The sequence below is a fragment of the Rhodoferax sp. genome (assembly GCF_013297935.1).
In the GTDB taxonomy this organism is placed as follows: Bacteria; Pseudomonadota; Gammaproteobacteria; order Burkholderiales; family Burkholderiaceae_C; genus Allorhodoferax.
On record NZ_JAAFIX010000002.1, the window covers coordinates 115344 to 230686 of the forward strand.

The 115343-nt window shown below is 59.7% G+C and carries 106 protein-coding genes, 2 tRNA genes and 1 other RNA gene (2 of these 109 cut by a window edge); 39 read left to right on the plus strand and 70 right to left on the minus strand.

Features of this window, described 5'->3' with window-relative positions; translation table 11 throughout:
- A protein-coding gene (locus QZW03_RS03790; RefSeq protein WP_296508489.1) for an EAL domain-containing protein crosses the window boundary here: on the plus strand, positions 1-1134 show its 3' portion. It extends 1425 nt beyond the left edge of the window; only the last 1134 of its 2559 coding nucleotides appear in the window; its start codon lies beyond the left edge, outside the window; the stop codon is at positions 1132-1134.
- On the opposite strand, the gene QZW03_RS03795 is transcribed toward QZW03_RS03790, so the two are convergent.
- From QZW03_RS03795 to hemN, 6 genes are all read right to left on the minus strand, one after another.
- Positions 1131-1958 carry a thioesterase family protein gene (locus QZW03_RS03795; protein WP_296508491.1) on the minus strand — a complete coding sequence of 276 codons (828 nt, stop codon included), beginning with the start codon at positions 1956-1958 and terminating at the stop codon, positions 1131-1133. The two genes, QZW03_RS03790 and QZW03_RS03795, sit on opposite strands and share 4 nt — an antisense overlap.
- 64 nt (positions 1959-2022) lie before the next feature.
- Entirely contained in the window at positions 2023-2937 is a 915-nt protein-coding gene (locus QZW03_RS03800) for a DMT family transporter (protein ID WP_296508493.1), read from the minus strand.
- Complete coding sequence (gene dusA, locus QZW03_RS03805) at positions 2906-3931, minus strand: tRNA dihydrouridine(20/20a) synthase DusA (protein WP_296508495.1); 1026 nt, start codon at positions 3929-3931, stop codon at positions 2906-2908. The genes QZW03_RS03800 and dusA overlap by 32 nt, the downstream gene beginning before the upstream one ends.
- Before the next feature lie 54 nt (positions 3932-3985).
- Complete coding sequence (locus QZW03_RS03810; protein WP_296508497.1) at positions 3986-5065, minus strand: sensor domain-containing diguanylate cyclase; 1080 nt, start codon at positions 5063-5065, stop codon at positions 3986-3988.
- A 56-nt stretch (positions 5066-5121) separates the two neighbouring features.
- Complete coding sequence (locus QZW03_RS03815) at positions 5122-5805, minus strand: sulfite exporter TauE/SafE family protein (RefSeq protein ID WP_296508499.1); 684 nt, start codon at positions 5803-5805, stop codon at positions 5122-5124.
- 9 nt (positions 5806-5814) lie between these two features.
- Entirely contained in the window at positions 5815-7215 is a 1401-nt protein-coding gene (hemN, locus tag QZW03_RS03820) for an oxygen-independent coproporphyrinogen III oxidase (RefSeq protein WP_296508501.1), read from the minus strand.
- 187 nt (positions 7216-7402) lie between these two features.
- Here hemN and fnr point away from each other — a divergent pair, with 187 nt between their 5' ends.
- Entirely contained in the window at positions 7403-8122 is a 720-nt protein-coding gene (gene fnr / locus QZW03_RS03825; protein WP_296508964.1) for a fumarate/nitrate reduction transcriptional regulator Fnr, read from the plus strand.
- Positions 8123-8165: 43 nt separating this feature from the next.
- Here the strand turns inward: fnr and QZW03_RS03830 are convergent, their stop codons facing one another.
- The 7 genes from QZW03_RS03830 to QZW03_RS03860 all read right to left on the minus strand — a co-directional run bounded on the left by QZW03_RS03830 (position 8166) and on the right by QZW03_RS03860 (position 14324).
- Entirely contained in the window at positions 8166-8438 is a 273-nt protein-coding gene (locus tag QZW03_RS03830) for a FixH family protein (protein ID WP_296508503.1), read from the minus strand.
- A 127-nt stretch (positions 8439-8565) separates the two neighbouring features.
- Entirely contained in the window at positions 8566-9477 is a 912-nt protein-coding gene (gene ccoP / locus QZW03_RS03835; protein ID WP_296508504.1) for a cytochrome-c oxidase, cbb3-type subunit III, read from the minus strand.
- Positions 9478-9495: 18 nt separating this feature from the next.
- Positions 9496-9639 carry a CcoQ/FixQ family Cbb3-type cytochrome c oxidase assembly chaperone gene (locus QZW03_RS03840; protein WP_366481319.1) on the minus strand — a complete coding sequence of 48 codons (144 nt, stop codon included), beginning with the start codon at positions 9637-9639 and terminating at the stop codon, positions 9496-9498.
- A 10-nt stretch (positions 9640-9649) separates the two neighbouring features.
- The gene (ccoO, locus tag QZW03_RS03845; RefSeq protein ID WP_296508505.1) at positions 9650-10276 is read right to left on the minus strand and encodes a cytochrome-c oxidase, cbb3-type subunit II; all 627 of its coding nucleotides are present in this window, start codon (positions 10274-10276) and stop codon (positions 9650-9652) included.
- Positions 10277-10288: 12 nt separating this feature from the next.
- Positions 10289-11725 (minus strand): cytochrome-c oxidase, cbb3-type subunit I, encoded by a 1437-nt coding sequence (ccoN, locus tag QZW03_RS03850; protein ID WP_296508506.1) that lies wholly within the window; start codon positions 11723-11725, stop codon positions 10289-10291.
- Between the two features lie 98 nt (positions 11726-11823).
- Complete coding sequence (gene ccoS, locus QZW03_RS03855; protein ID WP_087493533.1) at positions 11824-11961, minus strand: cbb3-type cytochrome oxidase assembly protein CcoS; 138 nt, start codon at positions 11959-11961, stop codon at positions 11824-11826.
- The gene (locus QZW03_RS03860; RefSeq protein WP_296508509.1) at positions 11961-14324 is read right to left on the minus strand and encodes a cation-translocating P-type ATPase; all 2364 of its coding nucleotides are present in this window, start codon (positions 14322-14324) and stop codon (positions 11961-11963) included. The genes ccoS and QZW03_RS03860 overlap by 1 nt, the downstream gene beginning before the upstream one ends.
- Before the next feature lie 106 nt (positions 14325-14430).
- Between QZW03_RS03860 and QZW03_RS03865 the strand changes: the two genes are divergently transcribed.
- Positions 14431-14874 (plus strand): universal stress protein, encoded by a 444-nt coding sequence (locus QZW03_RS03865; protein WP_296508511.1) that lies wholly within the window; start codon positions 14431-14433, stop codon positions 14872-14874.
- A gap of 86 nt (positions 14875-14960) precedes the next feature.
- On the opposite strand, the gene QZW03_RS03870 is transcribed toward QZW03_RS03865, so the two are convergent.
- The 12 genes from QZW03_RS03870 to QZW03_RS03925 all read right to left on the minus strand — a co-directional run bounded on the left by QZW03_RS03870 (position 14961) and on the right by QZW03_RS03925 (position 29641).
- Positions 14961-16001, minus strand: coding sequence for an HD domain-containing phosphohydrolase (locus QZW03_RS03870; protein ID WP_296508513.1), 1041 nt, complete (start codon positions 15999-16001; stop codon positions 14961-14963).
- A 15-nt stretch (positions 16002-16016) separates the two neighbouring features.
- A complete protein-coding gene (locus tag QZW03_RS03875) occupies positions 16017-16304 on the minus strand; it encodes an Hpt domain-containing protein (protein WP_296508515.1) in 288 nt (95 codons plus the stop codon).
- Positions 16305-16373: 69 nt separating this feature from the next.
- Positions 16374-19598, minus strand: a complete 3225-nt coding sequence (locus QZW03_RS03880) for a response regulator (RefSeq protein ID WP_296508517.1) — start codon at positions 19596-19598, stop codon at positions 16374-16376.
- A gap of 17 nt (positions 19599-19615) precedes the next feature.
- Positions 19616-20746, minus strand: coding sequence for an FIST N-terminal domain-containing protein (locus QZW03_RS03885; protein WP_296508519.1), 1131 nt, complete (start codon positions 20744-20746; stop codon positions 19616-19618).
- Between the two features lie 106 nt (positions 20747-20852).
- On the minus strand, positions 20853-22397 hold the full coding sequence (locus tag QZW03_RS03890) for a malonyl-CoA synthase (protein ID WP_296508522.1): 1545 nt from the start codon (positions 22395-22397) through the stop codon (positions 20853-20855).
- A 32-nt stretch (positions 22398-22429) separates the two neighbouring features.
- Positions 22430-23242 (minus strand): enoyl-CoA hydratase/isomerase family protein, encoded by an 813-nt coding sequence (locus QZW03_RS03895; protein ID WP_296508524.1) that lies wholly within the window; start codon positions 23240-23242, stop codon positions 22430-22432.
- 8 nt (positions 23243-23250) lie between these two features.
- Entirely contained in the window at positions 23251-24276 is a 1026-nt protein-coding gene (locus QZW03_RS03900; protein ID WP_296508526.1) for a tripartite tricarboxylate transporter substrate binding protein, read from the minus strand.
- A 40-nt stretch (positions 24277-24316) separates the two neighbouring features.
- Positions 24317-25816, minus strand: a complete 1500-nt coding sequence (locus tag QZW03_RS03905; protein WP_296508528.1) for a malonyl-CoA decarboxylase family protein — start codon at positions 25814-25816, stop codon at positions 24317-24319.
- Complete coding sequence (locus QZW03_RS03910; RefSeq protein ID WP_296508530.1) at positions 25813-26481, minus strand: GntR family transcriptional regulator; 669 nt, start codon at positions 26479-26481, stop codon at positions 25813-25815. Before QZW03_RS03910 ends, QZW03_RS03905 begins: the two co-directional genes overlap by 4 nt.
- Positions 26482-26620: 139 nt before the next feature.
- The gene (lgt, locus tag QZW03_RS03915; RefSeq protein ID WP_296508532.1) at positions 26621-27421 is read right to left on the minus strand and encodes a prolipoprotein diacylglyceryl transferase; all 801 of its coding nucleotides are present in this window, start codon (positions 27419-27421) and stop codon (positions 26621-26623) included.
- 55 nt (positions 27422-27476) lie between these two features.
- A complete protein-coding gene (ilvD, locus tag QZW03_RS03920) occupies positions 27477-29333 on the minus strand; it encodes a dihydroxy-acid dehydratase (protein ID WP_296508534.1) in 1857 nt (618 codons plus the stop codon).
- Between the two features lie 62 nt (positions 29334-29395).
- Entirely contained in the window at positions 29396-29641 is a 246-nt protein-coding gene (locus QZW03_RS03925) for a TIGR04438 family Trp-rich protein (protein WP_296508537.1), read from the minus strand.
- A 101-nt stretch (positions 29642-29742) separates the two neighbouring features.
- On the opposite strand from QZW03_RS03925, the gene QZW03_RS03930 reads away from it, so the two are divergent.
- Positions 29743-30054, plus strand: a complete 312-nt coding sequence (locus QZW03_RS03930) for a c-type cytochrome (protein ID WP_296508539.1) — start codon at positions 29743-29745, stop codon at positions 30052-30054.
- A 93-nt stretch (positions 30055-30147) separates the two neighbouring features.
- Here the strand turns inward: QZW03_RS03930 and acs are convergent, their stop codons facing one another.
- Positions 30148-32145: an acetate--CoA ligase gene (gene acs / locus QZW03_RS03935; RefSeq protein ID WP_296508540.1), complete on the minus strand. Its 1998-nt coding sequence runs from the start codon at positions 32143-32145 to the stop codon at positions 30148-30150.
- 167 nt (positions 32146-32312) lie between these two features.
- Here acs and QZW03_RS03940 point away from each other — a divergent pair, with 167 nt between their 5' ends.
- Positions 32313-33866, plus strand: coding sequence for a fumarate hydratase (locus tag QZW03_RS03940; RefSeq protein WP_296508542.1), 1554 nt, complete (start codon positions 32313-32315; stop codon positions 33864-33866).
- 13 nt (positions 33867-33879) lie between these two features.
- Complete coding sequence (gene murI / locus QZW03_RS03945; protein WP_296508543.1) at positions 33880-34692, plus strand: glutamate racemase; 813 nt, start codon at positions 33880-33882, stop codon at positions 34690-34692.
- A gap of 10 nt (positions 34693-34702) precedes the next feature.
- Here the strand turns inward: murI and QZW03_RS03950 are convergent.
- A tRNA-Arg gene (locus QZW03_RS03950) sits at positions 34703-34779 on the minus strand.
- 53 nt (positions 34780-34832) lie between these two features.
- Positions 34833-34909, minus strand: a tRNA-Pro gene (locus QZW03_RS03955).
- A 69-nt stretch (positions 34910-34978) separates the two neighbouring features.
- Between QZW03_RS03955 and aat the strand changes: the two genes are divergently transcribed.
- The 3 genes from aat to QZW03_RS03970 are packed head-to-tail and all read left to right on the plus strand — an operon-like array spanning position 34979 to position 37323.
- Positions 34979-35722 (plus strand): leucyl/phenylalanyl-tRNA--protein transferase, encoded by a 744-nt coding sequence (gene aat, locus QZW03_RS03960; protein ID WP_296508544.1) that lies wholly within the window; start codon positions 34979-34981, stop codon positions 35720-35722.
- A gap of 21 nt (positions 35723-35743) precedes the next feature.
- The gene (locus QZW03_RS03965; RefSeq protein ID WP_296508545.1) at positions 35744-36502 is read left to right on the plus strand and encodes an arginyltransferase; all 759 of its coding nucleotides are present in this window, start codon (positions 35744-35746) and stop codon (positions 36500-36502) included.
- Positions 36503-36537: 35 nt separating this feature from the next.
- Complete coding sequence (locus tag QZW03_RS03970; protein ID WP_296508547.1) at positions 36538-37323, plus strand: IclR family transcriptional regulator; 786 nt, start codon at positions 36538-36540, stop codon at positions 37321-37323.
- Between the two features lie 31 nt (positions 37324-37354).
- Here QZW03_RS03970 and QZW03_RS03975 read toward each other — a convergent pair whose 3' ends face one another.
- From QZW03_RS03975 to QZW03_RS04000, 6 genes are all read right to left on the minus strand, one after another.
- Positions 37355-38401, minus strand: coding sequence for a serine hydrolase (locus QZW03_RS03975; RefSeq protein WP_296508966.1), 1047 nt, complete (start codon positions 38399-38401; stop codon positions 37355-37357).
- 188 nt (positions 38402-38589) lie between these two features.
- Positions 38590-40128, minus strand: coding sequence for a 2-isopropylmalate synthase (locus QZW03_RS03980; protein WP_296508549.1), 1539 nt, complete (start codon positions 40126-40128; stop codon positions 38590-38592).
- A 16-nt stretch (positions 40129-40144) separates the two neighbouring features.
- On the minus strand, positions 40145-40960 hold the full coding sequence (gene pssA, locus QZW03_RS03985) for a CDP-diacylglycerol--serine O-phosphatidyltransferase (RefSeq protein WP_296508551.1): 816 nt from the start codon (positions 40958-40960) through the stop codon (positions 40145-40147).
- Between the two features lie 156 nt (positions 40961-41116).
- Positions 41117-42133, minus strand: coding sequence for a ketol-acid reductoisomerase (gene ilvC, locus QZW03_RS03990; protein WP_296508553.1), 1017 nt, complete (start codon positions 42131-42133; stop codon positions 41117-41119).
- A gap of 136 nt (positions 42134-42269) precedes the next feature.
- Positions 42270-42761, minus strand: a complete 492-nt coding sequence (gene ilvN / locus QZW03_RS03995; RefSeq protein WP_296508555.1) for an acetolactate synthase small subunit — start codon at positions 42759-42761, stop codon at positions 42270-42272.
- Positions 42762-42920: 159 nt separating this feature from the next.
- Positions 42921-44699, minus strand: a complete 1779-nt coding sequence (locus tag QZW03_RS04000) for an acetolactate synthase 3 catalytic subunit (RefSeq protein ID WP_296508556.1) — start codon at positions 44697-44699, stop codon at positions 42921-42923.
- Between the two features lie 289 nt (positions 44700-44988).
- On the opposite strand from QZW03_RS04000, the gene QZW03_RS04005 reads away from it, so the two are divergent.
- The 5 genes from QZW03_RS04005 to QZW03_RS04025 all read left to right on the plus strand — a co-directional run bounded on the left by QZW03_RS04005 (position 44989) and on the right by QZW03_RS04025 (position 47663).
- A complete protein-coding gene (locus QZW03_RS04005; protein WP_296508967.1) occupies positions 44989-45555 on the plus strand; it encodes an RNA polymerase sigma factor in 567 nt (188 codons plus the stop codon).
- Positions 45552-45992 (plus strand): DUF3619 family protein, encoded by a 441-nt coding sequence (locus tag QZW03_RS04010; protein ID WP_296508558.1) that lies wholly within the window; start codon positions 45552-45554, stop codon positions 45990-45992. The genes QZW03_RS04005 and QZW03_RS04010 overlap by 4 nt, the downstream gene beginning before the upstream one ends.
- Before the next feature lie 24 nt (positions 45993-46016).
- On the plus strand, positions 46017-46649 hold the full coding sequence (locus tag QZW03_RS04015; protein ID WP_296508559.1) for a DUF3106 domain-containing protein: 633 nt from the start codon (positions 46017-46019) through the stop codon (positions 46647-46649).
- A gap of 81 nt (positions 46650-46730) precedes the next feature.
- The gene (locus tag QZW03_RS04020) at positions 46731-47225 is read left to right on the plus strand and encodes an RDD family protein (RefSeq protein WP_296508560.1); all 495 of its coding nucleotides are present in this window, start codon (positions 46731-46733) and stop codon (positions 47223-47225) included.
- Positions 47226-47243: 18 nt separating this feature from the next.
- A complete protein-coding gene (locus QZW03_RS04025) occupies positions 47244-47663 on the plus strand; it encodes a diacylglycerol kinase (protein ID WP_296508562.1) in 420 nt (139 codons plus the stop codon).
- A gap of 6 nt (positions 47664-47669) precedes the next feature.
- Here the strand turns inward: QZW03_RS04025 and QZW03_RS04030 are convergent, their stop codons facing one another.
- On the minus strand, positions 47670-48008 hold the full coding sequence (locus QZW03_RS04030) for a P-II family nitrogen regulator (RefSeq protein WP_296508564.1): 339 nt from the start codon (positions 48006-48008) through the stop codon (positions 47670-47672).
- A 20-nt stretch (positions 48009-48028) separates the two neighbouring features.
- Positions 48029-49705, minus strand: a complete 1677-nt coding sequence (locus QZW03_RS04035) for an NAD+ synthase (protein WP_296508566.1) — start codon at positions 49703-49705, stop codon at positions 48029-48031.
- A gap of 71 nt (positions 49706-49776) precedes the next feature.
- On the opposite strand from QZW03_RS04035, the gene QZW03_RS04040 reads away from it, so the two are divergent.
- Positions 49777-50970 carry a GNAT family N-acetyltransferase gene (locus QZW03_RS04040; RefSeq protein WP_296508568.1) on the plus strand — a complete coding sequence of 398 codons (1194 nt, stop codon included), beginning with the start codon at positions 49777-49779 and terminating at the stop codon, positions 50968-50970.
- On the opposite strand, the gene QZW03_RS04045 is transcribed toward QZW03_RS04040, so the two are convergent.
- Together QZW03_RS04045 and QZW03_RS04050 are read right to left on the minus strand one after the other, a co-directional pair.
- Positions 50967-53063, minus strand: coding sequence for a methyl-accepting chemotaxis protein (locus QZW03_RS04045; protein WP_296508570.1), 2097 nt, complete (start codon positions 53061-53063; stop codon positions 50967-50969). The two genes, QZW03_RS04040 and QZW03_RS04045, sit on opposite strands and share 4 nt — an antisense overlap.
- A 58-nt stretch (positions 53064-53121) precedes the next feature.
- Positions 53122-53625, minus strand: a complete 504-nt coding sequence (locus QZW03_RS04050; protein ID WP_296508571.1) for a chemotaxis protein CheW — start codon at positions 53623-53625, stop codon at positions 53122-53124.
- Between the two features lie 236 nt (positions 53626-53861).
- Here QZW03_RS04050 and QZW03_RS04055 point away from each other — a divergent pair, with 236 nt between their 5' ends.
- A complete protein-coding gene (locus QZW03_RS04055; protein WP_296508573.1) occupies positions 53862-54647 on the plus strand; it encodes an alpha/beta fold hydrolase in 786 nt (261 codons plus the stop codon).
- 98 nt (positions 54648-54745) lie between these two features.
- On the opposite strand, the gene ppa is transcribed toward QZW03_RS04055, so the two are convergent.
- Entirely contained in the window at positions 54746-55276 is a 531-nt protein-coding gene (ppa, locus tag QZW03_RS04060) for an inorganic diphosphatase (protein ID WP_296508575.1), read from the minus strand.
- 228 nt (positions 55277-55504) lie between these two features.
- On the opposite strand from ppa, the gene QZW03_RS04065 reads away from it, so the two are divergent.
- Both QZW03_RS04065 and QZW03_RS04070 read left to right on the plus strand, forming a co-directional pair.
- Positions 55505-57559 (plus strand): sodium-translocating pyrophosphatase, encoded by a 2055-nt coding sequence (locus tag QZW03_RS04065; RefSeq protein ID WP_296508576.1) that lies wholly within the window; start codon positions 55505-55507, stop codon positions 57557-57559.
- 135 nt (positions 57560-57694) lie between these two features.
- Positions 57695-58333: a response regulator transcription factor gene (locus tag QZW03_RS04070; RefSeq protein WP_296508578.1), complete on the plus strand. Its 639-nt coding sequence runs from the start codon at positions 57695-57697 to the stop codon at positions 58331-58333.
- 6 nt (positions 58334-58339) lie between these two features.
- On the opposite strand, the gene QZW03_RS04075 is transcribed toward QZW03_RS04070, so the two are convergent.
- From QZW03_RS04075 to QZW03_RS04085, 3 genes are all read right to left on the minus strand, one after another.
- Entirely contained in the window at positions 58340-60271 is a 1932-nt protein-coding gene (locus QZW03_RS04075; protein WP_296508579.1) for an ATP-binding protein, read from the minus strand.
- Positions 60268-61155 (minus strand): ABC transporter substrate binding protein, encoded by an 888-nt coding sequence (locus QZW03_RS04080; protein WP_296508581.1) that lies wholly within the window; start codon positions 61153-61155, stop codon positions 60268-60270. The genes QZW03_RS04075 and QZW03_RS04080 overlap by 4 nt, the downstream gene beginning before the upstream one ends.
- Positions 61156-61216: 61 nt before the next feature.
- Entirely contained in the window at positions 61217-63160 is a 1944-nt protein-coding gene (locus QZW03_RS04085) for a TonB-dependent receptor (protein ID WP_296508583.1), read from the minus strand.
- A gap of 149 nt (positions 63161-63309) precedes the next feature.
- On the opposite strand from QZW03_RS04085, the gene moaA reads away from it, so the two are divergent.
- Positions 63310-64404, plus strand: a complete 1095-nt coding sequence (gene moaA / locus QZW03_RS04090; protein WP_296508968.1) for a GTP 3',8-cyclase MoaA — start codon at positions 63310-63312, stop codon at positions 64402-64404.
- On the opposite strand, the gene rnhA is transcribed toward moaA, so the two are convergent.
- Positions 64401-64856, minus strand: a complete 456-nt coding sequence (rnhA, locus tag QZW03_RS04095; protein WP_296508969.1) for a ribonuclease HI — start codon at positions 64854-64856, stop codon at positions 64401-64403. The genes moaA and rnhA overlap by 4 nt on opposite strands.
- A 13-nt stretch (positions 64857-64869) precedes the next feature.
- The gene (locus QZW03_RS04100; RefSeq protein WP_296508585.1) at positions 64870-65652 is read right to left on the minus strand and encodes a class I SAM-dependent methyltransferase; all 783 of its coding nucleotides are present in this window, start codon (positions 65650-65652) and stop codon (positions 64870-64872) included.
- Here QZW03_RS04100 and gloB point away from each other — a divergent pair.
- Together gloB and QZW03_RS04110 are read left to right on the plus strand one after the other, a co-directional pair.
- Positions 65651-66421: a hydroxyacylglutathione hydrolase gene (gene gloB / locus QZW03_RS04105; protein ID WP_296508586.1), complete on the plus strand. Its 771-nt coding sequence runs from the start codon at positions 65651-65653 to the stop codon at positions 66419-66421. The two genes, QZW03_RS04100 and gloB, sit on opposite strands and share 2 nt — an antisense overlap.
- Entirely contained in the window at positions 66418-68073 is a 1656-nt protein-coding gene (locus tag QZW03_RS04110; protein ID WP_296508588.1) for a transglycosylase SLT domain-containing protein, read from the plus strand. Before gloB ends, QZW03_RS04110 begins: the two co-directional genes overlap by 4 nt.
- Before the next feature lie 4 nt (positions 68074-68077).
- Here the strand turns inward: QZW03_RS04110 and QZW03_RS04115 are convergent, their stop codons facing one another.
- From QZW03_RS04115 to dnaX, 4 genes are read right to left on the minus strand one after another with little or no spacing between them, the layout of a single operon-like run.
- Complete coding sequence (locus tag QZW03_RS04115) at positions 68078-68491, minus strand: MAPEG family protein (RefSeq protein ID WP_296508590.1); 414 nt, start codon at positions 68489-68491, stop codon at positions 68078-68080.
- Between the two features lie 35 nt (positions 68492-68526).
- Complete coding sequence (gene recR, locus QZW03_RS04120) at positions 68527-69117, minus strand: recombination mediator RecR (RefSeq protein ID WP_296508591.1); 591 nt, start codon at positions 69115-69117, stop codon at positions 68527-68529.
- A 19-nt stretch (positions 69118-69136) separates the two neighbouring features.
- Complete coding sequence (locus tag QZW03_RS04125) at positions 69137-69469, minus strand: YbaB/EbfC family nucleoid-associated protein (protein ID WP_296508592.1); 333 nt, start codon at positions 69467-69469, stop codon at positions 69137-69139.
- A 42-nt stretch (positions 69470-69511) separates the two neighbouring features.
- Positions 69512-71506, minus strand: a complete 1995-nt coding sequence (gene dnaX / locus QZW03_RS04130) for a DNA polymerase III subunit gamma/tau (protein WP_296508593.1) — start codon at positions 71504-71506, stop codon at positions 69512-69514.
- 40 nt (positions 71507-71546) lie between these two features.
- Here dnaX and ffs point away from each other — a divergent pair.
- Together ffs and QZW03_RS04140 are read left to right on the plus strand one after the other, a co-directional pair.
- Positions 71547-71642: signal recognition particle sRNA small type (gene ffs, locus QZW03_RS04135), an RNA gene on the plus strand.
- 32 nt (positions 71643-71674) lie between these two features.
- Positions 71675-73597, plus strand: coding sequence for a diguanylate cyclase (locus QZW03_RS04140; protein ID WP_296508594.1), 1923 nt, complete (start codon positions 71675-71677; stop codon positions 73595-73597).
- A 70-nt stretch (positions 73598-73667) separates the two neighbouring features.
- Here the strand turns inward: QZW03_RS04140 and QZW03_RS04145 are convergent, their stop codons facing one another.
- The 3 genes from QZW03_RS04145 to QZW03_RS04155 are packed head-to-tail and all read right to left on the minus strand — an operon-like array spanning position 73668 to position 80889.
- Positions 73668-74966, minus strand: coding sequence for a TIGR03862 family flavoprotein (locus QZW03_RS04145; RefSeq protein ID WP_296508596.1), 1299 nt, complete (start codon positions 74964-74966; stop codon positions 73668-73670).
- Positions 74967-74980: 14 nt separating this feature from the next.
- Positions 74981-78328 carry a UvrD-helicase domain-containing protein gene (locus QZW03_RS04150; RefSeq protein WP_296508597.1) on the minus strand — a complete coding sequence of 1116 codons (3348 nt, stop codon included), beginning with the start codon at positions 78326-78328 and terminating at the stop codon, positions 74981-74983.
- Positions 78325-80889 (minus strand): PD-(D/E)XK nuclease family protein, encoded by a 2565-nt coding sequence (locus QZW03_RS04155; protein ID WP_296508598.1) that lies wholly within the window; start codon positions 80887-80889, stop codon positions 78325-78327. The genes QZW03_RS04150 and QZW03_RS04155 overlap by 4 nt, the downstream gene beginning before the upstream one ends.
- A 157-nt stretch (positions 80890-81046) precedes the next feature.
- Here QZW03_RS04155 and trxA point away from each other — a divergent pair, with 157 nt between their 5' ends.
- From trxA to QZW03_RS04175, 4 genes are all read left to right on the plus strand, one after another.
- The gene (gene trxA, locus QZW03_RS04160) at positions 81047-81379 is read left to right on the plus strand and encodes a thioredoxin TrxA (protein ID WP_296508599.1); all 333 of its coding nucleotides are present in this window, start codon (positions 81047-81049) and stop codon (positions 81377-81379) included.
- A gap of 216 nt (positions 81380-81595) precedes the next feature.
- Positions 81596-82861: a transcription termination factor Rho gene (gene rho / locus QZW03_RS04165; RefSeq protein WP_087497082.1), complete on the plus strand. Its 1266-nt coding sequence runs from the start codon at positions 81596-81598 to the stop codon at positions 82859-82861.
- 108 nt (positions 82862-82969) lie between these two features.
- A complete protein-coding gene (locus QZW03_RS04170) occupies positions 82970-83227 on the plus strand; it encodes a type B 50S ribosomal protein L31 (protein WP_296508600.1) in 258 nt (85 codons plus the stop codon).
- 96 nt (positions 83228-83323) lie between these two features.
- Entirely contained in the window at positions 83324-85033 is a 1710-nt protein-coding gene (locus QZW03_RS04175) for a hypothetical protein (protein WP_296508602.1), read from the plus strand.
- 42 nt (positions 85034-85075) lie between these two features.
- Here the strand turns inward: QZW03_RS04175 and phoR are convergent, their stop codons facing one another.
- From phoR to pstS, 7 genes are all read right to left on the minus strand, one after another.
- Positions 85076-86398, minus strand: coding sequence for a phosphate regulon sensor histidine kinase PhoR (gene phoR, locus QZW03_RS04180; protein WP_296508603.1), 1323 nt, complete (start codon positions 86396-86398; stop codon positions 85076-85078).
- Between the two features lie 17 nt (positions 86399-86415).
- Complete coding sequence (gene phoB / locus QZW03_RS04185) at positions 86416-87153, minus strand: phosphate regulon transcriptional regulator PhoB (protein WP_296508604.1); 738 nt, start codon at positions 87151-87153, stop codon at positions 86416-86418.
- Complete coding sequence (gene phoU / locus QZW03_RS04190) at positions 87150-87851, minus strand: phosphate signaling complex protein PhoU (RefSeq protein WP_296508605.1); 702 nt, start codon at positions 87849-87851, stop codon at positions 87150-87152. Before phoU ends, phoB begins: the two co-directional genes overlap by 4 nt.
- Positions 87852-87867: 16 nt before the next feature.
- A complete protein-coding gene (gene pstB, locus QZW03_RS04195; RefSeq protein WP_296508607.1) occupies positions 87868-88647 on the minus strand; it encodes a phosphate ABC transporter ATP-binding protein PstB in 780 nt (259 codons plus the stop codon).
- 36 nt (positions 88648-88683) lie between these two features.
- The gene (gene pstA, locus QZW03_RS04200) at positions 88684-89544 is read right to left on the minus strand and encodes a phosphate ABC transporter permease PstA (RefSeq protein WP_296508608.1); all 861 of its coding nucleotides are present in this window, start codon (positions 89542-89544) and stop codon (positions 88684-88686) included.
- On the minus strand, positions 89541-90506 hold the full coding sequence (gene pstC / locus QZW03_RS04205; RefSeq protein WP_296508970.1) for a phosphate ABC transporter permease subunit PstC: 966 nt from the start codon (positions 90504-90506) through the stop codon (positions 89541-89543). The genes pstA and pstC overlap by 4 nt, the downstream gene beginning before the upstream one ends.
- 102 nt (positions 90507-90608) lie before the next feature.
- Positions 90609-91652, minus strand: a complete 1044-nt coding sequence (pstS, locus tag QZW03_RS04210) for a phosphate ABC transporter substrate-binding protein PstS (RefSeq protein ID WP_296508609.1) — start codon at positions 91650-91652, stop codon at positions 90609-90611.
- 187 nt (positions 91653-91839) lie between these two features.
- Here pstS and QZW03_RS04215 point away from each other — a divergent pair, with 187 nt between their 5' ends.
- The 3 genes from QZW03_RS04215 (at position 91840) to QZW03_RS04225 (ending at position 95145) form a co-directional block, all read left to right on the plus strand.
- Complete coding sequence (locus QZW03_RS04215) at positions 91840-92340, plus strand: fasciclin domain-containing protein (RefSeq protein ID WP_296508611.1); 501 nt, start codon at positions 91840-91842, stop codon at positions 92338-92340.
- An 87-nt stretch (positions 92341-92427) separates the two neighbouring features.
- A complete protein-coding gene (locus QZW03_RS04220) occupies positions 92428-93576 on the plus strand; it encodes an ABC transporter substrate-binding protein (protein ID WP_296508612.1) in 1149 nt (382 codons plus the stop codon).
- A 69-nt stretch (positions 93577-93645) separates the two neighbouring features.
- A complete protein-coding gene (locus QZW03_RS04225; RefSeq protein WP_296508613.1) occupies positions 93646-95145 on the plus strand; it encodes a Ppx/GppA phosphatase family protein in 1500 nt (499 codons plus the stop codon).
- Here QZW03_RS04225 and QZW03_RS04230 read toward each other — a convergent pair.
- Positions 95142-96944 carry a phosphodiesterase gene (locus QZW03_RS04230; RefSeq protein ID WP_296508614.1) on the minus strand — a complete coding sequence of 601 codons (1803 nt, stop codon included), beginning with the start codon at positions 96942-96944 and terminating at the stop codon, positions 95142-95144. The genes QZW03_RS04225 and QZW03_RS04230 overlap by 4 nt on opposite strands.
- A gap of 125 nt (positions 96945-97069) precedes the next feature.
- On the opposite strand from QZW03_RS04230, the gene QZW03_RS04235 reads away from it, so the two are divergent.
- The gene (locus QZW03_RS04235; RefSeq protein WP_296508615.1) at positions 97070-97771 is read left to right on the plus strand and encodes a hypothetical protein; all 702 of its coding nucleotides are present in this window, start codon (positions 97070-97072) and stop codon (positions 97769-97771) included.
- Between the two features lie 15 nt (positions 97772-97786).
- On the opposite strand, the gene QZW03_RS04240 is transcribed toward QZW03_RS04235, so the two are convergent.
- From QZW03_RS04240 to QZW03_RS04260, 5 genes are read right to left on the minus strand one after another with little or no spacing between them, the layout of a single operon-like run.
- The gene (locus QZW03_RS04240) at positions 97787-98248 is read right to left on the minus strand and encodes a histidine phosphatase family protein (RefSeq protein ID WP_296508616.1); all 462 of its coding nucleotides are present in this window, start codon (positions 98246-98248) and stop codon (positions 97787-97789) included.
- Positions 98249-98260: 12 nt separating this feature from the next.
- Positions 98261-100345, minus strand: coding sequence for a polyphosphate kinase 1 (ppk1, locus tag QZW03_RS04245; protein WP_296508617.1), 2085 nt, complete (start codon positions 100343-100345; stop codon positions 98261-98263).
- Positions 100346-100379: 34 nt separating this feature from the next.
- Positions 100380-101462 (minus strand): glycosyltransferase family 1 protein, encoded by a 1083-nt coding sequence (locus QZW03_RS04250; protein ID WP_296508618.1) that lies wholly within the window; start codon positions 101460-101462, stop codon positions 100380-100382.
- Positions 101459-102334 carry a UDP-2,3-diacylglucosamine diphosphatase gene (locus QZW03_RS04255; protein ID WP_296508619.1) on the minus strand — a complete coding sequence of 292 codons (876 nt, stop codon included), beginning with the start codon at positions 102332-102334 and terminating at the stop codon, positions 101459-101461. Before QZW03_RS04255 ends, QZW03_RS04250 begins: the two co-directional genes overlap by 4 nt.
- Positions 102334-103098 carry a GNAT family N-acyltransferase gene (locus QZW03_RS04260; RefSeq protein WP_296508971.1) on the minus strand — a complete coding sequence of 255 codons (765 nt, stop codon included), beginning with the start codon at positions 103096-103098 and terminating at the stop codon, positions 102334-102336. The genes QZW03_RS04255 and QZW03_RS04260 overlap by 1 nt, the downstream gene beginning before the upstream one ends.
- 238 nt (positions 103099-103336) lie before the next feature.
- Between QZW03_RS04260 and QZW03_RS04265 the strand changes: the two genes are divergently transcribed.
- The 8 genes from QZW03_RS04265 (at position 103337) to arsA (ending at position 110510) form a co-directional block, all read left to right on the plus strand.
- Positions 103337-103690 (plus strand): metalloregulator ArsR/SmtB family transcription factor, encoded by a 354-nt coding sequence (locus QZW03_RS04265; protein ID WP_296508620.1) that lies wholly within the window; start codon positions 103337-103339, stop codon positions 103688-103690.
- A gap of 108 nt (positions 103691-103798) precedes the next feature.
- Complete coding sequence (locus QZW03_RS04270) at positions 103799-104299, plus strand: arsenate reductase ArsC (protein WP_296508621.1); 501 nt, start codon at positions 103799-103801, stop codon at positions 104297-104299.
- Positions 104296-105003, plus strand: coding sequence for an MIP/aquaporin family protein (locus QZW03_RS04275; RefSeq protein WP_296508622.1), 708 nt, complete (start codon positions 104296-104298; stop codon positions 105001-105003). Before QZW03_RS04270 ends, QZW03_RS04275 begins: the two co-directional genes overlap by 4 nt.
- A complete protein-coding gene (gene arsC / locus QZW03_RS04280; RefSeq protein WP_296508623.1) occupies positions 105000-105419 on the plus strand; it encodes an arsenate reductase (glutaredoxin) in 420 nt (139 codons plus the stop codon). The genes QZW03_RS04275 and arsC overlap by 4 nt, the downstream gene beginning before the upstream one ends.
- A gap of 4 nt (positions 105420-105423) precedes the next feature.
- Complete coding sequence (gene arsH / locus QZW03_RS04285) at positions 105424-106143, plus strand: arsenical resistance protein ArsH (RefSeq protein ID WP_296508624.1); 720 nt, start codon at positions 105424-105426, stop codon at positions 106141-106143.
- A 4-nt stretch (positions 106144-106147) separates the two neighbouring features.
- A complete protein-coding gene (locus tag QZW03_RS04290) occupies positions 106148-107371 on the plus strand; it encodes an MFS transporter (protein ID WP_296508625.1) in 1224 nt (407 codons plus the stop codon).
- Positions 107368-108732 carry a hypothetical protein gene (locus QZW03_RS04295; protein WP_296508626.1) on the plus strand — a complete coding sequence of 455 codons (1365 nt, stop codon included), beginning with the start codon at positions 107368-107370 and terminating at the stop codon, positions 108730-108732. Before QZW03_RS04290 ends, QZW03_RS04295 begins: the two co-directional genes overlap by 4 nt.
- Positions 108711-110510 (plus strand): arsenical pump-driving ATPase, encoded by a 1800-nt coding sequence (gene arsA / locus QZW03_RS04300; protein WP_296508627.1) that lies wholly within the window; start codon positions 108711-108713, stop codon positions 110508-110510. Before QZW03_RS04295 ends, arsA begins: the two co-directional genes overlap by 22 nt.
- A gap of 39 nt (positions 110511-110549) precedes the next feature.
- Here the strand turns inward: arsA and QZW03_RS04305 are convergent, their stop codons facing one another.
- The 6 genes from QZW03_RS04305 to ftsH all read right to left on the minus strand — a co-directional run.
- A complete protein-coding gene (locus QZW03_RS04305) occupies positions 110550-110933 on the minus strand; it encodes a hypothetical protein (protein ID WP_296508628.1) in 384 nt (127 codons plus the stop codon).
- Positions 110934-110962: 29 nt separating this feature from the next.
- Positions 110963-111238: a hypothetical protein gene (locus tag QZW03_RS04310; RefSeq protein WP_296508629.1), complete on the minus strand. Its 276-nt coding sequence runs from the start codon at positions 111236-111238 to the stop codon at positions 110963-110965.
- A 28-nt stretch (positions 111239-111266) separates the two neighbouring features.
- Entirely contained in the window at positions 111267-111767 is a 501-nt protein-coding gene (locus QZW03_RS04315) for a GNAT family N-acetyltransferase (protein ID WP_296508631.1), read from the minus strand.
- Between the two features lie 4 nt (positions 111768-111771).
- Entirely contained in the window at positions 111772-113103 is a 1332-nt protein-coding gene (glmM, locus tag QZW03_RS04320) for a phosphoglucosamine mutase (protein ID WP_296508632.1), read from the minus strand.
- An 86-nt stretch (positions 113104-113189) separates the two neighbouring features.
- Positions 113190-114080 carry a dihydropteroate synthase gene (folP, locus tag QZW03_RS04325; protein ID WP_296508633.1) on the minus strand — a complete coding sequence of 297 codons (891 nt, stop codon included), beginning with the start codon at positions 114078-114080 and terminating at the stop codon, positions 113190-113192.
- Between the two features lie 66 nt (positions 114081-114146).
- On the minus strand, positions 114147-115343 hold the 3' portion of the coding sequence (gene ftsH, locus QZW03_RS04330; protein WP_296508634.1) for an ATP-dependent zinc metalloprotease FtsH. Its footprint extends 714 nt past the window's final position; only the last 1197 of its 1911 coding nucleotides appear in the window; its start codon lies off the right edge, out of view; its stop codon occupies positions 114147-114149.

Consider the following 115343-nt stretch of genomic DNA (forward strand, 5'->3'; position numbering starts at 1 on the left):
TGCGTCCGCGAGACTGACACGGTGAGTCGTCAGGGTGGCGACGAGTTTGTCGTACTCCTTGGATCCCTCAAAGAAGCCGACGCTGCCTTGCCCGCCATCAGCAAAATTCTGCATCGCCTGGAAGAACCTTTTTTTGCCCAAGGCCATGAGCTGTCGACGTCCGGCTCATTCGGCGTCACCATCTATCCGGACGATGGTCGCGATTTCGAAACCTTGAGCAAGAATGCGGACTTGGCAATGTACCGGGCCAAAGAAGCCGGTCGCAACACCTATCGGTTCTTTGATGAAGCGATGAATGTCGAGGCCAATGATCATTTGCATTTAAGCAATGGATTGCGTCGCGCTCTGGAGCGGCAGGAATTCGTGCTGCACTACCAGCCTCAAATCGATTTGATAACCCATCAAGTGGTGGGCGCCGAAGCGTTGATCCGCTGGAACCACCCCGAGCTTGGGCTGGTGCCACCGTCACGCTTTATTCCTGTGGCGGAGGACAGCGGGCTGATTGTCAAAATTGGCGAGTGGGTCATTGCACAAGCCTGCCGTCAGGCCATGGCGTGGCAACACCAAGGGCTGCCTGCGTTGTTAATGGCCGTGAACCTGTCCGCTGTGCAGTTCGCGCGTGGAAACTTGGAAGAGACTGTCAGCCACGCTCTGGAATCCAGTGGCCTCCAAGCCGAACTTCTGGAACTGGAGCTCACAGAATCCTCGCTGATTCACAACGTGGAGCATGCTCTGGCAGCACTGCGACGGCTTAAAGCAATCGGCGTCCATCTCTCCATCGACGACTTCGGAACCGGCTATTCCAGCCTCTCGTATCTCAAGCGTTTTGATATCGACAAGTTGAAGATTGACCAATCATTCGTTCGTGATCTCGCGAGCGATCCGGACGATGCGGCAATTGTTAACGCCATTATTCAAATGGCCAAGAACCTGGGCTTGCGCACGGTGGCTGAAGGTGTTGAAACCAGCGAGATGCTTCAGCGCCTGCAGAACTTCGGGTGCGACGAAGCCCAAGGCTACTTTTTTGCCCGGCCTATGCCAGCCGACGAATTTTCTGCGTTTGTAGTCCAGGGAGGTGCAGCCCGCATCCTCGAGGAGACCCAGTACTCTCGCGCCCCGGCAGCAGGAGGCTAGTCCCGCGTCCGCACAAACAAGCTTTGTGTGGCCCGGCCGATCAGGCCCGCCTCGTCGTACAGCTCCGACTCCGCAAGACCGCCACCGTGCCCTGAGAGATGGGTGCGCGCGTTCAGGCACACCCACTCACCCACCGGACGGCGCAGCAGGTTGATAGTGAGGTCGGAGTTCACAAACACGTGGGTCGACAAATCCAAAATCGCGCTGATGCCGTTGCCCGAATCAGCTGCCACCGCCACGCGCTGGTAAGGGCTGGTGCTTACGCCTGCCACCAGTGGGTGGCTGAGCCGGAACCACACCGCACTGGGCCCCTTGAACATCGTGCCCGCAGCAATGCGCGTTTCCACCAGGTCGGGGTAGCCCACCTCCCCCAGGGCAAACGGGAAGCGCTGCAATGGTGAGTCAGCCGGCGCCTTGGGGGCCATGGGCAGCGGGTGGCCGGGCAGGCCCGGGGGAATGGCGACTTCGCCCTCCCGCTGGAACAAGGCAGTCGCGCGGATCAGCTCTTTGCCATCGGCCAGTGCCACGGCCGAAAAATGGCCCGCGTTGCGGCCCACATAGTCTTCCTGCACCCGCACCTCGATATCGGCAATGGGTACCGGGCGCAACAGGTTGGCCGTGAGCCGGGCCAGATGCAGCAAGCCGTGCGGCTGGGCCGCCGCCTCCAGCGCATGGCTCACCAGCGCAATGGGCGGGCCCGCGTGCTGTTGCTGCGGGTGCCACGGGCCGCGTGTGAGCTGGCTGGCGCGAAACACCTGAGCCCCCAAGGGGGTGAAGGCAGCAGCAGGCGCCTGCGTTGCAGTGGGTTCAACCGTGTGCGGCATGTTGTTTACTCCTATTTTGATAGCTACTTGCGCATATTCCACGAGGGCCAGGGTCCGATTTGACTCATTTTTCTGTGCGCGACACCCAGTACACACCGGGCAATATCAGCGCTGCCCCCACCAGGTGGTGAATTCCCAGCGGCTCGCCCAGCACACCCCAGGCCACCACGGCTGCGTACAGCGGCCCCAAGTAAAGCGTCACAGCGACACGGCTGGCGCCCAACACCTTTTGGGCCGCTCCATAAATCCAGTAAGCGGCCAGCCCCGGTGCCAGCGCCGCCGCCAGCACCAAGCCCGTGGCCGCCCAGGACCAGGCGGGCGTGTCAGGCAAGCCGGCCTCCCACAGGGCACAGGGCAACAGCGTCAGCACGCCGCCCGCGCAAATAGCGGCCAGCCGGGCGGTGGAGCCGAGCGGGCTGGGCCACATTTTTTGCAGCAGTGCGTAAGCGGCCCAGGCCACCATGGCGGCCACGATCCACGCGTCCCCCACCACCCACTGCACCCGGCCCAGCGCCAGCCATTGGCCTTGCACCACCACATGCACCACGCCGGCCAGCGCTACCACCACGCCCAGCACCTGGGTCCAGCGAAAGCGCTCCCCCAGCCACAGCACCGCGCCCACCGCAATCAGCACGGGCGAGGCTGCGTAAATCAGCGAGATATTCATAGCGCCCGTGGTGCGGGCCCCCAGGTAGACCCAGGCCCCGCACACCAACATGCCGCAAAAACCCAGCACCACATACTGGTGCCACACCGCCGCAATGGCGCGGCGCTGGGCCCACAACTCGTGGCGGGCCACCGCAGCCAGCAGCACACCTGCAACAGCCCAGCGGCCCAGCGCCAGCGCATAGGGGGCCACAATGCCGGGTGCCCAGCGCGCCACAACGAAGTTCACCGCCCAGAGTGCGGGAATTAACCACAGCCCCAGCAGGGCCCAGCGCTCCTGCTCAGGCTGCGACAAGCGCAGTGCCCCGGGCAATGGCCATCACCTCACGGGCAGGCAGGGCCTTGTAGCGGTGGTCGCTCCAGACCTGGCGCCACTTGCGCGCGCCGGGCATGCCATGGCGCAAACCCAGCATGTGGCGGGCAATGCTGTACCAGGCGGTGCCGTGCTCGGCCGCCTCGCGCTCCATGTATTCCACCATAGCTAACTCCACGCTATCCCTCGTCAGCTCTGCGGCAGGCGCTCCGAAAAACGTAGCATCCCACTCCGCCAGCCACCAGGGGTTGTGGTAGGCCTCGCGGCCCAGCATCACGCCGTCTACATGCTCCAGCTGCTCTGCCACCTGGGCACTGGTGGTCAAGCCGCCGTTGATGGCAATGGTGAGCTGAGGAAAGTCTTGTTTCAGCTGGTGCACCAGCTCGTAGCGCAGGGGCGGAATCTCGCGGTTTTCTTTAGGACTCAAGCCCTTGAGCCAGGCATTGCGTGCATGGGCAATGAACACGGTGCAACCGGCGTCGGCCACCGTGCCCACAAAGTCGCGGACAAAGCCATAGCTCTCTTCCTTGTCGATACCAATGCGGTGTTTGACGGTCACCGGAATGTCCACCACATCCACCATAGCCTTCACACAGTCGGCCACCAGTGGCGCCTCGTTCATCAGGCAAGCGCCAAAGGCACCGCGCTGCACCCGCTCGCTCGGGCAACCGCAGTTGATGTTGATTTCGTCATAGCCCCAGTCCTGGCCCAGCTTGGCACATTGCGCCAAGTCCGCCGGCTCACTGCCCCCGAGCTGCAGGGCGACGGGGTGTTCTTCGGCGTTAAAGCGCAGGTGGCGCGGCACGTCGCCATGAATAAGTGCGCCCGTAGTCACCATCTCGGTGTACAGCAGCGCATGGCGGCTCAACAGACGATGGAAGTAACGGCAATGGCGGTCAGTCCAGTCCATCATGGGGGCGACTGACAGCCGCCACGGGCTATGCGACGAGGGGGCAGAAGAGGCAGCCAGAGCTTGCAGCGTAGGAGAAGACATGCCCCCGATTATCCCTGCCCTGCACTCGCCCACTGCCTCTACCCTTGCGAGGGATCAGGGTGGCGGCTGGAACACTTCCACACGGTCCCGCCCACCCTGCTTGGCAAGGTACATGGCCCGGTCAGCCAGCTCGACCAATCTTTTGGCGGTGGTCACACCTTCGGAGTAGGCGACGCCGATACTGGCCGTCATAGCGCGGCGCAACCCGACGATACCTTTGATAGCCTCACGGATGCGCTCAGCCACGATCAAGCTGTCTTGCAAGCGGGTGTCCGGCAGGATGACGCAGAACTCTTCACCGCCGTACCGCGCCACATGATCGTAAGCCCGCGCCTGGCTCTTGATGGCCAGTGCAATCAACATCAGCGCCTGGTCTCCTGCTACGTGGCCGAACGCGTCGTTGTAGGGTTTGAATTGGTCGGCATCGACCATCAAAAGACACAGGGGTGACTTGGAGCGCTGGGAACGCGCGTATTCGGTGGTCAACAGGGCATCGAAGGCACGGCGGTTTTTGAGCGCGGTCAGGGCATCGGTGAGCGTTTGCTCCTGAAGCTCCTGGTTCAGTTCTTCAATGCGCCGCTGATGGTTCTCCATCTGCTGCTGGCGGGCACTGTTTGCCCTGGTGAGGAGCTCCAACTCGGCGTTGGCCCGGCGCAAGGCCAGCAGTTGCACTACCTGCCGGGAGAGCGCTTTGAGCGCTTCAGATTGACGCTCGGTCAATTCCCGCGGCACGCTGTCAATCACACACACAGTGCCCAGTGCCGCGCCGGAGGCTGTCACCAGCGGTGCGCCTGCGTAAAAGCGGATGTTCGGGTCTCCGGTAACCAACGGATTGGTCGCAAACCGGGGGTCTTTCTGCGCATCGGGGACTTGCATCACTACATCGGGGTGGGTGATGGCGTGAGCACAAAAGGCCTGTCCGCGGGGGGTTTCCATGGCGCCCAAGCCCACCCGTGCTTTGAACCACTGGCGGTCTTCATCGACCAAGGAAATGAGCGCGATAGGCGTGTCGCAAATAAAAGAAGCGAGCCGTACCACGTCGTCATAAGCCTCCTCGGCGGGGGTGTCGAGGATGTTGAAACTGCGCAAGTCTTGCAGACGCGCATTCTCTTCGGGCTTTTGGAGATCGAGCATGCGTTCCGGCTTTCTTGGTTGACGCTAGGACTTACACCACCGCGGAACCTGAAGGATCAGGCGGTGATGCACCATGGCGCTTGATTGTGCACCAATCCCATCCATAGCGCCCACCCGGATGCGGCACTGAGGGCCGCTCCGGCAAGGCGGATTCCCCATTGCCCATCGCCCAGACGGGCCAGGCTCAAACGTAACCACAACCACGGCCCGGCCATCATGGCGACCGAGGTTCCCAGTGCAAAGAGCGCCATGACCATCGCGCCGGACATCACATCGCCAGCCAGAGAAGCCAGCAGCAACGCGGAATACAGCAATCCGCAGGGCAACAGCGCCCACATCACACCAAGGGATGCGGGAGCCGCCAGACCGCGGCGCCCGCTCACGCGTCGCACCGCCTGCCAGACCGACCGTGCGCCCGCCTGAAGCCACAAAGGCTGACGCCCCGACCAGAGCAATACCAAGCCCAAGACGATGGCCACAACATGCAAAAGCGACCACAGCGGGCGCAAAGCGGCTGATTGCACCGTGAGCCACCCCAAACCCTGAACAGACGCCGCCGCAAGCCCACCCAGCGCGCTGTAGCCGACAACCCGGCCAGCTTGAAAACTCCATAGCGCCCCATGGCGCTGATTTCCTGCCGCCCGGCCAATGCCCGCGCACGCCGCTCCGCACATGGCTACGCAGTGCGGCCCGCCGACCAGGCCCATCAAGAGTGCGGTAACTGCCAGAGAAGACTGCATGCCGCGGTGTCAGATGATTTTGGAAAAGCGCGCCCGAGTGCGGTCGGTTTGCAGGTAGCGGTCAAACACCATCGCCACGGCACGGACAAAAAACCACCCCTGAGTCGTGACTTGGATACCGGCATCGTCCAGGCTGACCAGGCCCTGGTCTTGCAATCCTCGCAAGATCTCCAACTCGGCTGCAAAGTAGGTTTTGAAATCCAACAGGTAGGCCAGGTTGATGGACTCAAACTGCAACTGCCCCTGGCACATGAGTGCCATGATGACGGCCCGGCGTACGAGGTCATCGCGGGTCACCGCCATGCCCCGCACAATGGGGAAGCGACCTTGATCCAAAAAGTCGTAGTACTCGTCGAGGGTTTTGGCGTTCTGGCTATAGGTCGCGCCGATGCGTCCGATGGCAGACACACCGAGTGCAATCAAATCGCAGTCCGGCTGGGTGCTGTAACCCTGGAAGTTGCGGTGCAAGCGCCCTTGGCGCTTGGCCACTGCCAAGGAGTCGTCGGGCAAGGCGAAGTGGTCCATGCCCACATACACATAACCAGCCCCCATAAACGCTGCCAATGAGTGCGCCAGCATGGCCACTTTTGACGACGCACCCGGCAACTCTACGGTGGCAATGCGTCGCTGGGGCTTGAAACGCTCGGGCAAATGCGCATAGGCGTACAGCGCGATGCGATCCGGGCGCAAGGCGTTCACCTGGGCCAGGGTGCGGTCAAACGATTCAGGGCTCTGGCGTGGCAGGCCGTAGATCAGGTCCACGTTGATGGACTCAAAACCCCGGGCCCTGGCTGCTTCTACCAGTGCAAACACCTGTTCCGCGGGCTGCACGCGATGCACCGCTTTTTGCACCGCAGGGTCAAAGTCCTGCACCCCGAAGCTCAAGCGGTTGAAGCCCAGTTCCGCCAGGGTATCAAGCCGCGCAGCGTCTACGGTGCGCGGGTCGACCTCTATGGAGTACTCGCCCCCGGCTGCGAAACTGAAGTTCCGGCGGAGCATAGCCATCAACTCGCGCAGCTCGGGGTCGCTTAGGAAAGTGGGGCTCCCCCCACCGAGATGGAGCTGACTGACGGACTGGCCGGTACCCATGAGACCGGTGTGCAACTCCACCTCCCGGGTGAGATACCGCAGGTAGGTGGCCGCCTTGTCGTGGTGCTTGGTGATAATTTTGTTGCAAGCGCAGTAGTAGCACAGCGATTCGCAAAACGGAATATGCACGTACAGCGACAAGGGCAAGGCCAGCGCCGCTGCACCGGAGCGCCGCTGCGCCAAGGCCTGGGCGTAGTCATCCGCATTGAAGGCTTCCACAAAGCGGTCTGCCGTGGGATACGAGGTGTAGCGCGGCCCGGACACATCGAAGCGGGTCAATAATTGTTCTGAAATAGGGGCGGTGGCTGCGGCTGCGTTCATGAGTACTCCAAGCTAGCGGCTAGACTGTGACGCAAGTAGGCGCCATGCAGCTTGATCTACATCAAGGGAATTTAGGATGGCCTCATCCATAATTGACTTGCATCAGGGGAACACCATGCTTGAACACGATTACGCCACCGCTAAGTCACACGAGGCTCATGCAGCCATTGCCATCACACCGGTCCCCGTGAATTCACAGACCATCAAGGTCGCGTGTTCCAACTGCAACCTTCGTGAGTTGTGCATGCCCCTGGGTTTGAGTGCTGCCGAGCTGGACAAAATTGACGATGTGGTGGCCAGCCGCCGCAAGGTCAAGCGGGGTAGCACCCTGTTCCGCAACGGGGAAAAGTTCACCAGCCTGTACGCCATTCGCACCGGCTTCTTCAAGACCTGTGTCGCCTCGGAAGACGGCCGTGACCAGGTCACCGGCTTTCAAATGGCCGGTGAGGTGGTGGGCTTGGACGGTATCGTGAACGACCACCACACCTGCGATGCGGTCGCGCTGGAAGATGCTGAAGTCTGTGTCATGCCCTTTGACCGGATTGAGGAACTCTCCCGCGAAGTGAGTTCCTTGCAGCGCCATGTGCACAAAATCATGAGCCGTGAGATCGTGCGGGAAAACGGTGTGATGCTGCTGCTCGGCAGCATGCGGGCCGAAGAGCGCCTTGCAGCGTTTCTGCTGAATCTGGTGCAACGTTTGCACGCCCGTGGTTTCTCGCAATCGGAGCTGGTGTTGCGCATGACACGCGAAGAGATCGGCAGCTACCTCGGCCTGAAACTGGAAACCGTGAGCCGCACCTTCTCGAAGTTTGTGGACGACGGCATCGTTGAGGTCAAACAACGCCATGTCCGCATCATCAATACCGAAGCTCTTAAAGACATCGTGAACCCCAAGGTGTGCAGCTAAATCTGCACACTGCCCTGCCGCTGCACGCGGAAGGGCTAACCCCCTATTTCTCCTTCGGAACCAACACCAAGCCGGTAGCGGCATGGTTGCGCCCCTGCACAGCGGGTGCGAGGCTTTCGGGCTTGCCCACCCCTGCTTTATTGAGCTCCAGACCGGCCTGGTAGTAGTTCTCGTCAATCACCGGGTCTTTGCCGTGAGCAGCAAGGTAAAACGTGACAAAGCTGGCGATCACGACGATCAGCGGGCCGGACACCACCAGCCACACATGGCCGAATTTCCACCAGGGTTGCGCAGTGTTGTGAGATGGAGAAGTCATAGGACCCCTTTCGCTACATAAACTTCAAATTGCCGGGCAAAAAACCCCGGTGCAGCGACTCCGGGACGGGAAGAATCCGCCTTGAAGTGGGGTGCGCTGTACACGGGGTGAGCCCTCCGGGAAAGAACTACTTGGCAGTGCTGAGGTTAGAGAAACCCCAGACATACGAAGCCAGCACCTTGATTTGCGCGGGCGACAGCTTTTGGGCCTGCGCCGGCATCTGGTTCATCTTGCCGCTGTTCACCATGGAGATGATCGCATTTTCACCATAGCCGTGCAGCCAGATGTCATCGGTCAGGTTCGGCGCGCCCAAGGCGGTATTGCCCTTGCCGTCAGATCCATGGCAAGCCGCACAGGCTGCAAATTTGGACTTGCCGAGGTTGGCCCGCACGGAGTCGTGGGGGCTGCCCGACAGGCTCAAAACGTAGTTGGCAACGTTCTTAACGTCATCACCCGAACCCACCGCCGCAGCCATAGGAGGCATTTGGCCGATACGGCCCTGGTTCAGGGTTTCGATGATTTTTTCAGGCGAGCCGCCGTGCAGCCAATCTGCGTCGGTCAGGTTGGGGAAACCTTTGGAGCCGCGGGCATCCGAACCATGACACTGGGAACAGTTGTTCATGAACAAGCGCTCACCAATGGCATGGGCCTGCGGGTCCTTGGCCATGTCTTCTGCAGACATGGCGTCGAAACGCGCATAGATGGGCGCAATATCAGCCTCGCCCTTGGCCATTTCCGCCTCGAACTGTCCGGTAGAAGTCCAGCCGAGTTTGCCGGCTGAAGTTCCCAGACCCGGGTAGAAGGCCAGGTAAACACCGGAAAACACGATCGTGATCACGAACAAACCCACCCACCAGCGGGGCAAGGGATTGTTCATTTCGCGGAGGTCACCATCCCACACATGGCCTGTTGTGTTGTCGTGGGCGGTCATGGCCTTGGCCTTGCCACTGAACCACAACAAAAACAAGCAGGCAATGATGCCGATGACGGTGACGGCGGTCACATAGACCGACCAGAAGTTACTTGTGAAGTCACTCATTTTGATTCCTTAAGAGGCTCAGTCCTGCTCAAACGGCAGATTGGCAGCGTCTTGAAAATCGTGGGCCCGGCTCTTAGACCATGCCCAGCGAACGATCGCGATAAAAACCACAAAGCTCAGCACCGTGGTGACGGAGCGCAGGGTGTTGACATCCATGTCCATGTGATTCCCCTTATTTCAGCGCGAGACCCAGGACCTGCAGGAAAGCGATGGTGGCCTCCAGCTCGGTCTTGCCCTTGACTTCTTCCGAGGCTTTGGCGATTTGCTCATCGGTGTACGGAACACCCACCTTGCGCAGTGCACTCATGTGCGAGGGCAGGCTTTCAGCATCCACCAGGGTTTTTTCCAACCAAGGGTAGGCGGGCATGTTGGACTCGGGCACCACATCCCGGGGGTTCACCAAGTGGATACGGTGCCACTCATCGCTGTATTTGCCGCCGACGCGTGCCAAGTCAGGACCGGTGCGCTTGCTACCCCACTGGAAGGGGTGGTCGTACACCGACTCGCCCGCCACCGAGTAGTGGCCGTAGCGCAGGGTCTCGGCGCGGAAGGGGCGGATCATCTGCGAGTGGCAGTTGTAGCAACCTTCACGGATGTAGACATCGCGCCCCGCCAACTGCAGGGCGGTGTAAGGCTGTACGCCCTTGATAGGTTCAGTGGTCGACTTCTGAAAGAACAGAGGAACAATTTCCACCAAACCGCCGGCCAGCAAGACCAGCAGAATCAACACGATCATCAAAAAATTGCTGGTCTCGATCTTTTCGTGCGAGAGGCCGGAACTGGTTTTTTCGTTTGCCATAGTGAGTACCTCTTAAGCGTGTGCCGCAGCAGCAGGAATAGTCACGGTGTTGGCGCGTCCCGCAGTCACCGTCATCAGGGTGTTCCACAACATGATCAACATGCCACCCAGGTACAACAATCCGCCCAACAAGCGCAGCACATAGAAGGGATAGGTCGCCTTGACCGATTCCACAAAGGTGTAGGTCAGGGTTCCGTCGGGGTTGATGGCGCGCCACATCAGACCTTGCATCACACCGGCAATCCACATCGCGGCGATGTAAATCACGATACCGATGGTGGCAGTCCAGAAGTGCAGCTCAATCGCTTTGACGCTGTACATCTCTTTGCGGCCGAACAGGCGGGGAATGAGGTAATACATCGAACCCATGGTCACCAGACCCACCCAACCCAAGGCGCCGGAGTGCACATGGCCTACGGTCCAGTCGGTGTAGTGGCTCAGGGCGTTCACGGTCTTGATGGACATCATCGGACCTTCGAAGGTCGACATACCGTAGAACGACAAGGACACGATCAGGAAGCGAAGGATAGGATCGTCACGCAGCTTGTGCCACGCGCCGGACAGTGTCATCACACCGTTGATCATGCCGCCCCAGCTGGGTGCCAACAGAATCAACGAGAACACCATGCCGACCGACTGGGTCCAGTCGGGCAAGGCGGTGTAGTGCAAATGGTGCGGGCCCGCCCACATGTAGGTGAAGATCAGCGCCCAGAAGTGAACGATGGACAGGCGATAGCTGTAGACAGGCCGCTCAGCTTGCTTGGGGATGAAGTAATACATCATGCCCAGGAAGCCGGCTGTCAAAAAGAAGCCCACGGCGTTATGGCCGTACCACCACTGCACCATCGCGTCTTGCACACCGGCGTAGGCCGAGTAGGACTTCATGAGGCCGGCAGGAATGGCCGCACTGTTCACCAGGTGAAGAATGGCCACCGCAATGATGAATGCGCCGAAGAACCAGTTGGCCACATAGATGTGCTTGACCTTGCGGGTTCCCACGGTGCCGAAGAAGACCACCGCAAACGACACCCAGACCAGCGTGATGAGGATGTCAATGGGCCACTCCAACTCTGCGTATTCTTTACCGGAGGTGTAACCCAGCGGCAAAGAAATGGCGGCAGCCAGAATGACCAGCTGCCAGCCCCAGAAAGTGAAGGCGGCCAGCTTGTCGCCGAACAGTCGCACGTGGCAGGTTCTCTGCACTACGTAGTAAGCGGACGCGAACAAGCCGCATCCGCCGAACGCAAAAATCACTGCATTGGTATGCAGCGGACGCAAGCGCCCGTAACTGAGCCACGGGATACCGAAGTTGAGTTCCGGCCAGGCGAGCTGGGCGGCGATGATGACGCCTACCAACATGCCGACCACTCCCCAGACCACGGTCATGATGGCGAACTGGCGCACAACGGTATCGTTGTAAACGCCTGCCTTCTGATTTGGAAATGCCATATTTACCTCTTCTTGGATTACTTCAGACCGAGTGTCAGCCGAGCTTCTGAATTTCGGGTTGACCCATATCAACTGGCCGACAAAAAGCGGGAACCTTTTCAGGGCTCGCGCAAAATGCGTTCGCCCTCGGACTCGATGTCCTCAAACTGCCCGCGATCAATCGCCCACCAAAGGCCGGCGAGAATAAAAAACACCAGCACCACAGAGAGCGGTACCAGTAGATAAAGAATGTCCATCAGGCCTCCTGGGGCAATAAAGTGGCAGCCGATGCATGGGCACGGCCGGTACTACGCAGACTGCCCTCACCGGCAAGGCGCAAAGCGTTGAGAACGACCAGCAGCGAGCTGCAGGCCATGCCCAGACCGGCGAGCCATGCCGGCAGGTAGCCTGCAATCGCCAGAGGAATGCATGCAAGGTTGTAGGCCAGTGCCCACCACAGGTTCTGCCGCACCACCCTCATGGTTTTGCGAGCCAGCACCAGCGCTTTGAGCACCCCTTCCAGCTGGTCTCCCAGCGCGACAAAATCGGCGCGGGACTGGGTAAGAGACACCGCCCGCCCGAAGGCAAAAGACACATTCGCTCCAGCCAGCACTGGGCCGTCGTTCAGCCCGTCGCCGACCATGGCGACCACGCGCCCGCCGGCCTGCAGCTCGTGCAGATAGGCCAACTTGCCCGCGGGCGAGCATTCACCCGCGACCTGCTGAATTCCCAGGCGTGCCCCCATGGCTTGGGCCGAAGCCATGCGGTCGCCAGACAGCAGGTGCACCTCCAGGCCTTGCGCTTGCAGGCCAGCGACGACGCCCAAGGCACCGGCGCGCAGGTCTTCTTGCAAAAAGAAGGTTGCGAGCCAACCCTCGGAATCTTGCACATGCACCACGGGCCCGGTGTGGGAGGCTCCAGCCCGCGAGTCAGCCGTTACGCCACAAAAAGCGGCGGCCCCCAATCGAAACAGCCCATCGGGTGCTCCTTCTGCAATCACCCCGGACACGACGTGCGCTCGCACGCCCTGCCCCGGCACTTCATGCGCGTCAGCCACAGCAACCTGTGGCACACCCTCGTCCGCAGCGGCTTGCACCAGTGCCCGGGACAAGGGGTGCACCGAGTGCGCGGCCAGTCCGGCAGCGCAGGCCAATGCCATTTCGCGCGAAACACCGGGGCGGCAGTCCACCGCTTGCAAGGACATGGCGTCCCGGGTCAAGGTGCCGGTTTTGTCGAACACCACCGTATCCACCTTTGCAAGCGTCTCCAGTGACGGAAGGCTGCGCACCAGCAAACCTTGCCGCGCAAGGTTGCCCGCTGCCGCCAGCATGGCGGCCGGTGTGGCCAGCGACAAGGCGCAGGGGCAAGTCACGATCAGCACTGCCACCGCCACCATGACTGCATGGGCCGGACTGTGCGGCCACCACCACGCGGCGGCAGCCAACGCGGCAAGCAAAACCCCGATCAGAAAAGGCGTAGCCCAACGGTCCACCAACAAAGCGACCCCGGGCTTGGAGTGCGAGGCGTCTTCCATCAGCGCAAGAATCTGGGCAAAGCGTGTCGCATCACCCAGTGCCTTCACCCGGACCTCTACGGTGCTCTGCAAGTTGTGGCTGCCTGCAATAACCGGTTCGCCCACACTTCGGACCAGTGCATCAGACTCGCCCGTGAGCAAAGACTCATCCACACAGGTGCGGCCCCGCTCAATCACACCATCTGCAGCAAAAGCCTCGCCCGCGCGGATTTGCATCAAGTCCCCCACGAGCAAGCGGCGCACTGCCACGCGCTCCCACGTGCCTGCCGATGTCTGGCGCACCACACTGTCGGGCATGCGGTTCATGAGCGCATCCAGCGCCCCTGCCGTGCGCTCACGCAAGCGGGTTTCCAACCACCTCCCGGTGAGCAGAAAGAACACAAACATGGTGAGGGTGTCGAAATACACCTCCCGGCCGAACAAGCCGGCAGGATCAAAGGTGCCAGCAGTACTCGCCGCAAAGGTGATCAACATGCCGAGTGCCACCGGCAGATCCATGCTGACGCGCAGATGGCGCACATCGGCCCATGCCTTGCGAAAAAACGGCCCGCATGAAAAGAGCACCACCGGTAAAGACAACACCCACGAAGCCCAGCGCAAAAGCTGCTCGTACTCGGCCGCCAGATCCCCCGGGCGCGCCTGGTAGGCGGGCCACGCATACATCATCACTTGCATCATGCACAGGCCCGCGACCAGCCATTGCCAGAGCGCCTTGCGGGACTCCGCTTTGCGCCGCTCTGCGGCAAAAGCATCATGGGCGGGCACAGCACGGTAGCCTGCATCCTGAACGGCCTGCATCCAGCGGGAGGGCATCACCTGAGCTTGCGACCAACGCACCCGTGCGCGACGGGTGGCCGCACTCACCCGCGCCGACTCTACGCCGGGTACCTTTAAAAGTGCGTCTTCGATAGTGAGCGCACAGGCCGCGCAGTGCATTCCCTCCATCACGACGTTCGATTCCCACTGGCCGGGCGCGGCAGCATCTTCCCGGCTGAAGGCGCCCCACTCCGACACATGGTCCACCACGCTCAAGGTGTCCGCCTCCCAGGGGGACGGTACGGACGTGGGTTCGGACATCAGTTGCATGGACTGAATTCTCCGGGGGCTGTCCGCAAGAAACCTTGATGCACATCAAGACAGCAGATGATGGGTGCCGTAATCTGAAGGCCTATAGACCCACAGGAGAAACACCATGTACCAACGCATTCTCGTCACTACCGATGGCAGCAAGCTCTCACAAAAGGCTGTCACCACCGCTATTACGCTGGCCGGGCTCACCGGCGCGGAGCTGGTTGCGGTCAAAGTCGTGCAGCGCTACCCCCAGTCCTACTTTGAAGGCGGCATGGCTTTGGTGGGTGAAGATGTCAAACAGGTAGAGAAGTCCTGGAACGAGGCCGCCCAAAAGGTCGTAGACGCTGTCAAGAAATCCGCAGAAGCCAAAGGCGTGAAAACCAAAGCCGTGGTGGTGCGCTCGGACGTGGTGTCTGATGCCATCCTCAGCACTATCAAAAAACAAGGCTGCGATCTGGTCGTGATGGCCTCCCACGGGCGCAAAGGCATCAAGCGACTGTTGCTGGGTAGCGAAACCCAGCATGTGCTGACCCACGCCACCGTGCCCGTATTGGTGCTGAAATAACCCCATTGAGGCCGAAAATGGCCTCGATCCCTCACGGAATATGCGCTACTAGCTATAAAAACAGTAGCGCTATTGAGATAGCGGGCTCATGCATCATCCCGGAAGCGATCCCGGATTTCCAGCACCTCGTCAAACCCATTCAGAAAAGCTTGCACACAGACGGGGTCAAAGTGGGTGCCAGAGCCGGCATTCAAGAAGTCCACCGCCTCTTCCAAGGTCCAGGCTTTTTTGTACGGGCGCTCTGAGGTCAAGGCATCGAACACATCCGCCACCGCCACGATGCGGCTGGACACCGGTATCTCGTCGCCCTTCAAGCCGTTGGGGTAGCCTGAGCCGTCGAATTTCTCATGGTGCCCTAGGGCGATTTCTGCACCTGCTTGCAGCACCCGGGAAGTGCTGTCTTTCAGCAACTCGTAGCCAAAGGCTGCATGCTGCTTCATGATTTGGAACTCTGGCTCAGTTAAACGTCCGGGCTTGAGCAGAATGTTGTCCGTAATGCCGACCTTGCCGATGTCGTGCATGGGTGCGGCCTCCAGCAGCAGCTCCTGTTCCTCCACCGGCAAGCCCATGTTTTTGGCAATCAGCTGCGAGTAGTGCGCCATGCGCAAAATGTGGGCACCGGTTTCAGGGTCACGGTACTCGGCCGCCTTGCACAAGCGGAACACCATGTCGCGCTCGCGCTGCAAAATCATTTCGGTGGCTTTACGCACCTCCGACGACAACCATTCGGCGTGGTTGGCCAGTTTGCGGCGTGCAGCGCTCAAGCTGAGCATATTTTTCGCGCGGGCCAGAAACTCCACTCTGTCGAACGGCTTGGCCAGAAAATCTGTGGCCCCTGAATCAAGGGCCCGATAGCAAATCTGCTTCTGGTCGTTGGCGGTGATCATCAGAATGGGAACTTCGAGGCACTCCTCCAGAGCACGAAAACGCTGGATGAACTCTAGGCCATTGATGTCGGGCATCATGTAATCCACGATCACCAGATCAGGCACCCGCTGGGCAGACCAGGCCAAGGCCTTCAAGGGGCTGGCGAAATTGTGGCTCTGGCAGTTTTCCAGCTTTTTGGTCAGCGCATCGAGATGAATCAAATTGATTTCGGTGTCGTCGATGATGAGCACATCCTGCATGATTACTGTGGATTCCTAAATCTGTCCGCTGAAACCAACGGATCGTTGTTGTAGTGCTTCTGCCAGCAGATCTACCTCACGCGCCAAAAGCGCAATCAGCCCGTCGGCGGCAGTGGCATCTGCAAATGCGGCCACGCTCTCCAAGCGCTGCGCCAAAGCGCTCACAGGTTGCGCTTCAAGCAACCCCATGGTGGCTTTGAGCCCATGGGCTGTATGGAGCAGGCCATCAAAATCACCCGCTGCGAGGTAGGAGGCCAGCTTGAGCTTGTCTTTCGGCCACTGTGCCAGGAAAGCATCAGCCACGGTGTCCACCATCTCCGCATCCGCGTGAACCAGTAATGCGGCATAGTCAAAGGCGGCAAAGCTGGTCGGCTAGGTCAAGGCATCAGGGCGAGCTCCGATCTCGTTGACAAGCGCAAACTCGGTATCGTTGGCGGCGTAGGAGAGTTGAATGATTTTCTGCTGCAGCTCCTCCGAGTGGATGGGCTTGGACACGTAGTCGTCCATACCCGCATCGAGACACAGCTGTCGGTCAGACTCCATAGCGTTGGCCGTCATGGCAATGATAGGCAGACGCCGCCCACGCTCGCCGGCCCGTATGCGGCGGGTGGCCTCCAGCCCGTCCATGACCGGCATCATCATGTCCATCAGCACCAGGTCGTAGGTTTTTTGCGCCAGCCGGTCGAGGGCGACCTGACCATTGGCGGCCACATCGACCCGGTGGCCCCAGCGCTCCAGCAGAGTGACCGCCAGTTTCTGGTTGATCGCGTGGTCTTCCACCAGCAGAATATCCAGCATGGGATGGTTATCACGAATGGAGTGGCGGGTTACCAGCACCTCGGGCCGCACCTTGTGCAATTGCAGCACCTCAGAGACCAACTGCAGCAGGTCAGCCCGCGCAATCGGCTTGGACAAATACCCGGCGATACCCGCCTCGCGCGAGCGCAAGCCATCACCCTTGATGCCTGCAGACGAGAGCAACACCATCGGAACCTGGCTGCCGGCGCCCATTTGCCGCACGCGGGCCGCGGTGGTGAAGCCGTCCATCTCCGGCATTTGCGCATCCAGCAACACGAGGTCGCAGGCGGGCTTTCCGGAAGCGGCATTTTGCTGTGCCAACCATGCGAGTGCCTCGGGGCCCGACTCCGCCTCGGTAGTTGTGGCACCCAATGAACTCAACATGCCGCTCACCACTTCGCGGTTGACGCGGTTGTCGTCGACCACCAGAAAGTGCAGACCCTCCAGTCGGATCATGGAGAAGGTCTCCACCGGGGCTGCGGTATCCCGCTCCAAGGCCGTCGTGAAGTGGAAGGTGCTGCCGACACCCGGCATGCTCTCTACCCAGATGCTGCCACCCATACCTTCCACCAGCCGGGCGCAAATCGTCAGCCCCAGTCCGGTGCCGCCATAACGGCGCGTGGTGGAGCTGTCCTCTTGCGAGAAGGCATCAAAAATACTGCCCAGCTTGTTCGCAGGAATCCCGATACCGGTATCACTCACGGCCCAATGCAGCAGGGGCCTGCCGTCGGCGGACACATCCTGCCTCACACGCAGCACAACCTCCCCTTTGGCTGTGAACTTGATGGCGTTGCCCAAAATATTGACCAGCACCTGTCGCACCCGCCCCGGGTCTCCAATCAGGGCACGAGGTACATCGGGCGCAAGGTCCCACACCACCTCAAGCCCTTTATCGTGAGCCCGCAGCACCACGGTTTTGAGCGTGTCGGCGACGGTTCGCTCCAAATTGAACGGAATGGCCTCGATGTCCATCTTGCCGGCTTCAATTTTGGAGAAATCCAGAATATCGTTAATCACCCGCAGCAGCGATTCAGATGAGGATTTGACGATGTTGAGGTACTCCTGCTGCTCCGGGTCCAGCGGCGTATCCATCAGCAACTCTGTCATTCCGATCACACCGTTCATGGGGGTGCGGATCTCGTGGCTCATATTGGCCAAAAAATCCGACTTCGCCCGGTTGGCCGCCTCGGCCGCATCTTTGGCTTTTTGCAGCTCTTCGGAGATGTAACGCGCCTGCGTCACATCGGTGAGAAAACCATTCCACACAATATGCCCATTGGGCTTGATTTGGGGCTGAGACTCCCCGCGCACCCAAGTGATCTCCATGGTGAGTGCATTCATCATGCGGAACTCCATACCCCAAGGAACCGCCGCCATCGAGGCATCGATCAATGATTGCGCCACCTGCTCTCGGTCTTCCGGGTGCACGGCTTGGAGGAGTGCATTCGAGTCCGCCGCCATGGCGTCCGGCCGCACACCGGTCATCTTCTCAACGGCCTGACTCATAAAAGAAATTTTGAAGAGCCCGCCATGTGTTAAGTAATACTGGAACACCGCTACTGGAATCTGGCGGGTGACCTCTTTCAGGCGCTCGTCAGCTTCTTTGGCACGGGTCACGTCTTGCCAGATCCCGGTGAACACCGTAGCACCTTCGGCGTCATTCTCCGGCTCCGGACTGAGCTCGGTACGCAACCAGCGTATCGACTTGTCAGGCATGCAGATGCGGTACTCACCCTGCCACGCCTCACGACGTTGGGCTGCTTGGTACATGCCTTCCTTCAGCGCGGGCAAGTCATCAGGCAGCACCTGGCGGGCCGCAATCTCGGGGTTGTGAAGGAGGTCATCCACACTGAAGCCCCGCACCTGCTGCACCTTATCGTTCACGAAGGTGTAGCGCAAAGCCGCGTCTTTGACGTGCACCTGAAACACAACTCCCGGCAGAGTGTTGGTAATGTGGCGCAAGCGCGCCTCTGCCGCTTTGATGCTGGCTTCCATACGCTTACGGGCAGAGATGTCAGTCCGTATCGCGATATAGATATTGGGTTTGCCGCTATCGTCTTTCAGCGGCACGATGGTGGCATCCACCCAGTAGAGCTGGCCCTGCTTGTTACGGTTACAGATCTCCCCGCGCCAAACCCGGCCGGCACTGATCACGGCCCACAAGTTAGTGAAGTACACCTTGTCCTGCACCCCGGAATTGATCATCCGGTGGTTCCGGCCGAGCAACTCACCGCGCGAATAACCACTGAGCTGGCAGAACCGGTCGTTGGCATACAGGATGTTTCCGCTGGCGTCGGTGGTGCTGACAATGGCATGCTGGTCCAGCGCAAATTTCTGGTTGGCCAAGTCGGTCAAGGCAAGCTGCAAGTCTTTTTGACTGTCTTCTTTTTGGCGCACCAAGGTGCTCATGAGTTCCGACAGGTCTTCCAGCGAATCTTCTTTCAGCGGCGGGTGATCGGGGTCTAGCTGCAGCATTAACTGTGTTGCAGTGGCTTTGAGCGAGTCCATTGCGCGAGTCCGGCTCTCCAGCTCATCACGCAGCCGGGAATTGCTCTCGGTCAGGTCGGCAGAGCTCAGGTCCAAGCTGCGGGCCTTGAGCTCCAAGTCGCGATCGCTTTGTTGGTAGGCCTCTTCGACCTGCCGCAAAAAAGGCCCCAAACCCGTGAGGATCTGCGCCAATGACGGCGAGATTGCGCCGGCTTCCGCTAGAACTGCCAGCTCCTTTTGGGCCACGCTCCACGCGGTGGCGTCCAGACCCAAGTGCCGCTTGAGTTGACGCGCAAGCAGTTTGTGGGTCAAAAGAGGAGGCGCCTCTGTCATGCCGCTTCCGAGAGATAGGTAATGGTCATGGTCTGGTTGTGCAACAAGCAACTGGCCCTATTGTGCGCCGGGCTGATTTCGCCATACGAATAAAAACCAGCCAATGTGGCGTCCGCGCCTAGGACAGCGGCCACTGCTTCAATTTCCTCCTCGACCCTTCCACCCATCACAAGCTTGCGCCCTACGCAACTCACCATCAATGCAAGGCCATTAGTCTCCTGCAATTGCAGCGCCTGTGCAGCCTGCTCGGCACCTTGCACCAAGGCATCGGTTCCGGCTTGCATCATGCGCACATAGCCCCCTTCCTCCACCTCACCTGCAAAGGTGATGCTGCCGGCAGCTTCATCCACACTCAAGATGGTGCGCAACAAACCATCGGCTGCTTCGTTGGTCGCCACCACGGAAAAAGGGAACAACAAGCCTGAGGCCGGCAAGTCCTTGGCGTAGTCCCCTAAGTAGCGCTTGTACATGGCCAAGGCCGGTTCACCGTCCAGTGAAAACAGCACGTTGCGGTCGGCTTTGGTAATGCGCCGCGCCGGCCCGAAGGGAGACCAGCCGCCAAAAACGCCATGGGACACCCGGAGATCATCTCCATACAGGCCGGCGCATACCAGGCGCGTGGCGCTCACCCCTTGCCCGTCCATGACCGCAGTCTGGACAAATGCGCCACTATCTCCCGCTAGCCCCCCCACCACAGGAATATCGGCACCGACCTCCCGGGTCATGCCTTGAATCAGAGCGGTTCCGTTGATCTGGACGCCCTGGCCCAACAACACAATCGCCCGCAAGCCTTGGCGCGGAAGTCCCCTCGCCAACCTTACCCCGGCCTGAAAGGAGTCTTCCATATCCAGCAAGTCGGTGGAGGATTGACGGGTGACTACCCCACGCCAGTGCACAGCGGTCAGCGCCAAAGTCTGGTCGCTCACGCCTTCGCGGGAAATTTCGCCTGCTGTAGAGCAGCCCATGAGCACAGAGTGAGGACAAGCCGCGACCAGGGCAGGATGGGCCGCACGCAACAATACTTCTGGCCCGAAGGCCAGAATCCAGTCCGGCGGGTTGGCCGCCAAGGAGCTCAATACCTGCGCGTCAGGGGGGCTGCTCCGCCAGGTGGTTTGGGTGATTTGCATGCCACAGCTCCGGTCAAGAGATTTCGTTGCCCTCGTTCATGATACGCCACCGGCGGGAAAAAGTGGAAATAAACACAAATGCCATAGACACCGAATTACATGTATTTTACATATTTTTAAACTGATCCCGCAACACGTTTTTCTGCACCTTGCCCATGGCATTGCGCGGGAGCGCCTCTAAGATTACGCAGCGCTTGGGCACTTTGAAGTTGGCCAACATGCCTTTGAGGGTGGTGACCATCGCTGGGCCATCCAGTATGTGGCCCTTTTGCGGAACCACCACGGCCACACCGACTTCGCCAAAATCGGCATCCGGCACACCGACCACCGCACTTTCATCAACACCGGGCAGGTTATTGATGTAGCCCTCGACCTCGGCCGGGTACACGTTGTAGCCGCCACTGATGATCAGGTCTTTGCTGCGACCCACGATCGTGACGTAACCCTTTGCATCCACAAAGCCCACATCGCCGGTTTTAAAAAAGCCGTCTGGCGTGAACTCCTGGGCCGTTTTTTCGGGCATCTGCCAGTAGCCCTGGAACACATTGGGGCCCCGAACCTCGATACCGCCGGTCTCTCCGGCAGGCACAGCGCGGCCTGCGTCATCGCGCACGCGCAACTCCACGCCGGACAAGGGCCGGCCCACGGTGCCCACCACCCGCTCGCCATCGGCAGCCTTGCAGGGGTTGGAGGTGAGCATCACGGTTTCCGACATGCCGTAGCGCTCCAGAATGGTGTGGCCGGTGCGGGACTGCCATTGGCGGTGCGTGTCGACCAGCATGGGCGCCGACCCGGAAATAAACAGGCGCATGTGGCGTGTGGACGCGCTATCCAACCCGGCCTCGGCCAGGAGGCGCACATACAGCGTTGGCACGCCCATGAACACAGTGGCCCGTGCCATCAGCCGCAAGGTGGTGGCGGGCTCGAATTTGGCGCACCAGAGCATGGTGCTGCCGTTAATGAGCGCGCCATGAATCGCCACAAACAAGCCATGCACATGAAAGATGGGCAAGGCATGGATCAGCACATCGTCCGCCTTCCAGTCCCAGTATTTTTGCAGCACCCGCGCATTGCTCAGCAGGTTGCCATGGCTCAGCATGGCACCCTTGCTGCGCCCTGTGGTGCCACTGGTGTAGATGATGGCAGCCAGGTCATTGGCCGTGCGGGGCACGGGCGTATGGGTGCGCGGGTAGTGCGAAGCCCGCTCCAGCAAGGTGCCGGTGCGGTCGTCATTGAGCGAAAACACATGGGTGGTTCCAGCCAGAAACGCCATTTTGCTGAGCCAGCCAAAATTACGACCGGCACACACCAGCACCGCGGGCTTGGCATCGCCCATGAAATACTCCATTTCCGCGCTCTGGTACGCCGTGTTCAGCGGCAGGTAGACCAGCCCGGCCCGCAAGGTGGCAAGGTAGAGCACTAGGGCTTCGACCGATTTGTCTACCTGCACCGCCACACGGCTGCCCGCCGGCAGGTCTAGAAAGCCCAACAGGTTTGCCACCATGGCGGTGGCTTCGTCTAGGTCGCGCCAGGAATAGTGCAGACCGCTGTCGGTTTCTACCGCGGTGCGGTCCAGATCTGCGGGAAAAGCGGCACGCAGCGCTGCGAACAAGTTCGCATCAGAAGCGGTGGAAGTTGTGGGGGTGCTCATAGATGCAGAAACTCCAAAGAAGAAAACACCGGTCAGAAGGCCGGTTTGCGTTTGTCTAGAAAAGCAGAGATGCCCTCGCGGTGCTCGGGCGAGTCTGCATAGGCATAGGGATCGGAAGCGTTATTTGCTATCAAATCAGGAGCTTCTTGCGCATATTCCACTTGGGCTGAAGGCCTAAATGACTCACGAAGCGTCTGCTTGTTCAGGCGCGCCGCTTGGGGCGCGAGGCCGGCCATGCGACCGGCCCACTCCCGGGCAGCAGCATCCAGCTCCGACGGTGAAACCATGCGGGTGAGAAAGCTGTGCCCCAGCATGGCGGGTGCCTCGAAAATCTCGGCTGCCAGCAACATAGCGCGGGCCACGGTCGCCCCGGCAACCCGCCCCACAAGCCCCGCCTCGCGCGGCGCCATGGGGAAGCCGAGTCGTGCAATCGGTGCCCCGAAGCGGGCGCTGTCTGTGGCCAGGCGAATATCGCAGCAGCTGGCGATTTCCATACCTGCACCCATGCAGTTCCCCTCGATCACGGCCACGAGGGGTACATCGCAATCCAGCATCGCCTGCAAGCCGCCCCACACCTCCTGCTCGTGAAAGTGGCGCAGCGCATCAGCGTCGAACCGGAAGGAGGGATATTCCGCAATATCCCCGCCCGCACAAAAGTGCCCCCCATCGCCACGCACCAGCACACACCGTGCCTGCGAGTCGGCCTGCACGGCCTGCATCACCGACTTCAGCTCCGCCCACATGCTGCGGGACATGGCGTTGAACTTGCCGGTGTGGGTCAGGGTCAGGGCCCAAACACCCTGCATCCCCCCGACATGGCGCTCAATGGAAATCCCGCCTGCCATGCTGCGCATCAGTCCAGTTTGGCGCCTGAGGCCTTGACCACCGCGGCCCAACGCTTGACCTCCGCGCTGACGAAGGCGCCGAACTGCACCGGTGTGAGTTTGCCGAATTCCGCGCCGTTGTTGGCCCAACTGGTTTTGATGTCGTCGGCCATGGACAGGCGGTTGACTTCTTCCACCACGCGCGCCTGGATATCGGCGGGGGTGCCCTTGGGGGCCCAGAGGCCGTACCAGGTAGTGACGGTGTAGTTGGGCAGACCCAACTCGGCGGCACAAGGCACGTCCGGAAACGCGGGGCTGCGCTTGGTGCCCGACACCATGAGAGCCTTGATACGCCCGCCCTTGATGTGGGCGGCCGATGAGCCCAGACCGTCAAACATCATGTCCACACTGCCGGCCATCAGGTCTTGCAGGGCCGGGCCCGCGCCGCGGTAGGGAATGTGGGTAATGAAGGTGCCGGTCTGCTGCTTGAATAACTCCCCCGCCAGATGGTGCGAGGTGCCGCCCCCCGCCGAGCCGTAGTTCAGCTTGCCGGGGTTGGCCTTCACTTGCGCCAAAAAGGCCTTGAAGTTGCCGGATATATTTTTCGGGTTCACCACCAGCACTTGCGGCACGTTGGCCACCAGTGCGAGCGGAATAAAGTCTTTTTCGATGTCGTAGTCCAGCTTGGGGTACATGCTGGGGGCAATCGCGTGGTGCACTGCGCCCATGAACAGGGTGTAACCATCCGGCTGTGCCTTGGCTGCAATGCCCGCCCCCAGAGTGCCACCTGCGCCACCGCGGTTGTCAATCACCAACTGGGTGCCGGTGAGCTTGGCGAACTGCGCCGACAGCGGGCGGGCAAAGGCGTCCGTGCCGCCACCGGCCGGAAACGGCACCACCAGCGTCACCGGTTTGGCGGGCCATTTGGATTGGGCCAAGCCCGTCGCCGGGGCCAAGGCCCAAGCGGCTGCCAGTGCCGACCCGGCACCCAGCAGCTTGCGGCGGCTGGTGCCCGGCTGGAGGTCAGAAAGGTTTGTTGTGTGCTCAACTGTCATGTTTGTCTCCTAGTTGTTATGGGAACGAAAACTATGTGGGTCAAAAAAACAAGGTACTTACCGCGGAGGCTGTAGGAATGCGCCCGTGGGCCAAGCCTTCGCGGTATTTGCCGAGTCGCTGCAGATCGTAGAGGTAATTGACCATGATTCCGTAGGACTGCTTGATTCCTTTGGCGGACGGGTCCCCCGCCCAGTTAAGGCGCTCTACCCGGGCACCATTGCCCAAATGGAAGCGCGCCACCGGGTCAAGGGGTTTGTCGTGCACCGTTTCCCGGCCTAAGTAAACGGCTGCACAGCGCATGAGCATCAGCCGCACGGCGGAGGCTGGCTTCAGCGCCAGCGGGGTCTCGCACGCGGCCAGAAAATGTGCCGCGGTCACCGGCTCAAAGCCCACCGCCCGACCCAACTCCTCGCGCGCCGATGCATCGAGCCGATCCAGCTGCGCTGCCGCATTCTTTTGCAGCCAGTTGCGAAAACCGGGAATCGGCGAGAGCGTGGAAAACACCTTGAGGCGGGGAAACTCGGTCTTGAGCGTCTCCACGACGCGTTTGATGAGAGAGTCCCCAAAACTCACACCCCGCAGTCCATCTTGCGTGTTGCTGATGGAGTAAAAAATAGCCGTCGTGGCCGCCGTGAGGTCCACCGCGTCAGCCGACTCGTCGAGCAATGGGGTAATGCAATCCGCCAGGCTGTCGATGAGTGCGACCTCCACAAAGATGAGCGGCTCATCTGGCAGGCGGGGGTGAAAAAAGCCATAGCAGCGACGGTCAGAGTCGAGCCGGTTTTTCACATCCGACCAGCTTTTGATGTCGTGCACGGCTTCGTATTTGATTAGCTTCTCGACGAGCGAGGCAGGGGAATCCCAACTGATACGGCGCAGCTCCAAAAAACCTACGTCGAACCAGGTGGAGAACATGTATTCCATCTCCACGTCGAGCGCCTGCAAGCGTTTGTCGGTTTTGAGCGCTGTCTGCATTTCTGCGCGCAGGTTCACAAGAAAACGGATACCGGCAGCATCCGCACTAAAACGCTGCAACAAGCGCCTGCGTGGCGACACCGTGGCTCGCCGGTAGTGCACCTCAGCGGCAGCCTCGTCGGGGGTTCCCAGCGCCGCAGCAAACTTGGCTTGCGCGGCCTGCACTTTCACCGGATCGGCCACAAACATTTCACTCATCAGCAGCCACAGGTCAAGGCGGCGCGCCGGAGTGGCTCCGGCGTACCACGCCATCAGGGCGGCAGCACGGCGCCCACCCTCGACCTCACTCACCCGCGCATCAATGACCGCATGCAGCTCTTGCAGAATCCGGCGCAACACCCGGGGGGACAGCGCCTCAGTCCCCTGCCGCAGCGTGGCTTGCAAACGCTCGCGGGTGGGGCGCAGGCCCGCACGCCCCTTGGAGGGCTGGCTTGGTGCATTCTTTTCCGCTACAAAATTAGTAGCATTCACCACATATTCTGTCTGGGCTTCAGCCTGTTTTTGCTTAAATCCTTGCGGCAACAGGCGGCCTACATTGCGGTTGATCCAGGACTCTTGGGTCATGCTGATAACCTGCTCTTTCCGTGGCGGGCAAGCTCTCTCAGCGCTTCGCGCTGCATGAGCAGATGGTTGCGCATGGCGGAATCGGCCGCATCCGCATCGTGGTTGCGGATAGCTGCAAACACGGCAAGGTGCTCACTCAGGCTCTGCGCCAGCCGGCCGGGGGCACGCAGTTGCTGCAGTCGGGCGAGCTTGAGAATTTTTCGCAAATCTGAAATGCTCTGTGCCAGCCAACGGTTGTCGGCCAGGGTGATGATGGCCTCGTGAATACTGTAGTTGGTGGCGTAGTACTCCGGGATGCGACCGGCAGCTGCATGGGCTTGCAAGTTGTTGTGCAGCGCATCGAGCGCCACAAGGTCGGCCGCTGTCACTTTGCGGGCTGCCTCGCAAGCGCAGCGACCTTCCAGCATGGCGATCACGGGAAAAATATCGTCCAGATCGCGCTCGGTGACTTCGCTCACAAAACTACCGCGCCGAGGCTCGTGGCGGATCAGTCCCTCGGCTGCCAGTACCTTCAGCGCCTCGCGCAAAGGGGTCCGGGAGATGGACCATTCCGCGCAGAGTGCTACCTCGTCCACAAAAGCGCCTGCGGACAACACGCCCTCAAAAATGCAATGGCGCAGCCGGTCGGCCACATCGTCATGCAAGGAATTCGGAACAGCGCGCATTGGCAGTCACACTCCGTGGGGTTTCGGATCCGCATAATTTTTGATAATTATCCGTAATTACAGAAAATCATAGGAGCGAAACGAAAAAAGCACCCCCGGTACTAACCCGTAGGGTGCTTTCAATGGACCCGGCTGGAGGTCAGGCTGTGCGGCGATCCGCCCAAAGCCACAAGGCAGCGCCCCCCACGATCATGGGAACACACAGCCACTGCCCCATGCTCATGCCCAGGCTGAGCAAACCGAGGTGGGCATCCGGCTCGCGGAAAAACTCGGCAATAAAACGGAACACGCCGTAACCGAACAAGAATGCGGCAGCCACTTGCCCCTGTTTGCGGGACCTGCTCGCATACCACCAGAGCAACACAAACAACAACAAGCCTTCCAGCAAAAACTGGTAAATCTGGGAAGGATGACGCGGCAAGGGGCCGCCATCGCGGAACATCATGCCCCAGGGCAGAGTCGGGTCGGCCACCCTCCCCCACAGCTCGCCATTGATGAAGTTACCCATGCGCCCGGAGGCTAGGCCGGTCGGCACACAGGGTGCGACCAGATCAGCGACCTGCCAGAACGACTTTTGGCGTGAGTGCGCAAACCACAGCATGGAGCCGATCACGCCCAACATGCCCCCATGGAAACTCATTCCGCCCTGCCAGACGTAAAAAATCTCCAATGGATGGGTCGCGTAATAGCCCGGTTTGTAAAACAGGCAATAGCCAATGCGCCCACCGAGCACCACACCCACCACGCCGAGAAACAGAATGTCCTCAATATCCTTGAAAGCCCAAGCCCCCTGCCCGGCTGCGTAGGCCGGTTGCCGCAGCCGCCGCGCACCCAGAAACATGAACAAACCGAACGCGACCAGATAGGTCAGACCGTACCAATGCACGGCAACCGGACCCAGTTGCAGAGCGACCGGGTCAATGTGAGGATGAATCAGCATGAAAACCTCATAGGCCCGCGGCGGAGTCGCTCGTACCCCGCTACGGGCGGGTGACTTAGTCGAGCAAAGACAAATCGCGCACCGCGCCTTTGTCGGCCGACATGACAAGCTTGGCGTAGGCCTTGAGGGCCGCCGAGACCTTGCGGGGGCGTGGCTGGGCAGGCTTCCAGCCCAGCTTGTCCTGCTCCGCACGGCGCGCGGCCAACTCTTCATCCGAGACCAGCACGTTGATGCTGCGGTTAGGAATGTCAATGCGGATGCGGTCGCCATTTTTCACCAGACCGATTGCGCCACCGGCCGCCGCTTCAGGCGAGGCGTGACCGATAGACAGGCCCGAGGTGCCGCCGGAGAAGCGGCCGTCCGTCAACAGCGCACAGACTTTGCCCAGGCCCTTGGACTTGATGTAGCTGGTGGGGTACAACATCTCTTGCATGCCGGGGCCACCCTTGGGGCCTTCGTAGCGCACGATCACCACATCACCGGCCACCACCTTGTCGGCCAGGATGTTGGCCACGGCTTCGTCCTGGCTTTCAACCACGTGGGCCGGGCCTTCGAAGACCAGCAGTTCGTCGTCCACGCCGGCGGTTTTAACCACACAGCCGTCCAGCGCGATGTTGCCCACCAGCACCGCCAAGCCGCCCTCTTGGGAGTAGGCGTGCTTGCCACTGCGGATGCAGCCATGGGCGCGGTCCACATCCAGACTGGGCCAACGGGTGCTTTGGCTAAACGCGACCTGGGTGGGGATGCCCGCAGGACCCGCCATGTAAAAGGTCTTGACCGCATCCGACGGATTGCGGGCAATGTCCCACTGGTCCAGCGCGTCTTTCATGGTCTTGGCGTGAACGGTGCCGGTATCGGTGTGCAGCTTGCCCGCGCGGTCCAGCTCGCCCAAAATGGCCATGATGCCGCCTGCACGGTGTACGTCTTCAATGTGGTACTTGTCGGTATTGGGGGCCACCTTGCACAGCTGTGGCACAGTGCGCGAGATGCGGTCGATGTCGGCCATGGTGAAGGCGATTTCGGCCTCTTGCGCAATCGCCAGAATGTGCAGAATGGTGTTGGTAGAGCCGCCCATGGCAATGTCCAGCGCCATGGCATTCTCGAACGCCTTGAAGCCCATGGAGCGTGGTAGCACGGTGGCATCTTCTTCTTCGTAAAAGCGCTTGCACAAATCCACCACCAAGCGTCCGGCGCGCTTGAACAATTGCTCGCGATCAGCGTGGGTGGCCAACACCGTGCCGTTGCCCGGTAGCGACAGGCCAAGGGCTTCGGTCAGGCAGTTCATCGAGTTGGCAGTGAACATACCCGAACACGATCCGCAGGTGGGGCAGGCGGAGCGTTCTACTTCGGCCAAATCGGCATCCGACACCTTGGGGTCTGGGCCCATTACCATGGCGTCTACCAAGTCCAGCTTTTTGAACTCCATCACCTGCGTGGTGGGGTTGGCCAGCCGGACCTTGCCCGCTTCCATAGGGCCGCCAGAGACAAACACAACTGGAATATTGAGGCGCATGGCAGCCATCAACATGCCGGGGGTGATTTTGTCGCAGTTGGAGATGCAGACCATGGCATCCGCACAATGGGCATTAACCATGTACTCCACCGAGTCGGCAATCACGTCGCGGCTGGGCAACGAATACAACATGCCGTCGTGCCCCATGGCAATGCCGTCATCCACCGCAATAGTGTTGAATTCTTTGGCCACGCCGCCTGCGGCTTCAATCTCGCGGGCGACCAGCTGGCCCAGGTCCTTCAGGTGCACATGGCCGGGCACGAACTGGGTGAAGGAGTTCACCACGGCGATGATGGGTTTCTCAAAATCACCATCCTTCATGCCGGTGGCACGCCAGAGTGAACGGGCACCGGCCTGATTACGGCCGGCGGTGGTGGTTTTGGAACGGTAGACAGGCATCTTGGTAAGTGAAAATTCGGTTGAACAGAACAGTGTCGCTGGGGATTATCCCCCAGCCTCTCTCAACGGCGCTTCTTAGACCCCGAGATGCCCATGGCTTCCCGCTGGCGATCGATACGCGCTTGCTTGCGGGCGTTTTCTTTGTCCATCGCTTTGCGCTTGGTGTAGCCACTGCTGTCTGCCCACGCCCACCAAGCCACCGCCAGACCGAATGGAATCAAAACCTGCCACCATGCCCATGCCGCCACGGGCCCAATGAGCAGGTATTTCATGACGAGAAGAATCAAACCGAGACCCAAAAAATACATAGCTTTATGCTCCAAAGAGTTGCCCCTGTTTATGAAGGGGGGTCAACCAGCGTTACTACAATCCCGTTGTAGCAATGTTAGCGAATCAGCAAAGGTTTCAGATGAATCATTTTCTCTCGCGTAGTTGGGTACTCTCCGCAGTGCTGCTCAGCCCGTTGGCATGGGCAGATCAGGGTTTGGCAAATGCCAAAAACTGCATGACCTGTCACATGATGGACAAAAAGGTGCTCGGGCCCGCATTCAAAGAGGTCGCCGTCAAATACAAGGGCGACAAAACAGCCGCCGACCGCCTCGCCACCAAAATCATGAAAGGCGGCAGTGGTGTGTGGGGCACCGCTTACATGCCGGCCAACGCTCAGGTCAATGAAGCGGAGGCCAAAAAGCTAGCAGCGTGGGTGCTATCCCTCAATTAAAACGCTCCTACTTCAACGAAAAAAAGCCGCTGTCACACAGCGGCTTTTTTGTTGGTGTGGGCGAGCGACCGGAGCCGCCCTGCACAGGTCGTGTCAGTACGCCTGGCCCAATTGGTCGAGGATGGCGGGGTTCTCCAACGTGCTGGTGTCTTGGGTGATGGACTCGCCCTTCGCCAAGGAACGCAGCAAACGGCGCATGATCTTGCCCGACCGCGTTTTGGGCAGGTTTTCACCGAAGCGAATGTCTTTAGGCTTGGCAATCGGGCCGATTTCTTTGGCCACCCAGTCGCGCAACTCTTTGGCAATGGCTTTGGCCTCATCCCCGCTCGGGCGCGCCCGCTTCAGGACGACGAATGCGCAAATGGCCTCTCCGGTCAGATCGTCCGGGCGACCGACCACTGCAGCCTCTGCCACCAGATCCGATTTAGACACCAATGCGGATTCAATTTCCATGGTCCCCATACGATGGCCCGACACGTTGAGCACGTCATCGATACGGCCGGTAATGCGGAAGTAGCCGCGGTCTGCGCTGCGCACCGCTCCGTCGCCCGCTAGGTACAGCTTCCCGCCCATTTCTTCGGGGAAATAGGCCTTTTTAAACCGCTCAGGATCGTTCCAGATCGTGCGGATCATGGAAGGCCAAGGGCGCTTCACCACCAGAATGCCGCCGGTGCCGTTAGCAATGTCATTGCCCACCTCATCCACAATGGCCGCCATGATGCCGGGCAGCGGCAACGTGCAACTACCGGGGACCAAAGGCGTCGCGCCGGGCAAGGGGGTCATCATGTGACCGCCTGTCTCGGTTTGCCAGAAGGTGTCGACGATGGGGCATTTCTCATGTCCCACGTTTTTGTAGTACCACATCCAAGCTTCTGGATTGATAGGCTCACCCACCGAACCCAGAATGCGCAAGCTCGTCAAATCTGAGCGGTCAGGGTGCACCGCTGCATCACTCTCAGCCGCCTTGATCAGCGAGCGGATCGCGGTAGGTGCAGTGTAAAAAATGCTGCACTTGTGGCGCTCAATCATTTGCCAGAAACGCCCTGCGTTAGGGAACGTGGGCACGCCCTCAAAAATGATCTGGGTTGCACCGGCTGCCAAGGGGCCATATGCAACGTAGGTGTGACCGGTAATCCAGCCGATATCGGCGGTGCACCAGAACACATCTTCGGGCTTCAAGTCAAAAGTCCAATCCATGGTGAGTTTGGCCCAAAGCAGGTAGCCACCGGTCGCATGCTGCACACCCTTGGGTTTACCTGTCGAACCCGAGGTGTAGAGAATGAACAGCGGATGCTCTGCCCCAACCGGGACCGGGGCACACTCTGTGCTCTTACCGGCCAAAGCCTCGTCAAAGGTTTTGTCCCTTCCAGCCACCATGTTGCAAACGGTTTTGGTGCGCTCGAACACAAACACCGTTTTGATGCTCTCGCATCCGCCCATGGCGATGCCTTCGTCCACAATGGCCTTCAAAGGCAGCTCTTTGCCACCACGCATCTGGTAGTTGCTGGTGATCACCGCCACGGCGCCGGCATCGATGATGCGCTCTTGCAATGCCTTTGCCGAAAAGCCACCGAACACCACACTGTGCGTCGCACCGATGCGTGCACAGGCTTGCATCGCGATCACGCCCTCTAGGGTCATCGGCATGTACACCAGCACGCGGTCACCCTTTTGGATGCCCTCTGCCTTGAGTGCATTGGCAAACTGGCTGACACGTGCCAACAATTCCTTGTACGTGGTTTTGGTGACAGCGCCATCGTCGGCTTCAAAGATGACGGCAACCTTGTTCTCCGTCGGCGTGCCCATGTGTTTGTCCAGGCAGTTCGCCGAGGCGTTCAACTCGCCATCATCGAACCATTGGTAAAACGGCGCATTGGACTCATCCAGGGTACGGGTGAAGGGCTTGTTCCACACCACGTTGTCTTTGGCCAAACGTGCCCAAAAACCTTCGAAATCTTTCTCGGCTTCAGCACAGAGGGCGTTGTAGCCCTCCATGCCGGAAATGCGGGCAGCCTTGACGATAGCCTCGCTAGGCGGGAATACCCGGTTTTCAACCAACATGGACTCGATAGCAGAAGATGATGCGCTCACAGGTTTGTCTCCTCGGATTTTTTAAAAACTGCGCGCATGGTTATCCCGCGCACTTACAAATGACTGACTGACCCACGTCGAGCCCTGCCGTCAGGCTGACGCAGGCGTGATTCGATAAACTCTGCGGGTTTGTCCCCCCTGCATTCCACTCTCCGAGAAGACTGACCATGACCACTTCCATCCGCCAAGCTGACCTGATTGAATCCGTGTCGGCTGCGCTGCAGTACATCAGCTACTACCACCCCGCCGACTACATTGCCCATCTAGCACGGGCCTACGAGCGCGAGCAAAGCCCGGCCGCCAAAGACGCCATTGCCCAGATCCTGACCAACAGCAAAATGAGCGCCACCGGCCACCGGCCGATCTGCCAGGACACCGGCATCGTGAACGTGTTCTTGAAGGTGGGCATGGATGTGCGCTGGGAAGGGTTTACAGGCTCACTCGACGACGCCATCAACGAAGGCGTGCGCCAGGGCTACAACCATCCTGACAACACTCTGCGCGCCTCGGTGGTTGCTGACCCTGAGTTTTTGCGCAAGAACACCAAAGACAACACTCCGGCCGTGATATTCACGGAAATTGTTCCCGGCAACACGGTCGAAGTCACCGTCGCAGCCAAAGGCGGCGGCTCTGAAAACAAAAGCAAGATGGTCATGCTCAACCCCGGTGATTCCATCGTCGACTGGGTGTTGAAGACTGTTCCGACCATGGGTGCCGGCTGGTGCCCGCCCGGCATGCTCGGCATCGGTATCGGGGGCACCGCAGAAAAAGCGGTTCTGATGGCCAAAGAAAGCCTGATGGACGACCTGGACATGTATGAACTGCAGGCCAAAGCCGCATCCGGCGCAGAGCTCAGCAGTGTCGAGAAAATGCGCCTCGAATTGATGGAAAAAGTGAACGCCTTGGGCATAGGCGCACAAGGACTCGGCGGCCTCACCACCGTGCTGGACGTCAAGATCAAGATGTACCCGACGCACGCAGCCAGCAAGCCGGTCGCCATGATCCCCAACTGCGCGGCAACTCGCCACGCCCACTTTGTGCTGGACGGATCTGGTCCTGTCTACCTCGACCCGCCCTCTTTGGACCTGTGGCCCAACGTGAACTGGACACCCAACACAGAAACCAGCAAACGCGTCGATCTCAACACCTTGACCAAAGATGAAGTGGCCAGCTGGAAACCAGGTCAAACCTTGCTGCTGAACGGCAAAATGCTGACCGGTCGGGATGCCGCTCACAAGCGCATCCAAGGCATGCTGGCCAAGGGGGAAAAGCTTCCTGTGGACTTTGCCAACCGTGTGATTTACTACGTGGGCCCCGTGGACCCCGTGCGCGACGAAGCCGTCGGCCCCGCCGGCCCGACCACGGCCACACGCATGGACGGCTTTACCGAGATGATGCTGGCGCAGACAGGCCTGATTGCCATGATCGGCAAGGCCGAGCGCGGTCCGGTTGCGATTGAAGCCATCAAAAAGCACCAAAGTGCTTACCTGATGGCGGTTGGCGGAGCGGCCTACCTGGTGTCAAAAGCCATCAAGACCGCCAAGGTTGTTGGTTTTGAAGACATGGGCATGGAAGCTATTTATGAGTTCGACGTGGTGGATATGCCCGTCACGGTCGCCGTCGATGCTGGCGGCACCAGCGCGCACATTACCGGACCTGCTGAGTGGCAAAAGAAGATCGCAACCGGCGAGTTCAAGTCCATTCCGGTGACATCCCGCTAAACCCTTGCCCGACATGAGCAATCGCCCCATCGGGGTATTTGATAGTGGCGTGGGTGGCCTGAGTGTCCTGCGGGCGCTCAGGGCAGAACTGCCCCACGAAACATTCATCTATGTGGCAGACAGCGGTCACGCTCCCTACGGGGAGCGTGACGATGGCTACTTGATCGACCGCGCGCACGCAATCGTCAACTGGTTCACGCAAAGCCACCAAATCAAAGCGCTGGTGGTAGCCTGCAACACCGCCACGGCAGCGGCTATCCATGTCCTGCGGCAGGCCTACCCGGATATGCCCATCGTAGGCATCGAACCTGCGCTCAAACCCGCAGTGGCGCAAAGCAAGACGAAAGTCATTGGGGTAATGGCCACGCGCAGCACGCTCAACAGCGACAAATTCAAACGTTTGCTTGCATCGCTAGATGACCAAGCGCGCTTTGTTTTGCAACCCTGCTCGGGACTGGCACCCGCTATTGAAGAGTTCAATGCTACAAAAATAGGAGCTGCTTGCGCAGAATACACCAGGGCTATGGGCACTTTTGGCTCCAAGTCAGGGGAGATTGACACTCTGGTACTCGGTTGCACCCATTACCCGTTTGCAGAGGCGTCGCTCCGCTTGGGGACAGGCCCGACGGTAACTTATTTGGAAGGTGGATCACCCGTTGCGCAACAGACCCGACGCCTGTTAGCTGGCGTCAATCAGCTCAGTGCTGAACCGCTGACGGATGCAATCAATGTCAAATTGTTCAGCTCCGGGTATCCGCCTGCGCTGGCTTCCGCAGCACGACGCTGGCTGAATTTGGAGGCAGAGGCATTCTCATTGAGAGAGTGACAAAGCACCGTGGCGTGCCCGGAGGGGATCGAACCCCCGACCCACAGCTTAGAAGGCTGTTGCTCTATCCGACTGAGCTACGGGCACAAAGAACAAAGGCTCCAAAGCATTGCAACTTTAGAGCCTTTGATTTTTTAAAATGGTCGGGGCGGCGGGATTCGAACTCGCGACCCTCTGCTCCCAAAGCAGATGCGCTACCAGGCTGCGCTACACCCCGACAGCTGGTATTCTAACCTGATAAAAAGCTGTTTTCAGCTTAGGACCTGATTTTTTACGCACACGATCTATGACGCCACCCTCCCCCTCGCTACCTTGGCTGGAGCCTGGTGAAGCATTCCCCGACCCGATGACTGAAACATGGGGGCCGGACTCACCTGCACCGGGTTTGCTGGCGGCCGGTGGTGATTTAGAGCCCTCCACCCTCATCCGCGCTTATTCCCTGGGGATTTTCCCGTGGTACAGCGAAGGACAGCCGATCCTCTGGTGGAGCACCAGCCCCCGGATGACCCTGCAGACCCGGGAGTTCAGGCTGCATCGTTCTCTCAAGAAGGCTATCCGAAGTTTCAATGAAACACCGGGCTCGGAGATACGGGTGGATACCGCGTTTGAACGCGTCATAGACGCCTGCTCCCGCACGCCACGCGCCGGACAAAGCGGCACATGGATACTGCCGGGCATGCAGCTTGCCTATCGCCGGTTGCATGAAGCCGGCTTCGCACACAGCGTCGAAACATGGCAGAACGGAGAGCTGGTAGGCGGACTGTATTGCGTATCCGTCGGTGGTGCGCTCTTTGGCGAGTCGATGTTCGCCCTGCAGACAGACGCATCCAAAATTGCGTTGGCAGCCCTTGTCGCCATCGCCCGCCATCATGGATTGGAGTGGATCGACTGTCAGCAAGTGACCGCCCATTTGGCCTTTATGGGAGCGCGACCTGTCGAGCGATTGGAGTTCCGCAAATACCTGCAAAGCACCGTAGAAAAGTCGCCACCCCATTGGAAGTTTGACCCCCTATACTGGAAATACTTGTAGTCAGCTTGTGAAAGCTCTGCCATGACCGACCTGACCGACCTCCCGATTCAAGCCCTGCAGTTTTACGCCACTGCGCCCTACGATTGCAGCTACTTGCCTGAGCGGCAGGCGCGATCTCAGGTTGCGACTCCCAGTCACGTCATCGACACGGCGACGTACTCCAGTTTGGTGGCAAAAGGATTCCGTCGCAGTGGCATGTTTACCTACCGCCCCTATTGCGACGGTTGTGACGCCTGCCGGCCACTGAGGATTCCGGTCAACTTGTTTAAAGCGAACAAGAGCCAAAGGCGCGCAGCAAAGCAACACGGCGGCTTGCAGGTTCGCGTATTGAACCTAGGCTTCTCCCGTGAACATTACGACCTCTATTTGCGGTACCAACTCGCCCGTCATGCTGGCGGGGGGATGGATGAAGACAGCATTGACCAATACGTCCAATTTTTATTGCAAAGTCGGGTGAATTCCAGACTCGTCGAATTCCGCGAAACAAGCGACTCCGAGCTGGACGTTGGCGAACTCAAAATGGTGTCCATACTGGACGTGCTGGATAACGGGCTTTCCGCGGTCTACACATTCTTTGCCCCCGACGAGGGGGCCAGCTTCGGTACCTTTAATGTGATGTGGCAGGTACAGCAGGCCAAACAGCTAGGACTCCCCTATGTCTACCTCGGCTACTGGATCGAAAACAGCCCGAAGATGCAGTACAAAGCAAATTTTCAGCCTTCAGAGGTTCTGGTGAATGGCAAATGGGACACAACATCGCCAATCAACCCACAAGGTTAGGGGCTATGACGGGTTAACATCAGCCTCGCACCATCATGACCAAAAAAGAACTCGACCCCCAAGCCACGCCTGCAGTCCAAGTGCTGGAGCGCATGTTCACATTGATTGACGTTCTGGCCTCCAGAGAAGAGGCCATCCCGCTGAAGGAAATCAGTGAAAAAGCCGGTCTTCACCCATCCACCACCCACCGCATCTTGAATGACTTGGTGTCGGGTCGCTTTGTGGATCGCCCCCAGTCCGGCAGCTACCGCTTAGGGATGCGCCTGTTGGAGCTGGGCAACTTGGTCAAGGCGCGCCTCAACGTTCGAGATGCAGCGCTAGGCCCCATGCGCGAGTTGCACAAGTTGACCCAACAACCGGTGAACTTGAGCATGCGCCAGGGAGACGAGATCATTTATGTAGAGCGGGCCTACAGCGAACGCAGTGGCATGCAGGTCGTGCGAGCCATTGGTGGCCGTGCTCCATTGCACCTGACTTCCGTCGGCAAGCTCTTTCTGGCGGCGGACGATCCGCTACGCATTCGCTCGTACGCGAGCAGGACCGGACTCCAGGGTCACACCAAAAACAGCATTACCGAACTGGACGCCCTAGAGCGCGAGCTGGCCAAGGTTCGCCAATATGGTCAAGCCAGTGACAATGAAGAGCTAGAGCTCGGCGTGCGGTGCATGGCAGCCGGCATTTACGACGACCAAGGAAAGTTGATTGCAGGCCTTTCCATTTCCGCCCCGTCCGGCCGCCTCGAAGATGACTGGTTGCCCAAACTAAAAGACACTGCTCGTCATATCTCAGAAACCTTAGGATTTCGATCGAACCTGCGCTAAACAAAAAGGCCTGCATCTGCAGGCCTTTTTTCTAGTTGGTCGCGATGCGACTGTCAAATCCTCGAAGCGCCAATGGGGATGGCTTGGCGGTTGCCGGGTGCCCCGACTCAACCCATTTACGAACCCGCTCGGCATCAGCGATCCGGGTCAGCTTGCCTGCAGAGTCCAGAAACACCATGATCAGCTTGCGGCCGGAAATCTTGGCTTGCATTACCAAGCATTGACCCGCCTCGGCGATGTAACCTGTTTTCTGCAAGCCGATGTCCCAAGCCGGACTTTTCACAAGGCGGTTGGTGTTGTTGTACTGAAGTGTGCGGTTCCCCACCTCCACCTGATGGCCTGTCGATGTAGACAACTCCCGCAGGGTGGCGTCACTGTAGGCATAGTTCACCAACGTCGCCAGATCCTTGGCGCTCGATTGGTTGCGACTGCTCAAACCCGTGGGCTCGACATACCGCGTATCTGTCATTCCAAGTACGCGCGCTTTTTGGTTCATCAAGCCCACAAAGTGCTGCAAGCCGCCCGGGTAGGTCCGGCCAAGCGCATGCGCAGCGCGGTTTTCGCTGGCCATAAGAGCCAAGTGCAGCAATTCACCGCGGGAAAGCTCGGTACCGACCCGGAGTCGCGAAGAACTACCCTTTTCAGTGTCCACATCGTCCTGGGTGATCTCAATGATGTCATCCATCGCCAACCGGCCTTCGCTGATCAACACACCGGTCATCAGTTTGGTGATGGACGCAATAGGCAACACTGCGTTCTCGTTTTTACTGAAGAGAACTTCTTTGGTGTCCTGATCCACCACGAAGGCGACACTTGACTTCAAGTCCAAGGCATCTTGTTTGCCATGCAGTCCTGCAAGTTGCGCGTACGAGGGCTTGGGCTGCGGGGCAGCTGCGACCTTCGTCACTTTGGCGGGCTTGACTGCCCGACCGGACACCCGCTTCGCTTTGATAACCGGCTTTTGCGCACGCACTGTTTTGACGGCCACTCTTTTGGCAGGACTTGCCTTGGCCTGTGCCGACTTAGCCACAGGTTTTTTGGAATGCGTGGAGGCAATAGCGGAATGCGGAAGTAGCAGCGAGGAGGCCAAAAGCCCCGCGATGCCTAGTTGAATAATGATGCGTTTCAACGTATTTCCTTTGAAAAAAGCGCCCGTGACAATTGCACAGGCGCTTTTTGTAATGTTCAGCAACAGTTTAATCAAAAAACATCAAGCAGATCAACTACTTGCGCGCTGAACTTCAACTATTTTTCGAAACGCAGACTTCAACCCTGCGCTGCTACGCGATCCGACTTGCTTTGAAGCTTGTTGAGAGCACTGAGATACGCCTTGGCGGAGGCCACAACGATGTCGGGATCCGCACCTACGCCGTTGACGACGCGACCGCTGTTTTGCAGCCGCACTGTTACCTCGCCCTGACTCTCGGTGGAGCCGCTGATGGCATTCACTGAATACAAAACCATTTCTGCCCCGCTTTGAACCAGTGACTCAATGGCCTTCAGAGAAGCGTCTACGGGTCCATTGCCGTCAGAAGCACCTTTCACCTCTTTCCCGCCCACGGTAAACACGATAGTGGCTTGGGGACGCTCACCAGTCTCACTGTGCTGGGAGAGCGAAACAAACCCGAATAGTTCGTTCTCGGAGGTCACACTTTCGTCGCCCACCAAGGCCAGAATGTCCTCATCGAAGATTTCACTCTTTCGATCAGCCAGCTCTTTGAACCGGGCGAATGCCGCATTAATCTCGGTTTCGCTATCCAGCTGAACCCCCAACTCTTGCAAGCGCTGCTTAAACGCATTGCGCCCGCTCAGTTTGCCCAGAACAATTTTATTGGCGGTCCATCCCACATCTTCAGCACGCATGATCTCGTAGGTGTCACGTGCCTTCAAAACTCCGTCCTGGTGAATTCCAGAGGCATGGGCAAACGCATTGGCACCCACTACAGCCTTATTGGGTTGCACCACGAAACCGGTGGTCTGGCTCACCATTCGGCTGGCAGCGAGGATGTGAGTGGCATCAATCCCGAGCTCCAGACCGAAATAGTCTTTGCGGGTTTTGACCGCCATGACGATTTCCTCAAGGCTGCAATTGCCAGCGCGCTCGCCCAGACCATTCACAGTGCACTCCACTTGCCGTGCACCGCCAATTTTTACGCCTGCCAGCGAATTGGCCACTGCCATACCTAAGTCGTTGTGACAGTGAACCGACCAGATCGCTTTGTCGGAGTTGGGCACTCGCTCTCTCAGCATTTTTATGAAGTTCCCATACAACTCTGGCACGGCGTAGCCCACGGTATCCGGCACGTTGATGGTGGTGGCACCCTCTGCGATGACCGCTTCAAGAACCCGGCACAAGAAATCAGGGTCGCTGCGATAACCGTCTTCAGGACTGAACTCCACATCTGCCACCAGATTCCGGGCAAACCGGACTGATTGCTTTGCCTGCTCCAGTACCTGCTCGGGTGTCATGCGCAGTTTTTTCTCCATGTGCAAGGCGGAGGTCGCAATGAAGGTGTGGATCCGAGCGCTTTTCGCACCTTTGAGGGCTTCGGCGGCCCGGGCGATATCGCGGTCATTTGCGCGAGACAAAGAACACACCGTCGAGTCTTTGATGGAGTTGGCAATCAGCTGCACCGCCTCGAAATCACCATTCGAACTGGCTGCAAAACCCGCCTCAATCACGTCGACGCGCAAGCGCTCGAGTTGGCGGGCAATCCGCAGCTTCTCATCACGCGTCATCGATGCGCCGGGAGACTGTTCTCCATCACGCAGCGTAGTGTCGAAAATAATCAGTTTGTCAGCCATAAAAATCTCCGTATGTTTAGCGGTGCAAGCCGCGCTCTTCGGGCTCATCCGTTGAGGTGCTGATCACGCTGGTCCGCACACCGCGGGCGCGGCGCACCAGATAGACCACATACCCACTAAAGCCATAAACCACAAAGACACCGAACATCACGATGGGTGGGTGAATGTTGATCACAGCAATACCCAGCGCGATCAAGACAATCACCACAAACGGAACGCTGCGCTTCATTTGCACGTCTTTAAAGCTATAGAACGGCACATTGGTCACCATCGTCAGCCCTGCATACAAGGCGAGTCCAAATACCGGCCAGGCCACCACATTTCCAGCAACGCCCTGGTCGGTGGCTACCCAAATAAATCCGGCCACTAGTGCCGCAGCTGCAGGGGAAGGAAGCCCCTGAAAGTAACGCTTATCGACCACCGTCGTATTCACATTAAAACGGGCTAGCCGGAGTGCAGCGCACGCGCAATACACGAAGGCTGCAAACCAGCCCCATCGCCCCAAGCCCCTCAAGGCCCATTCGTAAGAAATCAATGCTGGTGCGGCGCCAAAGGAGACCATGTCAGACAGAGAATCCATCTGCTCCCCGAATGCGCTCTGGGTATTCGTCATCCGAGCGACCCGGCCGTCCAGACTATCAAGCACCATTGCACAAAAAATACCGGCGGCCGCCAAGTCAAATCGACCATCCATCGCCATCACGATGGCGTAGAAGCCACCAAACAAAGCCGCCAAAGTAAACAAATTGGGCAGTACATAAATGCCCTTGCGCCGGTTTTTTACGACACCACCAGATTCCGTTGAACCTTGGGTTTCTATTCCATCATGCATGCCATCTCCAGAGAGCGCCTTGAGAGGCGCAATACGTTCCGAAACAACCGGAACAAAGTCAGGCACGCAGTGTAAGCCAGTGACCGGACCAACCGTAGAAGAACCGCAAAAGCAAAAGGCCACCGAAGTGGCCTTTTGCCTCATGCCTAAGCAGGCTTAGTTGCGGGTCTGGTCAACCAGCTTGTTCTTCGCAATCCAAGGCATCATGGCGCGCAGTTGGGCACCCACCACCTCGATCGAATGATCGGCGGTGTTGCGACGACGTGCGGTCATGCTTGGGTAGTTCAAACGGCCTTCCTGGATGAACATCTTGGCGTAGTCACCGTTCTGGATGCGCTTCAAAGCGTTGCGCATGGCCTTGCGGGACTCTTCGTTGATGACTTCAGGGCCTGTTACGTACTCGCCGAACTCCGCATTGTTGGAGATGGAGTAGTTCATGTTGGCAATGCCGCCTTCGTAGATCAGGTCCACGATCAGCTTCAGCTCATGCAAGCACTCGAAGTAAGCCATTTCAGGCGCGTAGCCGGCTTCCACCAGAGTTTCGTAACCCATCTTGATGAGTTCAACTGCACCACCGCACAGAACAGCCTGCTCGCCGAACAAGTCGGTTTCAGTCTCTTCTTTGAAGTTGGTTTCAATGATGCCGGCCTTGCCGCCACCGTTGGCCATCGCATAGCTCAGTGCCAAGTCACGGGCTTTGCCGGACTTGTCTTGATGCACAGCCACCAAGTGAGGCACGCCGCCACCTTGGGTGTAAGTGTTACGCACAGTGTGGCCGGGAGCCTTGGGAGCCACCATCCAGACATCCAGGTCAGCGCGGGGCACGACTTGGTTGTAATGCACGTTGAAACCGTGGGCGAAGGCCAAGGAAGCGCCTTGCTTGATATTGGGAGCGACGTTGTTGGTGTACACCTCGCCGATTTGCTCGTCAGGCAACAAAATCATGACCACGTCAGCAGCTTTCACTGCGTCGTTCACTTCCATCACGGTCAGGCCGGCTTTGCCGACTTTGTCCCAGGATGCGCCACCCTTGCGCAGACCGACCACGACCTTCACGCCGCTGTCGTTCAAGTTTTGAGCGTGGGCATGGCCCTGGCTGCCGTAACCAATGATGGCAACGGTCTTGCCCTTGATCAAGCTCAGATCACAATCCTTGTCGTAAAAAACTTTCATTTTTCTCTCCGAAATAAATATTGGCGAAAAGCGCCCTGTTGCAAAAACTACCTAAGCTCGGGGCGAACGGTAAACACTGTCGCCAAACAATTCCTGTGTGTTGAGCCAGCCGAAGCACACACAGAAAAACCTGTCATCAAACCCGCAGTATCCGCTCGCCGCGCCCGATGCCACTGGAGCCGGTTCGCACCGTTTCCAAAATGGCGGTGCGCTCGATGGCTTCCAGGAATGCATCATTCTTGGACTGATCGCCTGTGAGTTCGATGGTGTAACTTTTTTCAGTCACATCGATGATGCGACCACGGAAGATGTCCGCCATGCGCTTCATTTCTTCGCGCTCTTTGCCCACCGCACGGACCTTCACCATCATGAGCTCGCGCTCGATGTAGGCGCCTTCCGTCAAATCCACCACCTTCACCACTTCAATCAGGCGGTTCAGGTGCTTGGTGATTTGCTCGATCACATCATCCGAACCATGGGTCTGGATGGTCATGCGAGAAAGGCTAGGATCTTCCGTGGGTGCGACGGTCAGCGACTCGATGTTGTAACCACGGGCAGAAAACAAGCCCACCACGCGGGACAGCGCGCCGGGTTCGTTTTCCAACAAAACTGCAATGATGTGTTTCATATAACCGATTCCTCATTTCGACTACGCAGAAGCCTCAGCCTCTGCCGCCCTCCCCTCGCACCGGTAAGTGCAAGGCTTGGCGGTCAATAGATTCTTCAAAAATGATAGCAGCTCGCGCAATATCTACGCGGGCTAGAGCGCTATTTGACTAGATTTTGCTTACAGGTCCTCCGACCCGAGCAACATCTCCGTGATGCCCTTGCCGGCCTGCACCATGGGGAACACGTTCTCGGTGGGGTCGGTGCGGAAGTCCATGAACACCGTACGGTCCTTGAGCTTGCGGGCTTCGCGCAAAGCAGGCTCGACGTCCTGAGGGCGCTCAATCAGCATGCCAACGTGGCCATAGGCTTCCGCCAGTTTCACGAAATTGGGCAAGGCATCCATGTAGCTGTGGCTGTAGCGGCCTTCGTATTCCACTTCTTGCCACTGACGCACCATACCCAGATAGCGGTTGTTCAAAGAACAAATCTTGATCGGGGTGTTGTACTGCAGGCAGGTCGACAGCTCTTGAATGTTCATCTGCACCGAGCCTTCGCCGGTAATACAGAAAACTTCGCTCTGCGGCTTGGCAAGTTTGATACCCATGGCGTAAGGAATACCCACACCCATGGTGCCCAGACCGCCGGAGTTGATCCAGCGACGTGGCTCATCAAACTTGTAGTACTGAGCGGCCCACATCTGGTGTTGACCCACGTCGGACGTGATGTAGGTATCCACATCTTTGGTCATGTTCCACAGCGTTTCCACCACAAACTGCGGCTTGATCACATCACCGTTGCCGGGGTTGTACTTCATGCAGTCGCGCTTACGCCAGCCTTCAATGGTGTCCCACCAAGCGCCCAATGCGTTGGCATCGGGTTTGGTGGCACCTTCGCGGATCATGGCGATCATCTCGCTCAGAACATCCTTGACATCACCCACGATCGGAATATCGACCTTCACCCGCTTGGAGATGCTGGACGGATCAATGTCAATGTGAATGATCTTGCGTTCATTCTGCGCAAAGTGCTTGGGGTTACCAATCACGCGGTCATCAAAGCGTGCACCGACTGCCAGCAGCACATCGCAGTTTTGCATGGCGTTGTTGGCTTCGACAGTACCGTGCATGCCCAGCATACCGAGGAACTTGCGGTCGCTAGCGGGATAAGCGCCCAGACCCATCAAGGTATTGGTGCAGGGATATCCCAACATGTCGACCAAGGTGCGGAGTTCGGCTGACGCATTGCTCAGCAGCACGCCGCCACCGGTATAGATGTAGGGGCGCTTGGCCGCTAACAGCAGTTGCAATGCCTTGCGGATTTGTCCGCCGTGGCCCTTGCGCACCGGGTTGTAAGAACGCATTTCCACGCTCTCAGGGTAGCCGTGATAAGGCACCTTCTTGAATGACACGTCCTTGGGGATATCGACCACCACAGGGCCGGGACGGCCACTGCGAGCGATATGGAACGCCTTCTTCATGACTTCCGCCATGTCTTTGGCGTCCTTCACCAGAAAGTTGTGCTTCACGATGGGGCGTGTGATGCCGACTGTGTCGCACTCTTGGAAAGCATCCAGTCCGATCGCGTGCGTAGGCACCTGACCGGAGATGATCACCATGGGAATACTGTCCATGTAGGCAGTCGCAATACCGGTTACGGCATTCGTCAGACCGGGCCCCGATGTGACCAGGGCCACACCGACATCGCCGGTTGCGCGGGCATAACCGTCAGCGGCATGCACTGCCGCCTGCTCGTGGCGAACCAGTACGTGCTGAATGGTTTCTTGCTTGTAGAAAGCGTCGTAAATGTGCAAAACGGCACCACCGGGATAACCCCAGATGTACTTGACGTTTTCTGCTTGCAGCGCTTTAACGAGGACTTCCGCGCCCCTTAATTCGGGAACAGCGGCGGACTTGGATGCGGATGCTGCCGAAGCGATTTCGGCTTTAGAAATTTCCATGATGAACCTTTGTGAATTTCTCTGACGAAAAACCTTGGGTGCCCCTTCGCAAACACTTGTGGAGTCGCGTCGGGACTTAAGATCAAAGCCATGAGCGCATTGAATGTTGCGCCGGACCAGGACCCGTTTGCCTTTTAATTGCCTGCGTATTATGGCATTGCGCGCGCACTCACTTTTTATTCACATGAATGCGCGGACTCAAAGTGCAATAATTGAAGGCTGCGCCGGAGTCAGAGGCAAACTCACGCACTCAGCGCTTTCCTCTTTCAGCCAGCAATGGCATCGTCAATTGGCAACCGAAAAAGAACTTTCTGACTTTTTGAAAAGTGTTGAAAAGCGGGCTTTTAAACGCGCGGCTTACCACGTGCGTAATGACGAGTCCGCCTTAGACATTGTTCAAGACAGCATGATGAAACTGGCCGAGCACTACGGGCACAAGCCCGTGGAGGAGCTACCCATGCTGTTTCAGCGCATTCTTTCCAATAGCACGCTGGATTGGTTTCGCAGACAAAAGACCTACAGTGCTCTTTTTTCGACGCTGAGCGACTTCGAATCAGGAACTGAAGACGAAGATTTCAATCTATTGGAATCATTGGTCAGCAGCCAGAGCGGCGACCAAAACGAGAGCACAGAGACGCAAACCGAGCGAGCACAAACCTTGCTTTCGATTGAAGAAGAAATTTTGCGACTGCCACCCCGTCAACGGGAAGCCTTCCTGATGCGTTATTGGGAGGATATGGACGTCGCGGAAACCGCGACTGCGATGGGCTGCTCACAAGGCAGCGTAAAAACACACTGTTCCCGAGCGGTGCAAGCCTTGGGTAATGCTTTAAAAGGAAAGGGAATCAGGCTATGAAAAACACAGTAGCGCACCACACAGGTGCCGACATCGAAAAAGCCGTGGCCCGGGCGATTACCTCGCGCCTGAATGAAAGCACTCAAACCCTGCCGCACGACATCACGGAACGACTCAAGGTCGCTCGTGCGCAGGCCTTGGCTCGACGCAAAATCGCCTTGGAAACCGCCCCTGCCCAACAAGTGCTGCTATCCCAGTCGGGGCAAGCCAGCGTCCAGATGGGCTCAGGATTCAAGAACCTGTGGATGCAGCTCGGCTCCTGGTTGCCTCTTTTGGCCCTGATTACCGGCATGCTGGTGATCGACACCCTGCAAGACGAGTTCAGCGCACAGGAAATCGCAGACGTCGACACCCAGCTCTTGACCGACCCTCTGCCGCCTTCCGCCTACACAGACCCCGGATTTGCACAGTTTTTACGCACTGCCCAGGAAAAGTAAACCGAAGTCCATGTTGCCCCTGTTATGACGCGTATTCCCCTCAAACTCGTGCAAGCCAGCGCATTTGCTGCCGGACTGGTAAGTCTTTTTATCGGCATCAGCGCACCGGTTTTGGCCCAAACCGCGGTGCCGCTGCCTGCTGCCCCCGCCTCGACCAATCTCAACTGGACCTCTCTGACTGCGGGACAGCAAACGGCGCTGACCCCTCTCAAAGCTAGCTGGGACACCCTGGCCGACGGACACAAACGGAAATGGATCGCCCTTTCCCAAAATTTCGCCACAATGTCCAGCGCGGACCGAGAGACCTTGCACAGCCGGATGGTCGATTGGGCGGCACTTAAGCCCAAAGAGCGACAGCAAGCCCGGCTCAATTTTGCAGAAACCAAGAAAACACCACCCACAGAGCGTTTAGCCAACTGGGAGGCCTATCAAGCGCTCAGCCAGGACGAAAGAGACGCCTTGGCACGAAAAGGTGCGGCTAAGCCTGCGGGCGCAGCCGTTGCGGCCAAAGCGCCGTCACCTCAAAAGCTCACGCCCGTGCCGGTGACCCGCAACTCGCCCGATACCCAGCGCGAACGACTTGCGGCACAGCAGCCGGTGGACAAAAACACCCTTCTACCCCTCGCGCCAGCCTCCAAGAACTCCAGCTCGGATTAGTAGCCGTGGTCCGGAGCTCTGGGGGGCGATCCTGCGGCTACCTACAATCGCGGAATCTTTGACAACAAACTCGGGCGTGGAATGACAAATGGTGCGGTGACCCCTGGACTCTGGCGGCGCATGGCGTGTTGGATTTACGAGGGAATTTTGTTGTTCGGCGTCGTTTTTCTGGCGGGTTACCTGTTCGGCACCCTGAGTCAAACGCGGTACGCGCTGGACAACCGGCATGCCCTGCAGGGCTTTCTGTTTGTGATTCTGGGCATTTACTTCGTATGGTTCTGGGCCCACGGACAGACGCTGGCCATGAAAACCTGGAATATCCGGGTCGTGGGCAAAGATGGCAAAAAGATCACCCAACTTCGCGCACTGGGGCGCTACGCCCTCAGCTGGGTCTGGTTTTTGCCGCCGTTGGCGGCGGTTGCGCCTTTCCAGCTATCCGGACCTGAAATCGTGCTGATTTGCACAGGATGGGTCGCCGTATGGGCGATTTTGAGTCGTTTCCACCCACAAAACCAGTTTTGGCACGATGCCTTGGCAGGCACCCGTCTGATTCACTCGGCGCCCATGAGCCGCTGAGCACACGGATTCAACAGCATGACTAACGCCTCCCTGCCCCCGGTGGACCCCGCCGTCAATCCACAGAAACAACGCAAAGGGCTTAATCGGGTATTTCACGCTACCCGCTATTCGTGGGCCGGCCTTCAGGCCGGATGGCACGAAACCGCCTTCCGGCAGGAGAGTGTGTTGGCAATGATTTTGCTGCCTGCGTCACTTTACGTCGGGCAGACCTGGGTGGAGTCTGCCGTGCTGGCAGCCAGTGTGGTGGCAGTGATGGTCGTGGAGTTGCTCAATACCGCAGTCGAGTCGGTGGTCGACCGGGTCGGCCCGGAGTGGCATTCACTTTCCAAACGGGCCAAAGATATCGGCAGCGCGGCAGTCTTGTTAAGCCTGTTGCTGTGCGCCGCCATCTGGGGAGCCGCACTGTGGGCGCGGTTTGCGCCTCACATCGGCTAAGGTCACTTAAACAGCGGATTCGTCCTGCTCGCCGGTGCGGATGCGCACCACGCGCTCCACACTCGTCACGAAGATTTTTCCGTCGCCGATCTTGCCGGTGTGCGCGGCCTTCACGATAGCGTCCACACAGCGGTCCACGTCTTCGGTCTTCACTACGACTTCAACTTTCATTTTGGGCAAGAAGTCCACCACGTATTCGGCGCCGCGGTACAACTCGGTATGGCCCTTTTGGCGACCAAAGCCCTTCACCTCGGTCACGGTCAGACCGGTCACGCCACATTCGGCCAGGGCTTCGCGGACTTCTTCGAGTTTGAAAGGTTTGACGACTGCGGTAATTTGTTTCATCTGCTTGTCCAGTTAATAAATCAGGCCCGAAAACGGTTGGTAATAGGATAACGCCAATCCTTGCCGAAGCTGCGGTGCGTCACGCGGATTCCAACCGGTGCTTGGCGACGCTTGTACTCATTGATTTTGATGAGCCGGGTCACCCGCTCCACATCTTCTGCACGGAATCCGGCAGCGATGATGGCATCGATGCTTTCGTCGTTTTCCATGTAGCGCTCCAGAATGCCGTCCAGAATTTCGTAGGCAGGCAAACTGTCCTGGTCTTTCTGGTCCGGCCGCAATTCAGCACTGGGCGGGCGCGTGATGATGCGCTCAGGAATAGGGGCCGCACAGGTGCCATACGGGTCGTGGGCATTGCGCCACCGTGCGAGCTTGAACACTGTGGTTTTGGCCAAGTCTTTGATGACGGCGAATCCGCCCGCCATATCCCCGTAAAGCGTGCAGTAGCCCGTTGCCATTTCTGACTTGTTACCGGTCGTCAACACGATGCTGCCGAACTTGTTGGACAAGGCCATGAGCAAGGTGCCCCGGATGCGGGCCTGAATGTTTTCTTCGGTGGTGTCTTCCGCACGCCCGGCAAACTCAGCGGCCAGCGAGGACTTGAAGGCCTCGAACTGCGGGACGATGGAAATTTCGTCGTAGCGAACGCCCATGCGCCCTGCCATGTCACGTGCGTCAATCCAACTGATGTCTGCGGTGTACGGCGAGGGCATCATCACGGTGCGAACCTTGTCAGCCCCCAGCGCATCAACGGCCACGGCCAACACAAGCGCCGAATCGATCCCGCCCGAGAGGCCTAGCAGAGCTCCGGGAAAACCATTTTTCCCGACATAGTCCCGCACGCCCAGCACCAGAGCGTCCCACAAGTCCGCCTCTTCAGTTCGCTCAGGCGACACTTCCGCTATTAAATTTATAGCGCCTTGCGCACGCGCTATCTGGGCTACAAAGTGATTTTCTTTAAAACTCGGCGCCCGGCCAGCCACTGCACCATCCGCATTGAGGGCGAAGGAGTGGCCCTCAAACACCACTTCATCCTGCCCGCCCACCAGATGGGCGTAGACCATAGGCAACCCGGTCTCCCGGCAGCGTTCCCCCATGCGGACCTCACGCTCGTAGCCCTTGCCCACGTGAAAAGGAGAGGCGTTGATCACCGCCAGTAGCTCAGCGCCCGCGTCTCGGGTCAGACGGGCGGGCTCTTCAAACCAGGCATCTTCACAAATCAAGAGGCCGACCTTGACGAAGTCTTCGCCCTCGCCGGCTTCAAATACACACACCCCTTGGCCGGGGGTGAAGTAGCGGCGCTCATCAAACACCTGGTAGTTGGGCAGCTCGCGCTTGGCGTAGCGGGCGACAACTTCCCCCTCGCGCAGCACCGAAGCCGCATTGAACCGACTCTGGACTGCAACGGAGCGTGTGCGACTGTCCCCGCCAGTCGGATGCCCGACCACCACCGACATCCCTTTTAACCCGGCAAGCTGCTGCGCCACCGATTTCACGGCATCATCGCAGGCCTGCATGAAAGCAGGACGCAGAAACAAGTCCTCGGCGGCATAGCCGCAAATGGAGAGCTCAGGCGTCAAGAGCAAGCGCGCGCCTTCCGCATAGGCGCGATTCGCCGCATCGACGATTTTTATGACATTACCGTTCAGGTCACCGACGATGAAATTGAGTTGCGCAACGCACAGTTTGAGAGTCATGAACCAGCAGAAGGAAGTTCACAGCCGGGTCTGCAGTGCAGAACCTTCGCGGCTGCCGCGCGGAGCGCTAAATGGGTAAGGCTGATTATGTCATCCGGGTGTCAGAAACGCCCTCCGCGGTCTCGGCCTCCGAGTGGGATGCGCTGCTGCAACTTCAGCACCACCCGACACCCTTTATGCGCCACGCCTACCTGGCCGCTCTGCAGAACAGCGGCAGTGCAACGCCGGCCACCGGTTGGAGCCCGCACTTCATCACCCTGCACGACTCTTCGGGCCTCGCAGCAGCTTGCGTGCTCTATATCAAGGACCACTCCTATGGGGAATATGTGTTCGACTGGGCATGGGCCAGCGCCTACGAACAACACGGCCTGGCTTACTACCCCAAGGCGGTTATTGCCGTGCCGTTCACCCCGGTACCCGGTAGCCGATTGCTCGCCAGGGATACGGCATCGCGAGAAGCACTGATTCAGGCCATTCAGAGCCTGTGTGCCGAGAACAATGTTTCTTCTGCGCACCTGCTGTTTGGCGCCGAGGATGACCTGCAAGCGACCACGGGCAGTGGCTGGATGCAACGGCACACCGTACAGTTCCATTGGCACAACCGTCCGGACGGATACAAAGACTTTGATGACTTTTTGTCCGGACTGAATCAGGAAAAGCGCAAGAAGATCAAGCAGGAGCGTCGCAAGGTAGCGCAGGCTGGTGTGCAATTCCGGCACTGCACCGGCACAGACATCAGTCAGGAGGACTGGGAGTTTTTCTATCGCTGCTATGCCCGGACCTACCGGGAGCACGGCAACCCGCCCTACCTCACACCCGACTTCTTTCAGCGCATGGCAACCGACATGCCCGAGCATTGGCTGATGTTTGTGGCAGAGCGCGAGGGTCAAGCCATTGCTAGCAGTTTGATAGCTATAGGCGCAAGCAACATAAGGGCTGACGGCACATTCCCCCCCCCACAGAGAGTGGCCTATGGTCGCTACTGGGGTGCCCTGGAACCCGTAGATTGCCTGCACTTTGAGGCCTGCTACTACCAACCTTTGGAATGGTGCATTGCCAATGGCTACGCCCGATTTGAAGGGGGCGCCCAAGGTGAGCACAAAATGGCGAGGGCACTTCTCCCGGCAAGAACCAGCAGCACCCACTGGTTGCAGCATCCCGCGTTTGCGGATGCGGTGCAGCGGTTTCTAGAGCGGGAGGGCGAAGGTATCCAAAACTACATGGAACACCTTGAACAACGCACCCCGCTCAAAAAACCGGTTTAAAAAGTCTCCCAGTCATCATCCCCACCTGCAGGCGTGGCCTTGAAGCTGGTTTTGGGCGGAGTCGGCGCATGGGCTACCAGCACCGGTGGCGCCTTGCCTGCAGGCGGCCTAGCTGTAGCGCTTGCCGGTTTGGTGGCGCTGGGCTTGGGGAGCGTCTGCGCGGGGGCTCTGCGCTCGGTGCCTGCAAATGTTTTCTTAGCCGGTGATTGGCTACGCACCGCAGCGGGTGCAGCGGGAGCCGATAGGTGGCTGGCGCCGGTGTAGCCTCCGCTGTGCCCCTCGTTGCCCAACTTAAACACCGCCACCACCTGCACCAGGTCGTTGGCCTGACTCTTCAAGCTGCTCGCAGCGGCGGCCATTTCTTCTACCAGCGCAGCGTTTTGTTGCGTGGCTTGGTCCATCTGGGTGACAGCTTCGCCCACTTGGTTGACGCCTGCACTTTGCTCCGAGCTGGCTGCGCTGATTTCGCCCATGATGTCGGTCACCCGCCGGATGCTGCTGACCACTTCGGTCATGGTCTCACCAGCTTTGTCGACCAAACTACTACCCTGTTCTACCCTCTCTACGCTGGCGTTGATCAGGGTTTTGATTTCTTTGGCGGCCTCTGCACTGCGTCCTGCCAGTGAGCGCACTTCAGAAGCTACGACGGCAAAGCCTCGACCTTGTTCTCCGGCTCTGGCGGCTTCTACGGCTGCGTTCAGCGCCAGGATGTTGGTTTGGAAGGCGATGCCGTCAATCACGCTGATGATGTCTGCAATTTTGCGGCTGGCTTCGTTGATGCCTTTCATGGTCTCGACCACTTGGCCGACGACTTCTCCACCTTGAATAGCGACGGTGGAGGCATTCATGGCGAGTTGGTTGGCCTGGCGGGCGGAGTCTGCGTTTTGTTTGACGGTGGAGCCGAGTTCTTCCATGCTGGCTGCGGTTTGCTCTAAGGCGCTGGCCTGGCTTTCGGTGCGGGCGCTGAGGTCGTGGTTGCCTTGGGCGATCTCAGAGCTGGCGGTGGCCACGGCATCGGCGCTGGACCGCACCTGTCGCAATACGCCCTGGGTCTTTTCCACAAATTGGTTAAAGCCGGTCGCAATCGTGGCGAGTTCATCTGAGCCGCCCGCTTCAATACGACGGGTCAGGTCACCCTGGCCGGAACCGATGTCCTGCATGGCGTCTTTCAAAACGACCAAGCGCCCCAGCAAACCGGTGAGCACGCCGCCGATAAGCAACACGGCCAGCACCGCAATGATCACGCTGCCCACGATAGAGGACCACACCATGGCGGTGATGCCACTCAGCGCCTCGGCACGATTCAGCGCAATCACCAGAATCCAGTCGGTACCGGCAACCGGGGTTGCAAACACCAGGCGGCTCTCGCCTGCGATGGTTATTTCCCGCACGGACTCCGCCTTGGCTAAAGCTTCAAGCGCGCCGCCACCGAGGTCGGGTGCGATGTCGGTGACCGGTTTAAGGACTTGTGCGGTGTTTTCATGCACCATGATTTTTCCGGATTTGTCGGCAATAAAGCCATAAGTCCCCGGCGTCGGGCGGATGGAGGCCACATTGCGCACAACCGCATCCATGAACACATCGACCGCGGTCACCGCCTTCACCGTCCCACCGTCCCGGATTGCGGCGGAGAAAGTAATCACCAGTTTTTTGGAGCCCGCGTCCACGTAGGGCGGGGTCACCGCGGGCCCTTGCGCCGCTGCAGCCAACTGGTACCAAGGGCGGGCAGTGGGGTCGTAGTCTGGAGGAAGGTTTTGTTGCTCAGAAAAAGCGGTCCGCTTGTCGGCAAACCCGATGTAAGCAGAGTCAACACCGCCAGCCACTTTGGCCTGAACCAGGTACTTGAGCGGATCTGCTTCATTCACGGCAAACCCGAACGATTTGACAACCTGGTGCCGGCCTGCCACCCACTCTGCAACCTCAGAGGCGTGTGCTTTCGCCAGCGCCCGCGTTTGGGCATCCAGCGTCTGGAGTGCGTGAGACCGCGCAGTGAGCACGTTGGTCGCGGACAAGCCGGCCAGCCCCAGCAACACCAGCAAACCCACCATCGCCACAATTTTCCCGCGCAGGGACGTCAAAAACGCAAAATTCATAGCGTGCTCCAAAGTGATCTCATCCAATTTCTCTGCGGCTGCCATGCGCAGCCGGCATTCACGCCAACGCGCCTGCCACCATGCTCATTTCGCCTTGGCCCAATAATGCTTGGACATTCATCACGATCAGCATACGCGTTCCCAGCGTTACCAAACCCACGATAAAGCAGGAATCCAAGGCCGAATCAAACTGCGGTGCCGGTTTGATGTCGCTGCTGTCCAGTGTGACCACATCCGACACGCTGTCAACTACGGCGCCGACCACTGTTCCGCCGATATTCAAAATGATGACCACCGTGAAATCGTCGTAGGCGACTTTGGGCAACTGCAGCTTCAGGCGCAAATCGACAATCGGCACAATCACGCCCCGCAGATTGATGACGCCTTTGACAAAGCTGGGCGAATTAACCATTTTGGTAGGCATCTCGTACGACCGGATCTCCTGCACTTGCAGGATGTCGATCGCATATTCCTCGCTACCCAGCCGCAGGCTGAGGTATTGGCTGGAGGTGGGCGCCGCCGGATTCGCCATGGTGGAGGGGTTGTTTTGGGTTAGTTGCATATAAAAACATCACATTTGGTTAATCTGCTTTTTAACAAATATATCGTTTTATGACACACCGGCGCTGCGCGCATGAACAGTCTGGCGAACCCATATCGGAGGGTTATCGGCATAAGGTGGAGCATCTAAAGGCACACCGACTGTGGCCTTGCTTGTGCGAAAGCTGCTAACTTTGGCTCGCTGAGTGTTTGGCGGGCTCTGTAACCCGGCACTGTGAACACCCCACACCCCTTGCTATGACGAAGTCTCCTGAACAGAACGAACACCCCAGCGCTCCGGGCTGGCACCTGATTGCGCTTGAACTGCGCGCCCCTTGGGAGCTTTGGTCGCTACTGCCGAGCTGGCCGGTGCTCTCGCGGGCGGCTGCCGGCGACGGTCACCCTGTCTTGGTGTTTCCTGGCCTCACGGCCAGTGACGGTTCTACCCTGCCCTTGCGGGCCTACCTCAAGAGCTTGGGCTATGACGTTTCGGGCTGGAACCAAGGCTATAACTTCGGGCCCAGAGCAGGGGTTCTGGAGACTGCGAGAGAACAAATTTTGGACATCTACCGCACCACCGGTCAGGCCGTCAGCCTGATCGGCTGGAGCCTGGGCGGTGTGTATGCACGCGAGCTGGCCAAAGAGCTGCCCGACAAGGTGCGCAGCGTGATCACTTTGGGCACCCCTTTCGGGGGTTCGCACACCAGCACCAATGCGTGGCGTTTGTACGAACTGGCGGCCGGGCATCGCATTACCGAAGCCATTGAACGTTTTGACCTCGCAGGAGCCCCGCCCGTCCCCACCACTTCTATTTACTCCCGCAGTGACGGCGTGGTTGCATGGCAAGCGAGCCTGCAGGCCCCGCAGGCGGATCAACCCGACACAGAAAATATTGAGGTCTTTGCCAGTCATATCGGCTTGGGCGTGAATCCCAGTGCGTGGTGGGTGGTCGCCGACAGGCTGGCGCAAATCCCGGGCCACTGGACGCCCTTCAGCCGGGAAGGTGGATGGGCGCGCTGGCTTTTTCCGAATCCGCTGCGCTGAGTACGATCCGGCTCCACCATAAAAAATAGCGCCTGCGGAACCGCAGGGCGCTATATTTTTAGTAGCACCTCGCGCAATTAGCGCGAGGGCTAGAGGTCTTATTGCTGGTTATAGGCAGCAATGCCGTCCATGATTTCCTTGTGGGCTTCGTCTTTGCCGCCCCAGCCTTGCACCTTGACCCACTTGCCGGCGTCCAGGTCTTTGTAATGCTCAAAGAAATGTTCGATCGCTTTCAAGCGCACGGGATTCAGATCCTCCAGCGACTGCCAGCGGGAGTACAGGGGCAAAATTTTGTCCGTAGGCACTGCAAGCACCTTGCCGTCCATACCGCCTTCGTCTTCCATCTTCAAGATGCCGATAGCACGGCAAGGCACCACGACACCGGGTGGCAGCGGCACGGGGGTGATCACGAGCACGTCAACAGGGTCGCCATCACCCGCGATGGTTTTGGGCACATAACCGTAGTTAGTGGGGTAGTGCATGGCGGTGTTCATGAAACGGTCCACAAAGATGCAGCCGGAGGCCTTGTCAACTTCGTACTTGATGGGGTCGCCATTCATCGAGATTTCGATGATCACGTTGAACGATTCAGGCACTTTGTTGCCAGGGGTGACATTGTCTAAGGACATGCAATCTCTCTTTGTTTGAGTTGAAACAGGAAACGTACGGATTAACCCTGATTTTACTGACTTGGCACTTTCGATTTTGACGCGTGATTCAGAAAGCGCGCTACATTGGCTTTGTTGGCCAATCTACGCCGCTTGCCTCTCCAGGTTGGCGCACTGAGGAAGCAACGCAGCGGGGACAACCCAAGCGTTGCTCCCAACTTTGCGAATCAACCACAGAGGAGTATGTCTATGTCAGGCAACACCGCGCTTTTATTGGCGCTTGGCTGCGGATTCATCGCCGTGGTCTATGGCGTTTGGGCACGCAATTGGATTCTCTCCCAGGATGCAGGGAACGCGCGCATGCAGGAAATTGCGGCCGCTATCCAGACCGGCGCTGCCGCCTATCTGGCCCGTCAGTACAAAACAATCGCCATCGTCGGCGTCATCCTTGCAATCCTTATCGGCATTTTTCTGGATAGCCTGTCGGCCATCGGGTTTGTGTTGGGTGCCGTGCTTTCCGGGGCCTGCGGATTCATTGGTATGAATGTTTCGGTGCGTGCCAACGTGCGCACCGCCCAGGCAGCCACGCATGGCATCGGGCCCGCACTGGATGTGGCCTTCAGGGGCGGCGCCATCACCGGCATGCTGGTTGTTGGCCTGGGCCTGCTGGGTGTGACCGGCTTCTATTGGTTTCTGGTGCCAGATGGCGCAGTCTCGGCCGCCAAACTCAACCCGCTGATCGGTTTTGCTTTCGGGTCTTCACTGATCTCGATATTTGCCCGTTTGGGTGGCGGAATTTTCACCAAAGGTGCCGACGTGGGTGCCGATCTGGTGGGCAAAGTGGAAGCTGGAATTCCAGAAGACGATCCGCGCAACCCTGCCGTGATCGCCGACAACGTCGGTGACAACGTCGGCGACTGCGCCGGCATGGCAGCAGACCTGTTTGAAACCTACGCGGTCACTTTGATTGCCACTATGGTTTTAGGAGCATTACTCGCAAGCAACGCGGGGGTTAACGCCGTTTTGTACCCCTTGGTGCTTGGGGCAGTGTCGATTGTTGCCTCCATCATCGGTTGCTTCTTTGTCAAAGCCTCACCCGGCATGAAAAACGTGATGCCCGCGCTCTACAAAGGCTTGGCAGTCGCGGGCGTTTTGTCCTTAATTGCGTTTTACTTCGTCACCCAATCCATGATTACCGATGGGGCGCTGGGTGGCACAGGGGCTGCAACCAAGCTCTTCGGTGCCTGCGCAGTCGGGCTGATTTTGACGGCGGCTTTGGTGTGGATCACCGAGTACTACACCGGCACCCAATACGCTCCTGTGCAGCACATTGCCCAAGCGTCTACCACCGGACATGGAACCAATATCATCGCGGGCTTGGGTGTTTCCATGCGCTCCACGGCATGGCCTGTCATCTTTGTCTGCATGGCGATTTACACTGCCTATGCCTTGGCTGGCCTTTATGGCATTGCCATCGCAGCCACGTCCATGCTCAGCATGGCGGGCATTGTGGTCGCACTGGATGCTTACGGACCTATCACTGACAACGCCGGAGGTATTGCAGAAATGGCGGAGCTGCCCGCCAGCGTGCGGGACGTCACCGACCCGCTCGATGCCGTGGGCAACACCACCAAAGCTGTCACCAAGGGTTACGCCATCGGCTCGGCCGGCCTCGCGGCACTGGTGCTGTTTGCGGACTACACGCACAAACTCGATGCCTACGGGAAACACATCAGCTTTGACCTGAGTGACCCGATGGTAATCATCGGGCTGTTCATCGGAGGACTCATTCCTTACCTATTCGGAGCGATGGCTATGGAAGCGGTCGGCCGCGCTGCCGGGTCGGTCGTGGTGGAAGTCCGGCGCCAGTTCAAAGAGATCAAAGGCATCATGGACGGCAGCGCTAAGCCCGAGTACGACACGGCCGTGGATATGTTGACCACCGCCGCCATCAAAGAAATGATGATTCCATCGCTATTGCCCGTGGTGGTCCCTATCGTGGTCGGCTTGGCCTTGGGGCCGGCGGCTTTGGGCGGGTTATTGATGGGAACCATCGTGACGGGGCTGTTCGTAGCCATCTCCATGTGCACGGGAGGCGGCGCTTGGGATAACGCCAAAAAGTACATTGAAGACGGCCACTTTGGGGGCAAAGGCTCGGAGACGCACAAGGCTGCCGTGACTGGTGATACCGTGGGAGACCCCTACAAAGACACCGCCGGTCCGGCGGTCAACCCGTTGATCAAGATCATCAACATCGTTGCCTTGCTGATCGTGCCGCTGATGATGAAAATTCACGGCGGTTAAAAAAGCCTAGGCCGCTACGCTCATGGGGAGTCGGCGGCCGGCTGGTCGCAGACCCGCTCCGGCGGGCCTAAACGCCCCGCGCATGCGCTAACATGTAACAACGATGCCCCCCACTTTGGCGACCGAGAGATTGACGTGAAAATTCTTGTGATTGATGACCACGCTTTAGTACGTGAAGGTTTACACCAGGTTTTGAAAGGCTTGGATGAAGATGTCACCGTATTGCAAGCCGGAACCTGCACCCAAGCTTTCGCGCTGACCGCTGACCACTCAGACCTGGACCTGGTTCTACTGGATTACCACCTGCCCGACATGACCGGCTTGGCAGCGCTGGATATTTTCGGCAAGCGACATCCCGAACTGCCTATCGTGATGCTCTCCGGCTCCGCCAACACGCAGATCATGCGCCAGGTTCTCCAGAACGGCGCCTCCGGTTTTGTGACCAAATCTACGCTGAGTGATGAGTTGCTACATGCAGTTCGACTGGTGCTCAATGGCGATGTGTATTCACCCCGTGAGCTGGATGCGCGCTTGGAACCCTCACTTCCCGAAGATGCACTTGACAAACCGCCTTTAACGCAACGGCAGGAACTGGTTCTGCGTGAGCTGCTGGATGGCCGCTCCAACAAAGAAATCGGCACCAGCTTGAATGTGTCGGATGAAACCGTCAAAACCCATGTGGCCGCCATCTTGCGCTACTTTGATGTGCAGAACCGGACGCAGGCCGTCGTAGCGGCCGCACGCAGCGGGTACCGCCCCGCCACCAGCGCCTGAGATCACCTACAAAACGCCGGAACTACTGTTTAAAGAAAGCCTGCGGAGCAAGCTCCGCAACTTGGCGGGTCTCACAGGCTTGTGCAACAGCGTTAAGCCTTGGGCTTTAGCCGACTGAAGCAGCCCGGCATCGGTGTCGCCACTCATCAGACAGGCCGCTATTTCGCGCCCCGCATGCGACCGCACCATGTCGATGACATCCATTCCGTTGCGATCTTCACCCAAGCGATAGTCTGACAAAACCAGATCGGGTGCGGGGTAGGCATTCACGTAGTCCAGGGCCTGTTGCACATTCGCTGCGGCATTCACCACACACCCCCACGATTGCAGCAAGGCCTGCAGAGCTTCCAGGGCGAAGCCGTCATCTTCCACAATCAAGACGCGCATGCCCTCCAACTCGCCAAAGCTGGCCGGCTCAGAAACAGGGCCGTTGTACAGCGGAATTTCCCGGGGGATCGCGCGGGGCAATCGAATAGAAAAACGGGTGCCACACCCCAGGTTTGACCGCAGGTGCACGCTGTGACCCAACAACCGGGCCGTACGCTCCACTATGTTCAGCCCGAGTCCGAGTCCCTGGGTACGGTCGCGCCCGGTGTTACCGACCTGATAAAACTCCCGGAAAATTTCATGCTGATGTTCCGGTGAGATGCCGATGCCGCTGTCCGCCACATCCAAGCGCAAATGTTTACCCCCTTCGATCACACGGCAAGTAATCAGAATGCTGCCGCGTTCGGTGTAGCGCACCGCGTTGTTGGCGAGATTCATCAGCATGCGTTGCACTAGAACAGGGTCACTCAAAAACCACTCTCCGGTGGCACGAATCCGCAGCCGCAAACCTTTGCTTTCTGCCAAGGGAAGCAATGCCTTACGAATACTCTGAAAGACCTCTTCTACCGGGGTTTCAACCCTATGCACCTGGACCGCGCCAGCATCTAGTCGTGAGACATCTAACAATCCGTCCAGCAAGTCCTGCATCGATTGCACCGACGCCTCGAGACTTCCGACCACTTGCCGGGTCGCTGCATCCAAGGGCAGCTGTCCGAGGCGGGCCACAAACATGCCTAAAGCATGGGTAGGTTGCCTCAAGTCATGGCTGGCGGCGGCCAGGAAGCGGGACTTCGCAAGGGTTGCCGTTTCGGCCTCTTCCTTTTTCAGACGTAACTCTCGGGTAGCAGCCTCCACACGGTACTCCAGCTCCTCACGGCCCCAAGCCAGCCGTTGCGCCATCTGGTTCAGGCGCGTCTGCAAATCGAATAACGGGTCAGAAGGTAGCGCCTCGGAACTGGGCGCCAGATCACCTTCACCAATGCGCTCAATGGTGCGGGAAACACGCATGACCGGCCCGATCACCCCCTCTCCCAAACGGGTAGCCAGCAAGCCCCCTAAGAGCAGGCCTGCAGCACCGATCAACAGTGTCACCAGCAAAGTGTCCTGTCCTCTGCTGTCCAGGCGATCACGCGACACCTCCAACACAATATAGCCAAGGACCACGTTGCTGGCTTCTTTGCTACGCGGAGTAAAAAAGTCGTCCAGAGACACATTGCTGGGCGACACACTTTCCCAGATGACATCGATACCCAGCTTTTTTTGCCGGGCGATGTAGTTGGCGCCTACCGCCTCCGGCAATTCGGTGTACCGACTCTTTCCAGTCTTGGTTAACAAGGTTCCGTTGTTGTCAAAGATGGCAATCGATTGGACATCGGCCTCTCCTTGCAGGCCGTTGGCGATCGCTTGCAAGCTGGCTGTATTGCCGGAGAACAAACCATACTCACTGGCCATGGCGATCTGGCGCGCAATCAATTTGGCCCGCATGGTGTGGGCCTCATCCAAATCAGAAACGCGCGTGGTCCAGAACACGGCCATCAACGCCAGCACCACCAGGAAAACCGGCGCAATCGCGGCTAACAGCATGCGAAAGCGGATGCCTTGGAACCTCATGGCTTGCGCTCCACGCGCTTCAAGCGCTCCGTCAAAGATTTCTCATCCAGCAACAATTCCAGTGACCGCGCTACTTGGTCATTCAACACCACCGAAAAGTCTGACGGATATTGCAGCATAGGTCCGCTGGCACCCTGTGACAGGGCCCTGGCGATTGCAAAGGCCTGCAAGCCGATTTGACGCGGCGTGCTGTGCAATGAGAGCAAAGCGCCAGCACGCACGTACGCGGGTGAGAATGCAATAACCGGCACCCTCGCCCGGTAGGTGGCAAGCAACACATTCGAAATGCTCGAACCGTTGTAAACCAGTGGGTCCGGCACAGCGAGCAAGGCATCTGTATCGTCCAGCACCGCCTTGAGCCCCGCAAACAATGTGCTTCCACCCCCCACATACCCATTGACCAGCTCGAGGCCTTTGGCCTGCATCGCCGATTGCAAAGCGCTCGTTTGAAGCCCTGACTCCGCCCCCCACAAAACTCCGATCTTGCGCGCATTGGGGAGTGCAAGTCGAATCAATTCGATCTGCCTTGGAAACGGTTGATCCAGATACAAAGCACTCAGGGGTGCAAACGGTTTATGCGCAGACTCCCGGACGATTCGCTCCAGGCCGGCTTTGGGAATCAAAGCGGCAACAATCGGAACACGCACCTCTTTGGACAGCACCCTGCGCAAAGCCTCGCTACCCAGTGTCACGATGACTTTCACACCCTGAAAGGTCATGCCATCTTGAGCTTGCCCTTCAGTGACATAAAACACTGGTGGCTCACCGCGCTCCGGCTGCGCCTTGCCAAACTCGGCAGCAATGGTTTGGGCAGCTTCCACATAGCCCGGGCTCCGATCACCACTGACGATAACGGCATCCACGGCATGCGCCCCGGACACCATCGTGACGAAGAAAACTCCCCACAACAACCTGACAAAGAGGACCGAGCACCACCGCATCGTGCTACAGCTCCAACTGGAACGAAACGAACGCACGGCGATCAAAAAAGAATTTTTTGTCGCCATCTCTCACCGGCTGGTCGAGGTTCTGGACTACCAATGCAAGCTCCGCTTTGTGAGCGCCGAAACGCAGCGCTTTGGCAAGCCGAACGTCGGTACGGGACAGGGTGTAGAGCCGCTCCTTGTCAGACATCAAGGCGATATCTTCGGACTGCCCGTGCATGATTGAGACTGCGAGGCCATTCTTCAGGGTGTGCATGGCCGTCATTGACATCGCATAGCGGGCGGCGCTGTGTTGCACCCGGAAGCGCGCCGCCCCGGACACATCCGTCCAGGTTTGCGTGAACCACACCAGAGACTGCCCCGACAACTTCCATTGCACTTGGTGCTCGACACCGGAAATTCGGTAGTTATCTATGTTGCGATAGTCATCAGGGTCACTACTTTGCGCTTTGACAGGGCGTTCGATTCCATCAGAAATTCTTTCATCAAACAGCCTTAAGTCTCCGGCGAGTCCATACGCGGGCAGCGAGAGGTTGTAGCCGAGTTCTCTGGTTTCAATTTTTTCAGGGGAAAGTTGTCCGCTGCTCAAAACCGTCGTGATGGGATTGGCACCGTTTAAATCGTAGTAGCGAACTGCAGCATATTTCTCAAAAGCACTCGGTGGCCGGAATGCAGTGGATATCCCGGCCCGCAAGGTATGCCCGCGAGCGGCATGCCAATTCAACATCACGCGTGGAGAGGCCGTAGAACCTCCTAACTCACTGTGCTCCAACATGGCGCCACTGTTCAACACCCAATCAGGCGAAGGTTTCCACTCCACATTTCCGAACAGGCGCTGAAAATTAGTGACAACGCTCCCGCGTCCGTCAAAACTGGACGCCGAGCTAATCGCCTCCCGCCGCAACTCAGTACCCCACACGGCGCGCCAACGCGGGTCCAGGACTGTGGTGTGCTGGAGCGAAATTGCCTGGTTCACTTCCCGAGCACTAAAGTCCACAGGAACACCGAAATAATTGACTCCGGCGTTATTGCTCAAATAAGGAAAGGTGTCCCTGTGGGTATTCTCGGTGTGCGACAGTGCAATCTGCAGGTCTTGGGTGGGTGACAGAATCTGGTGCCAGTCCGCCTGCACAAACTGCGCTCCGATAAACCGGCTACGAGCCGCGTTTCCTGGAGAGTCAGTGTTCCCTCGGCCCGCATCAATTCCGGAGCTGCCCGCTCTCAGCTCCAACTCCCGGTCACTATCAATAGCCAGCGCACTGGCGAAATTCAGCCGCGACACCCGGTTCACCCCGTAGGCAGACCTCAGCCCCATATCGCCCCGGGTATCCGCAGAAACACGGTAAGCGTGGTCAGCATCTCCCCAGCCGGTGCTGGCAAAGGCATCTCCCACACCGCCATCCCCACCGCTTAGTCGAACCCGTCCGCCATTTGTCTCACGAACATCCCGTGAAATGATGTTGATGACACCCAGGAACGCGCGCGCGCCATAGGCCGCAGAGTTAGACCCCCTCAAAACCTCAATACGCTCAATATCGTCAACGGCCAGAGTCTGCAGGCCCAACCCGGCGGACCCTTGCAGGTGGCCCGAATACACCGACCGGCCGTCCACCAGCACCTGAATACGGTTGGCCCAGTCATCATTCCTGCCGTGGTAGCTCGCCATAGGCGCATCGGTTTCGAACGAGGTGGTTGTCTGGAACCCGGGCACCAGCCGGAGCAAATCGGTGACATCCCGCGCGCCGGACATGCGTATAAAACTTCGGTCCAGTACTGTCACGGCACCAGGAGCTTCGTCCAAAGGCTGGGCAAGACGGGATACCGACAAGACCACAGGCATATCGTCCAAGTAGTCGCGTTCTGATACGACTGCCGACCCGGATTGCTGTGCAGCAACCCAAGGGGATAGCAATGTCAGTAATATGGTGGGCAGAGTAGGTTTCATGGGCGTTCACACCAACGACGTTGCTATTATTTCTGAAGCTGATTTTGCCCTGACTACGGGCGTTCTGACGAACATTCACCAAAAACTCTATGGCAAGCGCCCCCCCCCGTGTTTTCCCTCTTATCGATGTGCGCTCCAGCGGGCTGCCCATGACAGCATCCGGTAGCGGCTTTTTGATGCCGCCGCCCGGCCAGGCTGTGCAAGATACTTTAGGTCGCCCTTTGCGCGACCTGCGCATCAGTGTCACGGACCGGTGCAATTTCCGTTGCAGCTATTGCATGCCCAAGGAAGTCTTTCACAAAGACTACCCGTACCTGCCCCACAGTGCCTTGCTTTCATTCGAAGAGATTACCAAGCTGGCGCGACAGTTTGTTGCGCTTGGCGTGCAAAAAATACGACTGACAGGCGGTGAACCTCTGCTGAGGAAAAACATTGAAGTTCTGATCGAACAGCTGGCGGCCATTCAAACTCCTTCCGGCAAGCCGCTGGACCTCACCCTCACAACAAACGGCTCTTTGTTGGCTAAAAAAGCCGCATCCTTGAAGCGCGCGGGTTTGCAAAGGGTGACCGTCAGCCTCGACGGCCTGGACGACGCCGTGTTCCAAGCGATGAACGATGTCGCTTTCCCCGTCGCCGACGTGTTGAAAGGCGTGGATGCCGCTTTGGCCGCGGGCCTCGGCCCGATAAAAATCAACATGGTCGTCAAACGGGGCACCAACGACCATGAAGTGGCCGCGATGGCCCGGCATTTCAAGGGCACAGGCGTTGCATTGCGGTTCATCGAATACATGGATGTAGGCGCAACCAACGGCTGGCGAATGGACGAGGTAGTCCCCTCCAACGAGATACTGAGCAGGCTGCGTGCGGTCATGCCGCTGGTGCCCTTGGTGAGTTCGCAACGCGGTGAAACTGCGCAACGCTGGGGACATGCCGACCCGGCGGGACTGCATGACACCACAGCCGGCGAAATAGGGTTTATCAGCAGCGTCACCCAGGCTTTTTGTGGCGACTGCAACCGCGCACGACTATCCACCGAGGGGCAGCTGTACCTCTGCCTATTCGCGGGACAAGGACATGACTTGCGCACCTTGCTGCGCTCAGGGGCCGATGAGCACCAACTGCGCCAGGCCATTTCTGCGGTGTGGGGCGACCGTGCCGATCGCTATTCCGCTCTGCGAGGCTCTACCAGCGCCGGGGCGCCATCTGGCTCGCGGCGTGTAGAAATGAGCTACATAGGAGGTTAAGCCCGCTGGCGTAACGCCTGCTCTACGCCACGGTTGGCCAATCCGTCGGCACGCTCATTGCCGGGGTCTCCCGCATGCCCCTTCACCCACCGCCAGTCGATCCGGTGTCCGGCTGTGCTGACCAAGGTATCCAAGCGCTGCCACAAATCTACGTTTTTCACCGGTTGTTTAGAGGCTGTCTTCCAGCCCTTGGCTTTCCAACCCTGAAGCCACTCGGTGATTCCTTTCAGGACATACTGGCTGTCGATGTGCAGTGTGACCTCGCAGGGGCGCTTCAATGCGGTCAAAGCCTCAATCACCGCCATCATTTCCATGCGGTTGTTCGTTGTCCCCAGTTCTCCGCCGAAAATCTCTTTTTCCGCGCCATCTGCGGATTTCAGAAGAACCCCCCAACCACCCGGACCGGGGTTACCTTTGCAAGCCCCGTCGGTATAAATCACTACTTTGGCCATCAACTCCGTCACACTATTTCCTTCCGGTTTTTTCATTCACTGCGGCATGCGTTTGCTGCACTACCGGCACTGCGCTGGTACTACGTTTTGCAGCGCTCTTCCATTGGGCACCCATGAGACGCATACCCCGCACACGCTTGGTGGCCACAACAAAGTAGGCCGCACCCGCTATGGGCAAAAAGCGGGGTACGACCCGGTCCATCCAGGTAAATCGCCGCAACCAGTCTGCCGACTCCACGGCAGGACGGTAACACCCGAATCGGCCGGTTTCCACCTCAAAACTCAAGAGTCGCAGCCAATCGCGCAAACGCCAAAATCCAATCAGGTCACCCCACTCCGGCAGAAAGACCTGCCCCCAGCCCAAGCGGTGGTACCAGCGACTTCTCCGCTGCCGCAACCCCCACAGACTCACCGGGTTCAAACCACAAATTACCACCTTCCCCTCAGGCACCAGTACCCGCTCCACCTCGCGCAAGGTGGCGTGCGGATCCGGACTGAACTCCAGCGCATGGGGAAGGATCACCAGGTCGAGGCTATTGGCAGGAAACGGCAAGGCGGTAAAGTCCGCGTGGAATGTCACCGCCGCACAACGCAAATCCGGCTCACTCACGGCGAGCCACCGGTGCGGCATGCGATTGCGCTTCAAAGCGTCGAGTTCCGGCACCCCCAGCTGCACCGCGTGGTAGCCGAAAAGATCGGCAACGGCGTCATCCAGTTGTGCTTGTTCCCAAGCGAGCAGATAGCTGCCAGCCGGAGTCTCAAACCACTCCCGCAAACCTATAATTTGATCGCCCATGACTTTGCTACCACTGCCCGCTTTCACTGACAATTACATCTGGATGTTGCACAACGGGCGCGACGCACTGGTAGTAGACCCGGGGGACGCGCAACCCGTGCTTGATGCCCTGCAACGCTACTCCCTGACACTGCGTTGCATTCTAGTCACCCATCACCATGCCGATCACACCGGTGGGGTGCATATTTTGCGGGAAACCACAGGCGCAGAGGTCTACGGACCGGCGGCTGAGAAGATGCCGGAACCCATCCTGAGGCTTGGTGACGGCGATCAGGTTTCTGGCCTCGGCATTAACTTCCAAGTGATGCATGTCCCCGGGCACACCGCCGGACACATTGCCTATTTCGCGCAACTGACCGGCGAGACCCCTTTGCTTTTTTGCGGGGACACCTTGTTCAGCGGTGGATGCGGGCGCTTGTTCGAAGGCACACCCGCACAAATGTTGACCTCTTTGGAGCGCTTCGCCGCGCTCCCACCCGAGACCCGGGTTTGCTGCACCCACGAATACACCTTGGGCAACCTGCGATTCGCCAGAGTGGCCGAGCCCGGCAACGCCGATATTGCAAACTACCAAACGCATTGCCAACAGTTGCGGGACGCTTCCCGCCCCACCCTGCCCAGCAGCATCGGGCAGGAGCTGTTGATCAACCCTTTTTTACGCTCTCACTTGGACAGCGTGGCCCGCGAAGTACAAGGCCACGACCCCATGGGAGTCTCCGCCGAGGGCGTTTTCGCCACTCTGCGCCAATGGAAAAACAAATTTCAATGAACCGAATTCATCTATTTGCGGCCGGTGTCGTCGCGCTCCTATCCGGTTGCGCAGGCACACTGAACTCCCCGATGCCACAGGACACCCCCCCTGTGTCCACATCGCCCGCTTCAAGCAGCTCCGCGCCTTCCGGCAACGCCCAGGACGCAGATAGCCTTACGCTTCGTTCCAGCCGGGAGCTCGCCCGTACCCGCCCTGCGCCTTCGACTGCGACACCTGCACCCGCTACCGCATTGCGCCGGGGAGACTCGGTGCCTCTGACATCGGTAGAACAAAACTTCGGCTCGCGCACGGTGGCCGCCGTTGCCCCACCTGCAGACCTCTGGGAGCGCATCCGCCGCGGATATGGCATGAACGATCTCCAAGGCGATCTGGTTCAAGACCGCGAAGTCTGGTACACCAGCCGCCCCGACTACATCTTCCGGATGACGGAGCGCTCCAAAAAATACCTGTTCCATATTGTTGAAGAGCTGGAAGTCCGCAACATGCCCACGGAGTTGGCGCTATTGCCCTTTATTGAAAGTGCGTTCAACCCCCAGGCAGTGTCCAGCGCCAAGGCTGCCGGAATGTGGCAGTTCATGCCGGCAACCGGCAAGTACTTTGAGCTCAAGCAAAACAGCTTTCGCGATGACCGGCGCGACGTACTGGCCTCCACGCGGGCCGCACTGGACTACCTGCAAAAGCTCCACAAAATGTTCGGAGACTGGCACCTCGCCCTGGCGGCCTACAACTGGGGCGAAGGCAGCGTGTCGCGTGCCATCGCCAAGAACCAGCGCGCTGGCATGCCGACCGGATACCCGGACCTGAACATGCCCATGGAGACCCGCTTTTATGTCCCCAAACTGCAGGCGGTAAAGAACATCGTTTCGAACCCGGCTAGGTACAACTCCAAGCTGCCACTGATTGAAAACCACCCCTATTTCCAGTCGGTCACGATCCGCAGGGATATCGACGTCGCCTTGGCCGCCAAACTCGCAGAAGTGAGTGTGGATGACTTCAAAGCGCTCAACCCGTCACTGAACCGCCCGGTCATTCTGGCCGCGGGTACCCCGCAGATCCTGATGCCTTGGGACAACGCAGAGGTCTTTCAATCCAACTTAGAAACTTACAACGGCCGGCTGGCGAGTTGGACTGCATGGGTTGTGCCCACCACCATGCGCCCTGCCGAAGTAGCTAAAAAAGTGGGCATGAGCGAAGCCGACCTGCGCAGCATGAATAACATTCCCCCACGGATGGTGGTGCGGGCAGGCTCCACCTTGCTGGTACCCCGCAGCCACCAGATGCCGGACGTCTCCATCAAAGTGGCTGACAACAGCCAACTCTCCGTGGCCCCGGAGGTTGTCCTTAAGCGCGTCACCGTGAAGGCCGCAAAGGGAGACACTGTGGCCAGCATCGCCCGCAAGCACAAGGTGCAAGCGTCCATGGTGGCCGAGTGGAACAAGGTTTCTGCCACGGCCAGCTTCAAGACAGGGCAGCCGGTGGTGTTGATGCTGCCACCCCAAGCGAAAAGTAGCAAAGCAGCGGCTACCAAGGGCAAAACAACGAAATCCGCTCCTGAGAAGTCAGGGCCCAAGGCCGCTGCCAAAGCGCCGAAAGCCGCAGCAGCGCCAAAAAAAGGGGCCACGAAGGCCCCGGCTAAAAAACAGGGTTGAGTACTCAGCGGTAGCCGACCAGCAAAATTCCCACGTTGACCGCAAAAGCAGCGAACCACACTGCGGAGCGGACGTTGGCCATGCCAGCCACATACATCATGATGTAGAGCAGGCGCAACACAATGAACAAAAACGCCAGCACATCCACGCGTGCCTGCGGCGCGCCCAGCTGGTGGGCAATGATCACCGCGCCAATAAAAAACGGTAGAGCCTCGAAACTATTGGCCTGAGCGCCGTTGGCACGAGCGCGCCAATCGGTCTGGCGGGCCAACCATTCGCGGGGGTTGACGTTGTCATATCCGCCTTTGCTACGCGCCACACCAATGCGACCCGACTTGGCCAAACCGGCACACACGATGGGCAGAATCGCCGCTACCAGAACACACCAATAAGCGACGGTAAAGTGGGCAAATTGCATGAACAAACTGTCTTTCAAATAGGTTAAGTGAAGCGCTAGCGACGATCCACCAGCGCATGGGCAATGGTGCCCAAATCAACATACTCCAGCTCACTCCCCACCGGCACTCCACGCGCCAGACGGGTCGGCCGCAAGCCACGGGCCTTGAGCCCCTCAGCAATCACGTAGGCGGTGGCTTCGCCTTCGGCGGTAAAGTTGGTGGCAAGAATCACCTCCTGCACCAATCCGTCACACGCACGGTCAAAGAGTTTTTTAAACCCGAGATCATGGGGCCCCACTCCGTCCAGCGGGCTGAGCTTGCCCATCAAGACAAAGTACAAACCCCGGTAAGCCCCGGTGCGCTCCATGGCACTTTGATCCGCAGGCGTTTCCACCACACACAGCTGGGTGCGGTCACGTCGATCATCGAGGCAGGTCGCACACACCGCGTCCTGGGTGAAGGTGTGACAACGCTCGCAGTGGTGCACCGCGTCGGCCGCCTCTTTCAAAGCCCTCGACAGGAATTGGGCAGCAGGCCGGTCGTGCTGGAGCAAATGAAACGCCATTCGCTGCGCAGACTTGACGCCCACCCCGGGCAGGCCCCGCAGGGCCTGAATCAGTGTGTCAAGGGCATTCAAGTCGGACATCAGCGTGCGGCGCTTGCGTTCAGAACGGGAACTTCATGCCACCGGGCAGGCCCGGCATACCGGCGGTGATCTTGCCCATCTTCTCGGCAGAAGTCTCTTCAGCTTTGCGCACCGCAGCATTGAATGCAGCGGCCACCAAATCTTCCAGCATGTCCTTGTCATCGGCCAGCAGACTGGGGTCAATGGCAACCCGCTTCACGTCATGCTTGCAGGTCATGGTGACCTTGACCAAACCAGCGCCGGACTCGCCGGTCACTTCAATATTGCCCAACTCGTCTTGGGCCTTCTTCATGTTGTCTTGCATGGTCTGGGCTTGCTTCATCAGGCCCGCGAGTTGTCCTTTGTTGAACATGGTTTTCCTTAAAAAGTCTGGGTAAAAAAATGGGTAAGTGCGTCAGAGTGGCTTGATCGAGCCGGGCACGATCTTGGCCCCGAAGTCCCGCATCATGGCCTGCACAAAAGGCGCCTGCAGAATTATCTGCTCTGCGGCATGCTGCTTTTCCGCGGTGGCCACCGCATTGCGTCGAGCGGGGCTGTCTACTACCCGGCCGACCTCAATGGCCAGTTGCACCGGGTAGCCCGCAGTGTGCAGGGCTTGAGTCAGGCGTTCCCGGGTACTGGCTTGATTCAATGACTCCCGCTCCAAGCGCAGATGCCACTGGTCCGTGTCCCGTGCAATCAACTGCGATTGCAAGGCCAACACCCGCACCATGGCGGTAATGGCCTCAGTCGCAATCAAGTGCTGCACGGTTTGGTGCCAAAAGTCGCCTTCTTCCGTGGGCTCAAATCCGACGGCTGCAGCGGGTTCGTCTAAGCTGCTTTCTTGAACTTCCTGCACCGGAATTGCTACTATTTTGCTAGCTACCGGCGCAGTATTGATGGGGGCTAGAGGCATGTTTGACTCATAACCTTCATCGATATCATCGACCCAGGGGGCTTCATACGCATCGTCTTCGGGGCGGTCCAGCTCGATGACTTCGTCATCGTCATCCGGCCCGTCTTGATTCCCCGCTGGCGGACTGCTATCCCGCACCGCCAACACCTGCCCCGGCGGCACCACGGCTGCCGGCACAGGCACCTGGCTCGGGGTCGCCTCCTTGGCAGGCACCTGCGGAGCAACAGCGGCGACTGGGGGCGACGCGTCCTCCCAAGGCTGAACCACTTTGGCGGGCACCGGCACAGCAGGAGCCGCAACCCGGGGAGCCGCCTGAACGACCGGCGCGGGAGCTTGCACCGGCGCCGCACGAGCGACAGCGCGCTCAGGAATTACTAGAGTTTTTTTTTCAGCCGCAGGCTTGAATGCCAACAAACGGAGCAAAACCATGGTCAGTGCGGCATATTCGTCCGGCGCCAACCCCAAGTCCGCCCGGCCATGCAGGCACATGCTGTAGAGCAACTGGGTTTCGTCTGCGGGCATCGCCTGCGCAAGGCGGGCCGTCTCGGCGGCTTCCGGGTCGGAGTCGTCCAGCCCTGAATGGCCGGTAGCCTGCGCGACGGCCATGCGCTGGAGCACGGAAGACATTTCCTCCAGGGTAGACGCAGCACTCAGGCCGTTCATTCGGAGGATCTCGCAGGTATCCACTACCGATTTGCCATCACCACCCGCCAATGCGTCAATCAGGCGAAAAACATACGACCGGTCAACGCTACCCAGCATCTGCCGCACCGCCGCCTCTTGCAACTGGCCGGAGCCGAAGGCAATCGCCTGGTCCGTGAGGCTCAAAGCATCGCGCATGGAGCCGCGGGCAGCGCGGGCCAATAGCCGCAAGGCCTGGGTTTCGGAGGGCACCTGCTCCACGTCCAACACCTTGGTCAGATGCTCGCGGATGGTTTCCGGGGCCATGGGCCGCAAATTGAACTGCAGACACCGAGAGAGCACCGTCACCGGCACCTTCTGGGGGTCTGTCGTGGCCAATACAAATTTCAAATACTCAGGGGGCTCCTCCAGCGTCTTCAACATGGCGTTGAAGGCGGTGTTGGTCAGCATGTGCACTTCGTCGATCATGAAGACTTTGAAGCGCCCCTGCACCGGCTTGTAGACGGCCTGCTCCAGCAAGGCCTGCACCTCATCCACGCCCCGGTTAGAGGCCGCGTCGAGTTCGGTGTAGTCCACAAAACGGCCGCTATCAATATCGGTGCACGCCTGGCAAACACCACAAGGCGTCGCGGTGATTCCGCCTTGTCCATCGACGCCCTGGCAGTTCAATGACTTGGCCAGAATGCGAGACACCGTGGTTTTACCCACCCCGCGCGTACCGGTAAACAGGTAGGCATGGTGCAAACGCTGGGTGGTCAGTGCGTTGGTCAAGGCCTGCACCACGTGGTCCTGCCCCACCATTTCTGTGAAATTGCGGGGACGGTACTTGCGGGCGAGCACGAGATAAGACATGCGGGGATTCTACGGTCTCGGCAGGGTTACAATAGTCGGTGACGGGCCTTCCCGCATGGTGAAGCGGCCAACCGGGTCAGGTGGGGAACCAAGCAGCCCTAACTGTGGAGCCAGTGCCGGGGTCAGGCTCGTCAACTACCCTTTTCAATCTCAGTCAGCCACGCCACTATGGTCTTGGGTTTCCTGCGTTGGGCCCTGGCCCTGTGTGTTGTACTGAGCGGGTCCGCTGGGGCCCAGCCTGCCGGCGTCTCCGCAACATACCCCCTGACTCCGCTGACTGCAGACAGCCCGGTGCAGATAGATATCGGCGCAAACATCGCCTACCTGCTTGACGACAGCCGCCAGCTTCAACTGGAACAAGCCATGGCGGAAGGCCAGCCTTGGTTGCCGGTGGCCCGCACGGCTCCGAATTTCGGCTTTACCCACAATGCCTATTGGTTCCGCCTGGTGCTGGACAACCGCACCGGCAAAGCCCTGCCCCGCATTCTGGAGTTGCCCCGCCCTTTCTTAGACGACGTCCGTCTGTTTCATTTGGTCGAAGGACGTGTCGTCAGCCGCTTTGCGCTGGGAGACGAGCAGCCATTTGCACAACGGGCTGTGCGTCACCCGAATTTTGTCATGCCCCTGATGCTGGAGCCCGGGCGCAATCTCTTGGTGATGCGGGTGGCATCCAGCGGTACCGTTGAGGCACCCCTGCGCTTGTGGGAACCTGCGGCATTCCACGAGGCGTCCGGCAACGAGTACCTGATGGCCGGTGCCATTTTCGGAATGCTGGTGGTGATGATTGTTTACAACCTGTTTGTCTACCTCTCCACCCGCGACATCAATTATCTGTACTACATCTTCTTTGTAGCCAGCTACCTGGTGTTTTGGGGCACGCTCAACGGTTACGCCTTCGCCTACCTCTGGCCCGAGGCGATACGCTGGAACAGCATCGCGGTGCCCATCGGGATTGCGGGGGCCTGTCTTTCAGCAAGCCTTTTTGCCGACAGCTTTCTAAAGCTCAAACGCCACTCTCTGCTTGCCCATCGCCTCATGCAAACCATGGCGTGGGTCAGTCTCTGCCTGATGATGAGCGCGCTAGTCGTCCCCTACAGCTGGGTGATTCGCGTTACCTCAGGGTTCATTCTGGTGGTGTCCATGGCCGCTTTGTCTATCGGCTACTGGCGCTGGTGGCAGGGAGCCCGTTATGCCCGGTTCTATTGCCTGTCCTGGACAGCCTTGTTTGTCGGCGTGGGGGTGTTGACCATCAACAAGTTCGGCTGGTTGCCCAGCAACTTTCTGGTGGACAACGCTTCTCAAATCGGAATTTTGCTGTTGGTGGTGCTGCTCTCGTTTACCTTGGCAGACCGCATCAACACGGATCGCAGCCTGCGCCTTCATGCGCAAAGTGTGGCCCTTGCCCATGCCCAGAAAGCCCGGACATCGCAACAGGCCCTGTTGACCGCCACCGCTGATGCCAATCGCGCGCTCGAAGAACGGGTGCACGAACGGACCAACGAGTTAAATCTCACCCTCGATCAACTGCGCCTGGCCAATGAGCAGTTGCAACGCCTGTCCATGACCGACAGCCTGACCCAGATCGGAAACCGTGCGTTCTTTGACCACTCTCTGGTCACCGAGCACAAACGGGCCAGCCGGTTGAAGCAGCCCCTGGCGCTGATGCTGATGGACATCGACCATTTCAAAGCCATCAACGACACCTATGGCCACCCTGCCGGAGATGCGTGTTTGCGTGCACTCGCCCACCTGATGCGCCAACAGGTGCAACGCGCAGGCGACCTGCTGGCCCGTTACGGCGGTGAGGAGTTTGTGGTGCTGTTGATCAACAGCACGCTGGGGGACGCCCTGGAACTGGCAGAGGAATTCAGAGCGGACATTGCCGCTCTGGAGGTTCCATTTGAGGGCCGTGTCTTGCGCTTTACCGCCAGTTTTGGTGTGGCCAGCGCGGTTCCGGACATGCTGTTCACCCCCTCCCAGTTAGTGGGTGATGCGGATCGGGCTCTCTACGAGGCTAAGCACAGCGGTCGCAACTGCGTGCGTGCCGCCGCACCCCGCTTGCGCAAGCCTGCGGAACCCGGCGTAGCCTGACTTACGCGAAAATGCTATCAAAAACATAGCTACTTGCGCCTTATCTACAAGGGCTAGCAGCGCTTTTTACTTAAGAACGTAAGAAACTGAGCGCTCCCTGCCCTGCCGCCTTGCCGCTGGCAAAACAGGCTTGCAACAGGTAGCCGCCCGTGGGGGCCTCCCAGTCCAGCATTTCCCCTGCACAAAACACGCCGGGGAGCTGCTCCAACATCAACTGGGGCGTCATCACCTCAAACAACACGCCACCGGCGGTGCTGATGGCTTCGTCTATAGGCCGGGCTGCCTGCAGGGTGACCGGGACGGCTTTGATGGCCGCAGCCAACTGCGCGGGATCATTCACGGCGTCTTTACCCAAGCGCTCGTACAACATGGCGGCCTTGATGCCCTCTAAGTGCAGGCGGCTTTTCAGGTGGCTGCTCAGGGAACGGGTTCCGCGCGGGTGCAGCACTTCGGCCAACACCTTCTCCGCCGGCATATCGGGCAGCAAGTCCAAGTGAAAAGTGGCACTGCCGGTGCGCAAAATATCGTCACGCAGCAGGGCCGAGGCGGCGTAAATCAGGCTGCCCTCTACCCCGGTCGCCGTGGCAACAAACTCGCCCTTGCGCTGAAATGCCACGCCCTGCGCGTTGACCACCGAAATAGCCACCGACTTGAACGGCTGGCCCGCGAACTTGGTGCTGAAAAACGGGGTCCAGCCGCCTTGCACATCAAACCCGCAGTTGGCCGGTATCAGCGGAGCGACTGCCACGCCTTTGGCTGCGAGCAATGGCACCCAGGCACCATTGGAGCCCAGCCGGGCCCAACTGCCGCCGCCCAAGGCGAGCACGACCGCACGGGCGTGCACCACGCGGTGCCCCGCCGGGGTTTCGAACCTCAAGGGGGCGTTTGCCTCGCCTGCTGCGCCGTCTGCCCAACCGGTCCAGCGGTGGCGCATGTGAAATTGCACACCCGGGCCCGTGGCCGGGTGGCGCAGCCGGTGCAGCCATGCACGCAGCAGCGGAGCGGCTTTCATGTCCGCCGGGAACACCCGGCCGGAGCTGCCGACAAAGGTCTCGACGCCCAGCGACGCAGCCCAGGCACGCAGGGCGGGTGCATCCAGCCCCGCGAGAAGGGCTTCGATCGCACTGCGACGCGCACCATAGCGGCCGGCAAACGTGTCGGAGCCTTCTGAGTGGGTAAGGTTGAGCCCGCCTTTGCCGGCCAGCAGAAACTTGCGCCCTACCGAAGGCATGGCATCAAACACATGGGCGGCCACACCCGCATCGGCCAGCACTTGGGCCGCCATCAAGCCCGCCGGGCCGCCACCGATGATGGCGACGTCTACCGTCAAGGAAGGCAGAGCAGCGTCGGAAGGGGCAGAGGAATTCAAGTCAGTCAAAGTAGTCAATCAAAAAGTTCAATGAGTCGGCCTTGCGGCGTCAAAAAAGCGGTGCGTACGGTGCTGCCGGGCTGGCTGCGCTGCAGCGCGGTGCGGTACTCGCGCAGCTGTGCACGAAGATCCGGCTGGTCCTGGGGGGTGGCGGTGGACTTGAAGTCCAGCACCCACCACGCCGAGGTGGCGCGGTCTTGCACCAAGCGGTCCAGCCGCAAGGTGCGCCCTTCGTGGGTCAGCGCAACCTCGTTGGCATGCCATGCCACCGAAAGCCGCTGCCAGGCCCAAGCACCTTCGCCGCCGAGTATGCCTTGTGCCATGTGCTCGGCACGGGTCAGGTCGCCTGCTGCCAGACTGAAGGCTCGTGCCACCTGCGCGCGCTGATGTGCAGACCAGCACGCACCGCCGCGCACCGGACCGTCTTGCAAGGGCACCCACTCCAGCAAGCGGTGCATGGCCTGGCCCACCCGGGACTCCAGCGAATCCGCCGCTGCCGGGCTAGATTTTGCTATTGAATTTATAGCTACTCGCGCAATTGAATCGGGGGCTAGAGCCCTATTTGGCACCAAACTCAGCCGTGGGAGCACCTTCAAGCTGACGGACCCGGGCACGGCCACCGGTGGCTCGACACCGCCACCCGGCGCCTGCGGGACCTCGCACGCGGTGGCGAGGCCCTCCAGGCGCTTCCACCAGCTGCCTTCCCGCTCGCGGTGCGGCGCCATGCTGGAGAGCACCAGGGTCTGGCGGGTGCGGGTGAGCGCGACATAGAGCGCGTTGAGCTCTTCGCGTTGGCGGGCAGCCTGCTCCTGGCTCAGGGCGGCTGCGGAGCACGCGGGCGGGCGCGACTCACTGGCCATGAACACGAGCTTGCGGGGGTAGGCGTCCTCGCCCGGCCAGTCCACCAGAATGCCCATGCTTTCGGGGCGGGCGCTCTCGGCATCGGTATCGAGCATCAGCACCACGGGCGCCTCCAGCCCTTTGGCCCCGTGGATGGTGAGCAAGCGCACCGCTGCGGCATCGGCCCGGACCGGGGCTTTGTTGCCCTCTTGCCGCAAGGCGCGCACCAGGCTGTAGGCGGTGGTGTAGCGTCCGCCATCGACTTGCAAGGCCGCGTTGAGCAGCGCCCGCAAATTCGCCAGCACGCTTTCGCGCAGCACCGGCGGGCTGGCCGACGCATAACGCGCCAGCACGGCGCCCTCCTCAAACATAGCGCTCAGCGCGTCGTGCACCGGCTGCGTGAGCAAGCGGGTTTGCCAGTGTTGCAAACGCTGCGCCGCTCCGCTCAACACCCCGCCTGCCGGCCATGCTTCGGCCGGATCAAACAACACCGACAGCCACGCCGGTGACGCGGCCTCGGGGTCTGCCGCCCGAGCCGCACTGCGTGCGCGCCGGTGGGCCAAGGCCAGGGTGACCAGATCGGCGTCGCTGGCTCCGAAGACCGGCGATTTCAACACCCGCGCCAATGACAGGTCATGGGTGGGAGACACCAGCACGTCCAGCAGCGCAACCAGGTCTTGCGCCTCGGGCATGTCGCCGAGTTCGTTCTTCTCCGGTTGCTGGGCCGCTATGCCCAGGGCTGCCAGCTCCTGCTGCATCAGGCCCAGGCGCTCGCGCCGTCGCGCCAGCACCATGATGTCTTGCGCCCGCCACGCTCCCCCATGGCTGGTGAGCTGCCCCGCCAACCATGCGGCGGCCTGGCGGCACTCCAAGGTCTTGATGGTGTCTTCCGCCTCGTGGCGCGGGGTGGTCAAGCTGTCTCGCCATTCGGGAGCGTCTTCGGCGTCGGCCTGCGCTTTGGCCGGCCGGCCGATGCGCGGCAGCTTCAACACAGCACCGGTGTCCACGGACTCGGAGGTGTGGGCCCGGTAGTCACTGAACTCATCCGCCGCCTGGGCGCCCAACATGGCGGTATTGACGAGCTGGATGATGGCCTGTGCGTTGCGCCGGGTGTGGTCGCAGCTGAGCACGTCGCCATGCAAGCCCTCACGGACAAACGTCTTGGCGGCCTGAAACACCTGCGGCTCGGCGCGGCGAAACCGGTAAATGCTCTGTTTGGGGTCGCCCACCACAAACACGCCCGGCTTGGGACCGTTGCCGCCATAGCCCTCCAGCCAGGCGAACAGCGCCTGCCACTGGAGCGGGTTGGTGTCTTGAAACTCGTCAATCAGCAGGTGCTTGATGCGGGCGTCCAGCCGCTCCTGAACCCAGCCGGACACGGCCTCGTCAGACAGTAGGCGCAGCGCGGTTTGCTCCAGGTCGGCCATATCGATCCAACCGCGCTCGCGCTTGAGGTGCGCATAGTCTTGCAGCAGCCCACGGCTCAGGCGAGCCATGCGCTGTTGGTGCTGCCAGGCCTCGTGCTGGTCCAGAGCCGCCTGGATGTCGGTGAGTAGCGCCTGCGCTTCGCGCACTGTCTCAATGCCCACCACTTTTTCGCTCAGCTTGCGGGCGGACCCGCTGTCGGTGAACAGGGCTTTGTACATGCCTGCGGTGTTGGCTGCACTGAGGGCCAGCTCCAGCGCAACTCCGGCGTCCACACAAGTTTTGACACTGCTGCCCCCCAGCGCCTTGGCACTGGCCCACAGCAGGCTCTGCACCGGTTCGCTGTGCAGGCGGTCAGCCGGATGCTCCCACGCCGCCATGGCCGGGAACTGCACCGTGAAGTGAGCCACAGAGCGGTCCACCACGCCGTGCGCGTCCGCCAAGGCAAACTCGGTGCGCTTGTGGATGGCGGCCTCCAAGGCCTTGAGCGTGCCATGACGGCCATAGACCGCGACCGCCTGCAAGTAGTCCGCCCGCGCGGCCGCGTCCTGCGCGATCCGGGCATGAAAGCGGCGCCAGACCTGGGCAATGGCTTTGGAGTCGTTCTCCAACAATTCGTAGGTAGTGGGCAAACCCAGCTGGTGCAGCAGCCCGAGAGGCGCGCTGCGCAACAGGGCTGCAAACCAGCTGTGAAAGGTGCGCACTTGCACCGGCCGCCCGGTGGTGAGCAATGCCGTGTGCAGGCCCCGCAGGGTCTGCAGCTGGGCCTCCGTGATCTCGCTGCGCACACCGCGCACTTGCAACTCGCGGCGCAGCGTGGCGTCGTCCGCCTGCGAGAAATCGCGCAGCCATTCCTGGAGGCGCTCGCGCATTTCACCGGCGGCTTTTTTGGTGAAGGTAATGGCCAGAATTTCGTGGGGTGCGGCGCCATCGAGCAAGGCGCGCACCATGCGCGACACCAGCATCCAGGTTTTGCCCGCACCGGCGCAGGCCTCGACGGCCACGCTGCGACGCGGGTCACAGGCAATGGAATAAAAGTCTGCGCGGTCTACACGGCGGCCATTGATCTCGTAGGCTGCGTCCATGTGCGCCGTCATACAGGGCTCCAAAAATCTTTGCGGCACAGACCACGGGCCTGGCAGTAGTCGCAGGCCGGCCCATCCCCCAGTGCCGGCAGGGCATGGCCCTCGGCCACGCGCTGCATGTCATGAGCAATGCCTTCAATCAGGGCATCCCGGGCCTCCACAATGTGCTCCTGCACTTGCGGCACCGTGCCATCGCGCTCACCGATATTGATGTACGCCGCGTGCACGGTGTCATGCGGCAACAAAGCGGCATAAAAAGCGATCTGGGTATCTTCAAACGGGTTTTTCACCCGCTCCTTGGTTTTGGCCAGTGGCTCGGTTTTGTAGTCCAGAACATAGAGCCCGCCCTCCGGCCCGGCATCGGTGCGGTCTATCCGCCCCACCAGCGTGACCGACCCCACCGGTTGGGTATGCGAGGTCTCGCCACTGGCGTAAACCCACCCCTGCGACTCATGCTTGCCGAGCCAGACCAGATAGCCATCGCGCACCGCAGGCCACGCAGCGGAAAAGGGCAAAAACTCCCCCTCGGGCAGGTGCATAGCTTCGGTCACCGCCGCTGCCGCGGACTCCAGCAGCGCCAGGCGCTGGGACGCAAGCGCGGTGGGCTCCGCCTGCAGCTTGGCATGAAATGCCTCCAGAACAGCATGCAACCAGACACCGAAATCACGCTTGTCGAGTTCCGCCTCCAGTTCGTCCACCGAGCTCAAGCCCAGCTGGCGCATGGCAAAAAAACGGTACGGGCAGGTGCGCATGTCTTCATAGGCACTGGCCGAGAGCTGGCGCAAGGGCAATGTGTTCCCTTGAGGCTGCGGGGCCGCCACCGGCTGCACCACAACAGCCTGATCCCCACGCGGGTCATCTACTAGCCGGGCAGCTCCCTCTCCTCCCATGGGCAGGCTCTGGACTAAGGCACTCGGGGCCATGTGTTCGCCGGAGTCGTCACTGGTGCGCCACAGCACATCGCACACGGGCGCTCGCAAGGCCTGCCACCAGGCAGCGCGCAGCCGGGCTTCGAGAACGCTGCGGGAAGGCAGCCCCAGGGCCTCGCGCTGGGCTGGAGTCCACACCCCCGCAGGCTCAGGAGACGGATTCAAGCGCACCTCGTCACACCCGGCCAGAACCACCGCCGCAAAGGGGCGGGCCAACATCTGGCTCATCGGCAGAATGACGACCTGCTCTTCATCGGGGTACTCAGGCTGAAAGCTCTGCGACTCCAGGACCTGGTTCACCCAGGCGGTGAAGGCGGTGGCCTCCAGCCGGGTGCCGGCCCACAAGGCAGCTTCCAGATAGTCGGCCCATGCCTGTGGCTCCACCGGAACCAAGCGCAGCGCAGCCAGCATCGTTTTTCCGGCGTCATCTGCTTGCAGGGCTTCCCATGTGCCGCAGGCCAGAAGCGCAGATTGCAGCGCCGCCAGCCACGCCGGCAAGGGGCGCTGCCCCGAGAGCGTGGTGCGCACCTCGTTGATGCGATCACACAGGCTCACTAGCGCCGCCACTTTGCGCACGGGCAGGCAATTCACCGCCTGCTGCCAATCCCGAATTTGTGCGCGGCGCAACACCTGCTCCAAGGCGGGCATGTCGGCCGCGAAAGCCGGTGCGAGCTTGAAAGCATTGAGCACCTCGTCGGTGCTGGCATTCCAAGCCGCTGCGCGCAGCAGTGCCATCAAACCGGCCCCTGCCAGACTGGTCGAGAGTTTCCAACCGTTTTCGTCCCGCATAGCGACTCCAGCAGCCTCCAGCATCGCGCGCATCCGGCGGGTCAGCGCGCGGTCAGACGACACCAGTGCGACCGGATACCGGTCTGCCGCCACATGGGCCACAGCACACGCCGCCGCCCGCTGGGCCTCATCTTCTGCGTCGGCGCAGGCGTGCAGCTGCCATTGCCCTTGGGGCGCAGGCACCCGCATCGCGGAGTCGGCATCGTCGTGCAGCGTGTCATCCAGACGGAACAACCGCGCTTTGTCGCCCCAGTGCGCCTGTAGCGCACCGGCCAGCGGGTCTGCAGAAATGCCTTGCACCCAGGCCACGGCATCCCACGGCGCCAATATGCCGGGAGCAAACAAACCATCGGTCGCGTAAGCGGACACGGCCGCCCATTCCACCGCTACCCGCATGACATGCGCCTCCCACGCCACCGCCTGCGACTCCATTCCGATGGTCACGGCCGCACGCGCAGCCCCCGCCCATGCGGGTCGCCCCTCAGGGCCAGCGGCAGCAGCCCAGGGCGAGAGTTGCTGCGCTGTTTGGGCGAGCAGCCCGGCCAAGGAAGCCTGATCGCCCATGCCGCTCTGCTTGAGAAGCTGTTGGGCGGTCAGGGTGTCGAGCGCCATGTCGTGGCTGATGTCGGTTGCCTGCAGATCGCTGCTCCCCAATGAAAACAGCCAGTTGGACGTTGTCTCAAACCGGGGGGCGAATCCCTGCGGGTAACGGTCCGACCAGAGCCGGCGTGCCAGCGGCAAGAGCTGGGCGTAGGGCAGCAACACCAAGGTACGGCCCGGGTGGGCGTTGCGCTCCTGCATCCAGTCCGCCAAACGGTCCAGCAGGCCGGTGCCAGGCGCGCACCACAAGGCCATAGCGGGATGAGAAGGCGGATAGGAAAAGGCCCGCAGCCCACGGGCTGCATCGTTTTTGGCTATGGATTCGATAGCCGGCGGGGCATCATGGGGGGGCTTGGTTTCTGTCACAATGCCGCAACTTTAGCTGCATTAGCACTCTTCCAAAGGAATCTCCATGGCCAGCGAACTCATCAAACACGTCACCGACGCCACTTTCGAAGCCGACGTTCTGCAATCGGCACAACCCATTCTGGTGGACTACTGGGCTGAATGGTGCGGTCCTTGCAAAATGATTGCCCCGATCCTTGACGAAGTGTCTGCCGCCTACGAAGGCAAGTTGCAGATCGCCAAGATGAACGTCGACGAAAACCGCGACATTCCCGCCAAATTCGGCATCCGCGGCATCCCTACCCTGATGTTGTTCAAAGACGGTAATCTGGCAGCCACCAAGGTTGGCGCTCTGAGCAAAGCACAGCTCATTGCCTTCATCGACCAGCAACTGGCCTGATCAGCAGACTCCCCCGCGACCGTACCGCCGCAGTGCGGTCGCGATTTCCTGTCATAATCATCGTGTTCACCCGCCGAATTGAAGGCGGTCAGCCAGATCAGGCTCAGGACACCGAGGCCAAGTTCACGGTCTTGCCTCACCCCCCACTCCCCTGAATTTTTAGACCACTCTGGTTTTTTGCCGATTTCCGGTTAACGCCCTGACGGGACCCACTCCATGCATTTAAACGAACTTAAAGCACTGCACGTGTCTGAAGTGCTCAAGCAAGCTGAAGAACTTGAGATCGAAAACACGGGCCGCATGCGCAAGCAGGAGTTGATGTTCGCGATCATCAAAAAGCGTGCCCGCGCCGGCGAGCAAATCATTGCGGACGGCGTTCTGGAAATTCTGCCCGACGGTTTCGGCTTTTTGCGCAGCCCTGACACCAGCTACACCGCCAGCACCGACGACATCTACATCAGCCCGAGCCAGGTCCGCAGATTCAACCTGCACACCGGCGACATGATCGAAGGCGAGGTCCGCACCCCCAAAGACGGCGAACGCTACTTTGCGCTGAACAAGCTCGACAAAGTCAACGGCGGCCCTCCAGAAGGCAACAAACACAAGGTCATGTTCGAGAACTTGACTCCCCTGTTCCCCAAAGTGCAAATGCGCTTGGAGCAGGACGGCCTCAAGACCGACGAAAACATCACTGGTCGCGTGATCGACATCATTGCACCTATCGGCAAAGGCCAGCGCGCCTTGCTGGTGGCCCCGCCCAAGAGCGGCAAGACCGTGATGATGCAGCACATCGCGCACGCCATTTCGGCCAACTACCCCGATAGCCATATGATGGTTCTGCTGGTCGATGAGCGCCCTGAGGAAGTGACCGAAATGCAGCGCACGGTCAAGGGTGAAGTCATTGCCTCCACCTTTGACGAGCCCGCAGCCCGCCACGTGCACGTCGCCGAAATGGTGATCGAGCGCGCAAAGCGCCTGGTAGAGCTGAAAAAAGATGTGGTCATTCTGTTGGACTCCATCACCCGACTCGCACGCGCTTACAACAACGTGGTGCCCTCCTCCGGCAAAGTGCTGACCGGTGGTGTGGATGCGAATGCTTTGCAACGGCCCAAGCGCTTTTTGGGTGCCGCTCGCAATGTGGAAGAAGGCGGCTCGCTGACCATCATCGCCACCGCGCTGGTCGATACCGGCAGCCGTATGGACGAAGTGATTTTTGAAGAATTCAAAGGCACCGGCAACAGCGAAGTGCATCTGGATCGCCGTCTCTATGAGAAGCGCATTTTTCCGTCCATCCAACTCAATCGCAGTGGGACCCGCCGCGAAGAACTGTTGCTGCAACCGGAAATTTTGCAAAAAACACGCATCTTGCGCCAGTTCCTCTACAACATGGATGAAATCGAATCCATGGAGATGGTGCTGAAGCAAATGCGCGCCACCAAGAACAACAGCGAGTTCTTCGACATGATGCGTCGGGGCGGCTGAAATCGATAGGCTATAATTTAGGGTTTTCGCGACAAGTACGTCGAGCTTTTATATTGCGCAGGGTTTGCGCAAGGGCCGGCGCGGCTAGCGCATCTGATGGAGAAGAGTATGAAAGAAGGCATTCACCCCAACTACCGCGACGTGTGCTTCCAGGACATGTCTAACGGCTTCAAATTCGTGACACGTTCTTGCGCTAACACCAAGGAAATGATCACCATGGAAGACGGCCGTCAGTTGCCCCACTTCAAGTTGGATACCACCAGCGAATCCCACCCCTTCTACACCGGTACCCAAAAGTCGGTGGACAACATGGGCGGACGCGTGGAAAAATTCCGCAACCGTTTCGGCAAGACCGCAGCGAAGTAAATTTAAGTCAGGCCCCGGCCTGGGTTGGTATAAAAGCAGCACGGACATCCGGGCTGCTTTTTTTTTGATTTCTGTTTTTCCACACTCTACATCCGCGTGAACCATCCGAATCCCGCCATCGTCGCGCAAGCCTCCGTGAGGCGCTTGCCGCGCCCCGCCTTGTTGTTGCTTTGCCTCGCATTCATCGCTGCGGGCTTCGTCGGCAGGGACGCGTGGCGGAGCGCTGACCTCAGTGCTCTGGGCTTTATGGCGGCATTGAGCCGGGGAGAAGCATCTTGGTGGAACCCCACCTTGCTGGGAGCATCCCCGGACTTTCCGGCACTGCTGCCCTATTGGCTTGGCGCCTGGGCGTTGCAACTGGCACCCAGCGGATGGGCCGCTGACTTTTGGGTGCGCATTCCTTTCATTCTGCTACTGACCTTGGCCTTTGTCAGCACGTGGTACGGCAGCTATTACCTGGCGCGTACCCCCTCGGCTCAGCCCGTGGCCTTTGCTTTCGGGGGTGAAGCCCGACCGACTGACTACGCTCGTGCCATGGCGGATGGAGGTTTGCTCGCGTTCCTTGCCTCCCTGGGGTTAGCGCAACTCGCCCACGAAACCACGCCTGCTCTGGCTCAGTTGGGGTTCGGCGCGCTCTTGTTTTACGCACTCAGTGCACTGCCCTACCACCGCACCGGGCCTTTGGTGTGCGCCGCAGTAGGTATGTCGGGCATGAGTCTCAGTGGTGCTCCGGCACTTTCATTGCTATGGGGACTGGGCGGGGCTTTGATCCACAGCATCGACAGCAAAGCGATGGACGACGAAGGTAATCCCCCGCAACACCGTGCGCTGGATGCAGCACTTCTGGTAGCAATGTCCGTGGCGATTGCCTGGATCTGCCGGAACTTGGGCCTGTGGGTCTGGAAAATCGAGTGGCCTACGCTGACATGGGACTACTGGAATGGCCACATTCAATTGTTGCTCTGGTTCACTTGGCCCGCGTGGCCGCTGGCCCTCTACAGTGCATGGCGTTGGCGCAAGCAACTCTTCAACTTGAACATCAGCAGGCATCTGTCGCTCCCCGCATGGCTCATAGTGACCAGCGTAGGGACGATGCTGCTGTCCGGCGCGCCCGACCGGACTCTGCTCCTGGCCCTGCCTGCATTTGCTGCAATGGCAGCCTTTGCCTTACCCACCCTGCGCCGACAAGTGGCGGCGCTGATCGACTGGTTTACGCTCTTGTTCTTTACCGGATGCGGTGTCGTGATTTGGGTTGTCTGGATTGCCATGCAAACCGGCACGCCACCGCAACCTGCGGCCAATGTGGCCAGGCTTGCACCCGGTTTTGAAGCTGAGTTTCAGCTCATTCCTTTTGCCTTCGCAGTCATGGCTACGCTCGCTTGGGCATGGCTGGTGCGCTGGCGCGCCGGCCGGCACCGTGCAGCCATTTGGAAAAGTCTGGTACTGCCCGCCAGTGGCGCATCGCTTTGCTGGCTGCTTTTAATGACGCTGTGGATGCCTTTGCTTGATTACGCCCAGAGCGCGAAAACCATGGTCAAGCAAACCCGTTCAACGGTTTCCCCGCAAGACTGCGCCATTGTCTTGAACCTCGACCTGGCCCAAACCGCTGCGCTGAGCTGGTACGGAGGCCTCGACCTCCAGCCACTGAATACCCGCAAGAACTGCCCGTGGATGTTGACCGAACCTGCGCGAAACTCTGAGATTCCGGCAGGGGTAGATCGCGCCACCTGGGGTGCTCACACACTGGTGCAGCATCCTGTGGCAGGTTCAGAAATGTTTTGGATTTTGAAACGGCACGGACCCTGAAAACTTGGCCCCGATGTGAGCAGGGCAAGCAAATCGGCACACCTATTGCAAACGAAGGCGGGCTGCTTTGAAGCGCAATCTGAAGACAGAACCACGCCCCGGCACACTCTCAATCAAAAGCTCCGCACCATGCCGCTGGGCCACGTGTTTCACGATGGCCAAGCCCAGCCCTGTGCCACCGGTATCTCTTGAGCGGCTGCGGTCCACGCGATAAAAACGTTCCGTCAAGCGCGGCAGATGTTCCGGGGCAATCCCCGGACCGGTATCGTGCACGGACAGCTCAGCCTCACCATCCCCGGTCTTACGCCAATCAATGATGATGGACTTGTCAGCCGGTGTGTAACGGATCGCATTACCAATCAAGTTGAAGACTGCGCTGTGCAACTCCGTGGCAGAACCGGTCACCGCGACCGCATCTGCCACCACAAATTCAATGGCTTGGCTACGCCCCCACAGCAGCACCGACAGGTTGTGTGCCTCCTGCTTGCATTGCTGCAAAAGCTGCACCATATCGACCAGATCAGCCCCCGAAGGTGCCGGGCTTCCCTCCAAGCGGGAGAGCGTGAGCAAGTCGTTCACCAAACTCTGCATGCGGGTCGCTTGCTGAGACATCAGAGCCAGGTAGTTCTTCCGCTCGTCCTCGCCCAGTGGCAAGGTCTGCAGAGTCTCGACAAAGCCCGCAAGCACGGTCAACGGTGTACGGATTTCGTGCGATACGTTGGCCACAAAATCACGCCGCATGGCTTCGGCCTGCTCCAGTGCCGTGATATCCCGGGAAAGCAGAAGATTCCTACCTTCCCCGTAAGGGTGCAAGTGAACTGAAAGCTGAACCGGTTTGGAGCCGGTATTTTCCCGGCCCGGCATCACCAAGCCATGGCTGAACTCCTGGCCTGCGTAATAGCTGGCAAAGCCGGGGTCCCGCACCAGATTGCCGAAATGCTGAAGCATGTCACGGCGCGCATCAAAGCCGAAATGCTGACCCGCCATCTGGTTGAACCACTCAATACGCCCTGTCGCATCCAATAAGACAACGCCGTTCGGTGAGGCTTGGAGCGCTGCCAGAAAGTCTTGAAGCTTGGTATCGCCCTCCGCCACGCGGCGTTCACGGGAGCGCATTTGCCTGCGGGTACGGTCCGCCACCTCACCCCAAAAGCCGAAACCCAACTGCAGCTCGGTCGACTCGCCCGCTTGCAGCCAACGCATCAGGCGGAAGCCACGGACAGAATCCAGCAGCATCCACACCAAACCTCCGGCAAACATGCCCACCAGGGCTCCCCACACGGGTGCAAACCGGCTCACTGCGAAATAACCGGCAACCGCACCCAAGCCCTGCAGCAGCAGGAAAAAAGCAAAACGAAGAAACATGCAGGAACTGTAATGCCTCAGACGCTGGCACGATCCGTCGAAGCTTGTATCGACATGATCGGGACCGCGGGCTTGGCGGTCAGCCGGTAGCCGGCACCCCGCACGGTCTCTACCATGGCACCAGCGTTGGACAAGGCCTCCCGCAGGCGTTTGACGTGAACGTCAACTGTGCGCTCTTCGATGTACACGTGGTCTCCCCACACGTTGTCCAGCAACTGTGCGCGGCTGTGGACCCGCTCTGCATGTCCCATCAGATAATGGAGTAGCTTGAACTCTGTGGGCCCCAGCTTGAGAGCCGCACCTTCGAACGACACCCGGTGGGTTGACGAGTCCAGCGTCAGACCTGCAATGGTAAAGGCTTCCCCTGCACTCTCGGGGGCACGGCGACGCAGCACCGCACGCACCCGGGCAAGCAACTCTTTGGTCGAGAAGGGTTTGGCGATGTAATCATCAGCCCCTGCATCCAGGCCGGCAACACGATCTGCCTCGTCACCCCGGGCTGTGAGCATGATGATCGGGACCTCTTTGGTCCGTGGATCTGCACGCCAGCGTTTGGCCAGCGTCAGGCCGCTCTCACCGGGCAGCATCCAATCCAGCAAGATCAAGTCAGGCACGCCATCATCGATCTCGCGCTGCGCCGAATCGCTGTCCATAGCCCAGCGAGGTCGGAACCCGTTGTGCCGCAAATTGACGGCGATCAGTTCAGCGATGGCCGACTCATCTTCGACCACCAGCACTGCGGGCATGTTTTTCATTTCACAACCGACTCAATTTTTTCCATGGTGGAGTGGCGGACATCCTCGCCCTTCACGACATAGATGATGAACTCGGCAATGTTCTTAGAGTGGTCGCCGATGCGCTCAATGGCTTTGGCAAGGAACAACAAGTCCAAGCTCGGCGAAATCATGCGCGGGTCTTCCATCATGTAAGTCACCAGCTTGCGCACAAAACCATCAAACTCCGCGTCGATCAGGTCGTCTTCTTTGAGGATGGACACAGCTGCATTCACATCCAGGCGGGCAAATGCATCCAGCGCCTTGTTCAACAGGCCGGAAGCCAAGTCAGCAGCCACCCGCAACTCTAAAGAAGGCAACGAACGTGGTGCTCCACTGTGAATGATGGAACGAACCATGCGCGCGATTTTTTCCGCCTCGTCCCCGACACGTTCCAGGTTGGCCGTGGTTTTAGAGATCGCGATCAACAAGCGCAGGTCACGGGCAGTCGGCTGGCGGCGCGCGATGATGCTGGACAAGTCACGGTCAATTTCCAACTCCATCGCATTGACACGCGCCTCACGTGCTGTCACCTCGTTGGCGACTTCCACGCTGAACTGGGACAAAGCGTAAATTGCCTGGCGAATCTGGGATTCCACCAAACCGCCAAGCTCCATCACTTGGGAGGAAACAGAGGTCAGCTCGCTATCGAACTGCGTAGAAAGATGTTTATCGGGCATATCGTCCTCTCCTTGCTTAGCCGAAACGGCCGGTGATGTAGTCTTCTGTTTCTTTGCGCGTCGGCTTAAAGAACATCTGCTCTGTCGGTCCGAACTCCACCAGATCGCCCAGGTACATGTAGGCCGTGTGGTCACTGCAACGAGCAGCTTGTTGCATGTTGTGGGTCACGATCAGCACGGTGTAGTCGTTCTTCAGCTCAACGATCAGCTCTTCCACTTTGGCCGTAGAGATAGGATCGAGCGCCGAGCAAGGCTCATCCAACAACAGCACTTCAGGCTTGATTGCAATGCCACGGGCAATGCACAAGCGCTGCTGCTGACCACCCGAGAGGCTGGAGCCGCTTTGGTGCAGCTTGTCTTTGACTTCGGTCCACAGCGCAGACTTGCGCAAGGCCCACTCCACGCGCTCTTCCATATCGGTGGCGCTGAGTTTCTCGAACAGTTTCACACCGAACGCGATGTTGTCGTAAATCGACATGGGGAACGGTGTCGGCTTCTGAAACACCATGCCCACCTTGGCGCGCAGCAGGGCCACGTCTTCCTTGCTGGTCAACAGGTTTTCGCCATCCAGCAGGATTTGACCTTCAGCGCGCTGCTCAGGGTACAGCTCAAACATACGGTTGAAGATGCGCAACAAGGTGGACTTGCCGCAGCCTGACGGGCCGATGAAGGCGGTGACCCGCTTCTCGGGAATTTCCATGTTGATGCCCTTGAGGGCATGGAACTTTCCGTAGTAGAAATTGAGGTCCTTGACCGAAATTTTGGACTTGGTCGGGGCGCTAGGTGTGTTCAACATACAAGTAATCCTTAAAACGTCAGTGCGCTGCGCGCATCAGGCCTTGGAACGGGTCAACACCCGCGCCAGAATGTTCAGTCCGAGCACTGTCAGGGTGATCAGGAAGACCCCTGCCCAGGCGAGCTGTTGCCAGTTCTCATACGGGCTCATGGCATATTTAAAAATCGTGACCGGCAAGCTGGCCATAGGTTCGCTGAGCGAAGATGTCCAGAACTGGTTGCTCAAGGCTGTAAACAACAGAGGTGCAGTTTCACCGGCAATCCGCGCCACGGCCAGCAGCACACCGGTAATCACACCTGCACGGGCTGCTTTCAGCGTGATGCTCAGAATCACTTTCCACTTCGGTGCACCCAGGGCATAAGCGGCCTCGCGCAGTCCGGCAGGTACCAGCGCCAGCATGTTCTCGGTAGTGCGAATCACCACCGGAATCACGATCAGCGACAAGGCCAGAATGCCAGCGTAGCCCGAGAACGATTTGAAGCGCGACACCACCACCGCGTAGACAAACAAGCCCACCACGATGGAAGGTGCGGACAACAAAATGTCATTCACAAACCGCACGGTGGCAGCGAGCCAGCTCTTGCTGTCGAATTCCACCAGATAAATACCGGCCATCACGCCGATGGGTGTTCCGAGGCAGGTCGCCAAAAACACCATCAAGAACGAACCGTAGATGGCGTTCGCCAAGCCGCCGGCCTCGTTGGGCGGAGGCGTCATCTGGGTCAGGGTGGCAATAGTCAGACCACCGAGGCCCAGGCGGACGGTTTCCCACAGAATCCAAAACAACCAAAACAATCCGAAAACCATGGCCGCAAGTGCCAGACCAGTAGCCAGCGCATTGACGCGCTTGCGCTGGGCAAAACGTGAAGAGCGGGTTTGAGCGAGTGTGGCACTCATGACTTGGCACCTTCCGATTTGCGCAACTGCGCCAAAAGAACTTTAGACAAGGACAAAATCACAAAGGTGATGAAGAAGAGAACCAGGCCGAGGTACATCAGTGCGGCTTGGTGCAGTCCCTCGCCTGCTTCAGCAAACTCGTTGGCGAGTGCCGAGGTAATACTGTTTGCAGCCTGGAACAGACTGAGTGAATCCAGCTGGTTGAAGTTACCGATCACAAAGGTCACCGCCATGGTTTCACCGATCGCGCGGCCAAGGCCCAGCATGATGCCGCCGATCACCCCGGTCTTGGTGTAAGGCAACACCACCTTGGAGACGACCTCCCAGGTCGTTGCACCCAAGCCATAAGCGGACTCTTTGAGCATGGGAGGCGTGACTTCAAACACATCACGCATGACCGACGCGATGAACGGAATGACCATAATGGCCAGGATAATGCCGGCCGACAAAATGCCGATACCCACCGGCGGGCCGGAGAAAAATGCGCCCAGAAAGGGCACGTCTGCTGTCATGGCTTGAATCGGCTGCTGCACATAGGTAGCAAGCACCGGACCAAACACCAGCAGACCCCACATGCCGTACACGATGGATGGCACAGCAGCCAACAACTCAATGGCCGTGCCCAAGGGGCGCTTCAGCCAAGCGGGTGAAAGCTCCGTCAAGAACAAGGCAATACCGAAACTGACCGGCACCGCGATCAAGAGCGCGATGACCGAGGTTGCCAAGGTGCCGTAAATCATGACCAGGCCACCGAAGTCTTCCTGCACCGGGTCCCACGTGGTACTGGTCAGGAAAGACAGGCCGTATTTACTAATGGCCGGCCAAGCGCTCATGGTGAGCGTGGCGAGGATGGCAACCAGCAAAATCAGGGTAATCAGAGCAGATGCTTTGGCAGCGTAGCCAAATAAGCGGTCTGCCATAGGCCCTGAGCGGGCTCTCTTTATCGGTGGTGGTGTGGTCATGGCACGGGAAGGCGGTTGAACAATCGTTTGACTCGGGGAATCCCCACGAACGAGTGTAGATGACATGGGGATTTCCTTCGTCAAGATCGATTCAACAAGGGCTTACTTGAACGCGATGGGCTTGCCAGCGCCGTCCTTGATCTCGCCCCAGGATTTCTGGATGGCTGCAACTACAGAGTCAGGCATCGGCACATAGTCCAATGCTGTAGCAGCTTGGTCTCCGTTTGCGTAGGCCCAGTTGAAAAACTTCAAGGCTTCAGTCGCGCTGGCGGGTTTGTCCTGCTTCACGTGCATCAGGATGAAGGTCGCGCCACTGATTGGCCAAGCGTCTTTACCAGGCTGGTTCGTCAGGATGTGATAGAAGGTTTTATTCCAGTCAGCACCCGCTGCTGCAGCCTTGAAAGAGTCATCTTCCGGCTTCACGAAGTTACCGGCAGCGTTTTGCATGATGGCGTAGTTCAGCTTGTTTTGCTTCACGTACGAGTACTCCACGTAACCCATAGAGTTGGGGAGGCGACCCACAAACGCGGCCACGCCTTCGTTACCCTTACCACCGGCACCCACAGGCCAGTTCACAGCCGTGCCTTCACCCACTTTGGCCTTCCACTCGGCATTGACCTTGCTCAAGTAGTTAGTGAAGATGAAAGTAGTGCCGGAACCGTCTGCACGGCGCACTTGGGCAATAGCAGCGTCTGGCAAAGGAAGTGTGGGATTCAGCGCTTTGATCGCTGGATCGTTCCACTTAGTGATCTTGCCCAAGAAAATGTCGCCCAAAACTTGACCGGTGAGTTTCATTTGACCAGGCTCAATTCCTTTGACGTTGATCACCGGAACCACTCCACCCATCACGGTGGGGAACTGCATTTGACCCTTGCTTTTCAGCACTTCATCGGTTTGTGGCATGTCAGAAGCGCCGAAATCGACGGTCTTGGAGTCGATTTGCTTGATACCACCACCAGAACCGATGGACTGGTAGTTCACCTTAACGCCGGTGGCCTTGTTGTAGTCCGAAGCCCATTTGGCATAAATCGGGGCGGGAAATGTTGCGCCCGCGCCGGTGATTTCTTGGGCCGAGGCAAAGCCAGTGGCGGTCAACAGTGTGCCGGCAGCGACTGCCAGAGCGATTCGGTGGAAAGTCATTGTCATGGGAAGCCTTTAAAAGCGGGTTTAGAAAACTCAGACAGATTGAACTTTAAGAACCTTTTATGACAGCTTTGTGACGCCGGTCACAAAGCGCCAACGAGAAGGTCTGTCGCAGCATTTTGCATAAATTCGTCACATTTCCGTCACAAAAGATTCTTACGCTCGGGGCTTTTCCACCCTGGAGTTCACCATGTCCGCCAACACTTACCCCCGCCGTACCCTGATGCTTGCTGCCGCCTTGGTAGCCACTTTGAGTGGTTGCGCCACCGTGTCTCAACCCAGCAATGTGGCCGACACCTTGGCCCGCGCACCGGAACTCAGCACCTTGAATAGCTTGGTGGCCAAGGCAGGTTTGACCGATACCTTGAAGTCTGCAGGTCCGTTCACGGTATTCGCCCCCAGCAACGAGGCATTCAAGACCGTGCCCGCCAAAACACTCACAGAACTAGCCGCGAACCCTGACAAGCTCAAGGCCCTGCTCACCTACCACGTTGTCCCCGGAAAACTAATGGCTGCCGACATCAAAAACAGCAATGTCAAGAGCGTGCAAGGCGCCAACCTTGCTCTGGCAACGGCAGGCACTTTTGTCATCGTGGAGACCGCCACCGTTACCACTGCGGACATTGCCGCGACCAACGGCGTTGTCCACGTGGTGGACACTGTATTGATGCCGCCCGCACCCGCGAAGTAAGCACGCCACTTCACTACAAAATAGGCTGCTAGCGCATATAAATATTGCGCTAGCAGCTATTATTTTTATAGCATTACAAAAAAATACATGCCTTACACGTCGTTGCCTCAAACCCGTCGGATCGCCCTTCGTCAGCTCGCCTGGGGCGGCTTGGCTTTCGGCGCTGCACCCTCTTTCGCGCAAACGCCCAAACCGGGCCCAGGCTCCAGCTCACACACCGTGGTGCAGGTGGTCGATGTGTCGGCCGCGCAAATTGATGTTTCCAAAGACTTCCTGGTCGGGTCGCGTGCTGCATGGCAAGACCTCAATGCGCGAGGCGGCCTGCGCAACAAGCCGGTACGCCATGTGGTGATAGAGATCGACGGTAGCCCCAAGGCTTTGCGGGGGGCAGTGGACAGTCTCAAAGGCATGCCGGAGTGTCTGGCGGCAGTCGGCACCGTAGGCGACAAAGCCGCCAGCCAGTTGGCCGCCATTTTGCGGCGCGAAATGCCCGAACTCCCGCATGTTGCGCCCTGGCTGCACAACCCCGGAGATGGCAGCGACAACACCTTCGGCATTTTTGCGACCCGCCAGGAACAAATTGCTTACGCTATCAAATCACTGGCCGTCATGGGGGTGCAACAGGTTGGTGCCGTCTACGCCAGCCCCTTGGAGATGGCGCTGTACCGTGAAGACATGGAGCGCGCAGCGGCCGAGCTGCAGCTCAAGCTGCACACCTACTCGCCCACGTCCTCGCTCGACAAGCTGGCCGGCACCCTGAACGCCCAGAGCCCGCGCATCCTTATTTTTTTGGGCGGAACCCCCGAACTGGCCCAGTTTGCGCAAGGCATCGAAAAACAAGCGGCCCAGCGCTATTTGATTGCCATGTCCGACGTCAATGTTCTTGCGCTGCAGCAGTTGGGCGTTTCACGGTTCAGCCCGGTTATTTCCACGCAAAACGTTCCGCCTATCAACAGCAACCTGCCGCTGGTGCGCGCGTACCGTGAAGTCGTGGGGCGCCTGTATGACGAGCCCCCCACCGCCCAAAGCCTCGCAGGCTTTGTATCGGCCCGTTATTGCGCCGAAATGCTCCAGACCGTGGAGGGCAACCTCAACCGCAGCAACGCTATGCTGACCTTCAGCAAACGCCAGCCCATTGAGCTTGCAGGGTTGCGCTTGAACCCGGACACCCGCAAGCGCACCAGCGTGGTAGTGACCCAAAGCATGCTCGGAGCCGACGGCAAAATAGTGGGATGACCCGCAGCCCCTGCCCACGGCAGGGGTACCATGCGGCTAAAGCCGAACAATTTCTCACCTGATACACACATGACAAACGGAAACCGCCTAGCTGCAGTGGACCTGGGCTCCAACAGCTTCAGGCTCGAAATCGGGCGGGTCGACCACGACGAGTTCCAGCGCACGGAGTACTTGAAAGAAACCGTACGCCAGGGAGGCGGCCTCGATGAAGACCGCAACCTGACCCCCGCCGCCATGCAGGCCGGCTGGGAGTGCCTGGCGCGCTTTGGAGAACGGCTGGCCGGATTCAAACCCCATGAAGTCAAGGCCGTGGCTACCCAGACCCTGCGCGAAGCCCGCAACCGCGACGTGTTTCTGGAAAAAGCCATCGCAGTGCTGGGTTTCCCCATCGACGTCATTTCCGGCCGCGAAGAGGCCCGCCTGATTTACCAAGGCGTCGCCCACATGTTGCCCGCCGACACCGAGCGCCGCCTGGTGATTGATGTGGGGGGCCGCTCTACAGAGCTCATTCTCGGGCAGGGCCTGGTCCCGGGCACCATGGAGTCTTACCGCGTGGGCAGCATTGCGTGGTCCAAGCGCTATTTCCCCGACGGCTTGTTCACCGCCAAAGCCTTCGAGATGGCCGAAGTTGCGGCCAAAGCCGTCCTCGACGAAGCTTTTGACGCCTACCACCCTGACCTGTGGGACACCGCCTATGGCTCTGCCGGCACAGTGAGTGCCATTGGCGATGTTCTGGTAGCAGCCGGATGGCCTGAGGGCGTTCTGACCCAAGAAGGCCTGGATTGGCTGCTCGAGCGCCTTATTGCCGCGCAAAGCGCAGACCGGCTCCGCATGCCGGGCATGCGCGACGACCGACGCGCCATCATTGGCGGCGGCCTGAGCGTGATGCGGGCCATCTTCAGCCTGCTCGGCATTACTGAAATGAAACAAGCCAGTGGCGGCCTGCGCCACGGGCTGATTTGTGACCTGACCGGCGGTGCCCGCGACTATGGCGACTTGCGAGCCAAAAGCGTCCAGCGCCTGGCCAGCAAATTTGCTGTGGATCTGGTGCAGAGCGCCCGCGTGAGCAAAGTGGCAACCCACTTGCTGCAACAGGTGCTCGGCACCCACGAGGCGGCTGATCCGGAACGCCTGCTGCGCAAACTCGGCTGGGCCGCCTCGCTGCATGAAATCGGCAGCCACATCGCCCACAGCGACTACCACAAACATGGCGCGTACATCCTGGACAACGCCGATGCTGCCGGCTTCTCGCTGTCTGAAATGCACCGCTTGAGCCTGCTGGTGCTGGGCCACCGGGGCAAGCTGCGCAAGCTCGAAGCAGTGTTGTCGCAAGACGATCTGGTGATGCAACTCATCTGCCTGCGCTTGGCCGTGATCTTGTGCCATGCGCGCAGAGACCCCGACCTGAAAGGCCTGGCTCTCACCACCGGCCCCTCGGGCACCCACCGTCTGCACTTAGCGTGCCGCACGGCTTGGGCCGCGGCCTACCCCCAAAGCGCCCATCTGTTGCGCGAAGAGGAACTGGCCTGGCACAAGGCGCCCTGGACGCTGCACATCAGCGGTATCTAAGACAACACCGTCTCGTGCAAGCCTGACGGCGACAGCTTGGCGTCGTGTTTGGCCATGGCTGCCATGTTGGCCACATCTTCGGCGCGTGTCACTTGGTGCCCATCCACCACCACCGCCCCGATGGAGAGAGTGGTGCATGGAAAAAAGCGACGCACACCGTGGCGGTCTTCGGCCTCGATACCGCCTGCCGCGCGGGCATTGTCATCAAACAAGGCCCGTGCGCGCTCCCCGAACTCTGACACCAGGCGCTCACAGCGGGCACGCCAGTCGGGGCTTTGAAACAGCAAAATGAAATCGTCCCCGCCGACATGGCCCAGAAAGTCACGCTGCGCATCGCACTGCTCCATGGCAATGCGCGCCAGTAGCCGGATCATCTCGTCCCCACGCCAATAGCCGTAGTGGTCGTTGTAGGGCTTGAAGTGATTCAGGTCGGCATAGCACGCTACAAAGCAGGCCTGCTTTTTCAGCAAACGCTCAATATGCTGGGTGATGGGAATATTGCCCGGCAAAAAAGTCAAGGGATTAGCGTGCCGTGCCGCTTCAATCCGGGTCTCGGTGACCGAGCGCACAAGCTGGTCGCCGGTGCCTATTCCCACATAGCGGCCGTTGTCTGTGGCAATGAACCCGTCGCTCAAATAGCGCTGATCCTGAGAGGTCAAGATACCGACCAGCTCATCCACACTGTGCTCCCGCTCAATCAAGCGGGGTTGCATGTTGGCATGCACGACGCAAGGCTTGCGACCCCAGACCTCGCGGTAGTAGAGCTTGCTGTATTCGTTCATGAAGTGCACCCGGTTGATGATGCCTACCGGTCGCTCACCCTCCACCACCGCAACAGCGTGCAAGGCGCTGTTGACCAGAAAAATCCGTGCCAGCTCGTCGTTAAGCGTTTCCGGGCTGACCGTCGGCGCACGCACCAGCGACAAGCTGCGGAGATGCCCACCCTGTGACAAACGCCCGAGCTCCGGAAACACCGCCACCTGTCGCTCTTGCAGCACTTGTGCTGGCGCCGCAGACAAGTGCTGCAAGGGAACGGCCTCCGGCCGGCCCAAAAAATAGCCTTGCCCGTACTCAATGCCCACGTCGCGCAGTACCCGTAGGTCTTCCGCAGTCTCAATGCCCTCGGCCACCAACGCCGTGCCGAAAATGGTGGCTATATGCTGCAAGGCTTGAATTGTTTTGAGCTTGTCGCCGTGCGCACTGATGTTGCGGGTGAAGTATTTGTCGATCTTCACGACCTCGGGCTTGATTTGCGACCACAGCCGCAGGCTGGAGCGGCCGTCGCCAAAATCATCCAAAGCCAGCGCAATGCCGGCGGCCCGGATCTCCTGCACCACCTCCGCCAGCCGGTCCATATTGTCCACACGCTGATGCTCGGTGATCTCCAGCACCAGCATGCGGGGGGTGACATGGAAGTCGTGGATCCACTCCAGCAGTCCCTGTTGGCCCCGCCGGTCGTAGGCGGTAATGAGCGCTTCTGCGCTCACATTCACGAACAAGCGCCCGGCGGTTTGCATGCGTCCCCAGGACCGCAAGGTGGCATTTACACACGCAGTCTCGAAGGTGTAGCCCAAGCCCTCTTCAGCGGCTGCGCGCAGCAGTGCATCGGGCGTGTGAAGAGCGGTGCCCTGCGGGCCACGTATCAAGGCTTCGTGCGCGTAGACCGCGCCATCATCGAGTTTCACAATCGGCTGAAACACGGGATAGAGAGCTTTGTTCCGCAATAGCGCCTCGAGGGGTCTTTGCCCGCTACTTGTAGGCACCTGACCCTGAACCAATCGCAAAGGAATTGATGGCATGGCGGTTTCCAAACGACAAAAGGAAGCTGAGTTTGCCGCCCGTGCGTGACATCTGAATGACACAATTTTGAAAGAATTTAAACGGTATAAACTATATATACCGTTTAACCCAAGGAGTGTTCGAAATGTCATCTACAGAGACCGTTAACCTGAGCGCAGAAGCCACCTCAGAATCTGCAGCACCTGCCGCATCCGCATCCACAGCAGCAACGCCGCAAGTCAGCGCGACACCTGCGGTCAAAGCCAAGGTCGCTGCCAAACCAGTGGCCAAAAAAGCCCCTGCCAAGACCAGCGAAAAACCCGCAGCCGCCGCACCCAAGGCCGAGAAGCCTGTCGTCAAGCCCGCTGCCAAAGTCGCTGCAAATGTCGCCGCCAAACCCGCAAAGACTGCCAAAGCGGCCGCCGCTCAACCTGCAGCCAAAGCAGCAGCGAAACCGGCCGCAAAAACCGCCAGCAAAACCAGCGCCAAGCCCGCTGCAAAGCCAGTGGCAAAACCCGTAGTGAAGGCAGCCGCCGCCAAGCCAGCGGTCAAGCCTGCAGCCAAACCTGCGGCAAAGCCCGTGGCCAAGCCCACGGCCGCCAAGGTTGAGAAAGCGAAGAAGCCGAAAATGGTGCGCGACAGCTTCACCATTCCGAAGGCTGAATACGACGTGCTTGCCGCCTTAAAAATGCGTGCCGCCAAAATGGGCTTGCCGGTCAAAAAGACCGAGCTCGTCCGCGCAGGCATGAAGGCAATTGCAGCGTTCACCGATGCAGCGCTCAAGGCTGCACTCGCCGCTGTGCCCAGCCTCAAGACCGGGCGCCCTGCCAAAAGCAAAAAAGCCTGATGCCCGCCCGGGGCGCTACAGGACCTCGGGCGATTGCACCGTCACCACGACGGTCTGGCCTACGCCATCGCGTTCGCGGTAGCGTAGCCACCAGAGTGCGCCTTTTTTAACGGCGCATTCGCTCTCATTCAAACCCAAAAGGCGCGAAATAGTTTGCCCCAGGGTCGGTTGGTGCCCCACCACCACCACGCAGCCCTTGGCATGGGGCCACTGCACAACACCCAACAAATCATCCACCCCGCACAGCGGCGCCAAGGACGCATGGGTCTTGAACTTGCGTTGCAAGGACTTAGCGGTTTGCTCCGTGCGCAAGGCCGGGCTGGCCCAAATTTTGGCGCCCTCCGGCAATTGCCGGTCCAGCCAGGCCGCCATGCGAGCGGCTTGCTTTTCACCCTTGCCGGTGAGCGAGCGCAGCATGTCGTCTCCCACCAGATCTAACTCAATGGCCTCTGCGTGCCGCCACAAAATCAAGTCCATGGCTTGTTCTCCCTAGCGTTTGTCAAAGCGGCCGTAGCGGTCCATCAGGGCTTGCTGGGCCCCGTGAACGGTCCGGCCTTCCGGGTCGGGGGTGCGGGCATAGCTGCCGTCCGCACCCATGTCCCAGGCGTCAATTCCGTCGTACAAATAGGCGACTAGGCACTCGTCCACCAGGCGTTGGCGCAGCGCAGCATCTGTCACCGGCCAGGCCAACTCCACGCGCCGCACCATGTTGCGGTTCATCCAGTCCGCACTCGAGAGGTACAGCTCGTCAAGCTCCTCTACCCGGAAATAAAACACCCGTGAGTGCTCCAGCAACCGGCCTATGACGGAGCGCACCCGGATGTTGTCGGTATAGCCCGGCACCTGTGCCGGCAGCACGCAGGCGCCGCGCACGATCAGGTCAATCTTGACGCCACGCTGCCCCGCTGCAATCAGGCTGCGCACCAGGGCCTCATCGGTGAGCGAATTCATCTTGGCGACAATGCGCGTGTCTTTGCCCGCTTCTGCCGCACGGGCGAGTGCTTCAATTTTGGCGATCAGATTGCGGTGCAAATGGAAGGGTGCCATCCACAGCTTGTGCATGCGTGGCAGCTTGCTCTGGCTGGCAAGGTGCACAAAGACATGGTCCATTTCGGCAGTGATGCTGGCGTCTGCCGTGAGGTGGCTGATGTCGGTGTACAGCCGGGCCGTGCGCGGGTTGTAGTTGCCCGTGGACAGGTGCCCGTAACGCTTGAGCACTTTGCCTTCGCGCCGGGTGATCAGCATCATCTTGGCGTGGGTCTTGAGGCCCACCACACCGTACACCACCTGGGCACCGATCGACTCCAGCATTTCAGCCCAGTTGATGTTGGCTTCTTCATCAAAGCGGGCTTTGAGTTCCACCACCACGGTCACTTCTTTGCCCCGGCGCACCGCTTCGCGCAACAACTCCATGAGCTCCGAATCGGCCCCTGTGCGGTAGATGGTTTGCTTGATGGCGAGCACCAGTGGGTCGTGCACGGCCTGCCGCAAAAACGACAACACACCGTCAAAGCTCTCGTAGGGCTGGTGAATCAGGATGTCTTGCTCCCGGAGCTGCTCAAACACGGAGCGGCCCGGGTGCATCTGCACCGGGAAATTCGGCGCGTAAGGCACAAAACACAAGTCCGGCCGCTTGACCAAGTCAATCAGCTGGGTGAGCCGCACCAAGTTCACCGGACCATGCACCCGGTACAGCGCGCGGGCGGGCAGGTCGAACTGCTTGAGCAAAAAGTCAGCCAAATGCTCAGAGCACCCGGCGGACACCTCCAGCCGCACCGCCTGACCGTAGTGCCGGTGCTCCAAGCCCTGGCGCAGAGCCATGCGGAGGTTTTGCACATCGTCTTCATCCACCGCCAAATCGGAGTGGCGGGTGACACGGAACTGCGAAAACTGCCAGACATCGCGCCCGCTAAACAGCTCCGCCAAGTGGGCGCGGATCACGCTGGACAAGGACACAAACAAAGCTTTGCCATGGGCCAACTTGTCCGGCAAGCGGATCAATCGGGGCAGCACCCGGGGGACTTTGACGATAGCGATATCGTTCTCACGGCCGAAAGCGTCTTTGCCCTTGAGGCGCACAATAAAGTTCAGCGACTTGTTGGCCACTTGCGGGAAGGGGTGGGACGGGTCAAGCCCCACCGGAATCAGCAGCGGGCGCACTTCTTTCTCAAAGTACTGCTGCACCCAGGCGCGCTGCGCGGCGTTGCGCTCACCGTGCGACAAGATATGAATCCCCAGCTTGCCAAAGGCCGGCATGAGTTGCTCGTTGTAGAGCGCGTACTGCCGCTCTACCAGCTGGTGCAGGGCATCGGCCAAACGGTCGAAGCTGGCGACTGAATACTGGCCCTTACTGTCTTTAGCCTGCGCAGCGCTCAAGTGCGGCTCGGCACGCACTTCAAAAAACTCGTCCAAGTTGCTGGACACAATGCACAAAAAGCGCAGGCGCTCTAGCAGGGGAACGTCTTCGCGGACTGCCCAGTCCAGCACGCGCTCATTAAAAGCCAAGAGGCTGAGGTCCCGATCTAGCAGGCGCGGGTCGGCCAAAGAAGCACGATCCTGAAATGAGGTCCACATAAAGTCTCTTGATGACGTAAAGATGTCAGATTTTTTACCGCCCAGATGACGTATTTATGACATTTAAACCTGTGGCGTGGCCTTTGACCAGCGTAGTACCACTGCGGGCCGGCACGAGATGCCCTGCGAACATCAGGCCAGCATAGGCCCAGCTGAACTGCATGGCCCGCTGGCGCGCCTCATGGCGGGGCACGCTAAGGGCACCGTACCAGGCATTTTGCAAATCCGGAGCGGTCACACCGCCCTCTGCCGGCACACCCACGACCTCGGTCGGCCCTTCCACCGGGTAGGCCGCCACCGGCGTTCCGCAGGCCATGGCCTCCAGCATGACCAGGCCAAAAGTTTCATGCTGGCTAGGCATGACAAACACATCGGCAGCGGCATACACCTGCGCCAGCTCGGTGCGGGGCAACAGGCCCAACCAACGAACGGTGGGGTAGCGCTCCCGCAGGTCTTTTTCCAGCGGCCCCACGCCGCACACGATCTTGGTGCCGGGCACGTCCAGCTTCAAAAAAGCCTCGATGTTTTTCTCGTACGAGGCCCGCCCCACAAACAGCGACACAGGGCGCGCCAAGGCGCCTAAGGCAGGGTAAGGTTGCGGCGTTTCTGCGTATTGAAACAAGCGCGTGTCGACCCCGTGGGTCCAGCTGCGTAGGCGGCCGAAGCCCTTGGCGTCCAGCAGGCGCAGCATGCTGGAGGTGGGCACCATGACCCCGGCCGACGGCTTGTGAAAATGCCGGAACAAGGCATAGCCCACCCACAAAGGAATGCGCAGCGCTGCCTTCAGAATTTCAGGAAAACGGGTGTGGTACGCCGTGGTGAATGCCAACTGCCGTTTGCGGCAGTAACTGCGCGCAGCCCAACCCAAAGGGCCTTCGGTGGCGAGGTGGATGGCATCGGCGCCCGCAGCGTCCAGCATGGCAGCCAGCGCTTTGCCCGGCCGCACTGCAATGTCGATACCCGCATAGCCGGGGCATGGGCGGGTTTTGAACATGCCGGGGTGAATGACCACCACAGTGTGGCCTAGCGCTTCGAGCTCGCGCACCAGCTCCACCAAGGTGGTAACTACGCCATTGACCTGGGGCTGCCAGGCATCGGTGACCAATGCCAGTCTCATGCGGGTGTTTCCTGCAGGTTGGCGGGCAGCCGGGCCTGGGCGGGCTGCGCAGGCACGGCGCCCCAGTGCACCAGCTCCAGCTGACCGTCCATGTGCTCGACCAGGGCCGTGCGGCTCTCGACCCAATCGCCGTCGTTGCAATACAGGGTGCCGTCAATCGTGCGCATTTCGGCGCGGTGAATGTGCCCGCACACCACGCCGTCGTGGCCGCGGTTGCGGGCCTCCTGGGCAACCGCCTTCTCAAAATCGGTGACGTAGTTGAGCGCCATTTTGACTTTGTGCTTGAGGTAGGCCGAGAGCGACCAATAGGGCAAACCCAGCCGGGCACGGAAGTTGTTCAAGTGGCGGTTCATGCGCAGGGTGAACTCATAGGCATAGTCGCCGGTGTAGGCCAGCCACTTGGCGCGCTGAATCACGGCGTCAAAGTAGTCGCCGTGGGTGACCCACAGGCGGCGGCCGTCGGCCGTGGTGTGCACGGTGTCGTCGTGCACCTCGATGCCGCCGAACTGCTGCCCCACGAAAGCGCGGGCAAATTCATCGTGGTTACCGGGAATAAAAACCACCCGGCAACCTTTGCGGGCGCGGCGCAGGAGCTTTTGCACCACATCGTTGTGCGACTGCGGCCAGAACCAGCGCCTGCGCAGCTGCCAACCGTCAATGATGTCGCCCACCAGGTACAGATGGTCGCTGGGGTGGTGCTTCAAAAAGTCCAGCAAGGGCTTGGCTTGGCACCCTGCTGTGCCCAGGTGGATGTCGGAGACAAACACCGCGCGGTAGCGGCGGTGGCCCACATCGTCATCGGTGTCAGGGCCTTCGGCGCCCGTCACCAATCCGTGAAAGTTGGCTCCCATGGCGTCGAAAGTGCTGCGCATTACGCCCCCAAAAAGTGTTTGCGGTAACGGGCCGGCAGGTCGGCGATGCGCATGAGCATCGGCAGATCCGCGGTATTGAAATCCGGGTCCCAGGCCGGAGCGCCCAGCACTTTGGCGCCCAGGCGCAGGTAGCCCTTGATGAGCGCTGGCGGCTCCACATCGAGGGTGCTGTCCAGCTGCTCAATGGGCAGCGGCAGGCGCGGGCGCACATGAAAGTCGATGGGTGCCAAGTGCGTGGCTTGCACTTGCCGCCAGATGCTGGCTGCGGCGTCTCCGCTGACCACCCCGTTGTGCAGCATGGGCACGCTGGCGCAGCCGATCATGCTGTCGAGCTGGTTGCGCACCATGAACTCCGCCAATGCACCCCACAACGCCATGATCACTCCGCCGTGGCGGTGATCCGGGTGGACGCAGCTGCGGCCCAACTCCACCATGCGCTCCCGCATGGAGCGCAGGCGGGTCAGGTCGAACTCGGTGTCGCTGTAAAAGCTACCCACGCGCTTGGCTTGGGTCGGGGTCAGCACGCGGTAGGTGCCGATGACCTGGCCGCTGCCTTGCTCCAGCACCAGCAAATGTTCGCAGTAGTTGTCGAACAAATCGACATCGTGGCCGGCCAGGGGCGTGTTCAGGCGGGCGCCCATTTCACCGGCAAACACGTCAAACCGCAGCCGCTGGGCGGCCCGCACCTCGTCTTGATGGCGCGCCCAGCGCACCTCAATACCGGTGGCATGGCGCTCCTGCGGGACATGCTGGCGAAGCAGCATGCTGGTGGCGGGCGAGGCCAAGGCAGCGACAGACGGGGCTTGGATAGTCGGCGAAGCGAGGGTGGGTGTTGCCTGTGCGGCGGCAAGGAATGTCATTGTTCTCCCCTTCTGTGGGTGCGGTTTCAATGAGCCTGAAGTTTGGAAACCCGCCGTGACCCGACCATGGCAGTTGCGTGAAGTTTTCGTGACACACGGGGCCCGTCATCTATTCATTCAATATTTCAAGTAATATTGAAATATGAACCAAGCCACTGAAACCATTGCCGACGAAGCCCTGACCCTGAAGGCCTTGACCGCCCTCGCCCAAGCCCAGCGCTTGCGCATCTTCAAGGCGCTGGTGGTCGCCGGGCCGGACGGATTAACCCCCGGTGTGCTGGCGGAGCAACTCGGCTCCACACCCAGCGGTTTGTCGTTTCACCTCAAAGAGCTGGCGCACTCCGGCCTGATTGACAGCGAACAGCGCGGCCGCAATTTGATTTACCGCGCCAACTTCGCCCGCATGAACGGGGTGCTGGCCTACCTGACCGAGCACTGCTGCCAAGGCGCCGGCTGCGAAGTGAGCACCGATGCCGGTGCTTGCATCACCTGCTAGCCTAGTTTGCATCAAATCCGCCTCTAGCCCATATAAATATTGCGCAAACAGCTACTAAATTCATAGCAAAAAACTTCACTCCACTTCTCACTTACTAAGGAACCTGACATGTCTACACAACCCATCAATGTGCTCTTTTTGTGCACCCACAACTCGGCCCGCAGCATCCTGGCCGAGGCCACGCTGAATCACATCGGCGGCGGGCGCTTCAAGGGCTTCTCGGCAGGCAGCAGCCCGCGCGACAACCAGCAACCCAACCCCATCGGCCTGCAAACTCTGCGCAATGCGGGCATCTCCACAGAAGGCCTGAGCAGCAAAAGCTGGGACCAGTTCGCCTTGCCCGACGCACCGCACATGGACTTGATCATCACCGTGTGCGACAACGCCGCGGGTGAGGTCTGCCCCTACTGGCCCGGCAAACCCGCGACAGCGCACTGGGGCTACGCCGACCCCTCTGCAGGCGACGGTAGCGACGCTGAGAAAGCAGAAGCCTTCAAAGCCACCCTGCACGCCATTCGCCGCCGCTTGGACCTGTTGGTGAATCTGCCCGCTGACAAGCTCGAGGCCATGACTATCCAGCAAACTGCTAAAGACCTGGCAAAAGCATGAGCGAACCGACTCCACTGTTCAAACAACTGCTCGCAGAGTTCGCAGGCACCGCCGCCCTGCTCTGCGCAGTGATCGGCTCGGGCATCATGGCCCAGCGCATGAGCGGCGGGAACGACGGCGTGGCGCTCTTGGCCAACACCTTGGCCACCGTGTTTGCGCTGTATGTGCTCATTGAAACGCTGGGCCCGGTGAGCGGCGCGCACTTCAACCCATTGGTCACGCTAGTTATGTGGTCAAAAGGGCAGCTAGCCCATGCAAATACTGCGCAAGCAGCTACTCTTTTTATAGCAGCACAACTCTCCGGCGCCGTAGCAGGCGCCGCCCTGGCCAACGCCATGTTCGAGCTGCCCCTGCTGCACCTGAGCCAGCACCTGCGCGGCGGCTGGGACGCCGCAGGCCAGTTCACCGGCTGGGGCCAGTGGGTAGCTGAAGCCGTGGCCACTGGCGGGCTGCTGTTCACCATACTGCGTGCGCCCGAGGGCAAAGCCCCTGCTCTGGTGGCTTGCTACATCGGCGCGGCTTACTGGTTCACCGCCAGCACCTCGTTTGCCAACCCGGCAGCCGTCATGGGCCGCATGTTCAGCGACACCTTTGCCGGCATTGCACCGGCCAGCGCCATCGGCTTTGTGTTGGCGCAAACCCTGGGCGCTGCGCTGGGCGTAGCCTTGGCCCAAGTACTTTCCCCTAAGAAGACTTCTGTATGACCATCACCATCTTCCACAACCCCGCCTGTGGCACCTCGCGCAATACCCTTGAAATGATCCGCAACAGTGGCGAAGAGCCCACGGTCATTGAATACCTCAAGACCCCACCCACCAAGGCGCGCTTGCAGGAGCTGCTGACCGCCATGGGCACCGGAGTCCGCCCCTTGCTGCGTGAAAAAGGCACGCCTTACGCCGAGCTGGATTTGGCAAACGAAAAGTGGACGGACGACGAACTGCTGGACTTCATGCTGGCCCACCCCATCCTGATCAATCGCCCCGTGGTGGAAACGCCCCTCGGTACCCGCCTGTGCCGCCCGTCTGAGCTGGTGCTGGACCTTCTGCCCAACGCGCAGCAAGCAGCATTCACCAAAGAAGACGGTGAAGCAGTGGTCAACGACAAAGGCCAACGTGTCTGATCCCATGTCTGATTGGCAGAGCACCCTGCCCCAGCTGGAGGCCACCCACTTCCGCCTGCCCGATGCGGCAGCACTACGCCCGGCACCGAGCACCCACGCACCCCGCATCGCGCTGCTCTATGGCTCACTGCGGCCGCGCTCGTTCAGCCGCCTGCTGACCGAAGAAGCTGCGCGCCTGCTGCAAGCCATGGGCGCCGAGACCCGCATCTACAACCCCAGCGGCCTGCCCCTGCCCGACGACACGCCCGACACCCACCCCAAGGTGCAAGAGCTGCGCGAGCTAGCGCAATGGTCCGAAGGCATGGTCTGGACCTCGCCCGAGCGGCATGGCGCCATGACCGGCATCCTAAAAGCGCAGATCGACTGGATACCGCTCAACAGCGGCGCGGTGCGCCCTACCCAGGGCAAAACGCTGGCGGTCATGCAGGTCAGCGGCGGCTCGCAAAGCTTTAACGCCGTGAACCAGATGCGTGTGCTCGGCCGCTGGATGCGCATGGTCACCATCCCCAACCAAAGCTCGGTGGCCAAGGCCTTCATGGAGTTCGGCGACGACGACCGCATGAAGCCCTCCGCCTACTTTGACCGCGTGGTCGATGTGATGGAAGAGCTGGTGAAGTTCACCCTGCTGACCCGCGATGCCTCGCCCTATCTGGTAAACCGCTACAGCGAACGCAAGGAGACGGCAGAGCAGTTGATGAAGCGCGTCAACCAACGCAGCAGCTGACCCAATGCGCCTGAGTGCCACCACAGTCACCGTTCTCAAGCTGGGCACTGCCCAAACGCTAGCGTGGGCATCGACTTACTACCTGTGTGCCATTCTGGCTGCGCCCATGGCGCGGGATTTGGGCTTGGACACGGCAACAGTCTTTGCGGCACTTTCGATGGGCTTGTTGGTCACCGGCATCTTGGGTCCAAGGGCGGGCAGAGCTATTGATACGCTGGGCGGCAAGCCTGTGCTGGCGCTGAGCAATGCTCTGTTTGCAGCGGGCCTCGTATTGCTGGGCAATGCGCACAGCGTGTATGGCTTGTTCGCTGCGTGGTTGGTCATCGGCATCGGCATGGCGGGCGGCTTATACGAGGCGGCGTTTGCAGCATTGGTGCGCATCTACGGCACAGACTCACGCAATGCGATCACCGGCATCACACTCCTGGCCGGGTTTGCCAGCACGGTGGGCTGGCCCTTGACCGCAGCGTTGGAGCATTGGCTGGGCTGGCGTGGCGCTTGCTTTGTCTGGGCCGCATTGCATGGGGTCATTGCGCTCCCCCTTAACCTGTCGTTGCCAAACTGTCAAGCCAGCGCTGGCGTGCAGACAGGCGCTGCCAATGCACCCGCACAGGAAACCCGTCCACCCGTCCAATGGCGCACCGCGGCGTTGCTGGGCTTGGTGTTCGCCATCACGTGGTTTGTCAGCACCGCCATGGCCGCGCACCTGCCCACGCTGCTGGCAGCCAGTGGTGTGAGCGTTGCAATGGCCGTGACAGCGGGTGCCCTGATTGGCCCCGCGCAAGTGTTGGGCCGCCTGACTGAATTCAGCGTTTTGCGCCACATCCATCCGCTGTGGAGTGCGCGCTTGGCCTCTGCACTGCACCCCATCGGCGCCACAGTGTTGGCGCTGGTCGGTGCACCGGCCACCTTTGTGTTTGCGGTGTTGCACGGTAGTGGCAACGGCATCATGACGATTGCCAAGGGCACGCTGCCATTGGCATTGTTCGGCCCACAAGGCTATGGCGAACGGCAAGGTGTGCTGATGCTCCCCGCGCGTCTGGCCCAGGCTCTGGCGCCCTGGCTGTTCGGGCTGTGCATCACGCGTTGGGGTGCTGGCGCACTGTGGATTTCCGCCGGGCTGGGCATGCTGGCTAGCGCGGCATTGTGGCTGCTTGGTTCGCACGCAGACGCTGACCAACGCACTGATTCAACCGCTGACGCAGCTTCGCCGGAGGGCACCCCATGACGACCACTCTCGCGCCACATGCCGCACCTACAGATTTGGCCGATGCGCTGAACCACGGCTGCCGCTGCCAGACGCTGGATCCGGAGCAACTGCGCCAGGAGCTGGGTCGCGATGCGGGCCTGCGTGATGTGGCCGCCACCTTGGCCCACACCCATCCACACCTTTTTGCCAACACGGCAGTGTTTGCCTCCCAGGCCACGGTGCAGGCGGTGCAGGCGTCAGTGGCCGCACTGGAGCGCACCTTAGCCCTGCCCACCTGGGCGCAGCAGGTGCTGCCGGGCGCCAGCGCGATGGCACAGTCCGACCATGGCCCCCTGGGCGTGTTCATGGGCTATGACTTCCACATCACGCCCACGGGCCCCCAGCTCATTGAGATCAACACCAACGCGGGCGGCGCCATGCTTAACGCAGTGTTGCTGCGCGCACAGGCTGTGTGCTGCGGGCTGATGAACCCGGCACTCAACGCCTACCGCAACATGGCAACCCTGGAAGACGATTTTGTGGCCATGTTCCAAGCCGAGTGGGACTTGTTCAACCGTGCGCGCGGGCAGGCACCGCGCCCATTACGCAGCATCGCTATCGTGGACGAAGCGCCGCAGAGCCAGTACCTTGCGCCCGAGTTCGCACTGTTTGCCGAACTGTTCCGGCGCAATGGCATACGCACGGTTGTGACCGATCCGGCCAGCCTGCAACTGCGCGACGGTGTGCTCTACGCCGGTGCGCTGGCGCTAGACCTGGTCTACAACCGGCTGACCGACTTTGACCTGTCAGACCCCAAGCACGCGGCACTGGCGCAGGCCTACACGGACGAACTGGCGGCGGTGACGCCGCACCCACGTGCCCATGCCTTACGCGCCAACAAGCAACACCTGGTCACGCTGGGCCAAGTTGCTGCGCTGCGGGCCCTGGGCGTGCCGCCCACGGACCTGCACACCCTTCTGGCCACGGTGCCGGCTTGCGAACGCGTCTATACCGACAACGCTGCAGCCCTGTGGGAGCGACGCAAACTCCTGTTCTTCAAACCGCTGGACGGCTTTGGCGCACGTGCGGTGTACCGCGGCGACAAGCTCACCAAAAAGGTGTGGGAGCAGATCCTGCAAGGCGACTACATCGCCCAGGCGCTGGTGCCTCCACCGCTGCGGGCCATGCAGGTGGGTGATGCGGCCACCGAGCTCAAGTTTGACCTGCGTGCCTACACCTACGCCGGCAAAGTTCAACTGCTGGCCGCACGAACCTACAGCGGCCAGACCACCAACTTCCGCACCGAGGGCGGCGGTTTTGCCCCCGTCTTGTGGGTGCCCGACCTTGCATTGCAATCCCGCCTCCAAGACCACCCGCCATGCCACAGATCCAACTGCTAGACCACCCCACCCGCCACCTGTTCTTCACCGGCAAGGGGGGCGTGGGCAAAACCTCGGTGTCTACCGCTTGCTCGATTGCGCTGGCCGATGCGGGCCGGCAAGTTTTGTTGGTCAGCACCGATTCGGCTTCCAATCTCGATGAGATGCTGGGCATTGTGCTCGCCAACACTCCCGTGCCGGTACCCGGTGTACCGGGCTTGTCCGTGCTCAATATCGACCCCGACCATGCAGCCGAAAGCTACCGCGCCCGGGTGATCGCACAAATGGGCCCGGCCAGTACGGAGGCCGAACGCAGCCAGGTACAAGAACAACTCTCGGGCGCCTGCACCACAGAAATCGCTGCGTTTGACGAGTTTGCCAATCTGCTCAGTGGCGACGCTGCGAGCTTTGACCATGTGGTGTTTGACACCGCACCTACCGGCCACACGCTGCGCCTCTTGAGCCTGCCCAAGGCTTGGACCGGCTTTCTGGCGGACAACGACCGGGGCGCCTCATGCTTGGGGCCGCACTCGGGTCTCAAGATGCAGGAGGCCCGCTTTGCCCAGGCCCTGCAGACCCTGAGCGACGCCGCCCAAACCACCGTGGTGCTGGTCACCCGACCCGATACAGGGGCGATAGCCGAGGCGGCCCGCACCTCCCTGGAACTGCAAGACTTGGGGCTCCACAACCAACGCCTCGCTGTCAACGGCGTGTTCCACGCCAGCAGTTCGGATGATGCGGTTGCGACTGCTTTTGAGGCACTAGGCACCCAAGCGCTTGCGGCCCTGCCAGCGCATTTGCAAACGCTGCCACAAGACCGCATTCCGCTGCGGGCATTTGACACCGTGGGCTTGCGCGCGCTGCGTGCCCTGCTGCAGAGTGAAGAGGCGGCAAAACTGACATCACCGGGCCGGGTGACAGCCACCCTTCCGCCCTCTTCTACATTCCCCAAAAGCGACACCGCCCACGATCTGGCAGCGCTGACCGATGCGTTGGCCGCTGCAGGTCGCGGGCTCATCATGGTCATGGGCAAAGGCGGCGTAGGCAAAACCACTGTTGCGGCTGCGATTGCAGCGGGCTTGGTGCAACGTGACCATACGGTGCACCTGAGCACCACCGACCCGGCAGACCACCTGCAAGTGACGGTGGACGGAAGCCTGCCCGGCTTGAAGGTAGACCGCATTAACCCCAAAGCCGAGACCGCGAAATACATCGCCAAGGTGATGGCAGCCAAGTCCCCGGGCCTGGATGCCGAGGGCATTGCGCTGTTACACGAAGACCTGCAATCGCCCTGCACCGAAGAAGTGGCCGTGTTCCACGCGTTCTCACGCATCGTCTCAGAAGCGCGCAGTGCCTTTGTGGTGCTGGACACCGCGCCCACCGGCCACAGCCTGCTGCTGATGGATGCCACCGGCGCCTACCACCGCCAAATGCTCCGGGAATATGGCGACGCCAACCCCGGCCGCTTGGTGACCCCGTTGATGCGCCTGCAAGACCCTGAGCACACCAAGATCGTGCTGGTCACGCTGCCCGAGGTCACCCCCGTGTCGCAAGCCGCGGCGCTGCAAGACGACCTGCGCCGCGCCAAGATCGAGCCCTACGCGTGGGTCATCAACAAAAGTATGGCCGCTGCCGGCACACGGGATCCGCTGCTGTCCGCCCGTATTGCGAGCGAGCACGTCCAAATGGAGAGGATCGCCCAAGGCCTGTCGGCACGCACCTATGTGCTGCCCTGGATGGCCGAACGGCCGGTCGGCATTGCAGCACTCAGCAGCTTGACTACGCTATCAAAAACATAGCTACCTCTGCACAGGGAATAAGGGCTAGAGCCCATTTTTCTAAAGATGCACGCTTGGGTGAAAACCAAGATGCTTCCAACGCAGCGCTGCTGCACAGGCCAGCGTCACCCCGAGCAGCACTTCCGCCCAGATGGTGAGGTTGGTTGCCAGCGTGTGCTCCGAGCACAGGGCCAGTGTGTAGTGCAGCAGCCCGTCCACACCCAGCAAGCCGTAGGCCACCATCAGGACGGCGGCTAGACGCGGCCAGCGAAACCGCAAGGCAATCAATGCGAGACCACCCACCGCCGCTACTGCCAACCAAGCCAGATACACCGACTCCCGCGTCATCCAGACCGGAACGCCAGGATAGAAGGCGATGTATTCGGCGTTGTGCACGAAATGCGTGAGGCTGGCGAGGGTGTAGAGGGCGAAGAGGAGAGACATGCGTTGTGCCTGGAAGTGAGAGCCCGCCTTCAGTGGTCTTTGTTCGTGATGACCTTATCGCCGCGGCGCGGTTTGCCGGCGCGACCGGCTTTGGACCAGTCGTAATCTTCGCCGTCGGGCGTTTTGCCGTCCACCACCGCGTCCACGCCTTGCTTGCCCACGTTGTTGGGGTTCTCGCTGGCCATGGTCACAAAGGTGTGGCCGGCGTCGCGCTTGTCTTTGGTGATCTGTAGCGCTTGCACCAGGTCTGCGGTTTCAGCACCATGGGATTGGCCTTCGGTGTCGGTCCAGTAGATTTTGAACATGGGAAACCTCGTTTTAAAGCCTAGCGGCTCAGCCCAGCCACTTTTGCATAAAGCCAGCCTGCCCCATGGCAGGGTCGAGCTCGTAGTAGGCAAAGCCCACGCGGCGGTACAGCTTTTCGGCGCCGGTGTTGCCCGACAAGACTTCAAGCGTGAGCTTGCAGGCACCACGCTCACGCGCGATCGCTTCCGCCAAGGCCAGCATCTGCTCGCCGATGCGCTGGCCCCGGTAGCCGGCCAACACCGCCACATCGTGCACATTGACCAGTGGCTGGCACTTAAAGGTCGAGAACCCTTCGATGCAATTCACTAGACCCACGGGCACCGAGTCATCGGCCGAGGCAAACGCCAGCACGCTGTAGGCCTGGGGACGCGCCGCCAAGGACGGCACGAGGTTCGTCTTGGCAAAGTCGCTCAAGGGCTCACCGCCGCCCATAGGGTCGCTGGCATAGGCATCCAGCAAGGCTACCAGCGCAGCTGCATGCACCGGGTTGGCGTAATCGGCTTGCACCACGCGAAGGGTTGTGCTCATGGCATCAGGCTTTCAAGGTGTCGGCAATCCGCTGGGCACAACTCTGCGCCAAGGTCGCATCTCGCGCCTCGACCATCACACGCACCAGAGGCTCGGTGCCACTGGCGCGGATGAGCACGCGGCCGCTGTCGCCCAAAGCGGCTTCTGCGGCTTTGGTTTCTTCAGCCATGCGGGTGTTGCTCTTCCAGTCCTGGCCGGGCGCCAGGCGCACGTTAATCAGGGTCTGGGGGAACAGGGTCACACCGGCCAGCAACTCGGCCATGGACTTGCCGCTGCGCACACAGGCTTGCAGCACTTGCAGGGCAGACACGAGGCCGTCGCCGGTGGTGTGTTTGTCCAGCGCCAGCAAGTGGCCGGAGCCTTCGCCGCCCAGAATCCACTTGTGCTTTTCCAACTCTTCGAGCACATAGCGGTCGCCTACTTTGGCGCGCACAAACTGCACACCACGGGCCTTGAGCGCCACTTCCACAGCCATGTTGGTCATGAGGGTGCCCACCACGCCGGGCACGTGTTCGTCACGGCCCAGGCGGTCGTCGGCCATGAGGTACAGCAGCTCGTCCCCGTTGTAGAGGCGGCCATCGGCATCCACCAATTGCAGGCGGTCTGCGTCGCCGTCCAGCGCAATGCCGAAGTGGGCCTTGTGCTCTTTCACTGCGGCCACCAGCGCCTCGGGGTGGGTAGCACCTACGCCCTTGTTGATATTGAGTCCGTCGGGCGAGCAGCCGATGGCAATCACTTCGGCCCCCAGCTCATGAAACACCTTGGGCGCGATGTGGTAGGCCGCGCCGTGCGCCGCGTCGACCACGAGCTTCAGACCTTTGAGGGTCAGGTCGTTGGCAAATGTGCTTTTGCAGAACTCAATGTACCGGCCGGCCGCATCATCCAAACGGCGGGCCTTGCCCAGACTGGCCGAGTCCACCCAGACAGGCGGCTTTTCCAGCTCAGCCTCCACGGCAAGTTCCCACGCGTCGGGCAGTTTGCTGCCTTTGGCGTTGAAAAACTTGATGCCGTTGTCGGCAAAAGGGTTGTGGCTGGCGCTGATAACCACGCCGAGCGATGCGCGCTGCGCGCGGGTCAGGTAGGCCACGCCGGGTGTGGGCAGCGGCCCGAGCAACACCACATCGACACCCGCCGAGTTAAAGCCGCTTTCTAAAGCGCTTTCCAGCATGTAGCCGGAGATGCGGGTGTCCTTCCCGATGAGCACGGTAGGGCGTGCCTCAGTTTCCTTGAGTACATGGCCCACAGCGTGTGCCAGGCGCAGCACAAAGTCAGGGGTGATAGGCGCTTGGCCTACCGTACCGCGAATGCCGTCGGTGCCGAAATATTTTCTTCCCATAGTGTCTTTCTGTAGTGTCGTTATGTTGTTGTGTGAGGGGTCTGAGGCGCGCCAACTTGCGGGCGCCTCAGACCGGTGTATCCGTGTCAGGCCGCTCCGGGCGGCTCTGACTCCGCCTGCATAGCTGCCAGCACTTTGAGCCCGCTCAGGGTGTCGCGCACATCGTGTACTCGCACCACCTGCGCACCGTTTTGTACCGCCAGCACCGCCGCGGTAACGCTCGGTGAGCGCCGGAGTTCAATGTTCAGCCCCGCGGCCTGGGCCAAAGAGGTGTGGGTCACCGCTGCCAATGAGGACTTGCGTGACCAGCCCGCCAGCACCGGATAACCGGCAGGCACGGCCTGCGCCTGGCGTGCCAACAAAGCGAAATTCTGCTTCACCGTTTTTCCGAAACCTATGCCAGGATCCAGGCAAATTCGCGTCGAATCGACTCCTAGCCCTTGTAAATCAAGCGCTGCCTGCTTCAAAAAAGATAGCACCTGAGGCACCACATCGCCCTCCATAGGTGCGACTTGCATGGTTTGCGGGTCGCGGTGCATATGCATCAAACACACACCACAGCGAGGGTGTGCTGCAACGATGTCCTGACCGGTTTTACCTGTACCGTCGCCCGACCAGCGGAGCGCCCAAACGTCGTTGATGATGTCGGCACCCAGGTCCAAGGCCGCTTGCATGACGGTTGGTTTGTAGGTGTCGACCGATACAGGGACCCCTAAGGTGACCGCATGGCGGATGACCGGAAGCACGCGGGCTAGCTCTTCTTCCAGAGACACCGGGGGTGCCCCGGGCCGGGTGGACTCGCCACCGATGTCGAGAATGTCAGCACCATCCCGCAGCAAAGCCTCGCAATGGGCCATAGCGGCTGCGCTGGTGGCGTGCTGACCACCGTCAGAGAAGGAGTCCGGCGTGACATTCACAATCCCCATGATGCGGGGCTGATCTAAATCGATCGAGAAGCGGGATGTTTGCCAATGCATAGCTCACCATTATCCCCAATGAAAACAGGGCCCGAGGGCCCTGTTTTTCACGAAAACGCGCTTTAGTTACGCAGCGTTAGGTGCAGCTTCCGCGGTCACCGCGGCCCCACCACTGCCGTTACCACTGTTCGGTGGCGTGCGTGGGGTCCAGTCCTTCGGCGGACGGGGTTCGCGGCCGGCCATGATGTCGTCCAACTGGTCGCTGTCGATGGTTTCCCACTCCAGCAAGGCCTTGGCCATGGCGTGCATCTTGTCCTGGTTGTCTTCAATCAGCTTGCGCGCTTGGGCGTACTGCTGATCGATGATGCGACGCACCTCCGAGTCCACTTTCTGCATGGTCTGCTCACTCATGCTGGTGGTCTTGGTCACACTGCGGCCCAGGAACACTTCACCTTCGTTTTCAGCATAGACCATCGGGCCCAGTGCATCGGTCATACCGTAGCGGGTCACCATGTCGCGGGCGATCGAGGTGGCGCGCTCAAAGTCGTTGGAGGCGCCGGTCGTCATCTGGTTCATGAAGACTTCTTCGGCAATACGGCCGCCAAACAGCATGCTGATCTGGTTGAGCATGAACTCGCTGTCGTAGGAATAACGGTCTTGCGAAGGCAGGCTCATGGTCACGCCCAGGGCGCGGCCACGGGGAATGATGGTGACCTTGTGCACAGGATCGCACTTGGGCAGCATCTTGCCTATGAGTGCGTGACCTGCCTCGTGGTACGCCGTGTTCTTGCGTTCTTCTTCGGGCATGACCATCGTCTTGCGCTCAGGGCCCATGATGATCTTGTCCTTGGCCTTCTCAAAGTCCTGCATTTCGACCAGGCGGGCGTTGCGGCGGGCTGCCATCAGTGCCGCTTCGTTGCACAGGTTGGCCAAGTCCGCACCACTCATTCCCGGAGTGCCGCGGGCGATCACGCTTGCGCTCACGTCCTGACCCAAAGGCACTTTGCGCATGTGCACATTCAAAATTTGCTCACGGCCACGGATATCGGGCAAGGTCACGTAGACCTGACGGTCGAAACGGCCCGGGCGCAACAAAGCGGCATCCAGGATGTCGGGGCGGTTGGTGGCAGCCACCACGATCACACCAACGTTGGTCTCAAAGCCGTCCATCTCGACCAGCATCTGGTTGAGGGTCTGCTCGCGCTCGTCGTTTCCACCGCCGAGGCCGGCACCACGCTGGCGGCCTACGGCATCAATTTCATCAATAAAGATGATGCAAGGCGCGTTCTTTTTGGCGTTTTCGAACATGTCGCGGACCCGGCT

Bases quoted from the DNA above. Each gene is read 5' to 3' on its own strand.
- QZW03_RS03795 (WP_296508491.1), bottom strand. From the start codon at position 1,958: ATGCCGCACACGGTTGAACCCACTGCAACGCAGGCGCCTGCTGCTGCC.
- dusA (WP_296508495.1), bottom strand. From the start codon at position 3,931: ATGTCTTCTCCTACGCTGCAAGCTCTGGCTGCCTCTTCTGCCCCCTCG.
- QZW03_RS03810 (WP_296508497.1), bottom strand. From the start codon at position 5,065: ATGCTCGATCTCCAAAAGCCCGAAGAGAATGCGCGTCTGCAAGACTTG.
- QZW03_RS03815 (WP_296508499.1), bottom strand. From the start codon at position 5,805: ATGCAGTCTTCTCTGGCAGTTACCGCACTCTTGATGGGCCTGGTCGGC.
- hemN (WP_296508501.1), bottom strand. From the start codon at position 7,215: ATGAACGCAGCCGCAGCCACCGCCCCTATTTCAGAACAATTATTGACC.
- QZW03_RS03830 (WP_296508503.1), bottom strand. From the start codon at position 8,438: ATGACTTCTCCATCTCACAACACTGCGCAACCCTGGTGGAAATTCGGC.
- ccoP (WP_296508504.1), bottom strand. From the start codon at position 9,477: ATGAGTGACTTCACAAGTAACTTCTGGTCGGTCTATGTGACCGCCGTC.
- QZW03_RS03840 (WP_366481319.1), bottom strand. From the start codon at position 9,639: ATGGACATGGATGTCAACACCCTGCGCTCCGTCACCACGGTGCTGAGC.
- ccoO (WP_296508505.1), bottom strand. From the start codon at position 10,276: ATGGCAAACGAAAAAACCAGTTCCGGCCTCTCGCACGAAAAGATCGAG.
- ccoN (WP_296508506.1), bottom strand. From the start codon at position 11,725: ATGGCATTTCCAAATCAGAAGGCAGGCGTTTACAACGATACCGTTGTG.
- ccoS (WP_087493533.1), bottom strand. From the start codon at position 11,961: ATGGACATTCTTTATCTACTGGTACCGCTCTCTGTGGTGCTGGTGTTT.
- QZW03_RS03860 (WP_296508509.1), bottom strand. From the start codon at position 14,324: ATGCAACTGATGTCCGAACCCACGTCCGTACCGTCCCCCTGGGAGGCG.
- QZW03_RS03865 (WP_296508511.1), top strand. From the start codon at position 14,431: ATGTACCAACGCATTCTCGTCACTACCGATGGCAGCAAGCTCTCACAA.
- QZW03_RS03870 (WP_296508513.1), bottom strand. From the start codon at position 16,001: ATGCAGGATGTGCTCATCATCGACGACACCGAAATCAATTTGATTCAT.
- QZW03_RS03885 (WP_296508519.1), bottom strand. From the start codon at position 20,746: ATGCAAATCACCCAAACCACCTGGCGGAGCAGCCCCCCTGACGCGCAG.
- QZW03_RS03890 (WP_296508522.1), bottom strand. From the start codon at position 22,397: ATGAGCACCCCCACAACTTCCACCGCTTCTGATGCGAACTTGTTCGCA.
- QZW03_RS03895 (WP_296508524.1), bottom strand. From the start codon at position 23,242: ATGGCAGGCGGGATTTCCATTGAGCGCCATGTCGGGGGGATGCAGGGT.
- QZW03_RS03900 (WP_296508526.1), bottom strand. From the start codon at position 24,276: ATGACAGTTGAGCACACAACAAACCTTTCTGACCTCCAGCCGGGCACC.
- QZW03_RS03905 (WP_296508528.1), bottom strand. From the start codon at position 25,816: ATGACCCAAGAGTCCTGGATCAACCGCAATGTAGGCCGCCTGTTGCCG.
- QZW03_RS03910 (WP_296508530.1), bottom strand. From the start codon at position 26,481: ATGCGCGCTGTTCCGAATTCCTTGCATGACGATGTGGCCGACCGGCTG.
- lgt (WP_296508532.1), bottom strand. From the start codon at position 27,421: ATGCTGATTCATCCTCACATTGACCCGGTCGCTCTGCAACTGGGTCCG.
- ilvD (WP_296508534.1), bottom strand. From the start codon at position 29,333: ATGCCTGTCTACCGTTCCAAAACCACCACCGCCGGCCGTAATCAGGCC.
- QZW03_RS03925 (WP_296508537.1), bottom strand. From the start codon at position 29,641: ATGTATTTTTTGGGTCTCGGTTTGATTCTTCTCGTCATGAAATACCTG.
- QZW03_RS03930 (WP_296508539.1), top strand. From the start codon at position 29,743: ATGAATCATTTTCTCTCGCGTAGTTGGGTACTCTCCGCAGTGCTGCTC.
- QZW03_RS03940 (WP_296508542.1), top strand. From the start codon at position 32,313: ATGACCACTTCCATCCGCCAAGCTGACCTGATTGAATCCGTGTCGGCT.
- murI (WP_296508543.1), top strand. From the start codon at position 33,880: ATGAGCAATCGCCCCATCGGGGTATTTGATAGTGGCGTGGGTGGCCTG.
- aat (WP_296508544.1), top strand. From the start codon at position 34,979: ATGACGCCACCCTCCCCCTCGCTACCTTGGCTGGAGCCTGGTGAAGCA.
- QZW03_RS03965 (WP_296508545.1), top strand. From the start codon at position 35,744: ATGACCGACCTGACCGACCTCCCGATTCAAGCCCTGCAGTTTTACGCC.
- QZW03_RS03970 (WP_296508547.1), top strand. From the start codon at position 36,538: ATGACCAAAAAAGAACTCGACCCCCAAGCCACGCCTGCAGTCCAAGTG.
- QZW03_RS03980 (WP_296508549.1), bottom strand. From the start codon at position 40,128: ATGGCTGACAAACTGATTATTTTCGACACTACGCTGCGTGATGGAGAA.
- pssA (WP_296508551.1), bottom strand. From the start codon at position 40,960: ATGCATGATGGAATAGAAACCCAAGGTTCAACGGAATCTGGTGGTGTC.
- ilvC (WP_296508553.1), bottom strand. From the start codon at position 42,133: ATGAAAGTTTTTTACGACAAGGATTGTGATCTGAGCTTGATCAAGGGC.
- ilvN (WP_296508555.1), bottom strand. From the start codon at position 42,761: ATGAAACACATCATTGCAGTTTTGTTGGAAAACGAACCCGGCGCGCTG.
- QZW03_RS04000 (WP_296508556.1), bottom strand. From the start codon at position 44,699: ATGGAAATTTCTAAAGCCGAAATCGCTTCGGCAGCATCCGCATCCAAG.
- QZW03_RS04010 (WP_296508558.1), top strand. From the start codon at position 45,552: ATGAAAAACACAGTAGCGCACCACACAGGTGCCGACATCGAAAAAGCC.
- QZW03_RS04015 (WP_296508559.1), top strand. From the start codon at position 46,017: ATGACGCGTATTCCCCTCAAACTCGTGCAAGCCAGCGCATTTGCTGCC.
- QZW03_RS04020 (WP_296508560.1), top strand. From the start codon at position 46,731: ATGACAAATGGTGCGGTGACCCCTGGACTCTGGCGGCGCATGGCGTGT.
- QZW03_RS04025 (WP_296508562.1), top strand. From the start codon at position 47,244: ATGACTAACGCCTCCCTGCCCCCGGTGGACCCCGCCGTCAATCCACAG.
- QZW03_RS04030 (WP_296508564.1), bottom strand. From the start codon at position 48,008: ATGAAACAAATTACCGCAGTCGTCAAACCTTTCAAACTCGAAGAAGTC.
- QZW03_RS04035 (WP_296508566.1), bottom strand. From the start codon at position 49,705: ATGACTCTCAAACTGTGCGTTGCGCAACTCAATTTCATCGTCGGTGAC.
- QZW03_RS04040 (WP_296508568.1), top strand. From the start codon at position 49,777: ATGGGTAAGGCTGATTATGTCATCCGGGTGTCAGAAACGCCCTCCGCG.
- QZW03_RS04045 (WP_296508570.1), bottom strand. From the start codon at position 53,063: ATGAATTTTGCGTTTTTGACGTCCCTGCGCGGGAAAATTGTGGCGATG.
- QZW03_RS04050 (WP_296508571.1), bottom strand. From the start codon at position 53,625: ATGCAACTAACCCAAAACAACCCCTCCACCATGGCGAATCCGGCGGCG.
- QZW03_RS04055 (WP_296508573.1), top strand. From the start codon at position 53,862: ATGACGAAGTCTCCTGAACAGAACGAACACCCCAGCGCTCCGGGCTGG.
- ppa (WP_296508575.1), bottom strand. From the start codon at position 55,276: ATGTCCTTAGACAATGTCACCCCTGGCAACAAAGTGCCTGAATCGTTC.
- QZW03_RS04065 (WP_296508576.1), top strand. From the start codon at position 55,505: ATGTCAGGCAACACCGCGCTTTTATTGGCGCTTGGCTGCGGATTCATC.
- QZW03_RS04075 (WP_296508579.1), bottom strand. From the start codon at position 60,271: ATGAGGTTCCAAGGCATCCGCTTTCGCATGCTGTTAGCCGCGATTGCG.
- QZW03_RS04080 (WP_296508581.1), bottom strand. From the start codon at position 61,155: ATGGTGTCCGGGGCGCATGCCGTGGATGCCGTTATCGTCAGTGGTGAT.
- QZW03_RS04085 (WP_296508583.1), bottom strand. From the start codon at position 63,160: ATGAAACCTACTCTGCCCACCATATTACTGACATTGCTATCCCCTTGG.
- moaA (WP_296508968.1), top strand. From the start codon at position 63,310: ATGACAGCATCCGGTAGCGGCTTTTTGATGCCGCCGCCCGGCCAGGCT.
- rnhA (WP_296508969.1), bottom strand. From the start codon at position 64,856: ATGGCCAAAGTAGTGATTTATACCGACGGGGCTTGCAAAGGTAACCCC.
- gloB (WP_296508586.1), top strand. From the start codon at position 65,651: ATGACTTTGCTACCACTGCCCGCTTTCACTGACAATTACATCTGGATG.
- QZW03_RS04100 (WP_296508585.1), bottom strand. From the start codon at position 65,652: ATGGGCGATCAAATTATAGGTTTGCGGGAGTGGTTTGAGACTCCGGCT.
- QZW03_RS04110 (WP_296508588.1), top strand. From the start codon at position 66,418: ATGAACCGAATTCATCTATTTGCGGCCGGTGTCGTCGCGCTCCTATCC.
- QZW03_RS04115 (WP_296508590.1), bottom strand. From the start codon at position 68,491: ATGCAATTTGCCCACTTTACCGTCGCTTATTGGTGTGTTCTGGTAGCG.
- recR (WP_296508591.1), bottom strand. From the start codon at position 69,117: ATGTCCGACTTGAATGCCCTTGACACACTGATTCAGGCCCTGCGGGGC.
- QZW03_RS04125 (WP_296508592.1), bottom strand. From the start codon at position 69,469: ATGTTCAACAAAGGACAACTCGCGGGCCTGATGAAGCAAGCCCAGACC.
- dnaX (WP_296508593.1), bottom strand. From the start codon at position 71,506: ATGTCTTATCTCGTGCTCGCCCGCAAGTACCGTCCCCGCAATTTCACA.
- QZW03_RS04140 (WP_296508594.1), top strand. From the start codon at position 71,675: ATGGTCTTGGGTTTCCTGCGTTGGGCCCTGGCCCTGTGTGTTGTACTG.
- QZW03_RS04150 (WP_296508597.1), bottom strand. From the start codon at position 78,328: ATGACGGCGCACATGGACGCAGCCTACGAGATCAATGGCCGCCGTGTA.
- QZW03_RS04155 (WP_296508598.1), bottom strand. From the start codon at position 80,889: ATGGCCTTGTGGTGCGCGCCTGGCACCGGCCTGCTGGACCGTTTGGCG.
- trxA (WP_296508599.1), top strand. From the start codon at position 81,047: ATGGCCAGCGAACTCATCAAACACGTCACCGACGCCACTTTCGAAGCC.
- rho (WP_087497082.1), top strand. From the start codon at position 81,596: ATGCATTTAAACGAACTTAAAGCACTGCACGTGTCTGAAGTGCTCAAG.
- QZW03_RS04170 (WP_296508600.1), top strand. From the start codon at position 82,970: ATGAAAGAAGGCATTCACCCCAACTACCGCGACGTGTGCTTCCAGGAC.
- phoR (WP_296508603.1), bottom strand. From the start codon at position 86,398: ATGTTTCTTCGTTTTGCTTTTTTCCTGCTGCTGCAGGGCTTGGGTGCG.
- phoB (WP_296508604.1), bottom strand. From the start codon at position 87,153: ATGAAAAACATGCCCGCAGTGCTGGTGGTCGAAGATGAGTCGGCCATC.
- phoU (WP_296508605.1), bottom strand. From the start codon at position 87,851: ATGCCCGATAAACATCTTTCTACGCAGTTCGATAGCGAGCTGACCTCT.
- pstB (WP_296508607.1), bottom strand. From the start codon at position 88,647: ATGTTGAACACACCTAGCGCCCCGACCAAGTCCAAAATTTCGGTCAAG.
- pstA (WP_296508608.1), bottom strand. From the start codon at position 89,544: ATGAGTGCCACACTCGCTCAAACCCGCTCTTCACGTTTTGCCCAGCGC.
- pstC (WP_296508970.1), bottom strand. From the start codon at position 90,506: ATGACCACACCACCACCGATAAAGAGAGCCCGCTCAGGGCCTATGGCA.
- pstS (WP_296508609.1), bottom strand. From the start codon at position 91,652: ATGACAATGACTTTCCACCGAATCGCTCTGGCAGTCGCTGCCGGCACA.
- QZW03_RS04215 (WP_296508611.1), top strand. From the start codon at position 91,840: ATGTCCGCCAACACTTACCCCCGCCGTACCCTGATGCTTGCTGCCGCC.
- QZW03_RS04220 (WP_296508612.1), top strand. From the start codon at position 92,428: ATGCCTTACACGTCGTTGCCTCAAACCCGTCGGATCGCCCTTCGTCAG.
- QZW03_RS04225 (WP_296508613.1), top strand. From the start codon at position 93,646: ATGACAAACGGAAACCGCCTAGCTGCAGTGGACCTGGGCTCCAACAGC.
- QZW03_RS04230 (WP_296508614.1), bottom strand. From the start codon at position 96,944: ATGCCATCAATTCCTTTGCGATTGGTTCAGGGTCAGGTGCCTACAAGT.
- QZW03_RS04235 (WP_296508615.1), top strand. From the start codon at position 97,070: ATGTCATCTACAGAGACCGTTAACCTGAGCGCAGAAGCCACCTCAGAA.
- QZW03_RS04240 (WP_296508616.1), bottom strand. From the start codon at position 98,248: ATGGACTTGATTTTGTGGCGGCACGCAGAGGCCATTGAGTTAGATCTG.
- ppk1 (WP_296508617.1), bottom strand. From the start codon at position 100,345: ATGTGGACCTCATTTCAGGATCGTGCTTCTTTGGCCGACCCGCGCCTG.
- QZW03_RS04250 (WP_296508618.1), bottom strand. From the start codon at position 101,462: ATGAGACTGGCATTGGTCACCGATGCCTGGCAGCCCCAGGTCAATGGC.
- QZW03_RS04255 (WP_296508619.1), bottom strand. From the start codon at position 102,334: ATGCGCAGCACTTTCGACGCCATGGGAGCCAACTTTCACGGATTGGTG.
- QZW03_RS04260 (WP_296508971.1), bottom strand. From the start codon at position 103,098: ATGCTGCTTCGCCAGCATGTCCCGCAGGAGCGCCATGCCACCGGTATT.
- QZW03_RS04265 (WP_296508620.1), top strand. From the start codon at position 103,337: ATGAACCAAGCCACTGAAACCATTGCCGACGAAGCCCTGACCCTGAAG.
- QZW03_RS04270 (WP_296508621.1), top strand. From the start codon at position 103,799: ATGTCTACACAACCCATCAATGTGCTCTTTTTGTGCACCCACAACTCG.
- QZW03_RS04275 (WP_296508622.1), top strand. From the start codon at position 104,296: ATGAGCGAACCGACTCCACTGTTCAAACAACTGCTCGCAGAGTTCGCA.
- arsC (WP_296508623.1), top strand. From the start codon at position 105,000: ATGACCATCACCATCTTCCACAACCCCGCCTGTGGCACCTCGCGCAAT.
- arsH (WP_296508624.1), top strand. From the start codon at position 105,424: ATGTCTGATTGGCAGAGCACCCTGCCCCAGCTGGAGGCCACCCACTTC.
- QZW03_RS04290 (WP_296508625.1), top strand. From the start codon at position 106,148: ATGCGCCTGAGTGCCACCACAGTCACCGTTCTCAAGCTGGGCACTGCC.
- QZW03_RS04295 (WP_296508626.1), top strand. From the start codon at position 107,368: ATGACGACCACTCTCGCGCCACATGCCGCACCTACAGATTTGGCCGAT.
- arsA (WP_296508627.1), top strand. From the start codon at position 108,711: ATGCCACAGATCCAACTGCTAGACCACCCCACCCGCCACCTGTTCTTC.
- QZW03_RS04305 (WP_296508628.1), bottom strand. From the start codon at position 110,933: ATGTCTCTCCTCTTCGCCCTCTACACCCTCGCCAGCCTCACGCATTTC.
- QZW03_RS04310 (WP_296508629.1), bottom strand. From the start codon at position 111,238: ATGTTCAAAATCTACTGGACCGACACCGAAGGCCAATCCCATGGTGCT.
- QZW03_RS04315 (WP_296508631.1), bottom strand. From the start codon at position 111,767: ATGAGCACAACCCTTCGCGTGGTGCAAGCCGATTACGCCAACCCGGTG.
- glmM (WP_296508632.1), bottom strand. From the start codon at position 113,103: ATGGGAAGAAAATATTTCGGCACCGACGGCATTCGCGGTACGGTAGGC.
- folP (WP_296508633.1), bottom strand. From the start codon at position 114,080: ATGCATTGGCAAACATCCCGCTTCTCGATCGATTTAGATCAGCCCCGC.